The sequence below is a fragment of the Sphingomonas sp. PvP055 genome (assembly GCF_040546365.1).
Classification (GTDB): domain Bacteria; phylum Pseudomonadota; class Alphaproteobacteria; order Sphingomonadales; family Sphingomonadaceae; genus Sphingomonas; species Sphingomonas echinoides_A.
In genome coordinates this window covers 3,651,738-3,750,000 of record NZ_JBEPNS010000001.1, presented here as the reverse complement: position 1 = coordinate 3,750,000, position 98,263 = coordinate 3,651,738, and the positions used below count along the sequence as shown (strand labels likewise).

77 protein-coding genes, 1 tRNA gene, 2 rRNA genes and 2 pseudogenes (2 of these 82 only partly in view) are annotated in these 98,263 nt (G+C 66.1%); 43 read left to right on the top strand and 39 right to left on the bottom strand.

The features are described 5' to 3' along the window. The 3 genes from ABIC16_RS17540 to ABIC16_RS17530 form a co-directional block, all read left to right on the top strand. Nucleotides 1–746, top strand: a 23S ribosomal RNA gene (locus ABIC16_RS17540); it begins 2,054 nt to the left of the window's first position. 154 nt (nt 747–900) lie between these two features. Beyond that, nucleotides 901–1,015, top strand: a 5S ribosomal RNA gene (rrf, locus tag ABIC16_RS17535). An 86-nt stretch (nt 1,016–1,101) separates the two neighbouring features. Further along, nucleotides 1,102–1,178: transfer RNA gene (locus ABIC16_RS17530), tRNA-Met, on the top strand. 622 nt (nt 1,179–1,800) lie between these two features. Here the strand turns inward: ABIC16_RS17530 and ABIC16_RS17525 are convergent. Continuing rightward, complete coding sequence (locus ABIC16_RS17525; RefSeq protein WP_502958361.1) at nt 1,801–4,791, bottom strand: TonB-dependent receptor plug domain-containing protein; 2,991 nt, start codon at nt 4,789–4,791, stop codon at nt 1,801–1,803. Between the two features lie 130 nt (nt 4,792–4,921). Then, nucleotides 4,922–7,996 (bottom strand): glycosyl hydrolase family 28-related protein, encoded by a 3,075-nt coding sequence (locus tag ABIC16_RS17520; RefSeq protein ID WP_354292052.1) that lies wholly within the window; start codon nt 7,994–7,996, stop codon nt 4,922–4,924. Nucleotides 7,997–8,157: 161 nt separating this feature from the next. On the opposite strand from ABIC16_RS17520, the gene ABIC16_RS17515 reads away from it, so the two are divergent. Continuing rightward, nucleotides 8,158–8,703 carry a gluconokinase gene (locus ABIC16_RS17515; RefSeq protein WP_502958327.1) on the top strand — a complete coding sequence of 182 codons (546 nt, stop codon included), beginning with the start codon at nt 8,158–8,160 and terminating at the stop codon, nt 8,701–8,703. Here ABIC16_RS17515 and ABIC16_RS17510 read toward each other — a convergent pair. After that, entirely contained in the window at nt 8,700–9,377 is a 678-nt protein-coding gene (locus ABIC16_RS17510; RefSeq protein WP_354292051.1) for a FadR/GntR family transcriptional regulator, read from the bottom strand. The two genes, ABIC16_RS17515 and ABIC16_RS17510, sit on opposite strands and share 4 nt — an antisense overlap. Before the next feature lie 40 nt (nt 9,378–9,417). Continuing rightward, nucleotides 9,418–10,770: a GntP family permease gene (locus tag ABIC16_RS17505; RefSeq protein WP_354292050.1), complete on the bottom strand. Its 1,353-nt coding sequence runs from the start codon at nt 10,768–10,770 to the stop codon at nt 9,418–9,420. 269 nt (nt 10,771–11,039) lie between these two features. Here ABIC16_RS17505 and ABIC16_RS17500 point away from each other — a divergent pair, with 269 nt between their 5' ends. Continuing rightward, nucleotides 11,040–11,288 (top strand): helix-turn-helix domain-containing protein, encoded by a 249-nt coding sequence (locus ABIC16_RS17500; RefSeq protein WP_277967971.1) that lies wholly within the window; start codon nt 11,040–11,042, stop codon nt 11,286–11,288. Between the two features lie 47 nt (nt 11,289–11,335). Continuing rightward, the gene (locus ABIC16_RS17495; protein WP_354292049.1) at nt 11,336–14,335 is read left to right on the top strand and encodes a glycosyl hydrolase family 28-related protein; all 3,000 of its coding nucleotides are present in this window, start codon (nt 11,336–11,338) and stop codon (nt 14,333–14,335) included. A 221-nt stretch (nt 14,336–14,556) separates the two neighbouring features. Here ABIC16_RS17495 and ABIC16_RS17490 read toward each other — a convergent pair whose 3' ends face one another. Both ABIC16_RS17490 and ABIC16_RS17485 read right to left on the bottom strand, forming a co-directional pair. Further along, nucleotides 14,557–15,021 carry a hypothetical protein gene (locus ABIC16_RS17490; RefSeq protein WP_354292048.1) on the bottom strand — a complete coding sequence of 155 codons (465 nt, stop codon included), beginning with the start codon at nt 15,019–15,021 and terminating at the stop codon, nt 14,557–14,559. A 313-nt stretch (nt 15,022–15,334) separates the two neighbouring features. After that, on the bottom strand, nt 15,335–17,467 hold the full coding sequence (locus ABIC16_RS17485; RefSeq protein ID WP_354292047.1) for a TonB-dependent receptor: 2,133 nt from the start codon (nt 17,465–17,467) through the stop codon (nt 15,335–15,337). Between the two features lie 109 nt (nt 17,468–17,576). Between ABIC16_RS17485 and ABIC16_RS17480 the strand changes: the two genes are divergently transcribed. Together ABIC16_RS17480 and ABIC16_RS17475 are read left to right on the top strand one after the other, a co-directional pair. Further along, nucleotides 17,577–19,667, top strand: a complete 2,091-nt coding sequence (locus ABIC16_RS17480) for a PepSY-associated TM helix domain-containing protein (protein WP_354292046.1) — start codon at nt 17,577–17,579, stop codon at nt 19,665–19,667. Then, on the top strand, nt 19,567–20,082 hold the full coding sequence (locus ABIC16_RS17475; protein ID WP_354292045.1) for a ferredoxin reductase domain-containing protein: 516 nt from the start codon (nt 19,567–19,569) through the stop codon (nt 20,080–20,082). Before ABIC16_RS17480 ends, ABIC16_RS17475 begins: the two co-directional genes overlap by 101 nt. Nucleotides 20,083–20,376: 294 nt before the next feature. Here ABIC16_RS17475 and ABIC16_RS17470 read toward each other — a convergent pair whose 3' ends face one another. Next, nucleotides 20,377–21,969, bottom strand: coding sequence for a FecR domain-containing protein (locus ABIC16_RS17470; protein WP_354292044.1), 1,593 nt, complete (start codon nt 21,967–21,969; stop codon nt 20,377–20,379). 202 nt (nt 21,970–22,171) lie between these two features. Here ABIC16_RS17470 and ABIC16_RS17465 point away from each other — a divergent pair, with 202 nt between their 5' ends. Further along, on the top strand, nt 22,172–23,827 hold the full coding sequence (locus ABIC16_RS17465) for a ShlB/FhaC/HecB family hemolysin secretion/activation protein (protein ID WP_354292043.1): 1,656 nt from the start codon (nt 22,172–22,174) through the stop codon (nt 23,825–23,827). A gap of 14 nt (nt 23,828–23,841) precedes the next feature. Then, nucleotides 23,842–26,142: an EAL domain-containing protein gene (locus ABIC16_RS17460; protein WP_354292042.1), complete on the top strand. Its 2,301-nt coding sequence runs from the start codon at nt 23,842–23,844 to the stop codon at nt 26,140–26,142. Between the two features lie 40 nt (nt 26,143–26,182). Here the strand turns inward: ABIC16_RS17460 and ABIC16_RS17455 are convergent, their stop codons facing one another. The 3 genes from ABIC16_RS17455 to ABIC16_RS17445 are packed head-to-tail and all read right to left on the bottom strand — an operon-like array spanning nt 26,183 to nt 27,626. Continuing rightward, nucleotides 26,183–26,686, bottom strand: a complete 504-nt coding sequence (locus ABIC16_RS17455) for a DUF6438 domain-containing protein (protein WP_354292041.1) — start codon at nt 26,684–26,686, stop codon at nt 26,183–26,185. Between the two features lie 50 nt (nt 26,687–26,736). After that, nucleotides 26,737–27,138 carry a barstar family protein gene (locus ABIC16_RS17450; protein ID WP_354292040.1) on the bottom strand — a complete coding sequence of 134 codons (402 nt, stop codon included), beginning with the start codon at nt 27,136–27,138 and terminating at the stop codon, nt 26,737–26,739. Then, on the bottom strand, nt 27,135–27,626 hold the full coding sequence (locus ABIC16_RS17445) for a DUF4232 domain-containing protein (RefSeq protein ID WP_354292039.1): 492 nt from the start codon (nt 27,624–27,626) through the stop codon (nt 27,135–27,137). The genes ABIC16_RS17450 and ABIC16_RS17445 overlap by 4 nt, the downstream gene beginning before the upstream one ends. 303 nt (nt 27,627–27,929) lie before the next feature. On the opposite strand from ABIC16_RS17445, the gene ABIC16_RS17440 reads away from it, so the two are divergent. The 3 genes from ABIC16_RS17440 to ABIC16_RS17430 all read left to right on the top strand — a co-directional run bounded on the left by ABIC16_RS17440 (nt 27,930) and on the right by ABIC16_RS17430 (nt 31,316). Continuing rightward, on the top strand, nt 27,930–29,243 hold the full coding sequence (locus ABIC16_RS17440; RefSeq protein ID WP_354292038.1) for a cation:dicarboxylate symporter family transporter: 1,314 nt from the start codon (nt 27,930–27,932) through the stop codon (nt 29,241–29,243). A 73-nt stretch (nt 29,244–29,316) separates the two neighbouring features. Beyond that, complete coding sequence (locus tag ABIC16_RS17435; protein ID WP_354292037.1) at nt 29,317–30,255, top strand: amidohydrolase family protein; 939 nt, start codon at nt 29,317–29,319, stop codon at nt 30,253–30,255. A gap of 179 nt (nt 30,256–30,434) precedes the next feature. Continuing rightward, nucleotides 30,435–31,316: an alpha/beta fold hydrolase gene (locus ABIC16_RS17430; RefSeq protein ID WP_354292036.1), complete on the top strand. Its 882-nt coding sequence runs from the start codon at nt 30,435–30,437 to the stop codon at nt 31,314–31,316. Between the two features lie 436 nt (nt 31,317–31,752). Here the strand turns inward: ABIC16_RS17430 and ABIC16_RS17425 are convergent, their stop codons facing one another. Both ABIC16_RS17425 and ABIC16_RS17420 read right to left on the bottom strand, forming a co-directional pair. Beyond that, a complete protein-coding gene (locus ABIC16_RS17425) occupies nt 31,753–32,304 on the bottom strand; it encodes a hypothetical protein (RefSeq protein ID WP_354292035.1) in 552 nt (183 codons plus the stop codon). A gap of 650 nt (nt 32,305–32,954) precedes the next feature. Further along, nucleotides 32,955–34,232, bottom strand: a complete 1,278-nt coding sequence (locus ABIC16_RS17420; protein WP_354292034.1) for a glycoside hydrolase family 130 protein — start codon at nt 34,230–34,232, stop codon at nt 32,955–32,957. A 305-nt stretch (nt 34,233–34,537) separates the two neighbouring features. On the opposite strand from ABIC16_RS17420, the gene ABIC16_RS17415 reads away from it, so the two are divergent. The 7 genes from ABIC16_RS17415 to ABIC16_RS17385 all read left to right on the top strand — a co-directional run bounded on the left by ABIC16_RS17415 (nt 34,538) and on the right by ABIC16_RS17385 (nt 41,636). Then, nucleotides 34,538–35,821: a cation:proton antiporter gene (locus tag ABIC16_RS17415; protein ID WP_277967922.1), complete on the top strand. Its 1,284-nt coding sequence runs from the start codon at nt 34,538–34,540 to the stop codon at nt 35,819–35,821. 127 nt (nt 35,822–35,948) lie between these two features. Continuing rightward, entirely contained in the window at nt 35,949–37,076 is a 1,128-nt protein-coding gene (locus ABIC16_RS17410; RefSeq protein WP_431358353.1) for a DUF47 family protein, read from the top strand. Between the two features lie 11 nt (nt 37,077–37,087). After that, nucleotides 37,088–38,101 (top strand): inorganic phosphate transporter, encoded by a 1,014-nt coding sequence (locus ABIC16_RS17405; protein WP_277967920.1) that lies wholly within the window; start codon nt 37,088–37,090, stop codon nt 38,099–38,101. 1 nt (nt 38,102) lies between these two features. Next, nucleotides 38,103–39,074 carry a 2-hydroxyacid dehydrogenase gene (locus tag ABIC16_RS17400; RefSeq protein WP_354292033.1) on the top strand — a complete coding sequence of 324 codons (972 nt, stop codon included), beginning with the start codon at nt 38,103–38,105 and terminating at the stop codon, nt 39,072–39,074. After that, nucleotides 39,064–39,858 carry an AAA family ATPase gene (locus tag ABIC16_RS17395; RefSeq protein WP_354292032.1) on the top strand — a complete coding sequence of 265 codons (795 nt, stop codon included), beginning with the start codon at nt 39,064–39,066 and terminating at the stop codon, nt 39,856–39,858. The genes ABIC16_RS17400 and ABIC16_RS17395 overlap by 11 nt, the downstream gene beginning before the upstream one ends. A 98-nt stretch (nt 39,859–39,956) precedes the next feature. Beyond that, a complete protein-coding gene (locus tag ABIC16_RS17390) occupies nt 39,957–40,955 on the top strand; it encodes a sterol desaturase family protein (RefSeq protein ID WP_354292031.1) in 999 nt (332 codons plus the stop codon). A gap of 60 nt (nt 40,956–41,015) precedes the next feature. Further along, nucleotides 41,016–41,636, top strand: a complete 621-nt coding sequence (locus tag ABIC16_RS17385) for a hypothetical protein (protein WP_354292030.1) — start codon at nt 41,016–41,018, stop codon at nt 41,634–41,636. Nucleotides 41,637–41,654: 18 nt separating this feature from the next. On the opposite strand, the gene ABIC16_RS17380 is transcribed toward ABIC16_RS17385, so the two are convergent. The 10 genes from ABIC16_RS17380 to ABIC16_RS17335 form a co-directional block, all read right to left on the bottom strand. Then, nucleotides 41,655–42,554: a Vgb family protein gene (locus tag ABIC16_RS17380; RefSeq protein ID WP_354292373.1), complete on the bottom strand. Its 900-nt coding sequence runs from the start codon at nt 42,552–42,554 to the stop codon at nt 41,655–41,657. Between the two features lie 94 nt (nt 42,555–42,648). Then, the gene (locus tag ABIC16_RS17375; RefSeq protein ID WP_354292029.1) at nt 42,649–43,533 is read right to left on the bottom strand and encodes a sterol desaturase family protein; all 885 of its coding nucleotides are present in this window, start codon (nt 43,531–43,533) and stop codon (nt 42,649–42,651) included. Between the two features lie 183 nt (nt 43,534–43,716). Further along, the gene (gene atzF / locus ABIC16_RS17370) at nt 43,717–45,501 is read right to left on the bottom strand and encodes an allophanate hydrolase (RefSeq protein ID WP_354292028.1); all 1,785 of its coding nucleotides are present in this window, start codon (nt 45,499–45,501) and stop codon (nt 43,717–43,719) included. Next, entirely contained in the window at nt 45,498–49,109 is a 3,612-nt protein-coding gene (uca, locus tag ABIC16_RS17365) for an urea carboxylase (protein ID WP_354292027.1), read from the bottom strand. Before uca ends, atzF begins: the two co-directional genes overlap by 4 nt. After that, complete coding sequence (locus ABIC16_RS17360) at nt 49,106–49,738, bottom strand: urea amidolyase associated protein UAAP2 (RefSeq protein ID WP_354292026.1); 633 nt, start codon at nt 49,736–49,738, stop codon at nt 49,106–49,108. The genes uca and ABIC16_RS17360 overlap by 4 nt, the downstream gene beginning before the upstream one ends. Before the next feature lie 10 nt (nt 49,739–49,748). Next, nucleotides 49,749–50,567 carry an urea amidolyase associated protein UAAP1 gene (locus ABIC16_RS17355; protein WP_354292025.1) on the bottom strand — a complete coding sequence of 273 codons (819 nt, stop codon included), beginning with the start codon at nt 50,565–50,567 and terminating at the stop codon, nt 49,749–49,751. Beyond that, entirely contained in the window at nt 50,567–51,010 is a 444-nt protein-coding gene (locus ABIC16_RS17350) for a CopG family ribbon-helix-helix protein (RefSeq protein ID WP_354292024.1), read from the bottom strand. Before ABIC16_RS17350 ends, ABIC16_RS17355 begins: the two co-directional genes overlap by 1 nt. Before the next feature lie 54 nt (nt 51,011–51,064). Next, entirely contained in the window at nt 51,065–51,847 is a 783-nt protein-coding gene (locus ABIC16_RS17345) for an ATP-binding cassette domain-containing protein (protein WP_354292023.1), read from the bottom strand. Next, complete coding sequence (locus ABIC16_RS17340; RefSeq protein WP_502958360.1) at nt 51,844–52,656, bottom strand: ABC transporter permease; 813 nt, start codon at nt 52,654–52,656, stop codon at nt 51,844–51,846. Before ABIC16_RS17340 ends, ABIC16_RS17345 begins: the two co-directional genes overlap by 4 nt. 13 nt (nt 52,657–52,669) lie before the next feature. After that, nucleotides 52,670–53,752, bottom strand: a complete 1,083-nt coding sequence (locus ABIC16_RS17335) for a putative urea ABC transporter substrate-binding protein (protein WP_354292021.1) — start codon at nt 53,750–53,752, stop codon at nt 52,670–52,672. A 157-nt stretch (nt 53,753–53,909) separates the two neighbouring features. On the opposite strand from ABIC16_RS17335, the gene ABIC16_RS17330 reads away from it, so the two are divergent. The 4 genes and pseudogenes from ABIC16_RS17330 to ABIC16_RS17315 all read left to right on the top strand — a co-directional run bounded on the left by ABIC16_RS17330 (nt 53,910) and on the right by ABIC16_RS17315 (nt 58,941). Beyond that, nucleotides 53,910–54,815 (top strand): MBL fold metallo-hydrolase, encoded by a 906-nt coding sequence (locus ABIC16_RS17330; RefSeq protein ID WP_354292020.1) that lies wholly within the window; start codon nt 53,910–53,912, stop codon nt 54,813–54,815. Nucleotides 54,816–54,867: 52 nt separating this feature from the next. Further along, nucleotides 54,868–56,445 carry an ATP-binding response regulator gene (locus ABIC16_RS17325; protein WP_354292019.1) on the top strand — a complete coding sequence of 526 codons (1,578 nt, stop codon included), beginning with the start codon at nt 54,868–54,870 and terminating at the stop codon, nt 56,443–56,445. Next, a pseudogene (locus ABIC16_RS17320) lies at nt 56,438–57,344 on the top strand (response regulator transcription factor). Before ABIC16_RS17325 ends, ABIC16_RS17320 begins: the two are co-directional and overlap by 8 nt. A 28-nt stretch (nt 57,345–57,372) precedes the next feature. Then, complete coding sequence (locus ABIC16_RS17315; protein ID WP_354292017.1) at nt 57,373–58,941, top strand: tetratricopeptide repeat-containing sulfotransferase family protein; 1,569 nt, start codon at nt 57,373–57,375, stop codon at nt 58,939–58,941. A 94-nt stretch (nt 58,942–59,035) separates the two neighbouring features. Here ABIC16_RS17315 and ABIC16_RS17310 read toward each other — a convergent pair whose 3' ends face one another. Next, nucleotides 59,036–61,513, bottom strand: coding sequence for a TonB-dependent receptor (locus ABIC16_RS17310; RefSeq protein ID WP_354292016.1), 2,478 nt, complete (start codon nt 61,511–61,513; stop codon nt 59,036–59,038). 228 nt (nt 61,514–61,741) lie between these two features. On the opposite strand from ABIC16_RS17310, the gene ABIC16_RS17305 reads away from it, so the two are divergent. Together ABIC16_RS17305 and glsA are read left to right on the top strand one after the other, a co-directional pair. Continuing rightward, the gene (locus ABIC16_RS17305; protein ID WP_354292015.1) at nt 61,742–62,296 is read left to right on the top strand and encodes a methylated-DNA--[protein]-cysteine S-methyltransferase; all 555 of its coding nucleotides are present in this window, start codon (nt 61,742–61,744) and stop codon (nt 62,294–62,296) included. A 54-nt stretch (nt 62,297–62,350) separates the two neighbouring features. Further along, nucleotides 62,351–63,262, top strand: a complete 912-nt coding sequence (glsA, locus tag ABIC16_RS17300; protein WP_354292014.1) for a glutaminase A — start codon at nt 62,351–62,353, stop codon at nt 63,260–63,262. 66 nt (nt 63,263–63,328) lie between these two features. Here glsA and ABIC16_RS17295 read toward each other — a convergent pair whose 3' ends face one another. From ABIC16_RS17295 to ABIC16_RS17280, 4 genes are all read right to left on the bottom strand, one after another. Then, nucleotides 63,329–63,637: a hypothetical protein gene (locus tag ABIC16_RS17295; protein ID WP_354292013.1), complete on the bottom strand. Its 309-nt coding sequence runs from the start codon at nt 63,635–63,637 to the stop codon at nt 63,329–63,331. Nucleotides 63,638–63,663: 26 nt separating this feature from the next. Next, nucleotides 63,664–64,275 (bottom strand): general stress protein, encoded by a 612-nt coding sequence (locus tag ABIC16_RS17290; RefSeq protein WP_354292012.1) that lies wholly within the window; start codon nt 64,273–64,275, stop codon nt 63,664–63,666. A gap of 58 nt (nt 64,276–64,333) precedes the next feature. Beyond that, a complete protein-coding gene (locus tag ABIC16_RS17285) occupies nt 64,334–64,591 on the bottom strand; it encodes a GlsB/YeaQ/YmgE family stress response membrane protein (RefSeq protein WP_354292011.1) in 258 nt (85 codons plus the stop codon). Nucleotides 64,592–64,744: 153 nt separating this feature from the next. Continuing rightward, nucleotides 64,745–66,244, bottom strand: a complete 1,500-nt coding sequence (locus ABIC16_RS17280) for a PAS domain S-box protein (RefSeq protein ID WP_354292010.1) — start codon at nt 66,242–66,244, stop codon at nt 64,745–64,747. A 112-nt stretch (nt 66,245–66,356) separates the two neighbouring features. Here ABIC16_RS17280 and ABIC16_RS17275 point away from each other — a divergent pair, with 112 nt between their 5' ends. Genes ABIC16_RS17275 through ABIC16_RS17265 form a run of 3 tightly spaced genes read left to right on the top strand, consistent with a single transcriptional unit; the run spans nt 66,357 to nt 67,662 of the window. Continuing rightward, a complete protein-coding gene (locus ABIC16_RS17275) occupies nt 66,357–66,725 on the top strand; it encodes a cupin domain-containing protein (RefSeq protein ID WP_354292009.1) in 369 nt (122 codons plus the stop codon). A gap of 55 nt (nt 66,726–66,780) precedes the next feature. Continuing rightward, the gene (locus ABIC16_RS17270) at nt 66,781–67,014 is read left to right on the top strand and encodes a DUF3253 domain-containing protein (RefSeq protein WP_354292008.1); all 234 of its coding nucleotides are present in this window, start codon (nt 66,781–66,783) and stop codon (nt 67,012–67,014) included. Nucleotides 67,015–67,062: 48 nt separating this feature from the next. Beyond that, on the top strand, nt 67,063–67,662 hold the full coding sequence (locus ABIC16_RS17265) for a septal ring lytic transglycosylase RlpA family protein (RefSeq protein WP_277967894.1): 600 nt from the start codon (nt 67,063–67,065) through the stop codon (nt 67,660–67,662). A gap of 28 nt (nt 67,663–67,690) precedes the next feature. On the opposite strand, the gene ABIC16_RS17260 is transcribed toward ABIC16_RS17265, so the two are convergent. Further along, the gene (locus tag ABIC16_RS17260) at nt 67,691–69,829 is read right to left on the bottom strand and encodes a malate synthase G (protein ID WP_354292007.1); all 2,139 of its coding nucleotides are present in this window, start codon (nt 69,827–69,829) and stop codon (nt 67,691–67,693) included. Between the two features lie 109 nt (nt 69,830–69,938). Between ABIC16_RS17260 and ABIC16_RS17255 the strand changes: the two genes are divergently transcribed. Then, nucleotides 69,939–70,841 (top strand): LysR family transcriptional regulator, encoded by a 903-nt coding sequence (locus ABIC16_RS17255; protein ID WP_354292006.1) that lies wholly within the window; start codon nt 69,939–69,941, stop codon nt 70,839–70,841. Between the two features lie 16 nt (nt 70,842–70,857). Here the strand turns inward: ABIC16_RS17255 and ABIC16_RS17250 are convergent. The 4 genes and pseudogenes from ABIC16_RS17250 to ABIC16_RS17235 form a co-directional block, all read right to left on the bottom strand. Then, nucleotides 70,858–72,400: pseudogene (locus ABIC16_RS17250) on the bottom strand (DHA2 family efflux MFS transporter permease subunit). After that, complete coding sequence (locus ABIC16_RS17245) at nt 72,397–73,665, bottom strand: HlyD family secretion protein (RefSeq protein WP_354292005.1); 1,269 nt, start codon at nt 73,663–73,665, stop codon at nt 72,397–72,399. The pseudogene ABIC16_RS17250 and the gene ABIC16_RS17245 overlap by 4 nt, the downstream one beginning before the upstream one ends. Continuing rightward, nucleotides 73,662–75,095: an efflux transporter outer membrane subunit gene (locus tag ABIC16_RS17240; RefSeq protein ID WP_354292004.1), complete on the bottom strand. Its 1,434-nt coding sequence runs from the start codon at nt 75,093–75,095 to the stop codon at nt 73,662–73,664. Before ABIC16_RS17240 ends, ABIC16_RS17245 begins: the two co-directional genes overlap by 4 nt. Beyond that, a complete protein-coding gene (locus ABIC16_RS17235; RefSeq protein WP_277967888.1) occupies nt 75,092–75,574 on the bottom strand; it encodes a MarR family winged helix-turn-helix transcriptional regulator in 483 nt (160 codons plus the stop codon). The genes ABIC16_RS17240 and ABIC16_RS17235 overlap by 4 nt, the downstream gene beginning before the upstream one ends. Nucleotides 75,575–75,919: 345 nt before the next feature. On the opposite strand from ABIC16_RS17235, the gene ABIC16_RS17230 reads away from it, so the two are divergent. The 8 genes from ABIC16_RS17230 to ABIC16_RS17195 all read left to right on the top strand — a co-directional run bounded on the left by ABIC16_RS17230 (nt 75,920) and on the right by ABIC16_RS17195 (nt 83,914). Beyond that, nucleotides 75,920–78,034 (top strand): phosphocholine-specific phospholipase C, encoded by a 2,115-nt coding sequence (locus ABIC16_RS17230; RefSeq protein WP_354292003.1) that lies wholly within the window; start codon nt 75,920–75,922, stop codon nt 78,032–78,034. 94 nt (nt 78,035–78,128) lie between these two features. Next, nucleotides 78,129–78,818 (top strand): HAD family hydrolase, encoded by a 690-nt coding sequence (locus ABIC16_RS17225; protein ID WP_354292002.1) that lies wholly within the window; start codon nt 78,129–78,131, stop codon nt 78,816–78,818. A 60-nt stretch (nt 78,819–78,878) separates the two neighbouring features. After that, entirely contained in the window at nt 78,879–79,346 is a 468-nt protein-coding gene (locus tag ABIC16_RS17220) for a hypothetical protein (RefSeq protein WP_354292001.1), read from the top strand. Nucleotides 79,347–79,548: 202 nt separating this feature from the next. After that, nucleotides 79,549–80,601 (top strand): glycosyltransferase family 2 protein, encoded by a 1,053-nt coding sequence (locus ABIC16_RS17215; RefSeq protein WP_354292372.1) that lies wholly within the window; start codon nt 79,549–79,551, stop codon nt 80,599–80,601. Continuing rightward, nucleotides 80,598–81,620, top strand: a complete 1,023-nt coding sequence (locus tag ABIC16_RS17210; RefSeq protein ID WP_354292000.1) for an acyl-CoA dehydrogenase — start codon at nt 80,598–80,600, stop codon at nt 81,618–81,620. Before ABIC16_RS17215 ends, ABIC16_RS17210 begins: the two co-directional genes overlap by 4 nt. Then, on the top strand, nt 81,617–82,273 hold the full coding sequence (locus ABIC16_RS17205) for a PIG-L deacetylase family protein (RefSeq protein ID WP_354291999.1): 657 nt from the start codon (nt 81,617–81,619) through the stop codon (nt 82,271–82,273). Before ABIC16_RS17210 ends, ABIC16_RS17205 begins: the two co-directional genes overlap by 4 nt. After that, the gene (locus ABIC16_RS17200; protein WP_354291998.1) at nt 82,270–82,845 is read left to right on the top strand and encodes a class I SAM-dependent methyltransferase; all 576 of its coding nucleotides are present in this window, start codon (nt 82,270–82,272) and stop codon (nt 82,843–82,845) included. Before ABIC16_RS17205 ends, ABIC16_RS17200 begins: the two co-directional genes overlap by 4 nt. After that, nucleotides 82,832–83,914: a glycosyltransferase family 4 protein gene (locus tag ABIC16_RS17195; protein ID WP_354291997.1), complete on the top strand. Its 1,083-nt coding sequence runs from the start codon at nt 82,832–82,834 to the stop codon at nt 83,912–83,914. Before ABIC16_RS17200 ends, ABIC16_RS17195 begins: the two co-directional genes overlap by 14 nt. Here ABIC16_RS17195 and ABIC16_RS17190 read toward each other — a convergent pair. Together ABIC16_RS17190 and ABIC16_RS17185 are read right to left on the bottom strand one after the other, a co-directional pair. Next, nucleotides 83,904–84,914, bottom strand: coding sequence for an acetamidase/formamidase family protein (locus tag ABIC16_RS17190; RefSeq protein ID WP_277967880.1), 1,011 nt, complete (start codon nt 84,912–84,914; stop codon nt 83,904–83,906). The genes ABIC16_RS17195 and ABIC16_RS17190 overlap by 11 nt on opposite strands. Nucleotides 84,915–84,924: 10 nt before the next feature. Then, on the bottom strand, nt 84,925–86,796 hold the full coding sequence (locus ABIC16_RS17185) for a gamma-glutamyltransferase family protein (protein WP_354291996.1): 1,872 nt from the start codon (nt 86,794–86,796) through the stop codon (nt 84,925–84,927). 302 nt (nt 86,797–87,098) lie between these two features. Between ABIC16_RS17185 and ABIC16_RS17180 the strand changes: the two genes are divergently transcribed. Beyond that, nucleotides 87,099–88,532, top strand: coding sequence for a porin (locus ABIC16_RS17180; protein WP_354291995.1), 1,434 nt, complete (start codon nt 87,099–87,101; stop codon nt 88,530–88,532). Nucleotides 88,533–88,556: 24 nt separating this feature from the next. On the opposite strand, the gene ABIC16_RS17175 is transcribed toward ABIC16_RS17180, so the two are convergent. From ABIC16_RS17175 to ABIC16_RS17160, 4 genes are all read right to left on the bottom strand, one after another. Next, nucleotides 88,557–89,108, bottom strand: coding sequence for a biliverdin-producing heme oxygenase (locus ABIC16_RS17175; protein ID WP_354291994.1), 552 nt, complete (start codon nt 89,106–89,108; stop codon nt 88,557–88,559). Between the two features lie 28 nt (nt 89,109–89,136). Further along, on the bottom strand, nt 89,137–90,843 hold the full coding sequence (locus ABIC16_RS17170; protein ID WP_354291993.1) for a response regulator: 1,707 nt from the start codon (nt 90,841–90,843) through the stop codon (nt 89,137–89,139). After that, nucleotides 90,840–92,999, bottom strand: coding sequence for a histidine kinase dimerization/phosphoacceptor domain -containing protein (locus ABIC16_RS17165; protein ID WP_354291992.1), 2,160 nt, complete (start codon nt 92,997–92,999; stop codon nt 90,840–90,842). The genes ABIC16_RS17170 and ABIC16_RS17165 overlap by 4 nt, the downstream gene beginning before the upstream one ends. 75 nt (nt 93,000–93,074) lie before the next feature. Next, nucleotides 93,075–93,704 carry a flavin reductase family protein gene (locus ABIC16_RS17160; protein ID WP_354291991.1) on the bottom strand — a complete coding sequence of 210 codons (630 nt, stop codon included), beginning with the start codon at nt 93,702–93,704 and terminating at the stop codon, nt 93,075–93,077. A 94-nt stretch (nt 93,705–93,798) separates the two neighbouring features. Here ABIC16_RS17160 and ABIC16_RS17155 point away from each other — a divergent pair, with 94 nt between their 5' ends. Genes ABIC16_RS17155 through ABIC16_RS17140 form a run of 4 tightly spaced genes read left to right on the top strand, consistent with a single transcriptional unit; the run spans nt 93,799 to nt 97,834 of the window. Continuing rightward, complete coding sequence (locus ABIC16_RS17155) at nt 93,799–94,554, top strand: cytochrome b/b6 domain-containing protein (protein ID WP_354291990.1); 756 nt, start codon at nt 93,799–93,801, stop codon at nt 94,552–94,554. Beyond that, a complete protein-coding gene (locus tag ABIC16_RS17150; RefSeq protein ID WP_354291989.1) occupies nt 94,551–95,312 on the top strand; it encodes a molybdopterin-dependent oxidoreductase in 762 nt (253 codons plus the stop codon). The genes ABIC16_RS17155 and ABIC16_RS17150 overlap by 4 nt, the downstream gene beginning before the upstream one ends. A gap of 18 nt (nt 95,313–95,330) precedes the next feature. Next, complete coding sequence (locus tag ABIC16_RS17145; RefSeq protein WP_277967871.1) at nt 95,331–96,557, top strand: SAM-dependent methyltransferase; 1,227 nt, start codon at nt 95,331–95,333, stop codon at nt 96,555–96,557. A 59-nt stretch (nt 96,558–96,616) separates the two neighbouring features. After that, a complete protein-coding gene (locus tag ABIC16_RS17140) occupies nt 96,617–97,834 on the top strand; it encodes an argininosuccinate synthase (RefSeq protein WP_010160955.1) in 1,218 nt (405 codons plus the stop codon). A 142-nt stretch (nt 97,835–97,976) separates the two neighbouring features. On the opposite strand, the gene ABIC16_RS17135 is transcribed toward ABIC16_RS17140, so the two are convergent. Next, nucleotides 97,977–98,263, bottom strand: the 3' portion of a protein-coding gene (locus ABIC16_RS17135) for a glycine zipper 2TM domain-containing protein (RefSeq protein WP_354291988.1). 157 nt of this gene lie beyond the right edge of the window; the window shows 287 of its 444 coding nt (coding positions 158–444); the start codon falls outside the window, past its right edge; it ends in the stop codon at nt 97,977–97,979.

Below are 98,263 nucleotides of genomic sequence, written 5' to 3'. Positions count from 1 at the left end.
TTGGCGCCAGCTGACGTGGAGCCATAGGTGAAATACCACCCTGTTTGTTTCTGATGTCTAACCTCGATCCATGAAACTGGATCAGGGACCCTCTGTGGCGGGTAGTTTGACTGGGGCGGTCGCCTCCTAAAGAGTAACGGAGGCGCGCAATGGTGGGCTCAGGACGGTTGGAAACCGTCTGTTAGAGTGCAATGGCATAAGCCCGCCTGACTGCGAGACTGACAAGTCGAGCAGAGACGAAAGTCGGTCATAGTGATCCGGTGGTCCCTCGTGGAAGGGCCATCGCTCAACGGATAAAAGGTACGCCGGGGATAACAGGCTGATAACCCCCAAGAGCTCATATCGACGGGGTTGTTTGGCACCTCGATGTCGGCTCATCACATCCTGGGGCTGGAGCAGGTCCCAAGGGTTTGGCTGTTCGCCAATTAAAGTGGTACGTGAGCTGGGTTCAGAACGTCGCGAGACAGTTTGGTCCCTATCTGCCGTGGGCGTCGAAATTTGAGAGGAGTTGACCCTAGTACGAGAGGACCGGGTTGAACATACCTCTGGTGTACCTGTCGTTCTGCCAAGAGCGCAGCAGGGTAGCTATGTATGGACGGGATAACCGCTGAAAGCATCTAAGCGGGAAGCCTCCCTCGAGATAAGATTTCATAGAGCCGTCAGAGACCATGACGTTGATAGATCGGATGTAGAAGTGGAGTAATCCATGGAGCTAACCGATACTAATTGCTCTATTCGCGCTTGAGAGTCCCACCATCAATGACAATCCTGGGAAACCAGATGTCGCTGTATGGCGGATGATCAAATGCAACGCCTGATTAACAACTACCATCTTCAGACCTACGTAAAGCGTGCACCGATTTTAAGATACGAACCCTCCGCTGTTCACCGGCTCCATTGCTTGGTGGCTATAGCGTCAGTGCCCCACCCGATCCCATCCCGAACTCGGCCGTGAAACCTGACTGCGCCCATGGTACTATCACTTAAGTGATGGAAGAGTAGGTCGTCGCCAGGCATTTGAAGCCGGTGAGCAGCAAGTTCGTCTCGTATCTAAAGAACCCATTCACATGTCATCTACCCTCGTTCCCTAAGCGGAACCGTCGCGGGGTGGAGCAGCCCGGTAGCTCGTCAGGCTCATAACCTGAAGGTCACAGGTTCAAATCCTGTCCCCGCAACCAAACACAACACACAGCCTCGAACGCATCCGCGTCCGGGGCCTTTTTGCGTTTGCTGTCGAAATGCGTCCGTTCGTGGTGAAATCGCCGCCAGTCTCAGGCCGTTTGCTGCCGATCGGTGTCACTTCGTCGCCCGAAAACCGCATTTTCGGGCGCGTCGAACGACGCAGCATCGATTGCTGGAAGCGCTCGAGCAAACACACTCCAGACTCCGCAATACGAATGCTCATCCTATAACCAACACCGGGCTGTAGGACATCATATTTGCAGCACAGAGCGGCTCCGCAGCCTGAACTTCGAACCGAACGATGCGACCGACCTCCTTGCCTATCTCCATCGACCGTCCTCGAACGGCTCCGAGGCCCTCGCGGGATGATACGCGGTTGAGCTTGCCCGAATGCACGACGTGCGGCTCGGCGGTGGGCAGGTCTTCCGGCGCGAACTTGGCGCTGCCACGGTTGCGATGATCAGTGGGGCATCCTGGCAATAGCAGCCGCGTCCTGCGCGGCGTTGCCTTCGATCGGCCAGTGGAAGGGCGTGGCATGCAGGTCGTGCCGCGCAGAAAGCGGGACGGGCAGGTCGGCGGAGGGCCGAACCTGCCCGAATGCTCCCCAGCAGGGGGGCGTCAGAAGTTGAAGCGGACGCCGGCGCGGTAGATCCGGCCGAGCGTCTCGTAGAGCGCCGGATTGACGTCGAGACCGGTGTTGGTCTGCGGCGACGGAGTCGGATCGTTGTCGAACACATTGTCGACCTTGCCGTACAGGCTGATCTTGTCGGTAATGTTGAACGACGCGCCAAGATCGAGGTAGAACTCGCCCTTCATCCGGTTGGTGTTGACGGTATTGAAATTGCCCGTCGAGACCGGGCAATCCGTCTGGCAGACCACGTAGTTGTTGTTGAACACGCCGTCCGAGAACCAACGCTCTTGTGCGAGCAGGGTAAAGCGGCCGCTGTCATAGGTTTGCGTCGCCAGCCACTTCCAGTTGGGGATGGCGCCAGTGTTGGCACCGGCATCATCGCGCTTTGCGACACCGGCGATCCCGGCGTCGACGATGAATTCGCGGACATGCGTGCCAAGCGCGCGCACCGTGAAGGTGCCCGGCAGCCCGAGCGGCGCCTTCCACTGGTAGCTCGCCTCCAGGTTGAAGCCGCTCGTCTTCCACGATGCCAGGTTGAACGGCTGGACGTTGACGAAGTTGGTGCCTTGCGCGCCGTCCAGTTGGAAGCCGCCGCAGAACGCCTGGTTCCCCTCGAAGCAGAAGCGGACGATCTGATCGGGCGAAAGCGTGGAGACGACGCCGCTGAGCTTGATCTGATAATAGTCCACCGACAGGCTGAGCCCGGGCAGCCACGACGGGCGCGAATAGACGATGCCGAGTTCGGTATCGCGCGCGGTTTCTGGCCGGAGGTTCGGGTTGCCGACCGTATTCTGGAAGACCTGCACCGCGACGTTGCGGAACGGATCGTTGAAGCTCGGCAGCGTGGTCACGGTCGGTGCGGCGAACAGCTCCGACAGGTTCGGTGCGCGGACGTCGCGCGACGTGACCGCCCGCAGCGTGAGGCCATCGACCGGTGTGCTCCAGGTGCCGCCGACCTTCCAGGCCCAGATCGTACCCGACGTGCTGTAGTCGGTCACGCGCGCCGCACCGTTCAGGTTGGCGCGACCGAAGCCGTCGCTGTTCCACAGCGGCAGATTGAGCTCGAGGAAGCCTTCATAGACGTGGTATTCGCCGGTGCCGTTCTTGTAATTGCCCGCGGCCCAATTGCTGCCCTGCGCCGAGTTCAGCAGCGGATCTGCGGGGTATAGCGCGCTGTTCGGGCTGATGTCGGTTACGCCAGCGCCGTACGCGTCGCCGCGCACCTTGTAGAATTCGCGCCGGTACTCCCCGCCGAATGCCACCGACAGGGGACCCGCCCACAGGTCGAACGGCTGTCCGGAGAAGTTGAGGCTCGCCACGTCCTGCTTCAGCGTCGTGCGCTGCAGCGGGCCGGCCTGGGGCATGATGTAGTTCAGCGCCGCTTCGCTCGGGGCGAAGTTGCCGAAGATGTTGATCGGCTGGCAACCGAGCGCACGCGCGGCCGGATCGGCGCAGACGACGGCGCCATTCAGCAGCACCGCATTGGTCGCGGCGACGTAGCGCGGCTGCAGCACGATACGATCGACGTCGATGGCGACCTTGGTCGTGCCATGCTGATAGTAAGCGTCATAGTTCCAGTTGGATCCGCCCAGGTCGAAGGCCCCCTTGGCGCCGATGACGAAGCGGTACTGGTCGCGATCGGTCTGGACGAGCTGGTTCGGAAGCTGGCCGTTGCTCGTGCCGAGGTTGAAGGACGTGATCCCTGCGGTGGAGCACCGATCGCGGATGGCCTGCGGCAGGAACGGGTTGGCGCATTGGACCGTCAGGTTGGGACGGTTGTATCCCGGGCTCGGCTGGTTGCTCGTCCGGACCTGCGCGATGTTGACGGTGGCGTAAATCTCGCTGTTCGGGGCGAATTCGTACCCGAGCCGACCATAGCCGTTGATCCGCTCGAGTTTGGATTTCAGCGACGCGCTCGAACCCGGCGCGCCGGACAAGTCGCCGCCGACGCAGAAGGCGTTGCCGGGATAGCAGTTGGATACGCGCCCGTTGCCGAGCGGTCTGCCGCCTGACCCGTAGTTGAAATTGACCGGCGTACCGTTCGGATCGAATGCAATGCCCTGGAGCGGACCGTTGTTGATCAGGCCGTACTTCGCATACTGATACGGCTGCGCGAAATCGGCGTAGGTAAATTGCGGTCCAGGGCCGCTGGTGATCCCGGAATTGAGCAATGTCGAGGCGCGGTGCCAATCGCGGCTGCCCGCGAGGTCGGTGCCGTAATTGCCCGGGCCGACGCCGCCTTCATGGTCGTATTCGCCACTGACGATGAGGTGCAGGCGATCGCCGAACAGCGACGTACCATAGGCTGCCTGGACGAGCGCGGTCTCGTCGTCTCCATAGTTGGTGATGCTGCCAAGGACGTTGCCCTTGAAGCCCTTGAAGCGGGTATCGGTGATGAAGTTGACCACGCCGCCGACCGCGTCCGAGCCGTAGGACGCCGATGCGCCGCCGTTGACGATGTCGACGCGCTTCACGAGAAGTTGCGGGAACATGCTGATATCGGGCACGCCGGTCACGTTTGCGCCGACGACGCGCTGGCCGTCGAGCAGCGTCAGCGTGCGGATCGGCTGGAGCCCGCGCAGCGAGAAGGAGCTGAGCCCTTGCGTGCCGCTGGAGGTGCTGAAGGTCCCGGTCGACGCACCGGTCGAGCCCTGGAGCGACGGCAACTGCTGGATGGTGTTGAAGATGTTCGGCTGCGCGTTGTTGGCGATCTGCTCCGCACCGATGACGGTGGTGGGCGTCGGCGCGTTGAACCCGTTGGCGATGATGCGGCTGCCGGTGACCGTGATGTCGGACGTGTCCGCCGCCTGCGACTGAACGGGCGCGGCAGGGAGCGGGCCGGGTGCCTCCTGCGGGGCGGCGGTCGCGACATTCGGTGGTGTCTGCGCGAATGCCGGCGACGCGACCAGCCCGAAGGCCAGGGCAAACAGGCTTGACGCGGTGCCGAGGCGGCAGCGATCAGACGAAAAGCGGTACATCATCCATCCCCCAAGATTTATGCTGATCGGTACGTCGCCTGCACGGGCCCGCACTGTTGAATTGGCTGTAGCGGATAGCCGCGGGGCCGACATCTACGACCTTAGTCGCGGCCATCGCGGGCAGGTCGTATCAGGGGCGTGCGGCGTACAGGGCATGATGCGTGAGGATGTACAGCGTCCGCTTGTCCTCGCCGCCGAACAGCAGTTGGAGCGGTCGGTCGGGCACGTCGATCCGGCCGATCTCGCGACCAGCGGCGTCGTACACGAACACGTTACCGTTCGCGACATAGACGCGGCCGTCGGCACCGGTCGCCACGCTTTCTCCGCCGCGTTGCGCAAAGGGCTTGAGGTCGCGCACCGATCCGCCTTGCCCGAGCAGCCCGGTATAGGTGCGGTTCTCCGACGCGTTGGCGAGATGGATGCGATCGCCGACGCGACCGGTCACCCAGCCATAGGTGTCGAGCGTGTCGGAGAAACGCCAGCCGAGCTGGTTGACCGGGCCCTGCTGCCAAACACGATAGGCGGGCAGGACGAGGCTTCCATCCGGGGAGACATATTCGCGCGGCTTGGGTACCGCCACGTCGCGCGCGAACATTTCCGCCAGCGTCGTGAAGTGGTCGCGCTTCGGATCATATTGGTCGCGGAACTCGCCGTTGTTCCAGAAGCTGCCGGGCAGCGCTACGCGGGCCTGCGACCGGTCGCGCACCGCGGTCGGCACGATCGGGCGTACCGCGTTCGGTTTGTCGGGATCGATCGCATAGACCGTGCCTTCCGGTCCGTCGGACGAGAGCACCATCAGCGTGCCCGACGCGTCCACCGCCAGGTTCACCGCATCGAGCGGCGCATCGGCAACCACCGACAGCCGTCCGCTGTCGCTCCAGCGATGGATGCGCTGATTTTGCCGGTCGATGAAGTAGAGCTTGCCGCCCGCATCCACCGCGCCGCCGCCGATCGAGTAGAAGCCGTCGGCCAACTGGCTGACGGGTGCGATCGATGGCGTCGCCGGGGTCGCGGTCGTCGCATCGGTGATGTCGAGCACCGCGAACTCCCGCTCGCGTACGTCGCCGCCGCGCGTCACGTCGGTGATCGCATTGGCATAGGGGAACTTGCTTGCGCGCAGATAGGTGCCGCAGCCCGCCGCGTCGCAGGTCGAAAAGCCGCTCTCGGCATTCACGTGGACGTTGCGAAAGCGAATGTCGGTCGAACCGTAAAGCTTTACCGCCGCCGGTGCGGGCTGGATCGAGCGCGTGACGCGGTAGCCGTGGAAATTGGCGAACAGGATGTTGCGCGCATTACGCACCTCCAGCGCGATCGCGTTGCGGCTTTCGCCCGCCTCCTCCTCTGTCTGCGGTGCGAAGAACTGCCAGTTGCGGACGCGGTCCAGCACGATCTCCGCGCGGACGTGATGCTCGGCCGACATTTCGTAGACATAGCCGGGCGTGCTGGTGTCGGAGACGTAGAGTCCGGCATTGGCGTAGGTGTTGGGCGTCCACAGCCCGTTGAACGTGCCGCCGCCGCCGTCGGTGACCCACAGGCTGGCGAACTGGCCGTCCCAGCGCTTCCTGACATCGGCGTCGGCGGTGTGGTTGGCGTTGTACGGGTCGAAGCGGCTGCCGTCGGCAAGCGTGGTGCCGTGCCCGCCCTGAAACTTCACGTCATCGACCAGCGAGCGTTCGCCCGCACGCCACAGCAGGGCGGTCGCGCGCGGATTGATGCCGCCGGTGGACAGTCCGAAGCCGCTGACGATCGCGTCGCCGCCCTTTGCGCTCTCGATTATCGCCTTGGGCGAACCGACGCCGCGATAATCGGGCAGGTCGTCGGGAAGGCCGATCTGCGTCATGCCGGGATGCAGCCCGATCAGCACGCTGTCGGGCCGTAGCTTGAGCGTGTTGGTGACGCGGTAGAAACCGGCGGGGAAGTAGAGCACTCGGTTCCGGTCGATCGCCCGCTGGATCGCGGCGGTGTCGTCGGTGCTGTTGTCGCCCTTCACCCCCAGCGTGCGCACGTCGACCCAGGCGGACACGGGCGGTAGTGCGCGGATCGCCGGATCGCGTCGCTTCGGCAGCTTGGCGATCGCCGCCGCGGTCATGCGTGTCTGGTACGTGCCCGGCTGGTTGAGCCCGGCGAGCGTGAGACCGTAGGTGAACTCCGCCACGCGGTACGATTTGCCCCGTCCGTCGACCGTGCGTCCGCTATCGCGGAAGCGGGCGAACACGGGCGTGTTGCTGGCCAGCGCGTTGGCGAAGCCGATCTGCGTGAGAACGGAGTTTTCGTTGCTGATGACGACGCCTGCCTGCGAGACATTCTCGAACCGCACGTCGCTGCCCCACAGCGAGTCGCCGTACCCGCGATCGATGTCGATCCCGACCGGCGTGTTACGGATCACGGTGTTGACCAGGGTAAGCCCCGCCTCATGCTCGCGGATCGCGGCATCGCGCTGTCCGTCGAAGGTCGCGTCGAGCAGGGTGTATTGCCAGGCGGGGGAGGTCTTCTCCGCGAGAATCCCGTAGCGGCCGCCGAAGAAGCGCAAGTCCATGCCGATGTTGCCGACCTGGTAGATGCCGGCGAGCGCGGCGCCGAGGCGAAAGTCGATGTGGGCGAGGTAGGTGTGCTGCGCGGTGTGCTGGCGCACGGCGGTCGCGGCCGGATTTCCCGCACCGATCTCGAAGTCGACATTGGAGAGGGCGGAGTAGAAGGTCCCCGAATTGGCGTCGGCGATGCTGGCATCGAACGGCACGCTGGTGGGGGGCGGGACCGGAACGACCTTCGCGTTCTTGATCGGGTTGCCCCAATTGTCGAGCGTGGTGCCGCGCGGGTTGTTGCCGGCGAAGAACACCATGCTGCCGACGCCCTGTTGAAAGCCGGGTGTCTTCGGCGCCAGCAGCAGCACGGGCCGCGTCCGCCCGGCCCCGAACATCCGCACGCCCGGCCAGATGTAGAGGGTGCGCGTGATGCGGTGCCGTCCCGCGGGGAGGAAGACGATTCCGCCCCCCGGCTTCGCCGCCGCAGCGTCGAGCGCCTGCTGGATCGCGGCGCTGTCGTCGACGCGGCCGTCTCCGATGGCCTTGACCGTGATCGCCCGCGGATCGTTCGGCGCCGTCTCGAACGCCGATACCGCGCGGACAGGCTGCGCCGTGGCGGGGGTGCCGAGGAGCAGGACGGAGACCAGAACCCCACGCCGGATCGTACTCGCCAAAATGTCCATCAATCGTCCCCGTTCATCGCGCGTAGCAACCTTCTAGGCATGGTGCGTTGCGCGTGCGACTGCGACAAAGGTCGCGATGGTCACCGCGCGCGGCAGCGGGCACTACCGCGACGGAACGAGGGCCGAGCCCTGCGATTAGGGCGAAAGCCAGGAAGAAGACCGTGCCACCGCTGTCGATCACCGCTGCCCTGCCGCGTTGCGCCATCATCGTCATGGGGGTGAGCGGCTGTGGCAAATCAACCCTGATGCAGGATCTCGCGGCTCACCTGGCCTGCGCTGCGTTCGAGGGAGACGACTTCCACGGCGCGGCCAACGTCGCGAAGATGCGGGCGGGTCATCCGCTCAACGATTCGGACCGCTGGCCGTGGCTGGATCGACTCGGCGCGGCGATCGGCGCGGCGGTGCGCGACGAGGGGCAGGCGGTCGCGGCCTGCTCGGCGCTGAAGCGCAGCTACCGGGATCGGCTGGAGCATGCCGCGGGTGTGCCGCTGCTGTTCGTGCTGCTCGACGGCGGGCGCGACGAAATCGCCGCGCGGCTCGCCAGCCGCACGCGCCATTATATGCCTGCCAGCCTGCTCGACAGCCAGTTCGACGCGCTCGAACGGCCCGGACCGGACGAGCGCGCGCTGATCCTGCCTGGGTCCTGGTCGGTAGAGAAACTGCGCAATGCGGTGCTGCACCGGGTGCGGAGCGAGATCGTTGCCTAGGGCATCAGCCGCTTGCGGCCCTGCCACAGGTGCCACCGCATCGCCAGCGCGGCACCGTCACCGTCCTGCGTCCTGATCGCGTCGACGATCGCAGCGTGTTCATCGGTCATCGCCTCGATCACGTGCGGCGGACGCGTGCGGGAAATGTCCACGCCGGCGCGCAGGATGCGCATGACCTTGTCCTGCAACTGATCGAGGATCGCGACGAAGGCGTCATTGCCCGTTGCCTCCAGAATCGCGCGATGGAGCAGGAAATCCTCATCATGCGCGGGTGCGCTCGACAGCAGCGCCCGGCGTAGCGCCGCCATGCGCCCTTCGATCAACGCAAGGTCATCGCTCGAGCGGCGCAGCGCCGCCAGCCGCGCGCCCTCCGCTTCGACCACGAACCGCACTTCGTAGGTGCCGAGCGTCGCCGCCAGCCCGTCGAGTGGCATATAGGCACCGAGCCGTTCGGACGGGCAGCGCGTGACATAGGAGCCGGCGCCACGGCGCGCCTCCGTGATGCCATCGGCGGCGAGCCGCACCAGTGCTTCGCGAACGATGGTGCGCGACATGCCGAACGTTTCCGCCAGCCGCGCCTCCGACGGCAGCCGGTCGCCGGGGGAAAGATCCGCGTCGGTGATGATTCCGACGATCGCCGTATAGGCGCGATCCGCGAGCCTTTCCGCCTTCACGCGCGCGTGTCCTCTATCGTCGCATCGACAGCGGAACCGGTCATATGATGTAACTGAGCCCCGCGACCATGGCGAGACCGGCGACCGAGATGACCGTCTCGAGCAGCGACCAGGTGCGGAACGTATCGGCGGTGCTGGTACCCATATAGCCCTTTACCAGCCAGAACCCCGGATCGTTGACGTGGCTGAAGAACACCGATCCCGCACCGATCGCCAGCACGACCAGCTCGGGGGAGGCGCCCGACGCCGCAACGACGCCGGGCATCACCCCGACCGCCGTAATCGTGGCGACCGTTGCCGAGCCGGCGGCAAGCCGGATGCCGACCGCGACAAGCCAGCCGAGCAGCAAGGGCGAGATCGAGTACATCATGACGACGCGCGCGAGCAGATCGGAGAGGCCTGCGCTCACCAGCACCTGCTTCAGCGCACCGCCTGCGCCGATCGCCAGCAGGATCGCGCCCGCCGCGCCCATCGTCTCGTGCCAGATCGATTCCTGAATCGCGGCCTCGCTCATCCGCCGCCCGAACAGCAGGGGCAGCGCGAGCAGGTTGGTGATCAGCAGGGCGAGCACCGGGTTTGCCATCGCGGCGAGGATAACCGAGCCTTCCAGCCCTGGGATCAGCTTGCCCAACTCGCCCGAGGCGATCAGCACGATCGGCAGCAGGACGATGAACAGCGCGCGGCTATGCGACGGGGCGACCAGATCCGTCACCGGTTCGCTCAGCACCGGCTCCGTCAGACGGATGCCGGGTGCTACGACGCGGGCCAGCACGGGGCCGGCGAGCACCGCGATCGGAATCGCGATCATCACGCCGTACAGCATGGTGAGACCGAGGTTCGCACCCAGCGCCTCGACCGCGAGCAGCGGGCCGGGGTGCGGCGGGACGAGCGCGTGCACGACTCCCAGACCGGCGAGCGCGGGCATGATGAGGCGCAGCTTTGCAGCGTCTCGCTCGGCGGACGTGCTGCCGCTGGCCATTTCCTTGGCGGCGGCGACTACGATCGGGAGCAGCAACACCAGTCCGGTTTCGAAGAAAAGCGGCAAGCCGATGACGATCGCAATGCCGAGCGTCGCCCAAGGTGCGGCGCGCGGACCCGTGATGCGCAGCGCGCTGCTCGCCAGCGCGACCGCCGCGCCCGACAGGTGCAGCATCGCACCAAGCGACAGGCCGAGCGCGACGACCAGGCCGGTGCCGCCGACGATGTCGCCGACACCCTTTTGCACCGCCTTCGCCGTGTCGGCGAGCGGCATCCCGGCGAACAACCCGACGGCGAAGGCGCCACACAGCAGCCCGATGAAGGGGTGCAAGCGTCCGCGCACGATCAGTACGATTGCAAGCGCGATACCGGCAATCGCCGCCGCCACAAGCTGCAGATCACTGCCGCCGGTCACGAGGCGCGCCGACAGATATTCAGCTTTGACACCACTATCCTCCCCCCTGGCACACTCGGGCGCTCTCATGGCCCAAGTTGTCCAACAGATTTCGAGAATACACGGAAAAAAGGGCTTGAACATGCCTGTCGTAGTCGAACATACTAAAATCTGTCCAACCGATTCCGGATCAACCGGAGCATGACGGACACCCCTGTCGGCACATACGACGGCACGTCAGGTTTTGAGAGACGAGGGAGGATGGTATGATGGGAACCAGTCAGGGGGCAATGGTAGCGCTCGCCGCAGCGCCGTCGCCGGCGTGTGACGATGCTATGTCGGTGCAGCTGACGCCGAAGCAGGTCAAGGTCCTGCGCGGCGTCCGTTCCGGACAGGCCAACAAACAGATCGCCTATGACCTCGGCATCGCCGAAGCGACGGTGAAGGCGCACATGACGGCGTTGATGCGAAAGCTGAACGTGCACAATCGCACACAGGTGGCGATCGCGGCGGAATCGTTGATGCTCCACGGCGCCTGATTTTCTCTCCAGCGGTCGCACCGCCCCTCATATTACGGAGCACTCCCATGAAGGCGTCCGGCCTGCTGTTGATCGCGCTCGTTCTTGCGCCCGTCCCTGCCTTGGCACAATCGACCTCGGTCTTCCTGACCGCACCCGACGATCCCCGCGCCGTGACGGTAAAGGGTATCGGCGACGGGCGCGCGGACGATACCGCCGCCATCCAGCAGGCGATCGATGCCGTCGCGGCAGACCGGCAGCGCGGGGGTGGCGGCGTCGTCTTCCTCCCCTCGGGCCGCTACCGGATTTCGCGCACCGTGTTCCTGCGCTCCGGGGTGCGGATGTTCGGCGTCGGACCGACTCGCCCGGTGCTCCTTCTCGGGAACAACACGCCTGGCTACGCCAAGGGCATCGGTGCGATGCTGAGCTTTACGGGCGAGGACCAGTATCGCGCGGGCAAGCCGCCGGTGCCGCCACCCACCAGCGTGCCCTTCAGCGACACGACCTTCGACGCGACTTCCACCACCTTCTATTCGGCGCTGGCGAACGTCGATTTCGAGATCGGCGATGGGAATGCGGGCGCGGTTGCGGTGCGCTTTCGGGTCGCGCAGCACGGTTTCCTGCGGCATGTCGACTTCCGCCTCGGTTCGGGCTTCGCCGGGATCTATCAGGCGGGAAACGAGGCGGACAATCTGCGCTTCTTCGGCGGTCGCTACGGCATTGTGACCGAGAAGACGTCCCCCGCGTGGCAATTCACGCTGATCGATTCCGAGTTCTCCGGCCAGCGTGACGCCGCGATCCGCGAGCATGAAGTCGATTTGACGCTGGTCAACGTCACGATGCGCGACGCGCCGGTCGGGATCGAGATCGACCGCGGCTATTCGGATTCGCTATGGGGCAAGAACGTCCGGTTCGAGAACGTCAGCCGGGCAGGCGTTGTCATTTCCAGCGAACAAAGCGCCTTCACTCAGATCGGCTTCGACAATGCGGTGGGCGTGAACACGCCGGTGTTTGCACAATTCCGCGAGAGCGGGCGGACGATTCCCGGCAAGGGTGCCGGGTGGCGCGTCAGCGACTTCTCGCATGGGCTGAAAGTGGCTCGCATCGGAGAAATGGGCAAGGTGGCGACCGACATCACCATGACTCCGCTTGGCGCGACCCCACCGCCGCAGGCGCCGGCGCTCCCGCTGCTGCCGCCGGTCAGCGAGTGGGCGAATGCCCGCACGCTCGGTGCGAAGGGCGACGACCAGACCGATGACACCGCCGCGCTCCAGCGCGCGGTCAATGCGCACCGCGTCGTTTACCTGCCGACCGGCCGATACCGTATTACCGACACGCTGAAACTCCGGCCGGACAGCGTGCTGATTTCGCTGCATCCGAACCAGACCCAGCTTTATCTGCCGGATAACACCCCGGCCTTCGCCGGTGTCGGCGGGGCCAAGGCGATGGTCGAGAGTGCGAAGGGCGGCAACGCCATCGTCTACGGCCTGGGGCTCTATGCCGGGGGCGTGAACCCGCGCGCCTCCAACATCATCTGGCGCGCCGGCGAGCGGTCGATGATCAACGACGTGCGAATCCACGGGCCGGTCGTCTACACCAATGGCAAAGCGCATGGCGGCGGGATCGATCCCGAGGCGCGCTGGGACGGGCAGCAGGCCAGCATCTCGGTCACCGACGGCGGCGGCGGCACCTTCGCCGCGATCTGGACCCCGAACGGGCTGGCTTCCACCGGCTTCTCCGTGACCGACACCAAGACTCCGGGGCACGTCTACGAGCTGTCGGCGGAGCATCATTTCAAGAACGAAATCGTGCTGCGCAACGTTGAGAATTGGGAGTTCCTGGCGCCGCAGACCGAGCAGGAAGTGCGCGACGGCGTGTATGCGGTCTCGACCGAGTTCCACAACAGCCGCAACATCCTGTTCGCCAATTATCACGGCTATCGCGTCACCCGCACCGCCAAGCCGATGGACACCGCCGTGCGGCTGGTGAATTCGGGCGACATCCGCTTCCGCAATGTCCATGTAAACGCCGAGAGCGCCTATGCGCATTGCGACACCGAAGGGTGCGGCACCTATGTTCGCGCGAGCAAATATCCGTTCGAAAACGCCATTACGGACCTGACGTCCGGTCAGGAGGTTCGCGAGCGCGAGTTCGCGAAGCTGGACGTGCCCGCCGCCAGCGCGCGCCCGGCGACGGTCGCGGGGGTTCCGGTGACGCCTGGTGTCACGAAGCTGGCCGATGGCTTTTACTCGATCGCGGGCGGCGCGATCGATGCGCAAGGCAAGCTCTACTTCATCGACCGGTTCCATCAGCGCATCCACGGTTGGTCGTCGTCGGAGGGACTTACCACCGTCAGCCAGGCGACGCTCGACCCGGTGAACCTGACGGTTGACCGTTCAGGCCGCTTGCTCGTGCTGTCGAGCGCCGGGCGCGATGGCACGGTCTACAGCATCGACCCCAAGGCGCCCGACGACGTCCGTACCATCGCCGCCACCGCGCCCCGCGCTGGCAGCGCGGTCGCGCTCCCGGTCAACGTCTGGGCGAACGGCGAGTTCGCGGATCGCATCGACCAGAAGACGTACGAATATCCGCCGCTCTCCAGCTTCTTCACCAGCAAGATGGGCGAACCGAAGCGGCAGGCCTATGTCTCGCCCGACGGCTCGGTCGCGATCCCCGCGTTCCGGGTGTGGAACCAGGGGCCGGACGATCACCAGGGCTGGCGTTGGTCCGATACGCTCGACAGCTACGGGCTGGTAACCGCGCGCGCGGGCGAGCGTGTCACCCTGACCAACGGCTCGGAGAACCTGACCTACAGCGGCCAGGTGGCGGCAAGCGGTGCGCTTAGCGACCTGCGCGTCGTGGCACCGCGCGGCGGCGAGAGCGTGGCACGCGATTCCACGGGCAACCTCTATGTCGCGAACGGGCAGGTATGGGTCTATGACAAGAACGGCCGTGAAGTGCGGCGCATCGACGTTCCCGAGCGGCCGCTCCAGGTGCTGATCGGCGGCCCGGACAAGCGGACGCTGTTCATCCTCGCGCACCACGCGCTCTACTCGGTTGGGATCTAAGCGGACCGCCTTGCGCTGGTTGCCGGCGAGCGATGGGCGGGGGCGGTAAGGGGAACGGTCGTGTGCTTTCGGAAAGCGGCTAGTGGCCTGTGGACGACCGAAGCTTCACCTTGTCAGGAGTTGGAGCCTCCGACAGACAAGGAGCGGTTCACGTCATTTTGAGCCGCTACCGGTAGGGGGGGCGCTGCCGCGGTCGCCGAAGACTGCGGGCGGCGGCCTGTTTACCATTTGCTCTTCGTTTCGTTCATGATGCGAATATCGGCTTCGATATTCAAAAGACGGCTTTCTTCTCGTTCGCTTTCCCGCTTTGCCTGCTCGCGCGCGATCATCAACCCTCTGAAGCGCTGCGTATGGTTCACCGCGTTTTCCTTTCTGGCGGCTGGCGGTACCTGGCGCTGGTTGCTGGGGGGGCGCTTTTTGCTCTCGTGTCGCTTCCCGCGCTCCGCGATCTTTGCGCGTTCCGAGCTCTTCAACACCATCCAGATCTGGGAAATGACGATGAGCGAGAGGACCACCGCGACCACCGCTGTCCATATCACGATGGTGTCCGATGCCCAGACACCATCGTGAAGAACCACGACGAGGCCGATCGCAACGATCAGGAGGGTTAATTGAAGCACGAGGCCTGCTACGCGTGAAATGGTGGTCGTCCCTTCGCTTTGAGTGCCGGAAGGGTGAACGAGCACCGCGCCGAAGCATTAATGAACCGGTCGATTCCGCCTTTGCTCGCCATGTTCTATTTCTTCTTTATAGGATTTCCGAGAAAGCTGGTAATCAATTGCACTGTTGGCAAAATGCCCTTTGGATCTGGGCCGAAATCAGGGTTAAGACTTATTAATGTGAGCGGCGCGATCTGTTTCAGGCTCTGTAACGAGACTGGCGACAAGCGATTTGTATTTGCTGCCCGGCGCGCAAATGCCGCGCTTTTTCGAAGATCATTCATGCGCTTGCAAAACACCGTCGCGCGATCGGCACCTTTCGCTCTGGGGCCGCGCCGGGTCAGAAATCCATGCTTGCCGAGAAGCGGACCTGCCGCGCGAGGCCGACGTAAAACACCGAACCACCCGTCGACCAATAGCGTGTGTTGGTGATGTTATCGCCATTCACGCGCAAGGTCAGCGCGCGCGCATCGGCGAGCCGGATCTTATAGTCCGCACCGAGGCTGTAGGTCGTGTAGCCGGGCATCGCGTACCGATTGCGCGCATCGGCGTAGCGCAGGCCCGTATAATAGATACCGGCGCTCACACCCAGCGCGGGGAGGGCGGCCGGGCGATATTGCGCGAAGAGCGAGGTTGACCATTGCGGGGTGTTGTCCACCCGCTTGCCATTCTGCGCGGCGAGGCCGGTATTGCGCTGGGTAGCGTCGAGATACTGGCCCGACAGCGCGACCGAAAGCTGCCGCGTCAGATTTCCCTGTAGCGATGCTTCGACGCCTTCGTGGATCGCGCGACCGTTGACGACATAGACGTTGCTGCTGTCGGTATAGCTGAGGCCGCGATCGATGTGGAAATAAGCGACGCTCGCCAACGCGCCGGCGACCTCGATCCGGGCGCCCGCTTCGATCTGCTTGCTGAGCACGGGCGCGAGGACGTCGCCTTCGTTGGCGGTCCCGGCGGGAGCGGTGCCGGCACTTTCCAGACCCTCGATATAGGTGAAATAAAGACTGGATGTCGGCGTGGGCTTGAACACCACGCCCCCGGTCGGGGTCCACGCCGTCATCCGGTAGTTGCCGGTCGAATCCGCGGTGTCGTACAGCACGCGGCGCACGCCGCCGATCAACAGCACCTTCTCTCCGACATGCGCGATATCCATCGCGTAGATCCCGGTGTCGATGTTGACGCTGCCCGCCTGAAGCCGGGGCGCGGCGAACACCAGGCTGCCGAAGTCGATCGCGACCGGATCGTTGATGTTCTGCGCCACCGCCGTGTAGCTGGCCTGATGCTGGTCCTCCTGCACCTGCCGGTTGCGGGCCACACCGAACAACAGGTCGTGGGTGATGCCGAGGGTCTCGACCTTGCCGGCGATTTCGCCGCGGACATATTCGTTGCGATATGCCTGATCGGGTGTGTAATTGCCCGAAATCCGGCCGGCACCGCGCGCGACCGTGGCGGCGCTGGTGAAGCTGAAATCGGCCCGGCTGCGCTGGCGCCGCGATTGCGCCAGCCCCGATTCGACGCGGATCGACCAGTCCCCGCCCAGCACGTAATCGGCGCGCCCCAACACGTTGGTCGACCACGTCCGATAGGGCGCATTGACCGGGGCGTAGCGATGGTGCGGGTCAGGGATATGATCGAGCAATTGGAACGCGGACAGCGCGATGCCGCCCGGTTCGTCGGTCGCGCGGCGATAATGCTCCACATCGAGCTTGAACGACAGCCGCTCGGTCGCCTGCCAGTCGAACGCGCCGCTGACGAGGTAGCGGTGGCCGTTCACGCCATCGATCGGGGTTTCGACATGCGACGCATAGGCGTTGATCCGCGCGCCGAACTGCCCCGCGTCACCGAACGTGCGCCCGATATCGACACCGCCGCCGAAACTGCCTTCGACATCACCGTTGACATAGGCGTTGGTGACAGGGTGGGCGCCAGCGCGCTTGGCCACCACGTTGACGATGCCCGAGGGCGTGGCGATGCCGTAATAAAGCGCGGAAACGCCTTTGAGCAGTTCGACCCGCTGCTTGTTTTCGATCGGCACCGGGCTGAGGTTGATGATCTGAAGCGCGCCATTGAGGCGATAGTTGGTGCGCGCGTTCATCAGGACGCCGCGTGACACGAAATTGTTGCTGGTGGTGGGGCTGGTCGCCTGTTGGGTGACGCCGGGCGTGTTGCGCAACGCGTCTTCGAGTCCGGTGGCGCCCTGCGCATCGAGCAGCGCCCTGGGGATCACCGCGACCGTCGCCGGCGTATCGAGGATCGACTGATTACGGAACGCGCCGATCTGCACGACATCGGTCTTGAACGTCGGCAACCGGCCGATGACGATGATCTCCTCATCCAGCTTGGGGTCGATCTGATCCGCTCGGTCACCCGCCGCCCCGTTACCCGCGACCCGGTCACCCGCTGCCCCGTTACCCGCTGCCGGTGTGTTCGTCGCCATTGCCGCAGCAGACGCTGCTACCAACCAGAAACCCATGAAACCCCCTTTGACTGTGGCTGGCCCCTACTGTTAATGCAATTAACTCGCAATTGCATATTTGTGCGTTCGCGTGATAGGCGTGGTCTTCGAGGCAAACGGACCGTCAATGGCAAAGCGCATACTCTTTCAGATCCACTGGTTTCTGGGCATCACCGCCGGGATCGTGCTTGCGGTGATGGGCGTCACCGGCGCGGCGATGAGCTTCGAGGACGAGATCAGCGAGGCCCTGTCGCCGCGCCTCTACGCGCCCGGCGTGCCGGTGCGCGCAGACTTGTCACCGGACGCGGTGATCGCACGCGTGCAGGCGGACAATCCGGGCTATTATGTCAGTCGGCTCGACTGGGAAGTGCCGCGCGACCGCTCGCATGCGGTCCGTCTTACCGCGAACGCGGGGCACGACCGTAAACAGGGCCGGGCGGACCGGGCGACCGGGCGCTGGCTCGGTGAGCCCGCGGGCGCGGCTTTCTTCGATACGGTGGACGACCTGCACCGCTGGCTGGCGCTGCCCGGCGGCGGCAACGGGATCGGCCGCCAGATCACGGGTGCGAGCGCGATGGCACTGATCTTCTTCGCGCTCTCCGGCCTCTATCTCCGCTGGCCGCGTCGTGCGCTGGACTGGCGCGCGTGGCTGGTGCTGGATTTGCGCAAGACCGGCCGCAACCTGTGGCGCGGCCTGCATGTCGTGATCGGCACCTGGGTGCTGCTCTTTTACCTGCTGAGCGCGCTGACGGGCCTTTGGTGGAGCTACGACTGGTATAGTCGCGGCGTGACCTATGCCCTGACCGGAAAGGCTGGCGGCGAGGACGGTAACGGCATGCACAAGGCCGCTGGCGGCATCGCGCCGCGCCCCGCCATCGATCCCGCCTGGGCGAACTTCCGCGCTGTGACGGGCGACCGCTACGTCTGGGTGCGTATCTCCCGCCCGCCGCCACATCAGCCGATGCAGGCGATCACCTTCGATGCGCGCCGCGCCGACGCGCGCCACCTGCGCCAGCTCGACCGCTACAGCTACGTTCCTGGGACGAGCAAGCTCAAGAAGCGCGATTTCTACGACCGTCGGCCGCTCGGCACGATCGTCACGCAAAGCATGTTCGAACTGCATCGTGGCGCGTTCTTCGGCTTGCCCGGTCGGATCGTGATGCTGTTGACCAGCCTGACCATGCCGCTGTTCACGGTGACCGGCTTTCTTCTCTATTTCTCGCGGCGCAAGCGGACGCGCGCGGCGCGGGCACTGGAAGCGCAATCTCCTGCGTCGCAAAGTGCGGGCGATCTGCTGATCGCCTATGCCAGCCAGACCGGTACGGCGGCAATTCTCGCCCGCAACGCGGCGCAGGCGCTCGGTCAGGGCGGAGTCCGCGTGCAGGTGGTTCCGGTCGGCGCGGTCACGCCCGAACTGCTTGCCACGACCACGAAAGTGCTCTTCGTCGTCAGCACCTATGGCGATGGCGAGCCGCCCGACATGGCGCGCGGGTTCACCACGCGCATGCTGCGCGGGAGGAAAGACCCTGATCTCGCCCATCTCGCTTACGGCGTGCTGGCGCTTGGCGGACCGCGAATATCCCGACTTCTGCGGCTACGGCTGCGCGGTGGAGTCGTGGCTGGCCCGTGCCGGAGCCAAGCCGTTGTTCGCGATGATCGCCATGGACCGGAACGATGCCGAAGCCGGGGCGTGCTGGGCAAGCCAATTGCACGAGCTCGGCGCCCTTGTGGGAACGCGGGGCCAGACCGCCGCCGCGTTCGAAAACTGGACTCTCGTCGAACGCGTAGACCTCAATCCGGGGAGCGACGCGCTCAAGGCCTATCATCTGCGCTTCGAGCCGCCGGTCGATTCCGCGATGGACTGGGCGGCGGGCGACATCGTCGAGGTGCAGCCGTGCAACGCGCCAGCGACGGTGGATGCGCTGCTCGCCGCCCAAGCCGACGACGGCGATGTCCTCACGCGCGCCACGCACGCGCGCGAAACGTTGATGACCGTGATGCTGCCGCCCGACGCGAAGCTGCGCCCCCTGCCGATCCGCGAATATTCCGCCGCCTCGATCCCTGCGGACGGGACGCTCGACCTCGTCGTACGGCAGGTGCGGGACGCCGATGGTCGGTTGGGCACCGGGTCGGGCTGGCTGACCGCGTATCTCCCGCTCGGATCGGCCACGCCGCTGCGGATTCGCCCCAACCCGAGCTTCCGCACCGACGATCGTGACGCGACGCCACTGATCCTGATCGGGAACGGCACCGGCATCGCTGGCTTGCGCGCGCATCTGCGCGAACAGGCGCATGCCGGGCGCCGTGGGCATTGGCTCTTGTTCGGCGAACGCACCGCCGCGCATGAGCGGTATTTCGACGACGAACTGACCGGCTGGCTCGCGGATGCGACGCTCGCCCGGCTGGACCGCTGCTATTCGCGCGACGTGGATTGTGGCCGCTACGTCCAGGACCTGGTCCATGAAACGGAGACGGCGCTTCGCGCGTGGATCGACGCGGGCGCGACGGTGATGGTCTGCGGTAGCCTCGAGGGAATGGCGCAAGGTGTTCACGACGCGTTGGAGTCGATCATCGGCGCCGAGCGACTCGATCGCCTTGCCGAAGATGGTCGATACCGACGCGACGTGTACTGACCGGCGGGCCAGTGACAATCCCTTCGTCTAACGGACGCCGAGAACCTGGAGATCAGTCCCGGCTACTCGACCCCGTGGCACCCAACCCGCAGAAACGACCACTCTAGGAGCAACACCCGCGGGTAGGACATTGTGTTCGCTGCCGACCTTGAAGGGGATCCTGTGAAACCGTTAGAGACAGACCGATTTCGCATGTGGTTGCGTGGCGTCGGCCCAAGAACGGGGCGCGTAACGCAACCATACGCAAGCCGACGAGCTTGCGCATAACTGCGGAACCTTTCCCAGAGATTGCGGTCACTTCCCTTTGAAGAGACCCGTGAGCGCGTTCAACGTCGATAATACAATCGTACTCACCGTGTTTTGAGCGTTCTTCGCAGCCGCCGCTGCGGCGGATGCCGCTTCGTTTGCGGATTGCGCTGCGGCCTTTGCGGCTTCCTGTTGTTGTTTTGCCAGGTTTGCGGCGATCTGTGCCGCAGCGTTGGCCGCAGCTTTTGACGCGCCTTCACCCTGCTTGGCAGCTTGGTCGGCAGCGGCCTTGGCTGCCTCGTTGGCGGCGTGGGCGGCGTCTTGTGCCGCCTTGATTGCGGCCTGATCGGACGCGGCCCTCGCTGCATCCTTGGCTGCCTTTTCGGCGGCCACCAGCGCCGCGGCCGCATTGGCCTTGGCAAGATCATCCATGGTTTTTGCTGCGTCTGCGGCGGCTTTTTGTGCCGCAACTTCGGCCGCAGCATTTCCCGCGGCGTTTGCTGCTTCCAGCGCGGCCTGCGCTGCCGCTTTGGCCGCCTGGTCGGCGGCCGCCCTGGCGTTCCTTTGCGCTTCGGCGGCTGCGGATATGTCGGATTGCGCCTTCGCTGCACCGGCCGCCGCCTCGCTGGCCGCCTGGGCTGCCGCGTCCGCGACCGCTTTCGCAGCAGCGGCGGCCGCCTCGCTGTTGGCGCGGTCGGCAGCGGCTTGCGCCGTCGCCGCGGCGGCTTGTTGCGCGTTCAGCGCGGAAAGCTGCGCGGCCTGGTCCGCTGCCATCCTGGCTTGCGCCGCCATTTGCGCTGCATTCGCCTGATTGCTGGCCATCTCGGTCGCGAGCGTATTCGCTGTGCCAGCCGCGATCGCGGCGTTGACCGTGGCGACCGTCTTGAGCGCCGAGGTCGAGGCTTCGGTAACGGTCCGCGTGACCGCCGCGACTTCGGTCAGGTCGGATGCGCCGCCGGTCGTGCCGCCGACCAACCCGTTGGTGATTGCCGCCAGCGAGACCGGGGCTTCATGGATTGTCACGTCGATCGCCGCTGTCTCGGTGGGCGCTGCCGAGGCTGCCAGTGCGGGCGCGCTTGCGGCGATGGGGCCGGCGGAGACAGCGTCGGCTGGCGCAGCCGGCGACGCCACGATCTTGCTCACCCCGGCGGTATCCACCCGCATGCGATACAAATCCTGTGCGCCGATCACCGCGACCGAGCCGGGGCGCAACAGATCATGCGCGCCGCCGTCGGGCGTCGCCACGTCCACCGCGCCCTCGAGCACCTGAACCGACGCGCCCTTTTCGGACACGCCGATCGAGAAGGTCGTGCCCTTGACCACGGCGGCGAGATACGGGGTCTTCACCTCGAAATGCGGGGTCATCTTCTTCTTGATCATGAAGACGACGTTGCCGACTTCCTGGATCACCTGCGAGACGCCGGTCGGCGCGGTTTCCGCTGGCAACCGGAGCCGCGAGGCGGCGGCGACCATCATATATTCCGATCCGCGCACCAGGACCGCGCGACCGCCGGGACCCGTCGTCACCGTGTCTCCTGCCGCGATCCCGAGACCGCGCGTCGCCACCTTGCTGAGACCGGCATGGCCGATCTGGACCGGGCCGCTCGTTTCGCTCACCGTCCAACCCGGGCCCGAAGCCATCGCAGTCGAGGAACACCCCACAGCGAAAAGCGCGATCAACCGTTTACGCATCCCAATACCCTCTCATCCACGAGGATCGAGTAGCGCGTGGCCCTATTCAAAACGTTCAAGCGCACGCTTAATCACGCGTTAGCCATCGAAGAAACTAACCTTTTGCAAAGGCTTGCTCCCTAACCAGCCGATAGAGGCTGGAGGATTTCGAATGCGTTTTGGGAAAACTGTGCTGACCGGCGGGGCGGCCGTGCTGTATCCGTGGGGCGCCGCGCAGGCACAGGAGCAGCTCAATCGCGCGGACCCTTCGATCATCTCGCGAAGCCTGCCGCGCCCCGCGCCGACGATGCCCAGCGACAATCCCGTCGTCGCCCCCGGCCCGAGATCGGTGCCGTCCGACCCGCAGATCGCACCGCGACTGGCCCGCGCGATTGTCGTCGAGGGGGGCGATGAAATCGCGCGCGACCGCTTCAGGAATTCGCTGGCCGGCTATATCGGACGTAATCTTTCGAGCGACGATCTGAAGGCACTGTCCCGCGCGGTTGCCGATGTCGCACGACAGGCGGGATATCCGTTCGCGAGTGCGTGGATCGAACCGCAAGCGATGGCGGACGGCGTGTTGCGCGTTCGGCTGGATGCGGGCGCGCTTACGGCGGTGCGGGTCATCGGCCATGCCAATGCGCTTGCCGATCGCATCCTGACGCGCGCGCTCGTCACGGGACGACCGGTCCGCCGCATGGAACTGGAGCGCGCGATCCTGCTCGTTGGCGATATTCCGGGGGTGACGGTCAAGGAGAGCAAGTATCTCCGCCAGGACGGCTTCGGGATCCTGCTGGTGACGATCGAGGAGGATCGCCTGAGCGCGTACGCGCAGGTCGACAATCGTGGCAGCAAAGAAGTCGGTCCGATCCGGACGACCGTGATCGGCAATGCGCGACATCTTCTGACGGCGGGGGACGAGGCGAGCCTGATTCTGGCGAACACGCCAATCGAGCCATCCGAATTCGTTTTCGTCCGCGGGCGCTATACTGCCCCGGTCGATGCGAACGGGGCCACGCTGTCGCTGTCGGCGTCTTATGGTCTGGCAAATCCCGGCGCATCCCTGGCGCCGCTCGATGTGACCGGAGAGACGGTCGACGCGAGCGTCTTCTATTCGAAGCCGATCGTGCGGTCGCGCGAACATAGCCTGTGGGCGACCGTCGAGATTCGTGGGCTTCGCAGCGATCAGACCCTGCGCGACTTTCCGTTGCGAAGCGATTCGGTTGCGACGCTGACCGGCGCGGTCAATGGGACGATGCGCGCGGGGGCGGGGATCTTGCGCGGGGGCTTGCGGGTTACCGATGGACTTCCATTGCCGGGTGTATCGCACGAAGGCGACGCGATGATCTCGCGGCGCGACGGCGATGCCCGGTTCGTCGTCGTCAGCTACGCAGCGGAATGGGTCGCGCCCTTGTCCCGCAAGGTTAGCCTGGCGCTCGGGTCGGAGGCGCAGCTGGCCTCGCGGCCGTTGCTGGCGACTTTCGAACTCGGGGTCGGGGGGCCGGGCTTCGGGCACGCGTATGATTATGCCGAGCGGACCGGGGACAATGGCGTGTTGGGATCGGGGGAAATCCGCTTCGATCTGGGCCATGTCGCCGCACCGGTGGTCGACCGGGTCGAACTCTACGCCTCGGTCGACGGGGGCTATGTCGCCAATTTGCGCGGCGGCACTGGCGGCGGTGCGTTGCTCTCCGCCGCTGCTGGCGCGCGCGTCAGCCGCGGTCGGTTGAGCGGGATGCTCGAAGTCGCGCTGCCGCTCAACCGGGACCGCTTCGACACGGGCAATCGCGATCCGCGCGTGTCGTTCCGCCTGGCGCGGGTGTTCTGATGCGGGGGGCGGCGATGCTCACCGCGATCTTCGACCGGCGACCGTCCAGCTGGCTGATCCTGGGGACGGCGATCGTGGTGGGCGTGCTGCTGGCGATCCTCCCGCTCGGCGCGGTGCTCGACCGCACGCTGTCGGTTGCCCGGTTCGGGATCGTTCCGCGTGCTGCGAGCGGCAAGGTCGTGGTCGTCGAGATGGACGCCCAGAGTGCCGCCACGATCCAGCGTTGGCCATGGTCCCGCGCGCATTACGCCGCAGTGGTCGATGCCCTGCGCCGGGCCGGTGCCGCGGCGATCGTGTTCGACGTCGATTTCTCATCGGCGTCCGACGCCAAGGGTGACACCGCCTTTGCCGCAGCGCTGGCGCGGGCCGATGGCATGGTCGCCTTGCCGACGTTCGGGCAAAGCGCCGATGCCACCGATCAGCGGACGATCGACGCGCTGCCACTTGCAATGTTCCGATCGCAGGCTGCGCTTGCGTCGGTCAGCATCCAGCCTGATCCGGACGGACAGGTCCGGTCGATGCCGTTCGGCACGATGACGGACGGCGTACCGCGCCCTTCGTTGTCGTCCTATATCGCGCAACGCTCGGGGGTCGTGGACGTCGGCTTCCCGATCGACATGTCGATCGACCCGTCGACCATTCCCCGGCTCAGCTTCATCGACGTGCGCGACGGCAAGGCCGATCTGGCACGCGTGCGCGGTCGGTCGGTCCTGATCGGCGCGACCGCGGTGGAGATGGGCGATCGCTATGCGACGCCGTCGTGGGGCGTCATCCCCGGGGTGGTGGTTCAGGCGATGGCCGCCGAAACGCTGCTGCGCGGAATTCCGCGCTACGGCAGCGGCACGATGCCGTTCCTGCTCGCGCTGCTGACGCTGCTCGGCATCGTGCGCACGCGGGGCACCGGCCTGTTCGTCGCGGTTGTGGGGGCAGGGATCGTCGTGACGGGGGTCGTGCTGTTCGCGCAGCACGTTGTGCTCGTCACCTATCCGCTGGCCGCCGCGCTGAGCATGATCGCGGTTGCGGGCCTGGCCTGCGCTGGCCGCGACGTGGCCGGGCGGTTCCGCGCCCAGCGGATGATCGACGAGACGACGGGCCTGCCCAACGGCCTGTCGCTGGTTGCGGAGCATCGCGGCGACGCGATGTGCACGCTCGTGGTCCTGCAGCTGGTCAATTACGACAGTCTCGTCGCGATCCTCGGTTCGCGGCCATCGGCCGATGTCGTGGTGCGAGTCGCCGATCGCCTCGCGCTCGTCGCATCGGGCCACCGCGTTTACCGTTCGGCGGACCGGCAGCTTGCGTTCCTGTTGCCGCGGGACGAGCCCGTCGAGGACACGCTCGACGGGCTGCGCGCCGTGGTGTTGCAGGCGGTCGAAGTGGTCGGCCGCAAGGTCGATGTCGCGGCCGTGCTGGGCGTGGCAGTGGGGGCCGCGGCCACGATCGAACGCTTGCTGGCCGACGCGGCGCTGGCCGCGGAGGACGCGCTGCAGGGCGGGCGTTTCTGGCGGCGCAGCCTGGCCGACGATGGCGATCTCGAGCGCACGATCTCGCTGATGGGCGAGCTGGACGTCGGACTCGCGGACGGCGGTATCGAGGTGTTCTACCAGCCGAAATACGATGTGCGGGCGGGGCGGATCACCAGTACCGAGGCGCTGGTCCGCTGGCGGCATCCGCAGCGCGGGTTCATCGGACCCGACCTGTTCATTCCGCTGGCCGAAAAGACCAACCGCATCGCACCGCTCACGCTGCACGTGCTGCGAACGGTATTACGCGATGCCTCCGCCTGGCGCCGGCAGCATGGTCCCATCACGGCCGCCGTCAACATCTCCGCAAACCTGCTGTCGGATGCGGCATTCAACGCGGCGGTCGAGCGGATCCTTCACGAGACGGATGTCCCGGCGACCGCGCTGGTCTTCGAAGTCACCGAATCCGCCGCCATGTCCGATCCGACCAGCGCGATCGCGGCGCTCGAACGTTATCGCGATCTTGGCGTGGCGTTGTCGATGGACGATTATGGCACCGGCCAATCGACGCTGACCTATCTGCGGCAGCTCCCGCTCACCGAACTGAAGATCGACCGAAGCTTCGTCCAGCACGCCCATAGCAACCATGCGGACGGGGTGCTGGTGCGGTCCACGATCGCCCTGGCACACGATCTCGGCCTCAAGGTCGTCGCGGAAGGCGTCGAGGACCAAGCCTGCCTCGACTTCCTCGAACGCTGTGGATGCGACCTAATCCAGGGATATTTCATCAGCCGCCCGCTGCCGCTCGACCGGTTGCTGGAACGCCTGTCCGAGCAATCCCGCGACGCGGCGTGACGGATCAGCGGCGTTCCCCGGCCTTTGCGGGGCGGGACGCTCAGCGCTTGCCGATCAGGTCGGCGATCGGGAGCGCCTGGGGTGCGCCGCGCAAGGCTTCGGCCAGCGCCTGGTTCCCGCCGCGATCGCAGCCGTAATCGTAGACCAGGTGGCCGTTGCCGCCAGCGCCGCTCCAGGTAACATCCGCCGAGGACAGATCGGACGCATAGGTCTTGCAGGTTTCCGGTCCGGTCAGCAGGCGTTCGCCGACGGGCAGATAGGGGTGCAACCGTGCGAAGAAGTCGGTGACCTGCCGGGCGGTCGCGGTGAAGCGGCGTTCGCCGCTTACCGCGGTGTTGCGCGTGCCGGTGAACACGCCCGCGCCATCGGCGCCGATCGTGACGCTGTAGACCGGGCAGAAACCGTGGCATGGCGTCGTGGCATAGGTGACGCTGCGGATCTGCGCCGGGGGCGATCCGGCAGGGTGCGGCGCGGCTTCGCGCTGGGGCGCTGCGCACCCGGCCAGGGCGAGCGTTGCGCCCGTCATCATTTTCAGCAGTCGCATTCGTCGTCCCTTTTCGAAGTGTGAGCGCATGCCCCCTGACGCGTTGTGCGTCACGCCGGTACGAGCATGATGTTGCGATGATCCCCGATGATCTCGAGAATGATGTCGAAATAGGTCTGTCCTTCGCCGCGTTCGAGCGCGTCGAGCTGGTTGCGGATGACATCGGTATTAAACGTGGCGGGGCTTTGCAGCTTCTCCAGCAACCAAGCCCGCGTCGTTTCGATGCCGAGGGCGGCTCGGCTCGCCTCCATCTCCCGCCAGACGAGTTCGACGGGCGCGCGCCCGTCGATCGCGCCATAGCCGCCGTACAGCAGGTCGTTCAACGCATCGAGACTCTCCGCCAGCGCCCAGGTTTCGTCCGCCATGAAGACGCGATTGATCTCGGCATAGAAGCTTGGAATGTCGACGATCGCCCGTCCGGCGAGTTCGAGGGTGTTGGGGATGGCGGTCACCGTTCGGACCCGCTTTCGATCGCGTGGAAAGGGGTTTGCTCGAACGGGGCGGGTTGCCCGGCGGGGCCGTACAGCGATGCGCGGAGCGGTGTCGGCAGTGTGGTCGTGCCGATGCCGACCGTGATCTTGCGCGCGCGCAGGGTTCGGTTGCGCGGGAAGACCGGGCCGGAAATCCAGCGGAGCTGCGATGTCGCGCGATCCCCCGTGGCGAGGCGGACCGGCACCAGCACCGGACCGGGGTGCATGCCGCGGGGTGCCGCGCGCGCGGCGGGCAGCGCGCGATTCCGCGCGTCGCGGAACCGCACCGCGGGCAAGGCGTCCAGCGCGCACGCCGGGCCGACGTTGCGGATCGAAAGTTCGGTTCCCGCATGCGACATGCCGTTGAAGTCGCCATCGTGGCCGTCGAGCGTCAGGCGCAGCTGACCCGCACGACACGGCGGCAGCGATAGCGCTGGCGCCGCGAGCAAGAGCAGGGCGAGGATCGGCATGATGGTCTCCGGTGAAGGATCACCATCGCGGCATCGAGGTGAACAGGCCATGACGGGGGCGACCGAATCGCGTGCCAAGGCCAGGGGGTCCACGACCGTCTGAACAGGTCGGCTCGCCTCAATATGCCGGAACGGCATAAGCTGCCATATAAAATCGGTTTTAGCTCTAGCTCGAACTTCGCCGTACCAAGGGTTCCGGCAAGAAGCGGCAACAGACCGCATAGCATTGCATCAACATCGTCAGCGGTGTCGGACAATGGGCAATCGGCGGGCATACAGCCCGGAACCCTGGAGAGGCGCGTCTTGAAGCATCTGAAGAAACTCCACGTCCAGGTGCTGATCGCACTCGTCCTGGCCGTGATCCTCGGTCTGGTCGTGCCAGCCTGGGGCACCGCCATGAAGCCGATCGGACAGGCGTTCATCGCGCTGCTCAAGATGATGCTCGCGCCGATCATCTTCCTGACGCTCGTCCACGGTCTGACCCACGTCTCCGACATGCGCGCGCTGGGGCGGATGGGGATCAAGTCGCTGGTCTATTTCGAGGTTGTCAGCACCGTCGCGATGGTGTTCGGTCTGGTCGCGGTCAATCTGCTCCAGCCCGGCGTCGGCTTGCACGCGACCGACCTGGTCGAGCCCGCCGCCGCCGTCAACGCGGGCAAGATCGCGCCCGTCGATTTCTTCCTCCACATCATTCCCAATACGCTCGTCGGCGCGTTTGCGACCGGCGATATCCTGCAGGTGCTGCTCATCTCGCTGCTGGCCGGCATCGCGATCAACCGCGTGTGCGGCCCCGATTCGCTGACGGTGCGCGGGATCGAGGAAGCGCAGACCATCCTGTTCAAGATGCTGAGCTTCCTGATGAAACTCGCCCCGCTCGGCGCGTTCGGCGCGATGGCGGCGGCGGTCGGCAGCAATGGCGGCGAGACGCTGCTGTACCTGCTGAAGCTGATCGGCGTCTATTATCTCGCTTCCGCGCTGTTCGTGTTCATCTTCCTTTGGGCGATCGCCTGGGTGATCGGCCTGCCGTTCCTCCCGATGCTCAGCCTGATCCGCGACGAGATCCTGCTCGTCTTCGGCACCGCATCGGGGGAAGTCGCCTTCCCGCGATTGCTGGAGAAGCTCAAGAAGAGCGGGTGCGACGATGTCGTGGTCGGGTTCGTCCTGCCGGCGGGGTATAGTTTCAATCTCGACGGCACGTCGATCTACATGGCGGTCGCGATCGGCTTCATCGCGCAGGCGACCGACACGCCGTTCAGCCTGTGGCAGCAGATCGGGTTGCTCGCGATCCTGGCGCTGACCTCCAAGGGCGGTACGACGGTCGCGGGGGGCGCGTTCATCAAGCTTGCCGCGACGCTGCAATCGGTGCGCACGCTGCCGCTCGGCGGTCTGGGGCTGTTGTTCGGGATCGACCGGATCATGGCGACCGCGACCGCGCTGACCAACATCGTCGGCAACACGCTCGCGGTGTTCGTCATCGCGCGGTGGGAGGGCGGTTTCGACCCGGCAGCGTTCGAAGCGGAAACCGGCCACGCACCGGGGCGGAGTCTCCTGCGCGGCCCGGCAAAGCCGATCGAGACGCCCGCCGCCGCCCATCCCGAAGCGACGGTGACGGCATGAGCCCGAACGCCATTCCCGCAGTGGCAAGCGCGAAGCCGGGGACCGCACCGCGTGGAACCGGGCATTACGCCCGATGACGTCGGACCACCCGAGCCGCCGCGACCTTCTGGGTGGTGCCGCCGTCGGTCTGGCGGGGGGGCTTCTGGCTGGCTGTGTCGATGCGACGACCGAACAAGGACTATCGATGACTTCGACCAAGATGCCGCACGGAGCGTGGGATTGTCACACCCACATCTATGGTCCGTTCGACCGGTTTCCGCTGCCCGCCACGGCGGCGTACACGCCGGACGCGGCGCCTTTCACCGCGTTGCAGGCGCTGCATGAGCGTCTTGGCATCGCCCAGGGCGTGCTCGTCCAGGCGGCGCCTTATGGCACGGATCATGCGGCGATCCTCGAGGCGATCGCCGCGAGCGGTGGCCGGTATCGCGGGATCGGCGTGATCGATGCGGCAACGACCGACGCGCAGCTCCAGCATCTGCACGATGGTGGCATCCGGGGCATCCGCTTCAACCTGATGGGCCATTTGCCCGGCAGTCGCGATCCCGCGGCGCTGCGTCGGACGGCGGAGCGTGTGCACGCGCTCGGGTGGCACGTGCTCGTGCATGGCGAACTGCCGGTGCTGATCCCCGTGCTCGAGCAATGGACCACGCTGGCGACGCCGCTGGTGATCGATCACATGGCCCGGCCCGATCTGACCGCGCCGGTGGACCCGGCGCAGCTTGCCGCGCTGGTTGTACACCTCCAGAACCCCAGTCGGTGGATCAAGCTTTCCGGCGTGGATCGTGCGATGCAGGGCGCTGCCGAGCCATCGCCGCACGCGACCGCCTATACCCGGATGCTGCTGGAGGCGGCGCCGGATCGCGCGATCTGGGGAACCGACTGGCCGCACCCGAACATCAAGGGACCGGTGCCCGACGACGCGGCGCTTCTCGCCTTCATCCTCGACGTCTGCGCGACGGATGCGCGGGCACAGGCCGTTCTGGTCGACAATCCGACGCGGTTGTACGCCTGATGTCGGTCGGTTTTCCGCTTCCTCCGCAGAACGCTGTTGCCGAGGGCTGTTGCCGGTGGCCGCAGCGCGACCGTTGCGCACCATCCGGACGCGCGCCGCCTCCAGGCCGCTGCTGACGGAGCACGGGCCCGAACGCCTCCAGTCTCGCCGCAATTCCCATGTATCCCAGGAGAACGATCATGAAGAGCTTCACCCGTCATTTCGCACCGATCGCCGTGGTGGCGATGGTCGCCGCGCAGCCGGCGGTCGCGCAGCGCCTCGGTCACGAACTCGTTCGCTACGACAACGTCCAGATCGACGTCACCACGCAGGGCAAGGGACCGGTCATCGTCATGCTGCCGTCGCTCGGTCGGTCCGGTCGTGACTATGACAAGGTTGCGGCGCGGCTCCAGCAATCGGGTTTCCGCGTCCTTCGCCCGGAGCCGCGCGGGATCGCGCGGAGCAAGGGGCCGATGGAAAAGCTGACCGTCCACGACTTCGCCAAGGACGTCGCGGCGGTGGTCGAGCATGAGAAGGCCGGGCCGGTCGTGGTGGTCGGCCACGCCTGGGGCAATTTCCCCGCGCGTCAGCTGGCAACCGATCGCCCCGATCTGGTGCGGGGCGTCGTGCTCGTCGCGGCCTCCGCCGGGAAGGTGCCGCCAGGGTCGGGCGAGAAGCCGATCAACGCCGAAATGCGTGAGGCGATCGACGGACCGAGCCATACCGAGCTCCCCGAGGCCAAGCGGCTCGAGTATCTCCGCAAGGCGTTCTTCGCGCCCGGCAACGATCCCCGCGTCTGGTTGGGCGGCTGGCATAAGGAAACCCACGACGCGCAGGGGTATGCGCGCAACAACACGCCGGTGGACGACTATTTCGCCGCCGGCACCGCGCCGATCCTCGACCTCCAGGCGGAAAAGGACACGGTCGCCCCACGGCGGTTCTCGGGCGTGTTGAAGAGCATGCTCGGCGACCGGGTGACGGTGCAGGTCATTCCCAACGCCGGCCATGCGATGGCGCCCGAACAGCCCAAGGCAATGGCCGACGCGATCGCCGCGTTCGCGCGCAAGGTCTACGCCAAATAATAGTCCTGCTGCCCCTGCCTGGCGAACGGGCGGGGGCAGCGCCCTTTTTACTGCGCGCGCGGGCGGCTGCTCCTCAGCCGCCCGTTTTTTGTCGCGGGTTGCGCACGGCAGCGGCAGCGGCGCGTGCCCGGCGGATCGCTCGCGATCCTCCCTTGGAAGCGCTACGCGAAACCCAGCGCATGAGGCGCGCCGTATCCGTGCTGCGCGATTACTGCCCAACATCGGTCTGCATCCCGGACGCCCTCTGCCTTCCTGTCGGGAGGGCGAGCCGGCTGGTCGTGCCGGTCTTCAAAAGGCACGTGGACGATTCCGTCATCTGTCGGGAACTTCGGACCGTTCGCGCAGGCGTTTTGGCGTCGTGTCGAGGGGGCAGGGCGGGCGCACGGCGGATTCCGACGCATGAACACGGCGTCGGTGCCTGCACTACAAGAACAGCTTAGTCCGGCCGGTAGATGTTCATGACGCTAGTGTTCCGGTCTCCGGCAGGGTTCCCGAATTTTACCCGTAGCGCTTCGAGGATACCGGGATACAGTTTGAGCAAGCTCAAGATCTCGAATTCGTGGACCTGGCTTTTGTGATATTTGTACATGATGCGGTTGCTCATGCTGTCGCCCATGTCGATGAACGCCGAAACGGGCCGGATTCCGGCCATCCGCCGGGACGGTTCGCCAAGGTGGGCGAGGCCGCTTTCCGTAGTGCAAACCAAATCTCGAGTGATCGAAGCATTGGAAGAGTATTCCTGTGCATCGCAACCATCAGACGATAGTAGGCCGCCACGGGGCGGCGTATTGATCGTCAGTCGAGCACTGGTATTCGCCGTCGTTTTCCACGATGGCGTTGGATTGCCTATGTCAAGAGTCGTTTCGAGATCTTCACTGCGGAATTCATAGCGCTCGCTCGATCTCGCTGAAGCATCTGCACTCATCGCACACAGCGGAATCGTCGCCACGAAAACCAACGACTGAAGTAGATAGCCCGTGACGCGCATGCTTCCCCCGACCAAGCATCGGCCCTAGACAGGCAAATGCTGTTCCATCCAAATCGCACGCAATAATAGGGTACAGAAGATCGGTATAAGAAGCTCAACACGCTTCCGGACTCGATCTAAAGGCGAGTCTATAGTCGATAACATTCCATTTTGGAACACAGTTAATGAGTCGAAGAACAACCAAACGACTTGAACGGCATTAAGAGAACTAAGGAGAGCACAGAAGGTCGTATTTTTATTGGAAAAAGTATTATAATATCAAAGCCTAGTTGCATTAGGCTCGTACTATTTTGCTCGAAAATGCTAATGTTCGACGCGTGATAAACTAACCGGCGTAATAAGGTTATTACGAAGATCGGCGGGTAGAGTATCCGGTTATTGCCAGAGGCAGCGCATGACCGTATGGGGTCTATGACGCGCGAATTGCGATGCTCTCGACAGGTCGATCGAGGATCAGCGGCTTGAAGTCGGGTCAGCGTGCGAGGAGCGACGCCGGACGCCGCAGAGAGCGTAGCCAGTCCGACGGGTGCGACGTCGCACTATCAAGGCGAATCCTTGCCAACGCGCGGGGCGGCGCGTTGGCAAGGCGGGACTACGCTACCCGCCGTTCGCAAGGTGCGCGTCAGACCGCATTATTGGTCAGTGACGGTCTACACCATCACGCTGAGCAGGTCGTCGACACTGCCGGTGGCGAAGGCGCTGTATTCATCGCCGATCGCATAGGGCAGCAGGATCCGCCGCCGATGCAGCAGTGCTCCGCAACTGTACGTCACGTTCGGTACATAGCCGCCGCGTTGTTCGCCGGAGGGGAACAGGAGCGGGGACGGGGTGCGGGCAAGGACTTTCGACGGGTCGTCCTTGTCCAGCAGGCAGGCGCCAACACAATAGCCGCGCACCATGCCCACGCCATGCGTGAACAGCAGCCAGCCTTCATCGATTTCGATCGGCGAGCCGCAATTGCCGATCTGGACGAACTCCCACGGGTATTTGGGACCCATGATCGGGCTGCCTTCATCCCAGTTCAGGAGATCATCGGAATAGAGCAGCCACAGATTGACGTTGTCCTGCCGCCCGATCATCGCGAAGCGTCCATCGACCCGTCGCGGAAACAGCGCCATGCCCTTGTATCCGGCCATTTCGCCGGTCAGCGCCCGCATTTCGAACGTCCGCTGATCGATGCCGCGCAGCAGCTCGGCGCGCGCGGTGTTGCCGTCGAACGCAGTGTACGTCCCGATCACGCTTTCCACGCCGTCGTGATCGGTAAACCGTACGAGGCGCAGATCCTCGACGCCTTTCCGCTGGCTCGGCAGAATCGGGAAGATCACGGTTTCGGAAATGTCCTCGCTGTCCTCCGCGCGCATCCGCACCCAGCCGTCGTTGTCGCTGTCGATCCGCGGCGGAACACCTTGCTCGCTCGGGGGATCGACGACGAGATCGGTGCCGCCGTCCCACGTCCCGGTCCGGAACGTGACGGAAGAAATATGGCCCTCGCCCACGCCGCGCAGCGAAATGATGAAGCGGATGCTGTCGTCGTTCGGATCCTGGTCGGGCAGGGTGACGATGCTCGGGTTGAACAACGCTGCGGATTCGAACGCATACTCCTGGCTGAAATAGGCACCCAACAGCAGTTGATCGCGCTTTTCCGGGACGTTCAGGTCGCCGAGGTCGCCTTTGACCTCTTCAAACCGCCGCAGGAACACGTTTTCGACGTTACGGTGCCGCGTTGCCATCGCATCGTTGAGCAGTCGCAACATGCGGTCGCGCGCTTCTGGCTCCAACGCCATGACCCGCGCCGCGACTTCCTGGAGGCGCGTCGGCGTCTGGTTGAACGCGGAGGGATATTCGAAGCTGAACGGACGGATGACGGTACGGGAAGGATCCGGTTTGAGTTCGATGTCGAGGGTGGTGAACACGTCCGCTGCAATCATCCGCTGGTCTCTTTCTGTGCCATCCTGACGAACAAGCGATACGCCTGCCTCGCCAGAAAGGTCCCGAGCGGGACGATCCGCCATGACGGTTTCGGCAGGCGTAGCGGATCGATCCCTTCACGCCGTACGATCCGGGGCGAGCATGGCCGGAGATCCCGAAGGGTCCAAATCGCTTCTGGGGCGTTTCCCTCTTGCATATGCGGCGCGGGATGCTTGGTCCCGTCGCGTGTCGTCCCGATATCGCCCCACTGTCCTGGCATACACCGTGCTGCCGCGACGGCGTGTTTGCAACGGAAAGACCCGTCATGATTGCCGCTCTCGGGTCACCCGATCCGTACATTCTCATGCTCACCGGCTTCGGCTTGCTGACCGCGCTCGTCGTGTGGTTGCCGCTGGCGCTGCGCAAACTGCCGCTGTCGCTGCCGATCGTGTGCATCGCGCTGGGGGCGGCGCTGTTCTCGTTGCCGGAAGTGACGCTCAAGCCGCTGCCGCTGCTTTACCCGGAGGTGACCGAGCGCTTTACCGAATTCGTCGTCATCATCGCGCTGATGGGGGCGGGGTTGAAGATCGACCGGGTGTTCCGCTGGAAGGACTGGACCGTCACCTGGCGCCTGCTGGCGATCACGATGCCGCTCGGCATCCTGGCGATTGCGGTGGTGACGGCGTGGGGAATGGGACTGCCCTGGGCGATCGCGCTGCTGCTCGCGGCCAGCCTTGCGCCAACCGATCCCGTCCTGGCGTCCGATATTCAGGTCGGGCCGCCCAAGAGCGAGGATGAGGACGAGGTGCGGTTCGGGCTCACGTCCGAGGCTGGCCTCAACGATGGTTTCGCGTTTCCGTTCGTCCATCTCGCGATCATGCTCGCCGCCGCCGGGGCGAGCCGGCCGTGGGTGGGGGAGTGGCTGACGTACCGGGTGGTGTGGGAGATCGGCGCGGGGATCGGCGTGGGGTGGGCGATCGGCCGTGCCTTCGGGTGGCTGACGTTCCATGTCCCGGCGCAGACCAAGCTTGCCCAGACCGGCGACGGGCTGATCGCGCTGGCGGCGACCTGCATCTCTTATGGTTTTACCGAGCTCCTCCACTGCTACGGTTTTCTCGCGGTGTTTGTGACCGCGTTGACGTTCCGCGGCACGCACCGGACGCACGACTTCCACCACGACATGCACGACGTGACCGAACAGATCGAACGGCTGGCGATGATGGTGTTGCTGCTGCTGTTCGGCGGCGCGCTGGTGAGTGGGCTGCTGGCGTCGGTGTCGCTGGTGGACGTGCTGATCGCGCTGGTGATCCTGCTGGTCATCCGCCCGATTACCGGGTTGATCGGCTTGACGGGGCACCAGGCGGATCGCTCGGAGAAGCTGACGCTCGCGTTCTTCGGGATCCGCGGGGTCGGATCGATCTATTATCTCGCGTACGGGCTCAACCATATCGAGGTCGCGCAGGCCGAGCGCCTGTGGGGGCTGATGGGGCTGGTCGTGCTGTTCTCGATCGTGCTGCACGGGCTGACGGTGACGCCGATCATGCGGCTGCTCGACCGGCGGCATGGCCGCGACCCCGACAAGGACGCCCCGCCCGCCGTGGTCGCGTAAGGCTGCGCCCGAACGGGCATCACCGTCGCAGGCCTGCATGTGGCAGCGGATGGCCGCGCGATTGGTGCAAAAGCATTGGCTGCGCGGGCGCGCTTCGATACGGTCCCTGCGCAAAGGGAGCCTTGTTATTCGTCAAATTGCTGCTCTGCCGTATCGCACCGACGGGACGAAGATCGATTCGCCGGTGCGCGTACTGCTCGTCACGTCGCGGGAAACCAAGCGCTGGGTGATCCCCAAGGGCAATCCGATGACCGGGATGCTGGCGCATGCGGCGGCCGCGGTGGAGGCCCACGAAGAGGCGGGCGTCAGCGGTCTCGTCTGCCCGACTCCGCTGGGGTCGTATCGCTATCGCAAGCGGAAGGGGAACGGCGCGTCGCTGATGCTCGACGTGGACGTCTTCCCGCTGGCCGTCACGCGCGAGCTCGATTCGTGGAAGGAGCAGTCGCAGCGCGAACGGCGCTGGTTTTCGCTGCCCGATGCCGCCAATGCCGTCGACGAAAGCGACCTGAGCGACCTCATCCGTTCCTTCGGTCCGTCCGAATTCAAAACCGCCGCGCAACGCAATGGTGTGCTGGCAACCGTAGCCCAGAAATCGAAAGTCAGTCCGATGTTCGCCTGGTTCCAGCGTCTGCTTCCCCGTACGGGCAATTTCTTCGAGCTGTTCGAGGCCCATGCCGTCGCGATCGGAGCGGGGGCCGACGCGGTGTCCCGCTTGCTGCAGGGCGAATCTGGCGCCGCCGCGGACCATATCCGCGAGGTGATCGAACGCGAGCAGGATGCCGACAACATCAATCGCGAGATGCTGCTGACGGTGCGCCGCACCTTCCTCACGCCCTTCGATCGCGGCGCGATCACCAGCCTGATCGGCGCGATGGACGATTCGATCGATGAGATGCAGGCCGCGGTGCAGGCGATCGATCTGTACGAGGTGACCAGCTTCACCCAGGAGATGAAGGACATGGCGGCGATCATCGTCGATGCCGCGCGGTTGACCGCGGAAGCGATGCCGTTGCTGCGCGACGTCGGGCGCAACGGCGCGCGGTTGCACGAGCTGACCGAACGCATGGTGCGCATGGAGAGCCACGCCGACGAGATCCACACCAACGGCGTCAAGCGCGCGTTCAAGGAAATGGGCGCGACCGATACGCGCGGGTTCATCGTTTCGCGGGAGGTGTACAAGCATCTTGAACGTATCGTCGACGCGTTCGAGGACGTTGCCAACGAAATCGATGGCATCGTCATCGATCACGCCTGAACGACCGACAGATGTACAGTCTCGCCTTTCCGCTGCTCGTCGGCCTCATCGCGGTCGCGCTTGCGTTCGATTTCCTCAATGGATTGCACGATGCGGCCAATTCGATCGCGACGGTCGTTTCGACCCGGCTGCTCAAGCCGGTCCATGCCGTGCTGTTCGCCGGATTCTTCAATTTCGCCGCCTATTTCCTGACGATCACCTTCCCCAGCCTGCACGCGGTCGCCTCGACGATCGGCAAGGGGCTGATTGCCCAGGAACTGGTGACCCCGGCGGTGGTGTTCGGCGCGCTGGTCGGCGCGATGTTCTGGAACGTCGTGACGTGGTTGAAGGGCATTCCCTCCTCGTCGAGCCACGCGCTGGTCGGCGGGATGATCGGATCGGGAGTCGCGCATGCCGGCATCACCGGGGTGCAGTGGAGCGGATTGAACAAGACGCTGATCGCAATCGTGCTGTCGCCGGTGCTCGGCATGATCCTGTCGATGCTGATCATGCTGATCTCGAGCTGGTTGTTCCGGCGCGCGAGCAACCGCGTCGCGGAACGTTCGTTCCGCGCGCTGCATCTGATTTCGTCGGGCGCCTATTCGCTTAGCCACGGCCTCAACGATGCGCAGAAGACGATGGGAATCATCACCGTCTTGCTGTTCTCGACCGGCTATCTCCACGGCGATTTCGAGGTGCCGCATTGGGTCGCGATCAGCTGTTACGTCGCGATGGGGCTCGGCACGCTGACGGGCGGGTGGAAGATCATCGAGACGATGGGATCGCGGATCACCAAGCTGTCGCAGCATCAGGGGTTCAGCGCGTCGCTCGGTGGATCGGTGATGGTGTTTGCCGCGTCGCTACTCGGGATTCCGGTGTCGACGACGCACACGATCACCGGGTGCATCATCGGCGCGGGCGTCGCGCGGCGCGCATCGGCGGTGCGCTGGGGCGTCGCGCAGAACGTGCTGGTCGCGTGGATCATCACCATCCCGGCGTCGGCGGCGGTCGGCGCGCTCTTCTACCTGCTGACGACGCTGATCTGAGGTGACCGATCGCCCCCGCATCCGCGTGAGCCGGCGCTTGCCGCAAGTCGTCGAACAGCGCCTTGCCGAGACCTATCACGCGGTCTTCAATCCCGGGGACGTCGCGCTGACCAGCGCAGACTTGCGCGATGCGATGCGCTCGTTCGATGCGATCGTGCCGACGATCACCGACCGGATCGATGCCGATCTGCTGGCGACCCCGGGGCGGCGCGTCCGGGTGATCGCCAATTACGGCGCTGGCGTGGAGCATATCGACGTCGCCGCGGCCGCGGCGGCCGGGATCGCGGTCAGCAACACCCCCGGGGCGCTGACCGAAGCGACCGCGGAACTCGCGATCCTGCTGATGTTGATGGCCGCCCGTCGCGCCGGCGAGGGCGAGCGCGAACTCCGCGCGGGGGAATGGACCGGCTGGCGCCCGACCCATCTCGTGGGCCAGTCGCTCGAGGGGTGCACACTCGGGCTGATCGGCTTTGGCCGCATCGCCCGGCGCACCGCGGCGCGCGCGCGGGGTCTGGGAATGCACATTCGCTATTTCTCGCGTAGCCCGGTCGCGCCCGACGTCGAGGCGATGCTGGGCGCGACCCGCGCCGCATCCGCCGAAGCGCTGGTGGCGGAGGCGGATGTCGTGTCGCTGCACATCCCCGGTGGCGCGGCGACGCATCATTTCCTCGATGCCGCCCTGCTGGCCAAAGCCAAGCCGACCGCGATCATCATCAACACCGCGCGCGGAACGGTGATCGACGAGGCGGCGCTGGTGGCGGCGCTGGCGGAGGGGCGGATCGCGGCGGCGGGGCTCGACGTGTATGAGAAGGAGCCGGCGGTGAGTGCTGCGCTTCTGGCGAGCCCGCGGACGGTTCTCCTGCCGCATCTCGGCAGCGCGACGCGCGGCGCGCGCGCGGCGATGGGGATGCAGGCGGTCGACAATCTCGACGCGTTCTTTGCGGGTCGCGCATTGCCCGATCGTGTCGCCTGAGGACATTCTCGCGACCGCGATCGAGCGCGCGCTGGAGCAGCCCCGCCGGATGCCGCTGGTGCTCGGCCTGTGCGGGGCGCAGGGGAGCGGCAAATCGACCGTCGCGGCGGCGCTCGCGGCGCGGTTTGCGCATACGGTCGTGCTGTCGCTCGACGATCTGTATCGCACGCGACGGGAACGGGCGCAGCTTGCGCGGGATGTCCACCCGCTGTTGGCCACGCGCGGGGTTCCGGGGACGCACGACGTTGCGCTCGGGCTGGCGACCTTTGCGCAGCTCGACGCCGGGGAAGCGCCGCCCTTGCCGCGGTTCGACAAGGCGACCGACGACCGCGTCGATCCCGCGCGGTGGGCCGCGGCGCCCGGGCTACCGCAACTGGTGATTTTCGAGGGCTGGTGTGTCGGTGCGCGGCCCCAGGATGCGGCTGCGCTGGCCGATCCCGTCAATGCGTTGGAGCGCGATGAGGATCCCGCCGGCGTCTGGCGGCGCTACGCCAATGCCGCGCTCGCCGGCGCGTATCAGCGGCTGTTCGCGCGGATCGATCTGCTCGCGCTGCTGCGGGCGCCGCGCTGGACACAGGTGCTGGCGTGGCGGCTGGAGCAGGAGAAGGCGCTGCGCCGCTCCGGTGCGCACGGCGCGGGGGTGATGTCCGACGACGAGGTTCGGGCGTTCGTCCGTCATTACGAGCGATTGACGCGGCATATTCTCAAAACGATGCCCGATTATGCCGATCTGGTGCTGCAGCTCGACGATGATCGGACCTGCATCGCCGTGCGCGGCGGCTGACCGTCGGTCCACGCGCCGTGCGATACGTCCAATGACGTATCCTGCCGACTCGACCGCTTCGATACCGTGACCGCAATGCTCGATTCACGGGAAAACATATGACGGGAACGCGCGTAGGCAATCGGGTGATCGGTGCGCAGGCCCCGGTCACGGTCGGTTGGGAGAATATTCCGAAGGTCGAAGGCGGCCCGGTAAAGCAGTTCGTCTTTACCTGGTTCCAGCCGGCCATGCTCTTCGCGCTCATCGCCTTCTGGTATTATGCGCCCAATTCGATTGCCAAGGCGTCGACCGCGGTCGCGATCGGGATCGGCTTCAAGGCGCTGCTGCTCGTGCTCGAATGGGTCAATCCGCGCTTCGACAGCTGGCGCCTGACCTGGAAAGAGGCGGCGACCGACCTGTTCTACGTCGCGATCGGCTATACGATGCTGCGGCTGTTGGACGGGTATATCGGCGACGACGTCATGATCGACTATGTCCAGAAGGCGCTGCACTGGGACAAGTTCGCCTGGTTCATGACGCTGCCGTTGCTCGTACAGGCCATCCTGATCTCGGTGCTGTTCGATTTCGGGCAATATTGGATGCATCGCGGGATGCACAATTGGTACCCATTGTGGGTGACCCATGCGCCGCACCATTACATCACGCAGCTCAACATCAACAAAGGCGCGGTCGGCAATCCGGTCGAGCTGTTCCTGATCGGGCTGGGGATCGGCGGTTTCTTTGATTTCCTGCCGCGTGCGGCGCTGCTTGCGGGCACGTTCGGCCTAGCGGTTAGCGTGTATCAGCACATCAACGTCCGGTTCAACACGCCGCGCTGGTGGCGCTTCCTGTTCAACACGACCGAGCATCACAGCGTCCACCATTCGCAGGACTTCGAAGCCAGCCGCAGCAATTATTCCGGGACCTGGATCATCATCGATCGCCTGTTCGGAACGTGCGTGGACGGCGAGGCGGAGCTGCTCGGGATGGAAGGCGGACGCCGCATGTCGATCCGCGAAACGATGGTCTATCCGTTCGCCGAGGTCGGCAAGTCGATCAAGCACAGGCTGGGACGGCGGAGCTCGGACGACCAGCCAATCGCCGTCCCGGCCGAATAAGCGATGGCGTCTTCGAGAGCCTTCGCATCGGTCGAACCACCCCGCCTTCGAGGATTTCCGGTGAACCTGCGCTTCCTCGAATGGATCTGGCATGTGCGGGGTAGCGTGGCGCTGCCGTCCGATGCTTCGCGGGACGCGGTGTTCGACAAGCTCGATCCGGTCTTCCGGCAAACCGGGACGAGTTTCGACCGCGTCGGCGACACGCTGGTGTTCCGGAAACGGGATCAGGCGGCACAGGACAAGATGTCCGTCTTCGACGAGGGCGTGCTGACGCTCGAACAGCGTGCGTCCGGCCCCGTGCTGCGGTACGATCTGGTCAGCCGTGCGCTGCTCTACTGTTTCCTGGCGCCCTTGCTGTTCCTTGCGGTGGCGCAGCTGACGATCCTGCTGAGCGCCCACCAGAAAGCGGTTGCCGAAGCGGCGGAGAAGGCGGGTACCGCGCCCAAGAAACCGGAAAAGAAGGTCTTTCCGCTCAACCCGATCGACAAGGCGCTGGGCGCGCCCGCACCCGAGCCCCCCAAGAAGAAGGGGAAGGACAAGAAGGCCGACGATGCCAAGCTGCCGTCGCCCACACCGGCCTATGTCTTCGCCGGGATCTTCGCCGTGCTGTACGTGGTCGGGCGGATTCTCGAAGACCGGCTGGTCAATGCGCTGTTCCGCAAGCGGGTGTCCGCCGCCTAGCGCGGCGGTTCCGCCGCTTCAGCGATCGATCGCGGCAGGTTTGCGCCACCAGGATAGCGTGTGGAGATCATGCGCGGTCGTCCACACCCCCGCCGGCGTATAGCGCAGCGCCCCGCTGCCGGAGGCGGTGCCGACCCGCGCGCGCACCGCGAGCGATGTGGGATCGATGACGGCGAACGTCTGGCCAGCGGTGGTGCGGAGCCACACCTTGCCGCCGCCGGCATCGATGTCGCCGTATTTAAGCGTTTCATCGACCTTGACCCGGCCAGTGACCGCAGCGCTCACCGGATCGACGCGGGCGACGGTGCCGTCGCCCTGTTCCTGCACCCAGACCGCGCCTTCACCGGCGACGAGGAACCCCGGCGTCCGGCCGAGCGGCGTCTTCGCGACGACGCTGTTGGTGTGCGGGTCGATCTTCTGCAGCGTCTGGCTGGTCCCGCTCGCCGCCCAAAGCGCACCGAAGCCGAACGATAGATAATCGCTGTCGGGATCGACCCGGACCGAGGCGATGACCGCGTTCGTCGCGGGGTCGACCCGCGCGATCGTCCCCGTGGCGGCGCTGCTGACCCAGATCGACCCAGCCCCCGCCACCACGTTCAGCTCGCCCTTGGGGTTGCCGATTCCGGTCGGGATCGCGACGGACAGCTTTGCGGTCTTGAGGTCGATCCGGTTGAGCGTGCGGTCCTTGCAATCGGCCACCCACAGCGAGCCCGCGAAAATCGCCATCGCGCCACAGGGATGCGCCATCGCCACCTGTGCGAGCTTCTTGCGCCTCGACCAATGCTCGACGCGTCCGGCATTGGTCACCCACACGGTCTTGCCGTCGACCGCGAGGAAATCGGCGAAACCGGGAACGGTGAGGACCCGTTCGTGCGGCGCCGCCGCTGCGGCCGTTGCAAAGGCGATGCAGCCACCGATGACTGTCGCGACTGCCCAATGTTTTTTCAGATCGACCTCCAGGGAAAACGAGAATGGCGTGCGCGGCAGGCCGATGCCGCGATGGGATGCTGGTTCAGTTTGCAACCGATGCGGATTTGCGCTGCTTTTCGGCCATCCGCGCGATCACCGGGCGAGCGGGGAACACCATCTGTTCGCGGATGGTCAGCCGCTTGCGGTCATCCTGGCCCACGACCGCGGATTCGCCCTCGCGATAGGTGCCGAACAGCCGGTCCAGCAGGATCAGCGAATTGGCATAATTGCAGCGCGTATCCTCATAGCTGAGCGCGGTGTGATGCAGGCTGTGGTTGCGGATGGTGGTGAAGAACAGCGCGTACCAGCGCGGCGGATCGGCGCGGACGTTGGCATGGGCGAACGTCGACACGACCCCGAGCACGTTGAAACCACAGAAGATCGCCGCCTGCGGAAGATCGAACAGCGCGACCAGGCTGAGGCTGATCAGGAACAGCTCGATCGGATTGCCGACATAGCCCTTCATCGCGTTGAGCTGCGTGATGTGATGATGCGGCGCGTGCGTCGACCACAGGAACGCATTGTTGTGCATCAGCCGGTGCATCCAATATTGACCGACTTCGACGACAAGGATGACCAGTGCGACCTGCAGCACGAACGGCACGTGCATCGCCCATTCGGTGTGGATGCCGAGCGCCTGCTTGATCGCCTTCAGCGGTGCCTCGGCGAAGGTGCTGGTCGCCCAGGCGATCGCGGTCGAGCCGAGCACCATGTAGAACAGGTCGGTGCCGAATTCGCGCAGGTTGAGGCGCCACGCGGCGTGGCGTTCGTAGATCCATTCGAGCGCCAGGACGAACGCGGTGGTCACTGCCGTCGCCGCCAGAATCGACCACGGGCTGTTGATCCAGTCCGCCGGACCGAACGCCCAGAACAGGACGACCGCCGCAACTGTCGCGGGTGGGAGCAGATTGAACACCGTCTTCGTCATCGACCGCAAACCCCGTTCCTGTTGCTTTCGAGGAGTGGCTCACCCGGCTGAAGGCGGAGGAACCGACGAGCGGGGCGGCCCGGCCTGGGAGGATCGGCGCGACGCCCCGCTCTAGCCTATCTTAAACGGTCGCGCCGCGCGGGCAGGTGGACAAATGACGTAGCACGCGCGGCTTTTGCCCCCTCAGCGACCCCGCGTGACATAGGCGCGCCAGCCGCCCAGCCCGGTGATGTCCTCGGCACCGGCGGTCGCGCGGGCTTCGGCGACGAAGCCCTTGACCGTATTGCCGTCCGCCAGCGTCACCGTGCCGATCGCGAGCGGGGGCGGTACGTCCACGACGAAGCTGCCGAACGCGGCCACGTCGAGTTCGTAGATCTCCACCGCGATCGCCGCCCCACTTTCGTCGCCGCTGCCGGTGTGGACGAGCGCGGGCTTGGGGGGAACGCTGTCCGCCATCGCGTACAGGCGATAGCTTGGGGCGGTGTGGGTCGCCTCCACGAACACCGCCTCGCGCGAGGTGAGCTGCCAGTGCAGCGGCATGTCCTTCAGATGCGCGCCGACGACGGCGAGTTTGACGGTCTGCATAAGGCCCTCCAGGTCCAGGGGTGGTGGCGCGGCGAGATCCGCCCCGCCGAGATACGCATCGCTCGCCGCTAACAGCGCATGGTCGGTTCCGGCGGGGCCGATCAGCGTGATGCCGAAGCCGGTGCGATTGTGGCGGGTGCCCGCGGGAACCGCGATCGCCGCCATGTCGAGCAGGTTCACGAAATTGGTATAGGCGCCGAGGTTGCTGTTGAGCGCGATCGGCGCGGCGCGCATTTCGGCGATGCGATAGGTCGTGCCGGTCGTCGGCAGGACGATCAGGTCGATCGTCTCCCACAGCGCATCGGCGGCGCGACGTAGCTCCGCGAGCCGGTAGATGCCGTTGAACAGGTCGACCGCGCGCAGCTCGAGCCCGCCTGCGACCACTTCGCGTACGACCGGGTCGAGATCGTCGGGGTTCGCCGCGAGCACCGCTTCGAGCGCGGCGGTCCGTTCGGCCACCCACGGGCCGCCGTATAGCAGTTGCGCGGTCTCGTTGAGCGGGGTCATGTCGATTGCGACGATCTCCGCGCCAGCGCTGGCGAGCCGATCGAGCGCGCGATCGTACAGCCGTTCGGATTCGAGGTCGCCGAACCACGGCCGTTGATGCGGGAGCGGGACCCCGAGCCGCTGCGCGGGGCGGGGGCGGTCGGGGAGCGTGACGGAGAACGGATCGGACGGATCGAACCCGGCGGCGACATCGTCGACGATCCGCGCATCCGCCACCGACGCGGCGAGCACCGTGATGCAATCGAGCGTGCGGCACGCCGGGACGAGCCCGGTCGAACTCCAGCGTCCGCGCGAGGGCTTGAACCCGATCAGATGGTTGAACGCCGCGGGTACGCGCCCCGATCCTGCGGTGTCGGTCCCGAGCGCGAACGCGACCAGCCCCGCCGCGACGACCACCGCCGACCCCGAACTGGAGCCGCCGCTGACATAGGCACGGTTGTAGACGTTGGTGGGCGCGCCGTACGGGCTGCGCGTGCCGTTGAGGCCGGTGGCGAACTGGTCGAGATTGGTCTTGCCGATGCAGATCGCCCCCGCCGCAATCAGCCGCGCGACGACCGTCGCGGGCGCATCGGGGCGATAGGCGAAGCTCGGGCAGCCGGCGGTTGTATCGATCCCAGCGACGTCGATATTGTCCTTCACCGCGAAGGGCACGCCCGCGAGCGGGAGATGCTTGCCCGCCGCGATCCGGGCATCGACCGCGTGCGCCGTCGCGAGCAGCGTCTGCGCATCGAATCGCGCAATCCACGCTTGCGGCTGGATGGCATCGTAGAGGGCGATCCGCGCCAGAACGTCCTGAATCACGGTAACGGCGGAACGCCGCCCGCTGGTGACATCGGCGGCAATCGCGGTCGCGTCGAGCCGCGTCAACGCGCTCATGCCGCTGGCCGGAAGGCGAACATCGGGACACCCGGCTGGATCGCTTGGCGTTCGGTGACGTAGACCGCCTCGATCGTCCCGGCGCCGGGGGCTTCCACGGGGAATTCCATCTTCATCGCCTCCATCACCGCAAGTTGGGTTTCCGGCCCGACCACGTCGCCCGGTGCGACCAGCAGTTTCCACACGACGCCCCCGAACGGTGCCTCGATGCAGTCGGTGCCGTCGGGCAGCACGATCGCGGCATCGGTGCTGCGATCGGCGTCGCCTTCGGTCAGCGCGGCGACCCGGTCGAACTCGCCGCGCCGCGCCCAATCCGCGCGTTCCTCGTCGAACGCGGCTTGGCGGTGCTGCTGGAACGCGTCGATCGCATCGGCATTGTCGGCGAGGAACGCGCGATAGTCGGCCAGCCGGAATTCGGTTTCCTCGACCCGGATCGCGCGGCGACCGAGCGGGAAGTCACGCCGCCAGTCGACCAGATCGTCATGACTGACCGGGAAGAAGCGGATCTGGTCGAAGAAACGCAGCAGCCACGGCTTGCCATCGACGAACGCGTCGGTCTGGCGGTGCGTGTTCCACACCTGGATCGTGCGGCCGAACAGCTGATAGCCGCCCGGTCCCTCCATCCCGTAGATGCACATGTACGCCCCGCCGATCCCGACGACGTTGGGCGGGGTCCAGGTGCGCGCCGGATTGTACTTGGTCGTCACCAGCCGGTGGCGCGGGTCGATCGGGGTGGCAACCGGCGCGCCGAGATAGACGTCGCCCAGCCCCATCACGAGATAGGTCGCGTCGAACACGATCCGCTCGACCGCGTCGACGTCGTCGAGCCCGTTGATGCGGCGGATGAACTCGATATTGTCGGGGCACCACGGCGCGTCGTCGCGCACCGCTTCCTGATATTTGGCGATCGTCTCGTAGATCGCGGGGTCCTTCCAGCTGAGCGGAAGATGGATGATCCGCGACGGAATCGTGAAATCGTCGAGCCCGCCGAGCCTTTCCTCCGCGGCGACGAGTGCGGCGAGCGCCGATGCCTGATCGAGCGCGATCCCGTCGAAATGGAGCTGGAGCGATCGGATGCCGGGGACGATGTCGATCACGCCGGGCAGCGCGATCCGCTCGAGTTCGATCATCAGCGCGTGGATTCGGATCCGCAGCTCGAGATCGAGCACGATCGGGCCGTATTCGACCAGGATGTTGCGGTCGCCCTGCTGGCGATAGGTCACGCGTGGTCGCCCGTTAGCGGCGGGCAAGTCGGCGAGGATCGGGGACTGATCGCCGGTTTCCTGGGCCGCACCGTCTTGGACTTTTTCGGCCAGTGGTGCGCCACCCTCCAGCCATGCCGATTGCAACGTCGCAGCGTCGCTTGCCGCCTCTGCTGTGACGACCGCGAAGCGCACGCTGTCGCCGGCGGCGAGTTGTCCGATCTTCCACAGGTCTGCTGCGATGATCACGAACGGACAGACGAACCCGCCCAGCGACGGGCCATCGGGCCCGAGCACGATCGGCATGTCGCCGGTGAAATCGATCGCGCCGATCGCATAGGGGTTGTCGTGGATGTTCGACGGGTGGAGCCCCGCCTCGCCGCCATCCTGCCGCGCCCAATGCGGCTTGGGGCCGATCAGGCGGACGCCGGTGCGGTTTGAATTGTAATGGACCTTCCACAGGGACGCGGTGAAGGTTGCGATGTCGTCGGGCGTGAAGAAATCGGGTGCGCCGTGCGGGCCGTAAAGCACGCGCAACGTCCAGTCGGTCCCGATTGCAGGAATTTCCGCGGCCGTGGGCACGGTGTCGGTCGGCGCATCGCCCAGATGCAGCGTGTCGCCCGCCACCACGCGGCGCGCGGCATTGCCGCCGAATTCGCCGAGATCGAAGGTGCTGCGGCTGCCGAGATAGGCCGGAATGTCGAGCCCGCCGCCGACCAGCAGATACCCGCGCACCCCGCCATCGCGGACGCGGCCCATGGCAAGCGTCTGCCCCGCCGCGATCGCGATCGGCGCGTTGCGTGCGACCGGGACGCCGTCCAGCGTCGCCCCGAAATCCGCGCCGGTCAGGCAGATGCTCGCGGCGGTGTTGAACAGGATCGTCGGCCCGGTTGCGGTGATCTCCAGCCCCGCCAGCCCCTCGGCATTGCCGAGCAGCCGGTTGCCGAGCCGGAACGACAGCGCATCCATCGGTCCCGACGGGGGCACGCCGATCGCCCAATAGCCCTGGCGGCCGGGGTAATCCTGCACGCTCGTGGCGGTGCCGCCCGACAGGATGCGCAGGCTACGCGGGTGATAGACGACCGTGTCGAGCGCGCGGGTCGACACGTCGCCCGACGTGAAGGCGGGCGTGCGGACGACGTCGCGCAGCCAGCGCAGGTTGGTCTCGATCCCGGTGATCCGGGTCTGGTCGAGCGCCGCCTGCATCGCCAGCACCGCCGCGTCGCGATCGGGCGCGGTGACGATCAGCTTGGCGAGCATCGGGTCGTAGAAGCTGCTGACCTCGGTCCCGCTCGCGACCCAGGTTTCGACGCGCACTTCGGGGAAGACGACCTCGGTCAGCTTGCCCGAGGTCGGGCGATAGTCGAGCGCCGGGTCTTCCGCATAGAGCCGCACCTGGATCGACGCGCCGTGCGGTTCGCGCGGCGGGGCATCGAGGAACGCGGTGTCGCCCGCCGCCGCTCGGATCATCCATTCGACCAGATCGATCCCAAGCACTTGCTCGGTCACGCCGTGTTCGACTTGCAGCCGCGTGTTGACCTCGAGGAAGAAGAAGTCGCCGCGCACCGCATCGTACAGGAATTCGACCGTGCCGGCGGATCGATAGCGCGCGGCTTCCCCCAGACGCACCGCCGCCGCGATCAGTCCCGCGCGCACCGCGGGATCGAGATTGGGGGCAGGGGCTTCCTCGACGACCTTCTGGTTGCGCCTTTGCAGCGAACAGTCGCGTTCGCCCAGCGCGATGACCTTGCCTTCGCCATCGCCAAAGATCTGTACCTCGATATGGCGCGCGCGTTCGACATAGCGTTCGAGGAACACACCCGCGTCGCCGAAACTGGCGGCGCCCTGGCGCGCGACCGTGGCGAAGCCGTCGCGGATTTCGGCGTCGTCGCGACAGATCCGCATCCCGATACCGCCGCCGCCCGCCGTCGCCTTGAGCATCACCGGATAGCCGATCTCCGCCGCCGCGCGCGACGCCGCGTCGACGTCGACCAGCAGATCGGATCCCGGTGCCAGCGGCACGCCGTGCGCGACCGCGAGCGCCCGCGCGCTGTGCTTGAGGCCGAATGCGCGGATATTGTCGGGGGTCGGCCCGATGAAGACGATCCCGGCCTCGGCACATGCCTCGGCAAAACCCAGGTTTTCCGCGAGGAAGCCGTAGCCCGGATGAATCGCCCCCGCGCCGCTTTCGCGGGCGGCCGCCAGGATCGCCGCGATGTCGAGATAGCTCTCACCCGGCGGCCCGGCGCCGATCCGGATCGCGAGATCCGCTTCGGCGACGTGCAACGACCCCGCATCGGCGTCGGAATAGACCGCGACCGAGCGCAACCCCATCTGGCGCAGCGTGCGGATGATCCGGCAGGCGATCGCCCCGCGATTGGCGATCAGGACCGTGTCGAAGCTCATGCCGTCACGATCATGCGGACGGGGGTGGGGTTGAAGCCGTTGCACGGATTATTGATCTGCGGGCAGTTCGACACGACGACGATCACGTCCATCTCCGCGCGCAAGTCGACCGTCAGGCCGGGGGCGGAAATGCCATCGACGATCCCCAATGCGCCATCGGGCTCGACCGGCACGTTCATGAAGAAGTTGATGTTCGACACCATGTCGCGCTTGCCGCGACCCGCGCGGACGTTCGCGTCGAGGAAATTGTCGACGCAGGCGTGCTGCGCCTTGGTGTGGTGGCCGTAGCGCAAGGTGTTGGACTCGCACGAACAGGCGCCGCCGATCGTATCGTGATAGTCGACCGAGGTGGCGGTGATCGTCATCATCGCGCGGCCTTCGTTGGAGAGCAGGCGCGCCCCCGTGCGCAGGAAGATGTTGGCCTGCGCCGCGATCGTGTCCTGCGCGCTGTAGCGTTCGGCATCGTCGTCGGCGGCGTAGAGCAGGAAGTCGACCGCCTGATTCCCTTCGAGATCGACGATCCGCAGCGACTGCCCCGCATCGACGCGGTGCATCCAGGGGGCACGCGCGGCGACGACTTCGTCGTGCAGCACCGTGCCGTCCAGGCCTTGGAGCATTTGATCGGCCATCGTCTGCCTCCTAGCGGCGGTAATAATCGTCGACGTTGAGGAAGGCGCGGCGGCCCTCCGGCGTCGCGGTGCGGATCGCATCGTCCGGCCCCGCGATCGGCCCGCGCCACGCGGTCGCGCGCAGTGGCGTCACACTCCACGGCCGGGAATCGAGCACGTGCGGGCAATTGGCGATGACCAGGATCAGGTCCATCTCGGCGCGCAGCGTCACCGCGCGGCCCGGTGCGAACGGTCCCAGATCAGGGACGGTCGCGCCATCGGTGGCGATCGTCACGCCCTTGAAAAGATTGATGCACGGATGGACGTCGCGCCGCCCCAGCCCATGCTTCGCCACGCCGAGCAGCAGCCGGTCGCGCGCATTGGGGAAGGGCCCGGCATTGCTGCCGTCGCCGTACGCCCGCGCATTGGACGCCGCGTTGGAGGCCCCGCAGAAGGCGTCATGCGTCTGCGCATCGTCGGACATGATGCTCATCAGCACGCGGCCCATGTCGGACAGCAACAGCTTGCCCGCCCCGAGATACGCATTCCACTGGATCTTGACCGTATCGGCGACGTTCAGCCGCTCGGTCGGCATCTCGGCGTTGAACAGCTGGATCGACGCGCATGCATCGCCGTCGAGATCGATCAGCCGTGTGATCGACCCGCGTGGCAGACGCCGTGAGGCATAGCCACCGGCGGCGATCCGTTCTTCCCACAACAGATCGTCCGCCAAGACGCCCTCGGGCAGATCGTTCGCGACCGGCGGCAGGATCGGCATCGCTTCCGCGACGCTGCCTTCCATCGCGCGGGCATGCGCGCGCGCGGCGAGGGGATCGTTGAGCGCGGCCATCAGGCGGGTTTCCTCGACTTGGCCCCCTTGAAGCTGACCTGCTCGTGGAGCGGCGGCAACAAGGCGGTGGTGGTGAACAGGCTGATCTGCTGGACGCCGCGCACCTTGCGCAGCGCATCGCACAGGTCGCGCAGCCGCGCCGCCGGGCCCTGCACCAGCAGCACCTCGAGCGACTGGTCGTCTTCAAGGAAGACGTGCTGTGCGGAAATGACTTCCTTGAGATACTCGTGCTGGGTCTGCGCGAGCAGTTCGCGCACCCGGCCCATGTTGGAGCGATAGACCAGCGTGATCGTGCCCGCGAGCAACGCATCGGGGTGCGTCGCCTCGCCATGTTCGGCGAGCGCGTGGCGGATCAGTTCGGCGATCATCTGCGACCGCGATGGCAAGCCGCGCTCCTGCACCATCACGTCGAGTTGACGGTACAGGTCGGTCGGCAAGCTCATGCTGAGCCTTGAAAGGCCGGTACCGGGGGCTTCGTCTGTCATACGCAATCAGTCTCAGTTATTAACATTATCGTCAATCGTAATACTGGCAGTATGCGCAGTTTCTGCGGCGACCCGGCGATCGAGCGTCAGATCGTAGACCGCGGTCGCGCCGTAGCGGTGCGGCGCGTGCGGATCGTGCCGTCGCTTGTCGAGCGTCAGCACGCGCGTCGCGAGTGTGAATGCCTCGCTGATGTCGTGCGTCACCATCGCGATCGTCAGCGCCTGTTCGCGCCACAACCGCGTGACGAGCACGTGCATGTCGGCGCGTATCCCGGGGTCGAGCGCGCCGAAGGGTTCGTCGAGCAACAGGATGCGGGGCCGCTTGACCAGCGCCTGTGCGATCGACAGTCGTTGCTGCATTCCGCCCGACATGTGCGCAGGGAACACGTGACCGCTATCGCCCAGGCCGACCGCCGCGAGCATCGCATCGGCTTCGTCGAGCGCGATGCGGCGCGCCCGCCCGAACAGCCGCCCGGTGAAGGGCGCGGCGGCGCATTCCAGCCCGAACAGCACGTTGTGGCGCGCATCCAGATGCGGGAAGATCGAATAGCGTTGGAACACCACGCCGCGATCGGGCCCGCACTCGGGCTTGAGCGGGACGCCGTCGAGCAGGATCCGGCCACGCGTCGGCACTTCCTGGCCGAGCAGCAGGCGGAGCAGGGTGCTCTTGCCCGCGCCCGATGGCCCGACGATCGAGACGAAGGAGCGTTCGGCGATGTCGAGGTCGACGCGTTCGAGCACGACCTTCTCGCCATATTCGACCCAGACGTTGCGGAGCGACAGCATGCTGCTCATCGCGCGCCATGCGCCCAGGCGAAGCCACGCTGGCTGATCTGCCGCAGCACCCAGTCCATCGCGATTGCGAGCAGCGCGATCCACGCGACATAGGGGAGGATGATGTCCATCGACAGATACCGCCGGACGAGAAAGATCCGGTAGCCGAGCCCGACATCCGACGCGATCGCCTCCGCCGAGATCAGGAACACCCATGCCGGCCCGAGCGACAGCCGCACCGCGTGGATCAGCCGCGGCATCACTTGCGGTAACGCCACCCGCAGCGCGAGTTGCCAGCTGCTTGCGCCGAGTGTCTGCGCCTTGATCATCTGTTCGGTCGGCAGCGCCTCGACATGCGCGGCAATGTCGCGGATCATCAGCGGCAGGATGCCGATGACGATCAGCGCGACCTTGGCGGATTCTCCCAGGCCGAACACGATGAACAGGATCGGCAACAGCGCGACCGGCGGAATGACCGCGATCGTCGTGACCAATGGCCCCAACGTCGCGCGCACCGCCGGCAGCAAGCCCAGTACCAGGCCCGCCAACAGCGCGGAGATCGTCGAGATCCCCAGCCCGATGCCGAGCCGCTGCAGGCTCGCGAAGGTATCGGACCAGAACAGCCGTTCCCCGGTCATCGCATCGGGCAGCATCACCAGCATCCGCATCGCGGAGACCATCGCTTCCGGCGTCGGCAGGATCTTGTCCGCCGGGTTCAGGGCGTGGCGACTGGCCGACGCGATCAGGTACGCCAGAACCAGCAGCAGCAGCGGCGTCGCACCGAGCATCGCCGCCACACGTCGCGTCGGCCGGATGTTGACCAGTCGCACCATCGCGCGCGCCTTACAGCTTGCCGTCGGCGGCGAGCTTCATGAACGTCGGATCGAAGCGGAGCTTCACGCGCGCCGGGTCGCCGAGCGTCTTGCCCGAAGGAAACGCGATCCCGATCGCATCGGGGGAGGTCGCCCCCGGACCGAACAGCCCCTTGGAGAAACTGAAATCACGCACCCGCGTCATCGTCGTGACGAGCTCCGGCGCGGTCGCTGCTGCCACGCCCTCCGCCGGGGTGGCATAGAGATGCGTGGTCGAAAGCTGTGCGTCGAACGAGGCGGGGGTCGATCCGGCCAGCTGCGCCATCGCGGCGCGCGCGGCTTTGCCCTGCGCATCCTGCCGCTGCATCAGCGTGATCGTCTCGTACCAGATCCCCGCCAGCGCCTTGCCGAGATTGGGGTTTGCGGCGAGCGTCGCCTTGTCGACCACGAGCAGGTCGAGGATCTCGCCCGGGATCTTCGACGAATCGAACGCGAGGGTCGCGCCGGGCGCCTTTTTCATCTCGTTGAGCTGCGGGTTCCAAGCGACCGCCGCGGTGACGCCGGGCGACGCGAACGCGCCGACGATGTCGGCATCCGCGGTGTTCACCGTCTTCACATCGGTCAGGGCGAGGTTGACCGTGCTCAGCGCGCGCGCGAGCAGATAATGCGACACCGACAGTTCGACCAGATTGACCGTGCGGCCCTTGATTGCGGCGAGCGACGGCGCGTTCTTGAGGACGATGCCGTCATTGCCGTTCGAATAATCCCCGACGATCACCGCGGCGGTGTCCTTGCCCCCGGCGGCGGGGATGGTGAGCGCGTCCATGTTGGTCACCGTCACACCGTCGAGCTTGCCCGCGGTGTATTGGTTTACCGATTCGACGTAATCGTTGACCTGCACGATATCGATCTTGATGCCGTATTTGTCGGCCCACTTCTTCACGATCCCGGCGCGCTGTGCGTACGGCCAGGGCATCCAGCCGGCATAGATCGACCAGCCGATCTTGAATTCGGTGCGCGGCTTGGCCGGGGCGGCCGGTTGTCCACAAGCGGTCAGCAGGAGCGCAGCGGCGACCAGAGTCGCGGTGGAAGCCTTGTGGAACCAGTGCATCATAAATCGTGTCTCCACAAAGAGTTACCGCCGCAGTCCAGCATTAGCACGATGATTGCAATATTACGTTTGATCCAATCAGTAATAAACCATACTGTCGTCTCGTACGAAGCGCCATCCCTTTCGTACGCAGAATCGTTGCTCGAACAGGAGATCGATCATGGCAGCTGGGTATCGCGGGATGGGCCTCACGGTCGCACTGGCGGCGCTGCTCGCGGTCGGTCCGGCGAAGGCACGGGAGGTGCATCCCTTCGCGCATTGGATCGACGGGACCCATGCGGGCGAACCGCAGACCCAGGTGCAGCGCTACGACGCGGACACCTTCGTGATTCGGCAGTCGGTCCGGACCAATTTCGAGGCGCCGTTTTTGTATCTGCTGTTCGGGCGGGACCGAGCGTTGCTGATCGACACCGGCGCGGGCGGGCTGGACATCCGTCCCGCGGTCGACGCGGTGATCGCACAATGGCTTGCCGCGCATGGCCGGGGATCGATCCCGTTGGTCGTCGCGCACTCCCATAGCCACGGGGATCATCACCAGGGCGACGGCGCGTTCGTCGGCCGTCCCGATACCGTGGTCGTCGGACTGCAACCCGCGGAGGTCGCGCGCTTCTTTGGTGTCGCGCACTGGCCGGAGGATATCGCGACCTTCGACCTTGGCGGACGCGCGCTGTCGATCATCCCGACGCCAGGGCATGAAGCGGCGCACATCATGGTGTACGACCCCAAAACACGCCTGCTGTTCTCGGGCGACATGCTGTATCCCGGTCGCCTGTATGTTCCGACCGACCAGTTTCCGAGTTTTGTCGCGAGCGCCGATCGGCTGGCGAGCTTCGCGAAGACCCATCCGATCAAGGCGCTGCTGGGCGCGCATATCGAAATGACCAACGTGCCGGGCAAGGACTATGCGATAGAGGCCGCCAGCCATCCCGCCGAACACCCGCTCGAATTGCCGCCGAGCGCGATTGCGCGGTTGCAGGCGGCGGTGCACGGCATGGCGGCGAACCCCAAGCGGGCGAATGCCGGAGACTTCATCGTCTTCCCGCGTCCGCCAAAGGCGCTGCCGTGACGGGTGCCCCAACTCTACGGCACCGTTGCACGGTCTGCGGGAATCGCGGCTGATGGACGGCGGCATCCTTCGCGCGGCGACGCTGGGGATGATATCCCTTGCGGTCGCCGTGGTGTTGGGTGCCGCCGTGTGGATCGTCGTGGGCTTGCGACGCCGGGAACACGCGGCCACGATCAAGATCGGCGCGCTGACGGGCGAACTTGCCGCCCTGCGCGACGGTCAGGCCGCGCTGCAAAAGGCCCGCGATGTCGCCGAGGCCGCGAATGTCGCCAAGACGCGCTATCTCGTCGGGGTCAGTCATGAGATCCGGGCACCGCTCAATGCCATCTACGGCTATGGCCAGTTGCTCGAGCGGCCCGGGGCGATCGAACCCGTCGAGGCCGCGCGGGTGATCCGGCGGTCGTCCGAGCATCTCACCAATATCGTCGACGGGCTGCTCGATATCTCGCGGATCGAAAGCGGCGTGATGACGCTCAGCCGGGACATCGTCCCGCTGCCCGAGTTTCTCGATGCGATCGTCAGCATGTTCCGCGTGCAGGCCGAGGCCAAGGGGCTCCGGCTGACCTATGAAGCGCCGCGCAACCTGCCCGCGCATGTCCGCACCGATGAGAAACGGTTGCGCCAGATCCTGGTCAACCTGCTGTCAAACGCGGTGAAATACACCCCCTCCGGGAGCATCGCGCTGACGGTGCGCTACAGCGGGCTGATCGCGGACTTCGCGGTGTCGGATACGGGCATGGGCATCCCGCCCGAGGACGTGGAGCGCATCTTCGAACCGTTCGATCGCGGCAGTTCCGCGATCGCGCAGGACCAGCCGGGGACCGGTCTGGGCCTCGCGATCACGCGGGTGCTCGCGCAGCTCATGGGGGGCGACGTTGCGCTTAGTCCGGCTCCTGGCGGGGGCAGCGTGTTCCGGCTACGGCTGATGCTGAGCGAGGCGCGGGATGTGGCGGCACCGACGGCGCGGCGGCGCGCGATTACTGGGTATGAAGGGCCACGCCGCACGATCCTCCTCATCGATGACGATCCCGCGCAACTGGCGGTGTTGCAGGGCTTGCTGCGTCCGCTGGGGTTCAGCGTCTATGCGGCGTCGGGCGGCGCGGAGGGAATCGACCTCGCGTTGCGCTGCCAGCCCGATCTGGTGCTGCTCGACATCCAGATGCCGGGGCTGACGGGATGGGATGTCGCGCGGCGGCTCCGGTCGATCGACGATGCCGTCCCGCCGAACGGCGGTGGCCGCATCAAGATTCTGCTGGTCTCCGCCAACGCGCATGAATTTACCGCGGGCGGCGACGGGGCTGCGGCGCACGACGGGTTCGTCCTAAAACCCGTCCAGCTGGAAGCGTTGCTGGATGCAATCGCGGCGCAGCTTGGCTTGGTATGGTGCTCCGCCGAGCCGGGGGCTGGCGGCGCCCCCGCGACGCCGATGCCGGATCTTGCCGGGGCGGCGGCGAGCATTGCCCGGCTGCGCTATCTCGGGCGGGTCGGCAATGTCCGCGAAATCGACGGTGCGCTGGATGCGCTGAGCACCGACTTCCCGGACAGTGCGGTGCTGGTGGCGCAATTGCGCGATTACCTTCGGCGGTTCGATCTCAAAGCCTATCTCGATCTGTTGAACGCCGTTGACTGACGCCCCGCCTTGCCAGCCCGGTGCCACCATTCTGGTCGTCGATGACACGCTCGACTCGTTGAGCTTCATCACCCGCGACCCTCGAAGCCGAAGGCATGACGGTGCTGGTCGCCACCGACGGTGCGGCGGCGCTGCTGTCGCTCGCGCTGGTCGTGCCCGACCTCATCCTGATGGACGCGATGATGCCGGTGATGGACGGGTTCGCGACGACCGAGCGGATCAAGGCGGACCCGCGGCTCGCGGGCGTGCCCGTGATCTTCATGACCGGTCTTACCGAAACCAAGGACGTGCTGCGCGGGCTTGCCGCAGGCGGGGTCGATTACGTGCAGAAGCCGGTCGTGGTGGAGGAATTGCTCGCGCGAATCCGCGTCCATCTCGGCAATGCGCGGATCAGCCAGCGGAGCCAGGCCGCGCTCGACCAGAGTGGCCGGTCGCTGCTCGCGCTCGACGGGGCGGGGCGGATCCTCTGGTCCACCCCGCGCACGGTCACGATCCTGGCGGCGCACTTCGCTGGCGAGCCGCTCCCTCCGCCCGTGATATCGGCATTGTTGCGGATGATCGAAAGCGAGGATCCGCGCAGTTTTCGCCACGCCATCGAAGGCGGTGAGCTGGAGTTCACGCTGCTGACGCGCAGCGGACCGGACGAATGGCTGTTCCGTCTTTCCGAAGCGCTCGACGGCGCGGAGGAGCGGTTGCTCGCCGCGCGGCATGGGCTGACCGACCGGGAGGCCGAAGTCCTGCTGTGGATCAGTCGCGGCAAGGCCAATCGCGAGATCAGCGAAATCCTCGGGATCAGCCCGCGCACGGTCAACAAGCATCTCGAGCAGGTGTTCGAGAAGATGGGGATCGAGAATCGCGCGTCCGCCGCGGCGGCGGCAGTGAAGACGCTGTCGAGTTGAGGAGGCGACCACACAACGCGATGGCACGATGGGGGCGAACGGCATGATCGACGCGCAGGGCGAAGCGGCGCGCCGCGCGATCGGGGCAGGGGATGCGGATCGCGCGCGGCAGCTGGCGGCGGGGATCAAGGACCGCGCCGATGCACGCTTCGTGCTGGGGCTCGCGGATGCGGTGCAGGGGCGTGTCAGCGCCGGAATCGCGCATCTGGAGGCCGCCATCGCGGTGGCATCGCGCGCAGAATATCTCGCGCAACTCGCGCGGTTGCTGATCCTCGTGCGCCGCGACGGGGAGGCGCGGGTTGCGGCGGAGGCGGCGGTCGCGGCGGGACCCGAGGATGCGCTGACCTATGATACCATCGGCTGCATCCACGCGCGGCTCGGCGATCATCAGGCGGCGCTGCGCTGTTTCGAACCCGCCGTCGCGGAGGACGGGGCCAATCTCGAATATCGCTACAACCTCGCGCTGGCGCTCGGGTTCGTAGGACGCACCGCTGAGGCGACTGCGCAGTACGAGATCCTGCTGGCGCGCGCGCCGCGGCATGGGCGCGCACATTATGCGCTGTCGGGGCTGGCCAAGGCGACCCCCGCCACGAACAATATCACGCGGCTGGAAGCGGTGCTCGCGGAGCAGCCGTCGCCCGACGATGCGCTCCGGATCCGCTATGCGCTGGCCAAGGAATATGACGACGTCGGCGATGCCGAGCGCGCGTTCCGCCACCTGTCCGCCGCCAATACCGCGCACAAGGTGCGGATCGCCTATGACTTTTCGAGCGATGCCGCGATCTTCGACGCGATCGAGGCGGCGTTCGGCGACCCGACCTTCTTTTCCGGGCCGAGCCAGGTCGAGGATGCGCCGATCTTCGTCATCGGCATGCCGCGGACCGGGACGACGCTGGTCGACCGGATCCTGTCGTCGCATCCCGATGTCCACAGCGCGGGCGAACTCCAGGCGATGCCGCTGGCGATCAAGCAGTTGAGCGGAACGCGGTCGCGACTGATCACCGATCCGGAGACGATCCGGGCGTCGGGCGCTCTCTCCCCCGATGCGGTCGGCCGCGCCTATATGGCGCACGCGACGCAGCATCGCCGGCGCGCCGACGGGCGGTTCATCGACAAGCTGCCGGCGAATTTCCTGCACGTCGGCTACATCGCGCGCGCGTTGCCGCACGCCAGCATCGTCTGTCTCCGCCGCAACCCGATGGACACGGTGTGGAGCAACTACAAGAACCTGTTCGCGACGACCTCGGCCTATTACGCCTACAGCCACGACCTGGTCGACACCGCGCGTTATTATGCGCGGTTCGATCGCTTGATGGCGCTGTGGGACCGGCTGCTGCCGGGGCGTGTCCTGCAGCTCGGCTATGAAGCGCTGGTCGCGCAGCAGGAACGCGAGAGCCGGCGGCTGTTTGCGCATTGTGGCCTCGACTGGACGGACTCGGCGCTCGATTTCCATACCAATACGGCCGCGGTCGCTACGCCGAGCGCGGCACAGGTTCGGCGCCCGATGTATCGCGATTCGGTCGAACGGTGGCGGGCACACGAAACCACGCTCGCGCCGGTGCGCGCCTTTTTCGAGAGCGCCGGGATCGCGGTCTGAAGCACCACCCGCTGCGTCCCTTGTGAACGCTGTTGACTGGTCGTGCCCTTCGTCACCCGGGACGAGTCCGCGGGTGACGAAGGTCCGGAGGGCCTCACAGATGCAGTCTGGCCTCGAACCCGACCGTCCGCGGCGTCACCACCGAATAGCTGTAGAAGCGGCGCGAGATCCCGTAATCCTGGTTCAGCGCCCCGATCTTGCTGAAATCGTTGCCGACCGAACTCATCGCATACACGTCGAAGATGTTGAGCGCGTACAGGCTGAAGTCGTAGCGCTTGGTCCGGTACGTCAGCGAGGCGCGATTGAGCACGTAGTCGGGAATCACTTCGCCAAAGCCGCGATTGCCGGTCTTGGTGAAGACGTCGCCGTGATAGGTCAGCGCCCAGTTGACCGCGATATCCGAATCGTTGGCGAGCGGGATCGTGTAGTTCGCCGCCACACTGCCCGAATGCTTCTGCGATCCCGGCAAGCGATCCCCGGCCCGCGCATCGAAGGTGTCGTTGTTGACGACGATCAGCCCGGGCGCGTCCTTGGTCAGATGCGCATCGGTATAACCATAATTGCCGCTGAGCTTGAGCCGGTCGGTCAGGCTCGCCGTGGCGGTCAGTTCGACGCCCTTCGATACGGCCGCGCCCGCGTTGGTGGTGATGCCGACCGCGCCGTTGATCGTCTGGCTGGCGACCTGGAGGTCGCGCCAGACGATGTGATAGGCGTCGAGATTGACCGTCAGCCGCCCGCCGAAGAAAGTCCCGCGGACGCCGATTTCCTTGTTGTACGTCTTGTCCGGCCCGTAGAATTGCTCGTTGGACAGCGCGCAGACGTTCTGGCCGGGCTGGAGCGGCAGGATGCACGGCGCGACCGTGTTCGGGCCGCCGATGCGATAGCCGGTCGAGTACGTTCCGTAGACCATCAGCCCCGGGCGGAACTTGTACGACGCGTTCGCCTTGTAGACGACGCCGTCCGAATTCGACTTGCCCGTCCCGATCCGTGACGGCGCAAACTGGATCAAAGGATAGGGCGTCCGCGTCAAACCGCCGCCGAACAGCGGCAAATCGGTCCCGCCGCGCGCGGTTGCGTCGTATTTATAGTAGCGGACGCCACCGGTCACCTGGAATGCCGACGTCAGCTTGAGCGTCGCTTCGCCGAAGACCGCCTTCTCCTTGTTCGAATTGTCGAAGAACGAGATGTATTCGAGATCGTCGACGCGTGGGGAGTTGATGAAGTTTGCGAAGCCGGGCGTATATTCCTGGCGATCGCCGGCGTTCTTCAAATGGTTGTAGAAGCCCCCCAGCGTCCAGCTGAACGGCCCGCCGTGCGTCGAGACCAGCCGCAGTTCCTGCGTGAACTGTTCGTTGCGCGTGGAATTGTTGGCGTAGGAGGAAAACGCCGGAAAGGCTTCATAGCTGTAATTGAGGTCGAGCAGCAGGTCGGTATTGTCCGCCGTGCCGTTGGTCCGCTGCAGCGTGTAGGCGGTCGACGACACCAGTTGCGCGATATGACCGAGATTGGCCTGGAGTTCGAAGGCGTAGAGATACGCCCGGCGATCCGACGGCTCCAGATACCGCCACGGACCCTCATATTTGCCGGTATTGAACGTGAAGGCACCGTTCGACTGGCGGCCGTTGGTCTTGGTCTGCTGGAAACCGAAGGTCAGATAGCCCTTGAGGTTCTCGTTCGCCTCGAGCAGCAGCGTGTTGCGCGTCGTCCAGGTGCGTTCGAAATTGACGTCCTTGGTGCGTTTGAAATTGTCCTGATATTGCTGCTGCGTCACCGTTTCATCGAAAGCGCCGCTTGGCTGCGGCAGGGACGTGCCGGGGTTTTGCAGGACGAACGGATAATCGATGAAGCCCGGCTCGTAATAATAGCCCGCCGTGCTGCGCAGCGCGACATGATCCCGGATGATCGGGATGTTGGCGGTAAAGTCGCCCTGGAAGCCGAACTGGCTGCCGTGCGCGACGGTCGACCCGCGGACATGCGCGTCGAGGCTGAAATCATTGGTGTCGGGCCGCTTCGGAATGTAGCGGATCGCGCCGGCCAGCGTCCCTGCGCCGTACAGCGTACCCTGTGGGCCAAGCAGCACCTCGACCCGTTCGAGATCGAGCAGCTTGAAATCCTGATACAGCGGCACTTCGCCGAGATAGATCGCGACGGCATTGTCGCGATTGTTGGCGAAGTCGCTCGTATCGTTGGCAGAAAGCCCGCGCAGCACGACGGTGCCGGTGGCGCGGGGGCCCGTCTGGTTGATCGTGACCCCGGGGGTGAAATCGGCGAGCCCGCGGATGTCGTAGATCCGCTGCGTTTCGAGCTGGGCGTTTCCGACTGCGGTGATGTTGATCGGCACATCGGAAAGCGAGGTCGACCGGCGCGTGCCCGTTACGATGATGTCGGCAGGGGCGGCGTCGGCGTCGGCGGCGGGGGCGGGGGCAGGGGCAGCGTCGGCGGAACCCGCATCGGCAGTATCCGGTGCCAGCGTGACGGTGGTGGATTGGGCAAAGGCGGGAACGGCCGCGAACGATCCGCCCAATGTGCTGGCCGATAGCAAGAGTATCCGGATCTTCGAACGTGCGGTCATCGTTCCCCCTGTGGTGGCATGCTGGACGTCGATATCCCCTCCCAAGGACATGCCGGTTTCGGCTTTTTCGTATCGAGCGATGACGCGGTATGGGGTCGGGCAGAGGTTGGCCAAATGGGGTGTTTAACGTAGGCTTTAGGGACGAAGCCTCCGCCACGGGGGCGGTTGCTCCGCCGACCGGCTCGGCTACAGTGCGGCGATGGGATCTGCCGTTCAGGATCGTGACGTATGACCGGCGCGATCGTGCCCGGGGTCGACCGGCTGTCGCTCTCCCGAGTCGACTCTCCGATTGGTGAAATCCTGCTCGTCACGGACGCACAAGGGCGTTTGCGCGCGCTCGACTTCCACGATTACGCGCCGCGGATGCATCGCCTGCTGCAACGGCACTATGGCCTCGTGCCGTTGCAGGACGCGGCACCACCGACCGCGCTCCGGGATGCGCTGGAGGCCTATTTCGCGGGCCGGTTCGATGCGCTCGATACGGTTGACGTCGCGACGGGCGGGACGGTGTTCCAGCGCCGGGTGTGGGCGCAGCTCCGCCATATCGCACCGGGCACGACGACGAGTTACGGTGCGCTCGCCAAGCAGTTGGGCAGCGCTGGAGCCGCGCGCGCGGTCGGGGCGGCGAACGGCCTCAACCCGGTTGCGATCGTCGTTCCGTGCCACCGCGTCATCGGTGCGAACGCCGCGCTGACCGGGTTCGGCGGCGGGATCGACCGCAAACGCTGGTTGCTGGAGCACGAGAATGCGGTGTTGCGGTTGCACGGCGGCGCGGGTGCGTAGACCGGTCGGGGGTTCGGCTGCGGACCTGAAGGGGGGATGAGACGTTCCCCGAGGATGAACCTGCAAACCATCCTCGACGAGATCACCGCCGAAATCGACCACAGCGCGGCTGCGATCGAATCTGCCGCCGATGCAAAGGACCCGGCGGCGGCGCCAGGTCGCTTCGGGATTGCCGTTGCGACCGCCGACACTGTCCTGACCGCAGGGGCCGCGGACGTCGTCTTCCCGATCCAGAGCATCTCCAAGGTGTTCGCCTTCAACCTAGCGCTGCGGGAATTCGGGGATGCCGTATTCGACCGCGTCGGACGCGAGCCCTCGGGCGATCCGTTCAATTCGATGATCGACCTCGAACGCACGCACGGCGTTCCGCGCAATCCCTTCATCAATGCAGGCGCGCTGGTCGTCGTCGACATGCTCGTCGCGACGCCGCACGGAGAAGATGCCGTCGTGTCCTTCGTTCGCGACCAGCTCGACGGTCGGGAGGCCCCGCTGGATCAGGCCGTGCTCAACGAGAACGGAGACCTCAATCGCGCGATGCTCAGCTTCATGAAGCATCACGGCAATGTCGCGGGGGCGCTCGATCGGATCATGGACGGCTATGTCCGGCAATGCGCGATTTCGGTCGACTGTTCCGGGCTGGCGCTGGCGGGACGGTTCCTGACTCGGACGCGCCTGCCGCAGGGGGACGATGCGGCGGCGGAGCGGGCGCGCCGGATGCGCACGGTCCTCGCGTTGATGATGACCTGCGGCCATTATGATGGGTCTGGGGACTTTGCCGTTCGTGTCGGCTTGCCGTCCAAGAGCGGTGTCGGCGGCGGCATTCTCTCGATCGCGCCGGAACGGGCTGCGATCGCCGTATGGTCGCCCAACCTCGACCAGCACGGCAACTCGATCCTCGGTGTCCGCGCGCTGGAGATGCTGGTCGCCCGGACCGGCTGGTCGGTGTTCGGACCGGCCATCGCCTAGCCGATCGGGGGGAGAGCCGCGAACGGCAGCGCGTTGGGGGACCCACGCGCTGCCGTTGCGGAGGGCTTATTGGCCCGTCGTCACATTACCCTTGAAGTCGAGCCCGACGTCGACGGTACGGCCATCCTTGGTCGCTTTGCCGCGCCACACGCCATGCGCGTCCTTGGTCAGGGCCGAAACGTTGGCAAAGCCGGACTTGGCGATGTGCGCGCGCGCCTGGTTCTGGGTGAACGAATTCGCCCCGCGCCGTGCGCCGCCGTCGTTGACGGTGTGCGTGTCCTTCACGACGCGGTTGTTCTTGGCGGGTGCGTCCTGCGCGATGGCCGGGCTTGCCAGCACGGCGGCGCCGAGCAGCAGGGGAAGTATGATTCGCATGCGCTTCATCCTTTCAATTCAGATCGTCAGATGCGGGTGTAGCGCCCGCGTTCGGCTGCCATGTCGGCGTCGGAATAGGACGGGGCGGTGTCGTCGAAGGTCTTCCAGCCCTGCGCCTGATAGGCCTCGCGACGGTCCGCAACGTCGACCGAGCGATCGTCGTCGAGAATGTTGCGCGCGATCTGCACCAGCGGTTCCTCGACCTTGGCGGTGACGAGCGTCCCGCCACGGCGGACACCCTCGGCATAGACGTGCGCGTCCTGCTCGGGCACGCCGGCATGGGTCAGTGCGCCGACGAGGCCGCCTGCCGCTGCACCGATCGCGGCGCCGCCTGCTGCGCCGACGGCGGTCGCCGCGAGCCAGCCTGCCGCCACGACCGGGCCGATCCCCGGGATCGCGAGCAATCCAAGACCGGCAAGCAAGCCGCCGACCCCGCCGACCGCTGCACCGAGGCCGGCGCCGGTCCCGGCATCCTCCGCCGCCGCTTCGCCAGCGTCGCTGGTGCGGGGGGAGTCACCGTGCTTGTCATGGCCGACGATGCTGACGTCGCGGTGGGCGATGCCGGCGGCTTCCAGATCCTGCACGGCGCGGCGGGCGTCGTCGTAGTGTTCGAACAAGCCTGTGATGGTCTGTGTCATGATATGCTCCTGTATCCGGCCGAGCCCCAACCGGTAGGTTTGAAAGCGGTAGGGCGGTTCAGCGAACAGTGGTGCGGACCACCATGTGGTAGAGCACCAGCACGACGATCGCGCCGATGACGGCGACGACGAGGCTGTAGAGGTTGAGACCGGTGACACCGGCCGCGCCGAACTGGTTGAACAGAAATCCACCGACGACCGCGCCAACGACGCCCAGAATGATGTCGAGGATCAGGCCCTCGCCGCTGCGATTGACGATCTTGCTGCCGATGAAACCGGCGACCAGACCCAGCAGGATCCATGCAAGAATGGACATGTGACGTTCTCCTCTCATAGCGGGCAACTGCCCGGATGATTGGAAAATAGGGTTAAGGATCAACGCACCACAGATGCGCGGGCACCCGTTGCATGGGTGCACGCGCGCCTCTCGGTGCAGAAAGTTTTGGCCGGGTATTTCGCTTGCGCGCGATCAGTCGACGGGTTCGAAGCTCAACTGATGGCCACGGTCGCGCGCCCAGATGATCGCCTCCGCGCGGCTGTGCGCACCGATCTTGGCGTAGAGCCGCGCGACGTGGTTGCGCACGGTGTTGCGCTTGAGCGAGAGCGCGTCGGCGATCGCGTCGTCGCTCTTGCCGCGGGTGATCAGCGCGAGCACTTCGCGTTCTCGCGCCGTCAATTCGACCGGGCGAACCGTCGTGCCCGGGCGGGGGGTCGGGCCGCGCAAGGCGGCCAGTCGGTCCATGATTTTCTGGCTGAGCCAGCTCGAATCCTGCATTACCCCCTCGATCGCGCCGATCAGGTCGAGTTCGGTTCGTTTACGGTCACTTATGTCCTGGAACGCCGCGAGAATGCAGTATTGCCCGTTGATCGTGACCGTCTCGGCCGACGCCAGACATGTCACAAGCGAGCCGGTTCGTGTCTTGATCTGCACTTCATAACCCCGAAACGACCCGCTTTCGGACACCTTTTTCTCGATTTCGCGCCGGGTTGCAGACGTTTCGAACAGCTCGATCTCGGCGGGCTTGCGCCCGACGACGCTTTCTAGCCCCCAGTCGGTCAGGGCGAGGAAGGCGTGATTGACGTTGAGGATGCGGTGGCCGTCGAGGCTGGTCAGGAGCATCGGCACCGGCGCGAAACGGAAGGCGGTGGCGAAGCGCTCCTCGCTCTGGCGCAACGCGGTTTCGGCGCGGCGGCGGGGTTCGAGGTCGGCGAAGGTGAAGATCATGCACGCTTCGTTGTTGGGCATCTCGGCGGGGTGCCCCGCGAGCAGGACGAGCTTGCTGTCGCCGTTGGGGAGCGGCAGTTCGGCCTCCATCTGCGGGACGATCTGGCCTTCGGTTAGCCGGGCCTTGGCGCTGTCGCTGTCCGCCGCCTGCGCGAGGATGTCGAGCTCGTACACCGACCGTCCGACGATCGCGTCGCGCTCCCAGCCCGATAGGTCGAGGAAGCCTTCGTTGACCCGCACGTAGCGCAGGTCGGCAAGACGCACGATCAACGCCGGGGCGGGGTTGGCGTTGAACATGCTTTCGAAGCGTTCGCCCGCCTCATAGGCTTCGGTCGCATCGCCGATGATGAGCACGAGGCAGTCGGGCTTGCCGCCACGGTCCAGCACGAAGCCGCGCGCGCGGTGGACCCAGTCGGGTTCCTCCTGTCCTGCCTTGCGGACGTCGACGACGACGTCCTCGAACGATTCACCGCGGCACAGCCGGGCCATTGGATAGGCCGCCTTGGGCATCGGCTGGCCGTCACGCAGCCGCAGGTCGAACGCCTGCTGATAGCCCTTCACCGTCCCGCCCCAGTCGGACAACGCTGTGCAGCCGTGCATCACGAGCGCGGCTTCGTTCGCCCAGACGATTTCCCCGTCGGGCTCGATCAACACGACTCCGTCGCTCAGCCCTTCGACGATGCGGTGGAGTTGCTCGCGGTCGGGGCGCGTGTCGGGATGGGGCGGGTCGATCTTGACGGTCATCGGCGGACAACGCCGCACGCCGCGAGAAGAGCCGTCGCGCGATGATCGCGTGTTTCGGTGGAACTTGCAGCGGTGATCCAGCGCTTAGCGGTCTTCATTCGGGAGAAACGTCGTGGCTGTATTCAACAAGGACATCATCAAGCTGGTCGAGGCGAACACCTACTTCCAGAAAGAAGTGTACATCGACGACAATTGTCAGGTCGTGATGATGCACATCGAACCCGGTGACGACATCGGCGAGGAAACGCATGACGCCGACCAGACGACCTTCTTCGTCTCGGGCGAGGGGCAGACGGTAGTCGACGGCAGCCGGCAGAAGGTCAGCGACAATCATCTGATCGTCATTCCCAAGGGCGCGCTGCACAACATCATCAACAAGGGCGACGCGCCGCTCAAGCTGTTTACCGTCTATTCGCCGCCCGCCGAAGAACCCGGCGTCGCGCACAAGACCAAGGCCGAAGCCGAAGCCGCCGAGGATTGATCCGACCTGCCCGGACGCGGTGCGTCCGGGCACTTTACAAAAGACGATCGCCGCCATGACCGCACGCGACGCCACACTGGCGCTTTTGGCCATGCGGGCTCCGGGAGCGACGGTTTGCCCGAGCGAGGTGGCCCGCGCGTTGGCAAAGGGCGGCGACTGGCGGCGCGAAATGCCGACAGTGCACGCTGCGGTCGATCACCTGGTGGACGAAGGCGTGATCCGGTTGAGCTGGAAGGGGCAGGCGCTCCCTACACGGGCCGGACCCTATCGGATTGGTCGACCGGACTGAGTTCGGAAAGACCTTCCGCCGATCGGCAAGCGTGCCTACAAAGCCGCCATGTCCAGTCGTACGACCCTGCGGAGCGGCGCAATCGCCGCCACGCTGCTCGCGCTGTCCGCCTGCGCGGGCGGAAATTACCGACCGCCGAGCGACGCGCTGGTCAAGATCGGCAAGCCCTATGTCGTGCGCGGCGTGACGCTGGTTCCGGCGGCGGACCCGACCTATGATATGCTCGGCTACGCAAGCTGGTACGGGAGCGAGTCCGGCAACCGCACCGCCAATGGCGAGCGGTTCCGGCCGAAGTGGATCACGGCCGCGCACAAGACGTTGCCATTGCCGACCTATGTCGAAGTGACCGCGCTCGCGACCGGGCGCAGGATCGTCGTGCGGATCAACGATCGCGGGCCGTTCGTACCGGGGGCGCGGATCATCGACCTGTCGCAAGGGGCTGCGGACGAACTCGGCATCCGGCAGGGTGGGCACGCCGCGGTGCGCGTACGGCGGATCGAGCCGAGCGAGGCGGACCGTCGTCGGCTGCTCAAGGGCAAGCCCGCGCGCGACCTGCCGCCCGAATCGGATCAGGCCGTCGGAAGGTTGCAAAGCCAATTGTCCGCGGCGGGGATGTCGCTGACCGGACGATCCGCGCGGCGGTTCTGAGCCGCGCGGATCGGGAGCGCGTTGTGTCCTAGCCCCGGGCCTTGGCCTCCGCACGGAAGCGGTGGAGCAGCGGTTCGGTATAGCCGTTGGGCTGGGTCAGCCCTTCGAACACCAGCGCCCGTGCCGCCCGGAAGGCAAGGTTGGTGTCGGGGTCCGCCGCCATCGGGCGATACAGCGGATCACCCGCATTCTGCGCATCCACCTTCGCCGCCATCCGCCGCAGCGCGGCGTCGGCGTCCTCCGGCGTGGCGACGCCGTGGAGCAGCCAGTTCGCCATATGCTGTGACGAGATCCGCAGCGTCGCGCGGTCTTCCATCAGTCCGACGTCGTGGATGTCGGGCACCTTGGAACAGCCGATCCCCTGGTCGACCCAGCGCACGACATAGCCAAGAATCCCCTGCGCATTGTTCTCCAGCTCCTCGCGCACTTCGTCGGGATGCCAGTTGTGCCCGGTCGCCAGCGGCAGCGAGAGCAGCGTTTCGAGCGGCGCGATGCCTTCGTCGCGCCGCGCCGACTGGCGTGCCGCGACGTCGACGTCGTGATAGTGCGTCGCGTGGAGCGTCGCCGCGGTCGGGCTCGGGACCCAGGCGGTGGTCGCGCCGCTCTGGGGATGCGCGATCTTGTCGCGCAGCATGTCGTGCATCCGGTCGGGCGCGGCCCACATGCCCTTGCCGATCTGCGCGCGACCCGCAAAGCCGCTCGCCAGACCGATCTGGACGTTGCGATCCTCATACGCCTGGATCCACGCGGCGCGCTTCATCTCGCCCTTGCGCACCATCGGACCTGCACGCATCGCGCTGTGCATCTCGTCGCCGGTCCGGTCGAGGAAGCCCGTGTTGATGAACACGATGCGGTCCTTCACCGCCGCGATGCACGCCGCGAGATTGGCGCTGGTACGGCGTTCCTCGTCCATCACGCCGACCTTGACCGTGTGGCGCGGTAGGCCGAGCAGATCCTCGACCGCATCGAACAACCGGTTGGTGAACGCCGCCTCTTCGGGACCGTGCATCTTGGGCTTCACGATATAGATCGATCCCGCGCGGCTGTTGGTCCGCGCGCCGTTGACGTCGTGCGCCCCGATCAGCGAGGTGACGATCGCATCGAGGATGCCCTCGGGGGCTTGCGTGCCATCGGGCAGCAGCACCGCTGGCGTCGTCATCAGATGCCCGACGTTACGGACGAACATCAGGCTGCGCCCCGGCAGGACGAGCGGCGTTCCGTCGGTCCGCACGTACTGGCGATCGGGCGCGAGCGTGCGCGTCATCGTCCGCCCGTTCTTGTCGAAGCGCGCCTCCAGCGTGCCCTGCATCAGGTCTAGCCAGTTGGCGTAGGCCGCGACCTTGTCCTCGGCATCGACCGCGGCGATCGAATCCTCGAGGTCCGCGATCGTGGTGAGCGCGGATTCGAGCACGACATCGGCGAGCCCGGCGGGGTCGTCGCGACCGATCGGGTGGGTGCGGTCGATCACCAGTTCGATGTGAAGCCCGTTATGGCGCAGCAGGATCGTGTCGCCCGCCTGTCCGACGCGCTGATCGGGATTGGCGAGCACGGGGGTGTCGCCGGTCCACGCATTCCACGACCCGTCGGCGAGCGGCACCGCGCGATCGAGGAAGCCCTTCGCCCAGGCGATCACCGCCGCACCACGGACGGGATCGTAGCCGCTCCCGGTGGCGCTGCCCGGCAGGGCGTCGGTGCCATAGAGCGCATCGTACAGGCTGCCCCAGCGCGCATTGGCCGCGTTGAGCAGGAACCGCGCGTTGAGGATCGGGACGACGAGCTGCGGGCCGGCAAGCTGCGCGACCTCGGGGTCGACATTCTCGGGCGCGATCGTGAACGGCTCCGGCACGTCGACGAGATAGTCGATGTCGTGGAGGAACGTGCGATATGCATCTGCGTCGAACGCCGCGCCCTGATGTTCGGTGTGCCATGCGTCGAGTTTTGCCTGCAACACATCGCGCACCGCGAGCAGGCGCGCATTTTCGGGGGCGAAGCGCGCGAAGATGTCGGCGACTCCTTGCCAGAAATCATCGGGCGTAACGCCGCTGCCCGGCAGGGCGCGGGTTTCGAGGAACGCGGCGAGGGGGGCCGCGACCTGGAGGCCGGCGCGGTGCTGATAGTCGACGCCGTGGGGGCTGGTCGCGGGCGACGGATCTGCTGGCTGTGTCATCGAGACGATCCTCCGGGACATGATCGGGGTTGTCGGTACAGGAATAGGCGCTTGCCAATTCCGACGCCAGCCGATCAAACGTCGAAACACTTGTTCACGAGAAGAACGAATGGACCCGGATTACGACGTCTTCGATGCGATCGTTGCGGGCGGAAGCCTGTCGGCCGCGGCGCGCACACTGCATCTTTCACCTGGGATGGTCTCGAAGCGACTGGCACGGCTGGAGGAGCGGCTGGGCGTGCGTCTGTTCCACCGTACGACCCGAAAGCTTGCGCTGACCGATGCCGGGGAGCGATTCCACGGCGACGTCGCTGCGATCCTGCAGGCCGTCCGCGATGCGGAAAGCCGCCTGATCGGGACTCGGTCGGAACCTGCGGGGACCGTGCGGATGTCTGCGCCCACGTCGTTCGGACGGTTGCACGTGGCGCCCAAGTTGCACGCCTTTCTGGCGCACTATCCGCGAGTCCGGCTTGAGCTGGACCTGTCCGACGACACGGTCGACCTGTATGGCGGACGCTATGATCTCGCGATCCGGATCGCAACGGCGATCCCGCCCAATCTGGTCGGGCATCGGCTCGGCGGCAGTCGCCGGTTGTTGTGCGCCAGTCCGCGCTACCTCGAACGGCACGGCCCGCCGGCGACGATCGAGACGCTCGCGCAGCATCGTCTGCTCGCCGCCGCCGGGCAAATGCCATGGCGTCTGGTCAAGGGAAGGCGGCGCTTCACCGTCGAGGGCGAGAGCCATGTACGGACCAACTCGAGTGAAGTGATCCGCGAACTCGCGATTACCGGGGTCGGGATCGCGCTGCGCTCGCTGTGGGACGTCGAGCAGGCGCTTGCCAGTGGAGCGCTGGTGCCCGTGCTGGCGGGATGGGAGGGACCGGACGATCTCGCGGTCCACGCGGTCTATCCGCGTGGACCGTCGACTCCGCCCGCGATCACCGCGCTGGTGGCGTTCCTCCAGGAAACGCTGGCGGATGCGTCGTGGGATGCGGTGCGGCCCCGTCCGTAAACCGGACGGGGGCCGGTCAGTCCGCCGCCACGACGATGTCGCTCGGGGCTGGACGCCGCGTCAGCCAGATCACGCCGACCATCGCTACCGCCATCCATCCGCAGATCCAGAACACCTCGACCGACGCCAGCAGATACGACTGGGTAACGATCTGCCGCATGATCGACCCCGCCGCGCTGTGTCGACGTCATGCCCGCCGCCTGGAGTTGCTCGACCGCCTGACGATAGATCGGCGAATACGCGGTGCCCACTTCGGTCAGCCGAGTCTGGTGCAGCGCCTCGCGACGATCCCAGGACGTCGTGATGATCGATGCGGCAAAACTGCCCGCGGTAATGCGCGCGAAGTTCGAGATGCCGCTTGCCGAGGGAACACGATCACCGGGGATGCCGTCGAACGAGATGGTTACCAGCGGCACGAAGAACATGCTCATCGCCAGCCCTTGCAACAGCAGCGGGAACATTAGCGTCCAGAAGCTCGCATCCGGGGTGTATTGCGACCGCATGAAATAGGAGGCGGCGAAGATGAGGAACGCCGTCGTCGTCAGCCAGCGCGGATCGATCTTGAGTTTACTGATGAACGGCGTTGCGATCACCGCAACGATCCCGCTCGGCGCCGCGACGAACCCGGCCCAGGTTGCGGTGTACCCCATCTGCGCCTGCAGCCACAGCGGCAGCAGCAGGTTGTTGGCGAAGAACAATGCATAGCCGAGGCACAACGCCAGCGTCCCGAACGCGAAGTTGCGGCGCGCAAACAGGCTGAGGTCGACCGCGGGATTGCCATCGGTGAGTTCCCAGATCAGCCACGCGGCGAACCCGACGATCGCGCACACCAGCAGGATCACGATCAACGGGTTGTTGAACCAGTCGCGATCCTTGCCGAGATCGAGCATCGTCTGCAGGCTGAACACCCAGAAGGCGAGCAGGATCAGCCCGATCGTATCGATCGGCAATTTGCGCGTCGGGGTCTCGCGGCTCGCAAGCGATCGCCACGAGACGAACGCGCAGGCGATGCCGACGGGGACGTTCATCAGGAAAATCCAGCCCCAATGGTAATTGTCCGAGATGTAGCCGCCGAGGACCGGTCCCAACACCGGCGCGGTGAGCGTCGTCATCGACCAGATGCTCAGTGCGGTGCCGCGTTTGTGCGCGGGGAAAATCGAGATGAGCAGCGCCTGGCTACCCGGGATCATCGGCCCGGACACCGCGCCTTGCAGGATGCGGAAGCCGATCAGCGACGACAGGTCCCACGCCAGACCGCACAGCAGCGAAGCAATCGTGAACAGGATGACCGATACGGTAAACGTCTTCACCACGCCGAAGCGCTGCATCAGCCAGCCGGTGAGGGGCACGGTTACGCCGTTCGCCACCGCGAACGACGTAATGACCCACGTCCCGTTATCGGTCGAGACGCCGAGGTTGCCCGCGATCGTCGGCAGCGAGACGTTGGCGATCGTCCCGTCGAGCACCTGCATGAAGGTTCCCAGCGCGAGCGCGAGCGAGGTGATCGCCAGCGTCGCGCCACGCAGCGGGGCCGCCCCCGCGTCGGCCGGTGCGCTCACCGATCGCGCCCGAGGTTCTGCCCAAGATTCTGGGCAATGATGCGGCGAACCATCGCATCGACTTCGGGGCCGCCGTCGAGGCTCTGCTGCGTTCCGCCCGCAGGCGCGGTGCTCTCCGCGACCATCGCGCCGGACAGGTTGCTCGTTGCGACCACCGCGTTGACCGACAGCCCGATCCGCAACGGATGCGCGCGCAGTTCGGCGGGGTCGAGCGCGATCCGCACGGGGACGCGCTGGACGATCTTGATCCAGTTGCCCGAGGCGTTCTGCGGCGGCAGCAGCGAGAAGGCGTTGCCGCTGCCCGCGCCGAGCCCGAGCACCTTGCCGTGGAAGGTGACGGCCTTGCCGTACACGTCGGCGGTGATCGTCACGGGCTGACCGACGCGGAGATGCTGGAGCTGCGTCTCGCGGAAGTTTGCGTCGATCCACAGGCTGTCGAGCGGGACGACCGCCATCAAAGGCGTGCCCGCTGCGACACGCTGGCCGAGCTGGACGGTGCGTTGCGCGACGATCCCGGCGACCGGGGCGACGATCTTCATGTGGCTGCTGTCGATCGCGGCGCGGCGCACGTCGGCGATCGCGGCCAGGACCTGCGGATTATTGGCGACGTCGGTGCCAGCGACGGTGCTTGCGGCCTGGGCTTGCTTGGCGCGCGCCAGCGCCAGCGCAGCGCGGGCGGTGGTGACCGCGTCGGCGGCGTGCGACAGTTCCTCGCCCGATATTGCGCCATCGCGCGCGGCACCCTGGCGGCGACCGTAATCGTTCTGCGCGCGCGACAATTCGGCTTGCGCCTGCGCAATCTCCGCGCCGGCTTCGTCGACTTGCGCATGAGTCGACCGGACCGCACGGACCGCGCGACCGAGCGCGGCTTGCGCCGCGTCCATCTGCACGCCGACCGTTGCCGGATCGAGATCGATCAGCGGCTGGCCGCGCTTCACCGACTGGGTGTTGTCGGCATGGAGCGCGAGTACGGTGCCGCCGTCGCGCGCGGTGACCGCGATGACGTTCCCCGCGACATAGGCATCGTCGGTTTCCTCGGTCGGCGGCGCGGTAAAGACGCTGATGCCGTAAAGGACCAGCCCGATCAGGACGACCAGCCCGAGCAGGCCGAACGCGATCCGGCGGATCCGCGTGCGGCGTCGATCCGCGTTCGGGGTTTCGGGCGGCGGAGCATCGGCGGCGGCAGGTTCGGCGCCGACGACCGGCTCGATCCGCTCCGCGCGTTCCGCCGCTTGCTTCCAATCGGTGGGGGTCTGGTCGTTCATGACGTCTTGTCCGCAAGAGCAGCCGCAGTGGACTGCGAGGAAGGATTGAAACCGCCGCCAAGCGCGGCAATGAGCTGGATACGCCGCGTGAGCGCATCGGACTGGAGCCCGACCAGCGCCTGTTCGGCCTCGAGCAGGCGGAAGCCCGCGTCGATGCTGTCGAGCTGCGAGCCGAGCCCGGTCGAGACGCGGACCTGATCGAGCCGCACCGTCTCGCGCAGCCCGGCGACGACGCGACGTTGCGCGGCTGCGTCCTGGTCGGATGCGCGGACTTGCGTCAGCGCATCCGCCGAATCGCGCACCGCGCCGAGCACCGCGTCGTCATAGGCGGCGACCGCCTCGTCGAGCGCGGCAGTCGCGCCCTGATATTGCGCCTTGAGCTTGCCGCCTTCGAAGATCGGCACATGGATCGCAGGCCCTGCGCCGTACGTCCGCGCGCCAAGGTCGAAGAAGTTTCCGAGCCCCAAGGCGGTAAAGCCCGCGAGCGCCTGGATATTGACGTTGGGCAGGAAATCCGCCCGCGCGACGCGGCGTCCGGCTGCCGCCGAATCGATCCGCGCCTGCCCGGCAAGCAGATCGGGACGGCGCCCGAGCAGATCCGCGGGCAACAGGTCCGGCACTACCGGCGGCGCGTCGAACGCCAGTCTGGGGTTGGTGATCTGCGGATAGAAGTCCGCGCCGCGCCCGACCAGCGCGGCAAGCGCGTGGACCAGCAGCTCGCGCTGCGCCAGTGCGCGGGTGCGCGCCTGGTCTGCTTCCGCCAGCAACGTCTCGCCCTGGCGCAGTTCGAACTGGCTGGCGAGCTTGTTGCGGATCCGCGAATTGATGAAGCCCAAGGCCTGTCGCCGCGTCGCGACGAAGCTGTCGGCGACGCGGATGAGCTGATCGGCCCGTGCGAGCCCGACATAGGCCTGCGCGATCGAGGTCGACACCGTCAGTCGCGCCGCGGCCGCATCGAGCGCCGTCGCCGCAACGTCGGCGCGCGCGCCCGCCACCAGCGCGCGCTGGCGACCGAACAGATCCAGGTTCCAGCTCAGGTTCGCCTGCACGGTCGAGAGCGGATAGGCGTTGCCCGCATAGGGCCGCGGATAGACCGCGCGATTGGAGAAGCGCTGGTAGATCGACTGGCCGTCGAGCGTCACCTGCGGCAACTGATCGCCGCGGCGAACGCCGAGCGTCCCCTGCGCCATGCGCACCCGCGCCAGCGCGCGGTCCAGCGAGGGATTGTCCGCCAGCCCCATCGTCACCAGGCGATCGAGCTGGGGATCGCCGAATGCGGTCCACCAATCCTGTGCGATGGGAGCGGACGTGGCGGCGAGCCCAAGCGCTGCCGGCTGGACCTGCGCGACACGCGGGGGATCGTGCGGCACCGCGGCGCAGGACGACAGCAGCACCGCGGCAAGGGCGGCGATTCCGACGCCGCGCGTCACTGGTCGTCCTCCACGAGCGGGGCCACCCCGGCGACGCGCTCGGCCTCCACCAGGATGCGCGCCAGCATGGTGACGAACTGGTTCGCCTCGTCCTGCGACAGGGGCGCGATCACTTCGTTCCAGGCACCGACGACGTCACCCTGGAGCGTTTCCACCCTCTTGCTGCCGAGTTCGGTCGTCATCAGGCGGACGACGCGGCGGTCCTCGCCGCTGCGATCGCGGGCGAGGAGCTTTCGCGTCTCCAGCACGTCGATCAATCGCGTCGTCGCACCGGTCGTGATGCCGAGTTCGCGCGCAAGCTCACCGGCCGTATCGGCGAGTCCGTCGCGCACCACCTTGAGCGCGACCCATTGCTGATAGGACAAGTCGCCGGCGTTGATGCGCGAGTCGACGAAGGCGGACATGACCTTGTCGAGCCGTCGCAGCAGACGCCCCGGCGCGCGACTGGCGGAGCAATCCTCCAAATTGAATACCGCCATTATCTTCTACCTCATTAGCTGCATGGGCAGATACATTGGCAAAAGATATTTACAAGTGCAGTGCGTGCAATCGTATTGGCGCGGACTGCAGCGCCCGTTCAAACCCCGTTCGGACGTGGGCCGGTCACCAGTCGGTGAGGCACGCCGACATCGTTGCTCGTCGATAATCTTCGACTGTCACCGGGGTGTCACTGGCCCCGACCAGAGACTTCGAAGTGGTGGCACCGTTGCCGCTGTTCGATTTCATGCAATGCCGCGCGTTTCGAGCGTAAGGCGGATTGCGCGTTTGCAGTGCGATCCGCTTGTTCGAGCGGTTCACACGCGTCGTATCTTTGGAGGGTGTCAGTGACCCATGTTTCGCGTCGTGCTTTGCTGGCTGCCGGTCTGTCGGGGGCGACGCTCGCGACCTTGCCCGCCGCGATCGCGCGGGCCGCGGCGATCCCGCCCGCGCGTTCGACCGGGTCGATCAAGGACGTCGCGCATGTCGTGATCCTGATGCAGGAAAACCGCGGGTTCGACCATTATTTCGGGACGATGCGCGGCGTGCGTGGCTTCGCCGACCGCTTCCCGATTCCGGTCTCCGCCGTTCCGGGCACGATGGCGCCGGGGACCGTATGGGATCAGCGCGACCGGGCGGCGGAAGGGGGCGCGCGCACCGTCCGGCCGTTCCACCTCGCGACCCGGACCGATTACGATCTGATGCGGATGGAGGGAACGCCGCACAGCTGGCCCGATGCGCAGCGCGGTTGGGACGAGGGGCGCATGGCGCATTGGCCGGAAGCCAAGAGCCAGCGCGCGATGGGGCATTACCGGCGCGAGGATCTGCCGTTCCAGTTCGCGCTCGCCGAGGCGTTTACGGTGTGCGACGCCTATCATTGCTCGGTCCACACCGGGACCAACACCAACCGCCTTTTCCTGTGGAGCGGCACCAACGATCCGGACGCGACGCACGGCGGTCCGGCGATCGGCAACTCGCACGACAGTTTCCCGGAGAGTGGCGGCTATCCCGATCCGTACCGCTGGACCACGGTGGTCGAACGGTTGCAGGCGGCTGGAGTCGACTGGCGGATCTATCAGGACATGGCGGACAATTTTACTGACAATCCGCTCGTCGGGTTCGCAGCGTTCCGCGCGGCCCATAAAGGCGGCACGGGAGACGCCGCCAATCTGCGCGACCGAGCGCTGAGCACCCGCGGACTGGACGTGTTGCGCGCGGACGTGCTCGGCGGCCGGTTGCCCGAGGTGTCGTACATCATCGCGACTGCCGCCGGGTCCGAGCATCCCGGACCGTCCAGCCCGGCGCAGGGCGCCGCCTATACCGCCGAAGTGCTCGACGCGCTGACGGCGGATCCGGACGTATGGGCACGCACCGCGCTGTTCGTCATGTTCGACGAGAATGACGGCTTCTTCGATCACGTCCCGCCGCCCGCGCCGCCATCGCGGGAGGCGGACGGGACAGTGCTCGGCGGATCGTCGGTCGATCTTGCCGGGTCGTATCACGAGCATGACAGCATCGCGGACAAGGCGCTCGATCTGCCGGCGTATCGGGGGCGTCCTTACGGCCTCGGCCCGCGCGTGCCGATGTATGTCGTGTCGCCGTGGAGCCGCGGTGGCTGGGTCAATTCGCAGGTGTTCGATCATAGCTCGGTCATCCGCTTCCTCGAGCGCCGGTTCGAGTTCCACGAGCCCAATATCGCGCCGTGGCGCCGCGCGGTGTGTGGCGACCTGACCTCCGCGTTCGATTTCGCCGTTGCGGACGCGGTGCCCGTTTCGGGCATTCCCGATCCGCATGGCGACGCCAAGCGCGCCGCGGCGATCCCCAAGCAGCCCCGGCCGCAGGCACCCGTCACCAACGCGACCCCCTGGCAGGAACCGGGGATCCGCCGATCGCGACCGTTGCCATATATGTTGCAGGTCGAAGAAAAGAGGACGGACGGCGCGATCCAGCTTCGTTTCGTGGCGGAAGGGACCGCGGCGGCGGTGTTTCATGTCTACGACCGGACCAACCTCGCGCAGGCCCCGCGCCGGTTCACCGTTGCGCCCGGACGATCATTGGAGGGCCGCTGGACAGTCGATCGGACCGGGCGATACGATCTGTGGGTGCTCGGCCCGAACGGCTTCCACCGGCATTTTGCCGGGCACGCAGACGATCCGGCGGCGCTCTCCGCGCTCGCATGGCACGTGACGGGGGACGCTCTGATCCTGCGCTTGCCCCCCGCAGCCCGTGGCATGTCGCTGGTGGCGCAGGTCGAGCGGATCGGTGCCGCGCCCGGCACGAGACGGCTCACGAGCGCGCGCTATCGGTGGCCGCTCCACGAAACCTACGGCTGGTACGACATCACGCTCACGTCAGCGGCCAGCCCAGACTATCGCCGCCGTGTCGCCGGGCGAAGCGACGTGCCCGGCCGCGTCACATGCAGCGATCCGTTCGCCGATCGCGATAGCGAGCCGCACGCCTGATACGCCGACCGCGCCGTTCATGATCGGATCGGTTCTTCGATCAGGGCGTTAAGGATCTTCATGTCCCCCCGGCGGGCGGCGGAAAGGGGATCCAATGGCGGTCAAGGCAGTCTTGTTCGATATCGACGGGACATTGGTGGACAGCAACGATTTCCACGTCGCAGCGTGGCAGGAAGTGTTTCGCGGCATCGGCGCCACGTTCGACGATCAGACGGTGCACAATCAGATCGGCAAGGGTGCCGACATGCTGGTCCCGACGCTGCTTCCGGATCTCGACGAAGCGGAGCATGAGAAACTCGGCAGCGTCCAGGGCGCCATTTTCAAGGATCGGTTCATCGATCGGGTAAGGCCGTTCCCCGGGGCGCATGACTTGCTGGCCCGCGTTCGGGACGACGGTATTCGAGTGGTGCTGGCTTCGTCGGCATCGGCCGAGCAACGCGATCATTATGTCGATCTCCTCGACGCACGCGTGTTGATTTCGAAGACAACGACGGCGGACGACGTGGAGAACACCAAGCCCGCGCCCGATATCTTCGCAGTCGCGCTCGGCAAGCTGGACGGGGTGTCCGCCGACGAGGTCCTCGTCATAGGCGATACGCCGTACGACATTGAGGCAGCCCGCAAGAGCGGGATCGCCACGATCGCCGTACGATCGGGCAAGTTCACCGATCAAGCGCTTCGCGCCGCGGGGGCGATCAAGCTGTACGACGACGTGGCCGCCTTGCTCAACGATTATGACGCGTCGCCGATCGCAGCGGCGTCCGCCACCGTCCAGCCACGCTGAACGACCATAAGCGTGGGCCCAGTTCCCTGACGCCCTTTCTACCCTTCTGAGGAGACCGTTATGCCTGACACAGTACCGACCCCGGTGAGCGGGAATGAAGAAGACAAGGGCAAGCCGGATGGCGTGAATTCCCCGGGGCGCGGCGAGGGCGGCGACAGCGGGGGCGGCAGTTACGAAAACCCGCATAGCGGCAAGGATGGCGACGGCGGTTTCGGCGGGTTCTTCGGGCACGGTGGTCAAACCGCCATCGGCTATCATGGGGGCGGACAACTCGGGAGCGAAGGCTCCGAAACCGAGAACGCGACGACAAAGGGGGATGGTCCGCACGCGGACGGCGACGCCGGGCCCAAACCCGGGCCGGTTGGGGATGGAGACAACACCGCCGAGGAATATCCCCGTTCCACGACTGTCGAAGGGCGTCCGATCGAGGTCGTCGATACGTCCGGGATCGCGGCGGCTGAAGCGATGGGGACGACCGGTCGGGACGGGGCGGAGGCGCAGGAATCGGAGCATCCCGGTTCTGGCTGACGGAAGGCACGGTGCCGCCGGACCTTGTCCGTGCGGGTGGGTCAGCAGGCGTCGGTCGATACGCGTCAGTACCGCCTGGCCCTCCCATCGAACTTTCAAGCGGCTGTGATCCTTTCGGGGTGCACTGCGTTTGTACCCCGAAAGCGAGACCAACCTGCCGATACCTTTGCTCGATGCGCGCAACGCGACGTCCCGCCGTGCACTGGCGTCGGGCAATCCAGAGGAGCGCCGACACCGGGAGACGTCCGCCACGGCCATCTGCGTCCCCGCGCGGAATGAAGCGGCCCTTCTTCCGCGGTTCTTGAAGGCCCTGACGGCGCAGGATGACCCAAATGCGTTCGTGCTGTGCCTGCTGCTCGATACCTGTACCGATGACAGCGAGGCGATCGTTGCGGCGCATTGCAACGGCGTTCCCTTCGAGATCGTGACGCGGAAAAGCGTCGCCGATTCAGCGCCCAATGCAGGACGAGCGCGCGCCGCTGCGATGGACTTGGGAATCGAGACGGTCGGGCCGGATGGCATCTTGCTGTCCACCGATGCGGATTCGGTGCCAGCCCCGGATTGGGTGGCGGCAAACCTGGCGGCGCTGGAAATGGCGGACGTGGTCGTCGGCCGGATCGACCGAAGCGGCGGCATTCCGAGTCCGGCGCAGGACCGGATCGAAGCCTATTACGACGGCCTCGCCCGGTTGCGGCGGGTGCTCGATCCGCTGCCGTGGGAAAGCGCGCAGCCGCATCACTATACCAGCGCCGCGAGCCTCGCGTGTTCGGCCGAGACCTATCGGGCGCTCGGCGGGTTCGAGCCCGTGCCGGCCGGGGAAGATGCGCGGTTGGTGGATACGGCGCACCGGCTTGGCCTCCGCGTCCGCCGCGACGGTGCGGTTCGCGTGGAGACGTCGGCCCGGCGCGACGGGCGTGCGCGCGGCGGCCTCGCGGATCATCTGCGCGACATGGACCGGACCGGCGGGGCATCAGCGCGGATGGCGCATCCCGAAGACGTCGCGTGGCGCTATGCGCGTCACGCCGTGGCGCGTGCCGGATGGTCGGACGTCGACACCGCCGCCTCGGTGTTGGCAGCAGCAGTCGGGCGATCGGAGGAAGAGGTGCACGCCGCGGCATCCGCCGCACCGAATGCCGAGGGCTTTGCGATGCAGGTGGTGCCCGACATTCCCGGCGGCGAGCGGCTGGTCGATCTTCCCACTGCGGAAGCCGCGCTGGCCGCGCTGCTGGCGCGTCACGGGGGAGCAGCGGCATGAGCGGGCCACCAGATCCGCTCGATATGCTTTTGTCGACCACGGGGACGGACAATCCGGCGATGGGACGCGCCTTGCGCACGCTGCATGGCTTGGTGCCGGTGGCGGGGGATCCACGGGATCCGGGGGAAATGCTCGCGCTGCTGCGCTTCCTCTACCGGATCGGACGGCACGACCTGCCGCTTGCGCGACTGGTCGAGGGGCACGTCGACGCGCTGCAGATCATCCAGCGCTACGACGACCCCGCAGCTGCAGACCGTGTCCTCGCGTCGGCCGGAAGCGGGGCACTGTTCGGCGTATGGAACGCGGCGCTGGTCGGCGAACCGCTGCGGGTCACCGACGGACGTCTGTACGGTGGCAAGAGCTTCGCTTCGGGGGCCGGAATCCTGACGCATGCGATCGCCGGGGCCGATACGCCGGAGGGGCATCGGATGCTCCTGGTCGATCTCGCCGCCTCCGCGCCCGAGATTGATCGCACGTGGTGGAACGTGGTGGGCATGGAGCGCTCGCAAACGCATGTCGTCCGCTGGAACGGCGCGGCTCCCGCCAGCTTCCGGACGATTGGGGCGCCCGGCGATTACGTCCGCGAACCTTTCTTCAGCGGGGGTGCGCTGCGCTTCGTCGCGTGCCATGCCGGTGGTGTCGCGGGCGTATTCGATCACGTCCGCAACCACCTCCTGGCCACGGGGCGCGGCGGCGACCCGCACCAGCTCGGACGGATCGCCGAGCTGTACGGCACGGCGGAAGCGGCGGCGGATGCGGTGCGCGCGGTCGCCGCGACCTGGCCAGAACCCGGCTTCGTCGAGCGCGTCGCTGCGGCGCGGCTCGCGGTCGCCGCCGCCGCCGAGCACGCGATCACGCTCGCACAGCAGACGGTCGGCGTGTCGGGGATGTTCGTCGCGCATCCGCTGTCGGCGGCGATGACCAATCTGATGGTCTATCTCCGCCAGCCGGCACCCGATGCGCAGCGCATGCGAGTCGGGCAGGCGGCGGTCGATGCGGTGCTGGTGCCGGATCTGTGAAGGCGCTACGGCTTCACGGTGTCCGGAGCGCGCTGATCGTCGCGCCGCATCCCGACGACGAGGCGATCGGCGCCTTCGGCCTGATGCGCCTGCTCAAGCGCCGGGGAGCACGGGTGCGCGTGATCATCGTGACCGACGGTGCGGGATCGCATCCGGGCAGCCGGAAATGGCCCCGCACACGGCTGGTGGCGACGCGGCGTCGCGAGACGCGCGCGGTGCTGCGCGGAATCGGGATCGGCGCGAACGACGTTCGCTTCCTCGCACTGCCGGACGGCGGGCTGACGGCCGGTGGCGGTGCGGTTCGGCGCGCTTTAGCCCGCGCGCTCGCGCAGACGCGCGGGCACGACCTGCTCGTCATGCCCGCGCGCGACGACGATCATCCCGATCACCGCGTGGTGGCCGCCGTCGCCGCCGACTGCCCCGCGATCCGGCGGCTGGAATATCTGGTGTGGCCCAACCGGCAGACCCGCGCGCGCCCTGCAACGCACGCGTTCCCGCTCGGCGTCGGGGCTGCGGCGAAGCGGGGTGCGATCCTGCGGTATCGCAGCCAGTTCGGGATGATCACCGACGATCCGGGTGGGTTCACGATTGCGCGGAACGAACTCGCCGCTTTCGCTCACCCCGTGGAACGCTACCGCGAGGCAAGCCGATGAAACCGATCGACCTGGCCGGGTTCGAGCAGAAGTTTGCCGCGAATGCCGATCCGTGGAGCACCTTCACCAACCGCGACGAAGTGCACAAGCGCGGCGCGATCCTGCACGGCCTGGGGGCTGGGCCGACCGGCCGTGTCCTCGAGCTTGCCGCCGGGAATGGATCGAACAGCGTGGCGCTGGCGCGGCGCGCGCTCCGCTTCGATGCGACCGAGGGGACGCAGAGTGGCGTCGATCTGGTGCGCCGCGCGGTTGGGGATGCCCCGCACGTGCGGGTTCGCCGGCTGGTGCTGCCCGGTCGGTTTCCGGCCGCTGTGTACGACGCCGCGGTGGTTGCAGAAGTGCTCTATTACCTTTCCCCACGCGCGATGCGGCACGTCGCGCGCGACATCGCCGTGGCGCTGCGCCGCGGCGGGCGGCTGATCCTGGCGCACCACCGCGTCGACTATCCGGACTTCGTGCAACATGCTGCGCAGATCCACGCGCGGTTCCTGGCGGACACCGGCGTCGAATGGCGCGCGGCGGGGGACGTGCGAACCGGACGCTGGCGGGTGCAATCCTATGTCCGCTGCTGACCCCGTGAAGACGCCCGTGCCGATCCGCGTCGCGATGCTCGCGCCGATCGCGTGGCGCACGCCGCCGCACCATTACGGCCCATGGGAACTCGCGACGAGCGTCCTGACCGAAGCGCTCGTTGCGCGCGGCGTGGACGTGACGCTGTTCGCGACGCTCGACAGTGTCACGTCGGGCACGCTCGCCGGTGTCGTGCCACGCCCGTATAACGACGATCCCGCGATCGATGCGAAGGTCTGGGAGATGCGCCACGTCGCGCATGTGATGGAGCGGGCTGACCGGTTCGACATCATCCACAATCAGGCCGATTTCGTCCCGCTCGCGTTCAGCCGGATGATCGCCACGCCGATCGTTACGACGGTCCACGGGATGCCGTCCGAACGGATCCTGCCGATGCTGCGCGAATATCAGCACGACGTCGACTATGTCGCGATCAGCACGACCGATCGCAGCCCGGAATTGCGCTATTCCGCGACCATTCCGCACGGAATCCAGGTCGAAACGTTCCCGTTCGGCGCGAAACCGGTGCGGGAACTGCTCTTTTTTGGGCGGATTCATCCGGACAAGGGGACGGCTGTCGCGATCCGGGTGGCGAAAGCGGCGGGGGTGCCGTTGCGGATTGCGGGGATCGTCCAGGACCAGCGCTACTTCGAGGAGGAGGTTCGCCCGCATATCGACGGGGTCACGGTACGCTACGACGGGCCGCTCGGCGGCGCGGATCGGCTGGCGGCGCTCGGGTCGGCGATGGCCTTGCTCCATCTGATTGATTTCGAAGAGCCATTCGGGCTTTCGGTGGTCGAGGCGCTAGCGTGCGGAACCCCGGTGATCGCGTTCCGACGCGGGTCGATGGCGGACATCGTCCGCGACGGCGAGACCGGGTTCGTCGTCGATACCGCCGAACAGGCGGTCGCCGCGATCGGTCAGATCGGCCGGATCGACCGCACCGCCTGCCGCGCGGACGTGCTGAAGCGGTTCTCGGCGGACCGCATGGCGGCGGACTATCACCGGCTGTACGGCGATCTGCTCGCTCGCAAAGCGATGGCAGGCCACAGGGCCGGCGTCAGCGTTTGACGAACAGCGCCTTGGGCAGGACGACGTGGACACCCTTGTTGCGGTCGACCAGTTCGGTGATTTCGACATCCCCCGCGACGCTGATCAGCATATAGGCGTCGTCGCGCGTCATGCCTTTCGCCGCGACGAGGAAGTCGATCATGTTGCGCAGCGCCTTGCGCGTCGCGTTGCTCAGATCGTCGTCGAACCCCATCGCGATATAGGCGGTCGGCGTTTCGGCGCGCGGGTAGGGCGTGGGCACGCGCTTGTGGAGGATGAACTCGAACGTGCCGGTCAGCGATGTTTCGAGCGCGGTGATGTCGACTTCGCCATTGCCCTGCGCGGCGTGCCCGTCGCCCGCCTGGAACAGCGCCCCGCGGACATGGACCGGCAGGAACAGTGTCGTCCCCGCGACCAGCGCCTTGTCGTCCATATTGCCGCCGTTGATCGTCGGCGGCGCGGAATCGTAGCGCCCGAAGGAGGGCGGCGGCGCGACCCCCATGCTGCCGAAGAAGGGCGCGAGCGGCACCTCGATCCCAGGACCGAACTTGCCGACCATCCGCTTGAGGTCGAGCGGGACGATCTTCATCCGCGCATACGGGAAATCGTCGGTCAGGAACCCCGCGCCGTAGCGGAACGCGTTATACGCATAAGGGATCGCCAGATCGATCTTGCGGATGCGGACTTCGAGCGTGTCGCCGGGTTCGGCCCCTTCGATCGCGATCGGCCCGGTCAGGATATGCCCACCCGGACCGCGCTTCGCGGCGGGCACGCCGTCGAACACCGCTCGCAAGGCCGGCTCAATGTCGGCGGGCGCGACCCCGGCCTTTTCGAGACCCGTCGGGCTGTTGGTCAGCAGCGTGTGCATCACCACCGTATCGCCCGACTTGATCGTCAGCACCGGCGCGTCGGCGGCATCGTAATGCCCCCAGGCGACCGTCTGCGGGGTCGCCTTCAACTCATAGGTTTCGGCAGCAACGGGAGACGCCAGCGCAAGCGCGGCGAGCAGGAACAGGCGCATCGTCAGATCCTCAATACGCCAGCGCGCAGCCGTCGGCGCGCATTTCGCTCGCCGCGGCATAGACGCGGGTGTCGCCGTCCATCCGATGCTCGACGCATTCGTAGCGCCCGAAGCCGCCATCCGGCTCCCCGATTTTCCAGCCCATGTCGGCGAGACGCTGGCGGGTCGCGACCGGCACGCCGGTTTCGAGCCGGAGCAGCCCCGTGGGCCCGAGCCCGGGCGTATCCTCGCCCATCGATTGCGACGATCCCTCGTGATGCCAGCGCGGCGAATCGCCCGCCGACTGGATCTCGAGCCCGTAATCCACGCGGTTGACGATGATCTGGGTCTGCCCCTGCGGCTGCATGTCGCCGCCCATCACGCCGAAGCTCATCCACGGCGTGTTGCCGCGCGTCGCGAAGCCCGGGATGATCGTCTGGAACGGGCGCTTGCCCGGCGCATAGATGTTCGGGTGCCCGTCCTTGAGGCTGAACAATTGCCCGCGATCCTGGAACATGAAGCCCAGGCCATCCGCGACGAGGCCCGATCCCATCCCGCGGAAATTGGACTGGATCATCGACACCATCATGCCGTCCTTGTCCGCGCAGCTGAAATAGGTGGTGTCGCCGTGGCTCGGGGCCTGGCCCGGATAGACCGGGGTCAGCAGCCGGTCGGGTCGGATCAGCTTGGCGCGCTGTGCGGCATAGTCCTTCGAGATCAGCCACTCGACCGGCACCTTGGCGAAGTGCGGATCGGCATAGTATCGCGCGCGATCTTCATAGGCGAGGCGCTTGGCCTCGGCTTGCAGGTGGATCGACAGCGCAGACTGGAACCCTGCGCGCTTCAGGTCGAACCGTTCGAGGATGTTGAGCATCTGGAGCGTCGCCAGCCCCTGCGTGTTCGCGCCGAGCGCGTGGACGGTGGTGCCTCGATAGTCGGTGGTGCTGGGCGCGATCCATTCCGAATGGTGTGCGGCGAGGTCCGCCGCCGACAGCCATCCGCCGATCCGCTTGAAATAGCGTTCGATCTTCTGCGCGATGTCGCCCTGGTAGAAGGCATCGCGCCCGCCGCTGGCGATCGCACGATAGGTGCGCGCGAGGTCGGGGTTGCGGAACACGCCGCCCGCCGCGGGGCCCTTGCCGTCTGCGAGGCCGTACGTCCGCAGCGCGTTCTGCGATTCCTCCAGCCCGTTCCCGGGGCGACGGAACGCGGCCATGCTGCGGCGGATGTAATAGGCGATGATGTCGGGCACCGGCGCACCCGCTTCCGCCAGCGCGATCGCGGGCTGGAACAGCGCCGCCCACGGCAGCTTTCCGTAGCGCTGGTGCATCGTCCACCACGCATCGACCGTCCCCGGCACCGACACGCTGAGCGCGCCGAGCGGCGGAAGTGCGCCGTTCTTCGCGCGCGACCGCACCGTCTCCAGGCTGAGGCCGCGCGGCGACGCTCCCGATCCGGCGAGACCGACCACCGCCTTGCGCTTGGGGTCCCAGATCATCGCATAGGCGTCCCCGCCGATCCCGCTCGACGTCGGTTCGAGGAAGCCGAGGCACGCGTTGATCGCGATCGCCGCATCGACCGCGGAGCCGCCCGCTTTCAGGATGTCGATCCCCGCCTGCGTCGCGAGCGGATGCGCGGTCCCCGCTGCGCCGTTGAGCCCGTAGACGGCGGTGCGCGAGGCGAAGCTCGCGCCGATCGGGCGGTCGCCGGCGTGGACGTCGGGGCGGAGGAAGCGTTCCTCGCCGGGCATCCAGACGGTGGGGTTGGGGTCGGTTGGCGGTGCGGCACCCTGGCCGGGGCCGGGCGCGGGATCGGTGCTGGTCTTGCCGCTTTGTCCCTGCGCGACGCCCGGCAGCAGGAGGGCGGCCGCGGGCAAGGACGCGATAAAGGTACGACGGCGCATGATGATACTCCCCAGACGACCGCCGTTGTCGCCCGCACGACGGCGCAGGGCAAGGGGGTGCACGACGCATTGAGGTCTGCTGCTGGTGTTGGCTTGCCACCCTCCGCTCGGGCTGCCGCGAATGCCGCAGCACTGACGGATTTCCGGCGCATACGAGTGGATCGGCACGGCGGCGGGATCTTGCCGAGGTCCTGATCCTGCGGCAATGGCGGGGTGATCGGCGGCCCGTGTTCGGGGTCCGCAGCGGCGATCAGGGGCGGTGCCGTGCCGCCTGCAGCGTCGACGATCCGAGAGTATGATCCGTGCAACGACGATTTTTATCCGCCTCGTTCGGCGCTGCCTGCTCGATCCTCCCGCTTGAGGGGGCGCCAGCGCAGACGGTGCAGGAATTGCAGGCACAGATCGACGAACTCAAGGCGACGATCGCCGAGATGAAAGCCGCGCAGAAAGGCAAGGCGTCACCCGGACCAGCGCCCATGCCGCCCGCAAGCGTCGCGGCGGTACCGGCCCCGATCGCCGCGCCGGCTGCACCCCGCGCGGAGCAACCGGCATCTGCGGTCGCTGCCGTGGCGAAGCCCGCCAAACCGCATTGGTACGACCGGATCGGGATCCGCGGCTACACCCAGGTGCGGTTCAACGAAATCGTCAGCGGGGATCGCCGCGCGCCCGATGGCGTGTCGCGGTTGCGCTCGGTTGGCGACAGCGGGATCGGCGACGATACCAACTTCACGTTCCGGCGCATCCGGCTGATCCTGCAGGGCGATTTGAGCGATCGGGTATCCTTCTATTTTCAGCCGGATTTCGCCAACAGCATCAGCAACCAGTCGGGCGGCGAGCGGCGCGAGGGGTTCGTCCAGCTGCGCGACGCGTATGTCGATACCTTCCTCGACCGCGACAAGCGGTTCCGGCTGCGGGTCGGCCAGTCCAAGGTGCCGTTCGGTTGGGAGAACATGCAGTCCTCGTCCAACCGCCTGACGCTCGATCGCAGCGACGGGATCAATAGCGCAGTGCCGGGTGAGCGCGACATCGGGGTGATCGCCTATTACACCCCGCCGCAGGTCGCCCGAATCTGGGACCGTCTCGAGGACGACGGCCAGAAACTGTTCGGCAATTACGGGGCGTTCGGCGTCGGCGTCTTCAACGGACAGGGCATCAACCGGACCGAAACCAACGACGGCGTGATGACGGTCGCGATGGGGACGTGGCCGTTCGCGCTCGACGGACTCGGCGCCGGATTTGCGGGGCAGGTGCTCGAAGTCGGTGGAGCGGCGCTGCAGAACGGGATCGAGCCGGAGATTCGTAGTGGTGGGACGAGCAGCATTACCTATCGCGAGGTGCGCGGCGGAATCCATGCAATCCTGTACCCGCAACCGTTGGGCTTCCAGGCGGAATGGAACTGGGGGCGCGGCCCCGAATACGACGTCGCGCGCGGAGCGATCCGCTCGCTTCCGCTGAACGGGGGGTACGTGCAGACGATGGCGCGCGTGCGACGGTCCCCGGTGGGTCCGTTCATGCCCTATGCCCGGTGGCAACGGTATCGCGGCGGGTGGAAGGCGTTGACCAACGCGCCAAGGCTGGAGACCGATGAAGTCGAGCTCGGGATCGAGTTCCAGCCGGTGCCCGCGCTGGAACTGACGCTCGCTTATGCGCACATGCAGCGCAGCGAGGCGGATGAACGGCGCACCGGTCGCGCCGAGGGGGACGTGATCCGGACGCAATTGCAGTGGAATTATTGAGCGCGGCGAGCCCGACGGCGATCGTCAGTGCGGAACCGGGAGCGCCTGCGAAGACGCCGTGTACAACGCGAAACAGGCGGACGCACCGCACGCGACCGTGTCGAGCCAGTCGGGCGTCTGCCCGACGCCACGCTCGTCCATCGCACGCAGAAAGGCGCGCCATTCACCCGGATCGTGGCGCGCGGACAGGAAAGCCGTCGGCGCACCCGGATATACGCGTTTGACGAGCACCGCGCCCCCCAGCCGCGATCCCTCGAGAACGTAAAGCGCACCCAAGCGCGCAGCCGACGTACCACCGGGGTCGAACGGCAGCGGGGACGGGGGCGCGAGCTCCAGCGTGGCGAGGTCGTTCTGCAGCAGCGCCAGGCGCGACCGCCACCGCGGGAGCGTCGGGTCGCCCGACAGGACCGCCTCGACGGCAGCGGTCGCCGCGGCGTGCGCCAGCAGAAACCGTGCGTAATCTCCCCGATCAGCAAGATCCAACTGGCTGAACGCGGCATCGACCGTGTCGTGCGCGGCGCGCGTGATGGTGCGCAGATGACTGGCGACTGGAACCGCCGCTGACGGATTTACCATATCGAACGTCTTCGCGGCGTGTTCCGGATCATCCCAGCGCGTGGCCGAAGTCGGAACGCTGATGCGCGGGGCCGGCGCGTCGGCGCAACGCCGCCTGTACGCGTTCGACCAGCTCCTCCTTGCGATACGGTTTGCCGAGCACGTCGAGCGCTTCGGGTTGCGGGCCATTGATCGACATCTCGTCGTTATAGCCGGTCGTCATCAGGATCGGAACCTTGGGGTTCCGCCCGCGGATCTCGTGCGCGAGCGCAAGGCCGTTGCGCGGTCCCGGCATCACCACGTCCGAGAACACCAGCGCCACGCCGTTCTCGCGATCGAGTTGCTCGAACAGGCGCAGCCCTTCGTCCGCGTCGTTCGCGACCTTGACCGCATATCCTGCGTCACTGAGGATTTCTTCCGCAAGGAAAGCGATCGCCGCTTCGTCCTCGACCACCAGGATAAGCGGCGGGTCCACCTTGTCGACTTCCTCCGCACGGAACCCCGTTGTGTCCGGTTCGAGCGCCTGAACTGGCCTGTCATGCTCCGCGATTGGAAAGTAAAAGCGCACCGTCGTGCCTTCGCCCTCGGTGCTGCTCAGCTTCAGGACTCCGTCGGATTGCTGCGCGAACCCTTGTGCCATGGCGAGCCCAAGGCCGGTTCCGGCGCCTTTCGGCTTGGTCGTGAAGAATGGCTCGATCGCGCGGTCGAGCACGGCCTGCGTCATTCCGTGGCCGCTGTCCGCGATTTCGAGCAGGACGTAGCTGCCAGCGGCGAGACCGAGGATCTCGTCCGTAGCGATCTGCCGCAGCGACGTCGCGATCGTGATCGTCCCGCCCGCCTCGATGGCATCGCGCGCGTTGCTGACCACGTTGATCAGCGCGGTTTCGAAATGGACCGGGTCGACCTGAATCGCGGGGAGGCGGCGGCGCAGATTCAGTTGCAGATCGACGCGCGACCCGACGGTTGATTCGAGCAACTCCGCGATTTCGGACACCAAGCTCGAAATCTCGACCTGGCGGGGCTCCAGGCGGCTGCGGCGTGCGAAGGACAGCAACTGCGCCGTGAGCTTGGTGCCGCGCTGCGCGGCGGTCAGCGCTGCCTCGTGATAGCGCTTGAAGGCACGCTGGTCCTCGCGCTTCGCCGCCATCAGCTCCAGGCTGCCGTTGACCACCTGAAGCAGATTGTTGAAATCATGCGCCAGACCGGCGGTCAATTGCCCGATCGACTCCATCTTCTGGCTCTGCATGGCATTGGTTTCGGCCTCCTTGCGGCGGCTCACGTCCAACTGGCTCGCGAAGAAATACAGCAGTTCGCCCGCTTCGTCATAAACCGGCCCAAGGAAGACCCCGTTCCAGAAGGGCGAGCCGTCGCGGCGGTAATTGAGGATTTCAAGGCTGATCGCGCGGCGTTCGGCGACCGCAGTGCGCAACTGCGCGACGACGGCGCGATCGGTCAGCGGGCCTTGCAGGAAGCGACAATTGCGACCGACCACTTCGTCCTGATCGTATCCGGTAAGATCCAGGAACGCGTTGTTTGCAAACACGATCGGATTATCCGTCATCCTCGGATTGGTGAGAACCATCGGCATCCGCGTCATCTCGATCGCGGCGAAGAAGATGCCGCCGCGCTTCTCCAGTGACGGGTCGGTAATCGTGCTCTGTTTCCAGTGGCGTTCCCCGGGGCGACCGATCAGATCGTCGCTGGGCTCATCGAACGCGCCGTCTGCCGGTACGCCGCTGGCTTGATCCATGCTCATTGATATGTGCCATTCGCAATCGTTTCCGCGGGACTGCGCGGATGGGTGATGGGGGCGGTCAGCACGGTCCGGACACCGGGAAGATTGTCGGTGACTTCAAGCGTGCCGCTCAGCCTCCGGACCATCGAGTCGAGCATCCGCGTCCCAAAGCCCTTGCGCGTGCCGGTCTTGCCGCGGCCCGCATCCGCTACGATCAGCCGGAAACGCGCGCGATGCTGTTCCAGCGTCACGAAGATCTGTCCCGGCGCGCCGCCATAAGCGTATTTCTGTGCGTTGATGATAAGTTCGACCAGCACCAGCCCGACCTGGACCGCATCGTCCGCCGCGATCGTGACGGGGGCGAGATCCAGCACGAACTGGTTCTCCCATTCCGCACCCATCGACCCCTTGAGGTCGACGATCAGGTCGGACAGGTAGCGCGAAAGGTCGATCGATTGGACGTTATCGTCGGTGTAGAGACGCCGATGGACCAGCGCGACCGCCGACAGGCGCCGCTGCGCCTCGGTCAAGTGCGCGGTCAGGGCAGGGTCCTCGCTGGCGCGGCCTTGCAGCGCGAGAAACGCCATCACCAGTTGCAAGCTGTTCTGGACGCGGTGGTTGACCTCCTTCAGCAAGGTCTCCTGTTGCGCGATCAGACGATCCTTGTCGGCGACCGCGATGCTGAGATTGTCCGCCAGGTCACGGATACGGCGGTTCTGCCGCGCATCGTACAGTCGACCGAGCAACCGGCGCGCCGCCTCGATTTCCGTATGCGACCACCGCCGTGCCTTGCCGAGCACGACCTGCGACCACGAATCAAACGATGCCCGCGGCGTCAGCTTCTCGCCCGGTTGCAGGTTGACCGCCTTGTGCGGATTGCCTGCCCATTCGACGACCTGCTTCTCTTCCGCCCGGAACCACATCAGGATGGTTGGCGTCTGGAACGACAGGGTGATCGCGAGCAGCCCGCTCGCGCGTTCGCGATAGGCGGCGGCGGCCGGGAAAAGCGTCGACAGGCTGTCGGTGTGGAACGGCTCGACGCCCTTCTGGCGAAACCAGCCGGCAACCTGCAGGATCTGATCCTGCTCGGGAGTTGCTCCGTCGACATGAATGGTGTCTCCGTCGATGATCGCGAAGCCATCGGCTTCGAACATCCGCCGCAGATCCGCACCCGCCGTCTTGAACAGATGCGCCGGGTCTGTGTCGCTCGCCAGATGCGCGGCGATCACGTCCTCGTCGGCACGAATCCGCAGGCGCTCACGGTAATCGTCGGCCTGTTCCTTGGCGGTGATTTGACGCGCGAGCCCGCCCGCCACCAAAGCGGCCGCGCGCCGTGTCGGCGCGCTCAAGTGCCGCGGCGCCATGTGGTGACAGGCCACCAGGCCCCACAGCACGCCATCCTTGACGATCGAGATCGACGCGGAAGCGGCAACGCCCATGTTCTTGAGATACTGGATGTGGATCGGCGAAACGCTGCGCAGTTCGACATCGCTCAGGTCCACCCCAGCCTCGACGGCGGGGCGGATCGGATCGGGCTGGTAATCGACGTCGGGAATCACCCGCACGCGGTTGCGCAAATACAGCGCGCGCGCCTGCTGCGGGATGTCGGACGCGGGAAAGTGATGGTTGAGATAACTGGCGAGACCGGGCGCGGCATCCTCCGCGATGACCACGCCGGAATCATCATCGAGGAACCGGTAGATCATCACCCGGTCGAACCCGATCAGGCTGCGAAAGTTCTTCGCCGCGCGCTCGCACAGTTCGATCAAGCCGCCCGACCGCTCGAAGCTGACTCCGACATCGTCGATCCAGCTGAGAATATCGGTAGCACTGTGTGCATCGGACGGTTCGAGCTCGATCAGCCAGCGATCTCCATCGCGATGCGCGGCGCCCTCCCAACCCGCCGTGGCGACCTCGCTGAACACGCACACCGGTCGAACCGAATCACCGAGCAACTGGGAAGCGCCTTCGCCTAGCAGCGCGGTGACGGTCTGTCCCAGCCAATCCTCCCCGAATACCGTCTCCAACCTGCCCGCACCCGCAACAACGCGCTGATCGGCGGCGGTTACGATGAGCAATAAGCCATGGGGCTGGATGCTGCCGGGAATGTGGATCGGCTCGCGATCACACTCGGAGATATCCGTTCCGAACTGAACGGTAGGAAGCGATATATTCATCGCCTTAAAGCCTTAAAGCCAAATCATAGAACGGCCAAGCGCGCACTTTTAAGACTTTTGAGGGGCGCCGGCGCCTCACCCCGGCCGCCGCATCTTGAACAACGCGTCCTCCCCGATCTCAAAATAGTCACCCGGGCCGCCCCCGCGCAAAATGGGATGCGCCGCCGCGGTCTGATACGCCCCATCCGCGATCAGGTTCGGGGCGATGTGGATGCCGATCACTTCGCCCAGGATCATCCACTGGTCGAGAGCGTCGCCCTCCTTGGTGGTCAACCGCAACGTTTGCGTGTGGCGGCATTCGAACGCGACCGGGCTTGATGCGACACGTGGCGGTTTGACCAGCCGCGCGGGTGCCGTGGCAAGCGTCGCCAGATCGAACTCGTCCACCTCGGGGCCGACGGTCGCTGCGCTCGCGTTCATCGCGTCGCCCAGATCGCGCGTGACGAGGTTCCACACGAATTCGCCCGTCGCGGTGATGTTGGCCGCGCTGTCCTTCCACCCCATCGACGAGAAGCCGATGATCGGCGGGCGATAATTGAACAGGTTGAAGAAGCTGTATGGCGCGAGGTTGCGCGTCCCGTCTTCCGCAAGCGTGCTGATCCAGCCGATCGGGCGCGGCGCGATGATCGCGTTGAGCGGATCATGGCGGAGCCCGGGAATGCCCGCATGGCCATCCTTGGGTTCATAAAAATCGTGGTCCGACATGGCGTTATCCTCGGAGGCGTGGTTTGCGGTGGGCGAAGCAACGGAATCGCGGTAGAGGGAAGCACCGCCGCCGACCGCACGAATAGGCACCTGCATGACCGACGCAACCCGCTCCCCCGACATCCCCCCGCCCGGTACGGCCACGCCGGTCTATCGGCACCGGCTGACAACGCGAATCTGGCACTGGGTTTCCGCGATCACGATCTTCATCATGATCGGCAGCGGGCTGACCATCCTCAACGCGCATCCGCATCTCTATTGGGGGCAGTTCGGCGCGAATGCGGACCACGCCTGGCTGCACACCGTACGTGCGCCGTCGTGGCTGACGATCCCGGCGGGCTATAATCTTGCGATTGCGCGGCGCTGGCATCTCCTGTTCGCGCTGGTGCTCGGGTTCGGTCTGCTGTTCTACATGGTTTCCAGCTTGCTCAACCGCCACTTCCAGCGCGACTTCCGGATCCGCGCGCGCGAACTGACGCCTGCGCATCTCTGGTACGACGCGAAGGAGCATGCCGCACTGCGCTTCCATGATCCGAAGCAGCCCAATGCGCGTAATATCTTCCAGAAGCTGGCGTATGTGCTGACGATCTTCGTGCTGCTGCCGGCAATGATCCTGTCGGGGCTGGCGCTGTCGCCTGGCATGGATGCGGCGTGGCCGTGGCTGCTCGATCTGATGGGGGGGCGCGCGTCTGCGCGCTCGGTGCATTTCATCGCGATGGTGGGGGTGGTGCTGTTCATCATCGTCCATCTCGCGCTCGTCATCCTGGCTGGGGCGTGGCCCGAAACGCGCTCGATGATTACCGGCTGGTGGCGCATCCCCGGCCACGACAAGCGTGAGGACGCAGCATGAGCAGCCTGATCACCCGTCGCGCGCTGGTAACGACTGCCGCGCTCGGCACCGGCGCTTTGCTCGCCGGGTGCGACCGCGTCGCAGAGCTGCCTGCGGCACGGAAGATCCTGTTCTCGGGCGAGAAGCTCAACATGGGGCTGCAGCGCGCGCTGTCGAACCGGCACAGCCTCGCGCCCGAATACCGCGTCGATCAGATGTCGCCCTTCTTCCGCACCAACGGCACCAGCAACCCCGGCACGCCCGAATATGCCGCGATGGTCGCGGACAAGTTCGCCAGCTGGCGGCTCAAGGTCGGCGGCCTCGTCACGCGACCGCTCGCGATCTCGCACGCGCAACTGATGGCGATGCCCGCGCGCACCCAGATCACCCGGCACGATTGCGTCGAGGGCTGGAGCGCGATCGGCAAGTGGCACGGGCCGATGCTCGGCAGCGTGCTCAAGGCAGCCGGGGTGAAGGACTCAGCACGCTACATCGTCTTCACCTGCGCGGATCTCTACTCGGGCGCGAACTATTACGAGTCGATCGACCTGATCGACGCTTTCCACCCGCAGACGATCCTGGCGTGGGGGATGAACGACCAGCTTCTCGACGTCGGGCACGGTGCGCCGGTGCGGCTGCGACTGGAGCGCCAGCTCGGCTACAAGCACGCCAAATACGTCATGGCGATCGATGCGGTGGCCTCGCTCACCGGGATCGGCCTCGGTAAGGGCGGTTATTGGGAGGATAATGTCGATTACGATTGGTATGCGGGCATATGAGGCGTTAATGGGCCGCACATGGCCCTTATCGACTTGTTTCTCGCCAGGCGCGTAAAGCGTGGCACGCTCACCGTACATCATGCCGATGGAAAGACCGTTCGCTTCGGAACTGCGGATCCGCGCTTCCCGGACGTAACCATTCGCTTCACCGATGCCGGCGCTGCCGCCGCGATCGTCCGCGATCCCGGCCTCGGCGCGGGCGAAGCCTATATGAATGGCCGGCTCGTGGTAGAGCAGGGTGACGTCCGCGACCTCGTCCGGCTGCTGACCGCGAACGACCCGTGGGAAGCGGGCGCGAACGGCCTTGCCGCATCGCCGATGCGCCGCGCGATCCAGGCGGTGACCCACCGGATCGAGCGCGTGAACATGGCGCGCCGCTCGAAGCGCAACGTCGCGCATCACTACGATCTGTCCGATCGCCTTTACGATCTCTTCCTCGACAAAGACCGCCAGTATAGCTGCGCCTATTATGCGAGCCCGGGCAACAGCCTGGAGCAGGCGCAAAGCGACAAGAAGGCGCATATCGCCGCCAAGCTCGCGCTCGAGCCGGGGATGACGGTGCTCGACATCGGCTGCGGCTGGGGCGGGATGGCGCTGTATCTGCATCAGCATACCGGCGCGGATGTGCTCGGTGTCACGCTTTCCGAGGAACAGCTCAAGGTCGCGCGGCGGCGCGCGCAGGAGGCGGGGGTCGCCGATCGCGTCAAGTTCGAGCTGATCGACTATCGCCACCTGACCGGCACGTTCGACCGGATCGTTTCGGTCGGCATGTTCGAGCATGTCGGTCCGGCGCATTACAAGACCTTCTTCCGCCAGTGCCGCGACTTGCTGACCGAGGACGGCGTGATGCTGCTCCACACGATCGGCCGCGCGGGCGGGCCCGGCGTGACCGACAAGTGGACGACCAAGTACATCTTCCCCGGCGGCTATAATCCGGCCTTGTCCGAGATCATCTCGGCGAACGAAGGGCTGCGCTTCATGGTCACCGACGTCGAGGTGCTGCGGCTGCACTATGGCTATACGCTCGACGACTGGTACGACCGCACCGTCGCCGCGCGCGAGCAGATCATCGCGCTGTACGACGAGCCGTTCTACCGGATGTGGCAATTCTATCTGGCGGGGGCGGGCGCCGCCTTCCACTTCGGCGGGATGGTCAACTATCAGATCCAGTTCGCAAAGAACCGCCACGTCCTCCCGATCACGCGCGATTACATGATCGAGACCGAGCGCGCTTTTCGCGGCTAGCCCGTTGCACCCTCCCGCCCCCTCGCATAGGGGGCAGCCGAACTTGAAGGATCCTGCCTGTGACTGACAAAATCAACCGGGTCGTCCTCGCCTATTCGGGCGGCCTCGACACCAGCGTCATCCTCAAGTGGTTGCAGCAGACCTATCAATGCGAGGTCGTCACCTTCACCGCCGACCTCGGGCAGGGCGAGGAGCTCGAGCCAGCGCGCCGCAAGGCGCAGCAGGCCGGCGTCAAGCCCGAGCACATCTTCATCGACGATCTGCGCGAAGAGTTCGTCAAGGACTACGTCTTCCCGATGATGCGCGCCAATGCGCTGTACGAGGGGCTGTACCTGCTCGGCACGTCGATCGCGCGGCCGCTGATCGCCAAGCGCCAGATCGAGATCGCGCGGATGGTCGGCGCAGATGCGGTCAGCCACGGCGCGACCGGCAAGGGCAACGATCAGGTCCGCTTCGAGCTCGGCTATTATGCGCTCGCACCCGACATCAAGGTGATCGCACCGTGGCGCGAGTGGGACCTGACCAGCCGCACCCGGCTGATCGAATGGGCCGAGCAGCACCAGATCGAAATCCCGCACAACAAGCGTGGCGAGGCACCGTTTTCGACCGACGCGAACATGCTCCACACCTCGTCGGAAGGGCTCGTGCTCGAGAACCCGTGGGACGAGGTGCCGGACTATGTCTATTCGCGCACGGTCAACCCCGAGGACGCGCCCGACCAGCCGGAGACGATCACGATCGATTTCGAGCGTGGCGACGGCGTCGCGCTCAACGGCGTAGGCATGTCGCCCGCGACGCTGCTGGAAGCGCTCAACGAGCTTGGCCGCAAGCATGGCATCGGGCGGCTCGATCTGGTCGAGAATCGCTTCGTCGGCATGAAGTCGCGCGGGATGTACGAGACGCCGGGCGGCACGATCTATCACCTCGCGCATCGCGGGATCGAGCAGATCACGCTGGATCGGGGTGCTGCACATCTCAAGGACGAGCTGATGCCGCGCTATGCGGAGCTGCTCTACAACGGCTTCTGGTTCTCGCCGGAGCGCGAGATGCTGCAGGCGGCGATCGACCACAGCCAAGCGAAGGTCGAGGGGACCGTCCGGCTCAAGTTGTACAAGGGGTCGGTCAACGTCACCGGCCGCAAGTCGCCGCAGTCGCTCTATTCGGAGAAGGTCGTCACGTTCGAGGACGACCAGGGCGCGTATGACCAGCGCGATGCCGCCGGGTTCATCAAGCTGAACGCGCTGCGGTTGCGGCTCTTGGGGCGGCGGGACCGGTAAAAGACTTCTGCGAACCGGCTTTCCTTAGGGAGAGCGACAGGTACGAATTGGGAGAGTAATTTCGGGGCCGACCCTTCTTAAGAAGCGCCGGCCCCGTTCCCCCGATACGCTACAGGGGGAAACTGGTGAAAACGTCAGCCGATCAACGGCAATAGCCCGGTCGTCCGTCGCGATCGATCGCGCGGCCCGCGAGGGCGCCGCCACCGGCCCCGAGCACCGTGCCCAGCGTCCGGTCGCCGCGTCCGGCTACGACGTTGCCGAGCAAGCCACCCGCGATCGCGCCGATGATCGTGCCGCTGTCACCGCTGCGGCAGCGGTTGCGAGACGTGTTATAATAGCGCCGGTCATTGTAACCGCCGTCGTCATAGCCACGACGATCCTCATAATAGCCGCGACGATCGTCGCGATATCCACCGCGGTAGACCTCGC

Excerpts from the sequence above, each read along its gene's own strand:
- ABIC16_RS17525 (WP_502958361.1), bottom strand. The coding sequence starts at position 4,791 with ATGTACCGCTTTTCGTCTGATCGCTGCCGCCTCGGCACCGCGTCAAGC.
- ABIC16_RS17520 (WP_354292052.1), bottom strand. The coding sequence starts at position 7,996 with ATGGACATTTTGGCGAGTACGATCCGGCGTGGGGTTCTGGTCTCCGTC.
- ABIC16_RS17500 (WP_277967971.1), top strand. The coding sequence starts at position 11,040 with ATGGTAGCGCTCGCCGCAGCGCCGTCGCCGGCGTGTGACGATGCTATG.
- ABIC16_RS17495 (WP_354292049.1), top strand. The coding sequence starts at position 11,336 with ATGAAGGCGTCCGGCCTGCTGTTGATCGCGCTCGTTCTTGCGCCCGTC.
- ABIC16_RS17485 (WP_354292047.1), bottom strand. The coding sequence starts at position 17,467 with ATGGGTTTCTGGTTGGTAGCAGCGTCTGCTGCGGCAATGGCGACGAAC.
- ABIC16_RS17480 (WP_354292046.1), top strand. The coding sequence starts at position 17,577 with ATGGCAAAGCGCATACTCTTTCAGATCCACTGGTTTCTGGGCATCACC.
- ABIC16_RS17470 (WP_354292044.1), bottom strand. The coding sequence starts at position 21,969 with ATGGCTTCGGGCCCGGGTTGGACGGTGAGCGAAACGAGCGGCCCGGTC.
- ABIC16_RS17465 (WP_354292043.1), top strand. The coding sequence starts at position 22,172 with ATGCGTTTTGGGAAAACTGTGCTGACCGGCGGGGCGGCCGTGCTGTAT.
- ABIC16_RS17460 (WP_354292042.1), top strand. The coding sequence starts at position 23,842 with ATGCTCACCGCGATCTTCGACCGGCGACCGTCCAGCTGGCTGATCCTG.
- ABIC16_RS17455 (WP_354292041.1), bottom strand. The coding sequence starts at position 26,686 with ATGCGACTGCTGAAAATGATGACGGGCGCAACGCTCGCCCTGGCCGGG.
- ABIC16_RS17445 (WP_354292039.1), bottom strand. The coding sequence starts at position 27,626 with ATGCCGATCCTCGCCCTGCTCTTGCTCGCGGCGCCAGCGCTATCGCTG.
- ABIC16_RS17435 (WP_354292037.1), top strand. The coding sequence starts at position 29,317 with ATGACGTCGGACCACCCGAGCCGCCGCGACCTTCTGGGTGGTGCCGCC.
- ABIC16_RS17430 (WP_354292036.1), top strand. The coding sequence starts at position 30,435 with ATGAAGAGCTTCACCCGTCATTTCGCACCGATCGCCGTGGTGGCGATG.
- ABIC16_RS17425 (WP_354292035.1), bottom strand. The coding sequence starts at position 32,304 with ATGCGCGTCACGGGCTATCTACTTCAGTCGTTGGTTTTCGTGGCGACG.
- ABIC16_RS17420 (WP_354292034.1), bottom strand. The coding sequence starts at position 34,232 with ATGATTGCAGCGGACGTGTTCACCACCCTCGACATCGAACTCAAACCG.
- ABIC16_RS17415 (WP_277967922.1), top strand. The coding sequence starts at position 34,538 with ATGATTGCCGCTCTCGGGTCACCCGATCCGTACATTCTCATGCTCACC.
- ABIC16_RS17405 (WP_277967920.1), top strand. The coding sequence starts at position 37,088 with ATGTACAGTCTCGCCTTTCCGCTGCTCGTCGGCCTCATCGCGGTCGCG.
- ABIC16_RS17390 (WP_354292031.1), top strand. The coding sequence starts at position 39,957 with ATGACGGGAACGCGCGTAGGCAATCGGGTGATCGGTGCGCAGGCCCCG.
- ABIC16_RS17375 (WP_354292029.1), bottom strand. The coding sequence starts at position 43,533 with ATGACGAAGACGGTGTTCAATCTGCTCCCACCCGCGACAGTTGCGGCG.
- atzF (WP_354292028.1), bottom strand. The coding sequence starts at position 45,501 with ATGAGCGCGTTGACGCGGCTCGACGCGACCGCGATTGCCGCCGATGTC.
- uca (WP_354292027.1), bottom strand. The coding sequence starts at position 49,109 with ATGAGCTTCGACACGGTCCTGATCGCCAATCGCGGGGCGATCGCCTGC.
- ABIC16_RS17360 (WP_354292026.1), bottom strand. The coding sequence starts at position 49,738 with ATGGCCGATCAAATGCTCCAAGGCCTGGACGGCACGGTGCTGCACGAC.
- ABIC16_RS17355 (WP_354292025.1), bottom strand. The coding sequence starts at position 50,567 with ATGGCCGCGCTCAACGATCCCCTCGCCGCGCGCGCGCATGCCCGCGCG.
- ABIC16_RS17350 (WP_354292024.1), bottom strand. The coding sequence starts at position 51,010 with ATGAGCTTGCCGACCGACCTGTACCGTCAACTCGACGTGATGGTGCAG.
- ABIC16_RS17345 (WP_354292023.1), bottom strand. The coding sequence starts at position 51,847 with ATGAGCAGCATGCTGTCGCTCCGCAACGTCTGGGTCGAATATGGCGAG.
- ABIC16_RS17335 (WP_354292021.1), bottom strand. The coding sequence starts at position 53,752 with ATGATGCACTGGTTCCACAAGGCTTCCACCGCGACTCTGGTCGCCGCT.
- ABIC16_RS17330 (WP_354292020.1), top strand. The coding sequence starts at position 53,910 with ATGGCAGCTGGGTATCGCGGGATGGGCCTCACGGTCGCACTGGCGGCG.
- ABIC16_RS17325 (WP_354292019.1), top strand. The coding sequence starts at position 54,868 with ATGGACGGCGGCATCCTTCGCGCGGCGACGCTGGGGATGATATCCCTT.
- ABIC16_RS17315 (WP_354292017.1), top strand. The coding sequence starts at position 57,373 with ATGGGGGCGAACGGCATGATCGACGCGCAGGGCGAAGCGGCGCGCCGC.
- ABIC16_RS17310 (WP_354292016.1), bottom strand. The coding sequence starts at position 61,513 with ATGACCGCACGTTCGAAGATCCGGATACTCTTGCTATCGGCCAGCACA.
- ABIC16_RS17305 (WP_354292015.1), top strand. The coding sequence starts at position 61,742 with ATGACCGGCGCGATCGTGCCCGGGGTCGACCGGCTGTCGCTCTCCCGA.
- glsA (WP_354292014.1), top strand. The coding sequence starts at position 62,351 with ATGAACCTGCAAACCATCCTCGACGAGATCACCGCCGAAATCGACCAC.
- ABIC16_RS17295 (WP_354292013.1), bottom strand. The coding sequence starts at position 63,637 with ATGCGAATCATACTTCCCCTGCTGCTCGGCGCCGCCGTGCTGGCAAGC.
- ABIC16_RS17290 (WP_354292012.1), bottom strand. The coding sequence starts at position 64,275 with ATGACACAGACCATCACAGGCTTGTTCGAACACTACGACGACGCCCGC.
- ABIC16_RS17285 (WP_354292011.1), bottom strand. The coding sequence starts at position 64,591 with ATGTCCATTCTTGCATGGATCCTGCTGGGTCTGGTCGCCGGTTTCATC.
- ABIC16_RS17280 (WP_354292010.1), bottom strand. The coding sequence starts at position 66,244 with ATGACCGTCAAGATCGACCCGCCCCATCCCGACACGCGCCCCGACCGC.
- ABIC16_RS17270 (WP_354292008.1), top strand. The coding sequence starts at position 66,781 with ATGACCGCACGCGACGCCACACTGGCGCTTTTGGCCATGCGGGCTCCG.
- ABIC16_RS17265 (WP_277967894.1), top strand. The coding sequence starts at position 67,063 with ATGTCCAGTCGTACGACCCTGCGGAGCGGCGCAATCGCCGCCACGCTG.
- ABIC16_RS17260 (WP_354292007.1), bottom strand. The coding sequence starts at position 69,829 with ATGACACAGCCAGCAGATCCGTCGCCCGCGACCAGCCCCCACGGCGTC.
- ABIC16_RS17255 (WP_354292006.1), top strand. The coding sequence starts at position 69,939 with ATGGACCCGGATTACGACGTCTTCGATGCGATCGTTGCGGGCGGAAGC.
- ABIC16_RS17245 (WP_354292005.1), bottom strand. The coding sequence starts at position 73,665 with ATGAACGACCAGACCCCCACCGATTGGAAGCAAGCGGCGGAACGCGCG.
- ABIC16_RS17235 (WP_277967888.1), bottom strand. The coding sequence starts at position 75,574 with ATGGCGGTATTCAATTTGGAGGATTGCTCCGCCAGTCGCGCGCCGGGG.
- ABIC16_RS17225 (WP_354292002.1), top strand. The coding sequence starts at position 78,129 with ATGGCGGTCAAGGCAGTCTTGTTCGATATCGACGGGACATTGGTGGAC.
- ABIC16_RS17220 (WP_354292001.1), top strand. The coding sequence starts at position 78,879 with ATGCCTGACACAGTACCGACCCCGGTGAGCGGGAATGAAGAAGACAAG.
- ABIC16_RS17210 (WP_354292000.1), top strand. The coding sequence starts at position 80,598 with ATGAGCGGGCCACCAGATCCGCTCGATATGCTTTTGTCGACCACGGGG.
- ABIC16_RS17200 (WP_354291998.1), top strand. The coding sequence starts at position 82,270 with ATGAAACCGATCGACCTGGCCGGGTTCGAGCAGAAGTTTGCCGCGAAT.
- ABIC16_RS17195 (WP_354291997.1), top strand. The coding sequence starts at position 82,832 with ATGTCCGCTGCTGACCCCGTGAAGACGCCCGTGCCGATCCGCGTCGCG.
- ABIC16_RS17190 (WP_277967880.1), bottom strand. The coding sequence starts at position 84,914 with ATGCGCCTGTTCCTGCTCGCCGCGCTTGCGCTGGCGTCTCCCGTTGCT.
- ABIC16_RS17185 (WP_354291996.1), bottom strand. The coding sequence starts at position 86,796 with ATGCGCCGTCGTACCTTTATCGCGTCCTTGCCCGCGGCCGCCCTCCTG.
- ABIC16_RS17175 (WP_354291994.1), bottom strand. The coding sequence starts at position 89,108 with ATGGTAAATCCGTCAGCGGCGGTTCCAGTCGCCAGTCATCTGCGCACC.
- ABIC16_RS17170 (WP_354291993.1), bottom strand. The coding sequence starts at position 90,843 with ATGAGCATGGATCAAGCCAGCGGCGTACCGGCAGACGGCGCGTTCGAT.
- ABIC16_RS17165 (WP_354291992.1), bottom strand. The coding sequence starts at position 92,999 with ATGAATATATCGCTTCCTACCGTTCAGTTCGGAACGGATATCTCCGAG.
- ABIC16_RS17160 (WP_354291991.1), bottom strand. The coding sequence starts at position 93,704 with ATGTCGGACCACGATTTTTATGAACCCAAGGATGGCCATGCGGGCATT.
- ABIC16_RS17155 (WP_354291990.1), top strand. The coding sequence starts at position 93,799 with ATGACCGACGCAACCCGCTCCCCCGACATCCCCCCGCCCGGTACGGCC.
- ABIC16_RS17150 (WP_354291989.1), top strand. The coding sequence starts at position 94,551 with ATGAGCAGCCTGATCACCCGTCGCGCGCTGGTAACGACTGCCGCGCTC.
- ABIC16_RS17145 (WP_277967871.1), top strand. The coding sequence starts at position 95,331 with ATGGCCCTTATCGACTTGTTTCTCGCCAGGCGCGTAAAGCGTGGCACG.